The 114,062-nt window shown below is 65.9% G+C and carries 110 protein-coding genes, 1 tRNA gene, 1 other RNA gene, 2 pseudogenes and 1 riboswitch (1 of these 115 cut by a window edge); of the genes and pseudogenes, 41 read left to right on the top strand and 73 right to left on the bottom strand.

Annotated features, from left to right (window positions below; translation table 11 throughout):
• Positions 1-52: 52 nt before the first annotated feature.
• Positions 53-1,228: an AI-2E family transporter gene (locus tag ABC337_RS14365; protein ID WP_412884912.1), complete on the top strand. Its 1,176-nt coding sequence runs from the start codon at positions 53-55 to the stop codon at positions 1,226-1,228.
• 4 nt (positions 1,229-1,232) lie between these two features.
• Here the strand turns inward: ABC337_RS14365 and ABC337_RS14360 are convergent, their stop codons facing one another.
• Together ABC337_RS14360 and ABC337_RS14355 are read right to left on the bottom strand one after the other, a co-directional pair.
• Positions 1,233-2,027 carry an alpha/beta hydrolase gene (locus ABC337_RS14360; protein WP_412883401.1) on the bottom strand — a complete coding sequence of 265 codons (795 nt, stop codon included), beginning with the start codon at positions 2,025-2,027 and terminating at the stop codon, positions 1,233-1,235.
• A gap of 52 nt (positions 2,028-2,079) precedes the next feature.
• Positions 2,080-2,424 (bottom strand): ATP/GTP-binding protein, encoded by a 345-nt coding sequence (locus ABC337_RS14355; RefSeq protein ID WP_412883402.1) that lies wholly within the window; start codon positions 2,422-2,424, stop codon positions 2,080-2,082.
• Between the two features lie 77 nt (positions 2,425-2,501).
• Between ABC337_RS14355 and nucS the strand changes: the two genes are divergently transcribed.
• Together nucS and ABC337_RS14345 are read left to right on the top strand one after the other, a co-directional pair.
• On the top strand, positions 2,502-3,197 hold the full coding sequence (gene nucS / locus ABC337_RS14350; RefSeq protein WP_290257414.1) for an endonuclease NucS: 696 nt from the start codon (positions 2,502-2,504) through the stop codon (positions 3,195-3,197).
• A gap of 285 nt (positions 3,198-3,482) precedes the next feature.
• Positions 3,483-3,686: a cold-shock protein gene (locus tag ABC337_RS14345; RefSeq protein ID WP_003804766.1), complete on the top strand. Its 204-nt coding sequence runs from the start codon at positions 3,483-3,485 to the stop codon at positions 3,684-3,686.
• A gap of 94 nt (positions 3,687-3,780) precedes the next feature.
• Here the strand turns inward: ABC337_RS14345 and ABC337_RS14340 are convergent, their stop codons facing one another.
• The 26 genes from ABC337_RS14340 to argS all read right to left on the bottom strand — a co-directional run bounded on the left by ABC337_RS14340 (position 3,781) and on the right by argS (position 32,916).
• Positions 3,781-6,294 (bottom strand): rhomboid family intramembrane serine protease, encoded by a 2,514-nt coding sequence (locus ABC337_RS14340; protein ID WP_412883403.1) that lies wholly within the window; start codon positions 6,292-6,294, stop codon positions 3,781-3,783.
• The gene (locus ABC337_RS14335; RefSeq protein WP_412883404.1) at positions 6,276-7,646 is read right to left on the bottom strand and encodes an alpha/beta hydrolase; all 1,371 of its coding nucleotides are present in this window, start codon (positions 7,644-7,646) and stop codon (positions 6,276-6,278) included. Before ABC337_RS14335 ends, ABC337_RS14340 begins: the two co-directional genes overlap by 19 nt.
• A 5-nt stretch (positions 7,647-7,651) precedes the next feature.
• Complete coding sequence (locus ABC337_RS14330; protein ID WP_412883405.1) at positions 7,652-8,083, bottom strand: DUF2550 domain-containing protein; 432 nt, start codon at positions 8,081-8,083, stop codon at positions 7,652-7,654.
• 10 nt (positions 8,084-8,093) lie between these two features.
• Positions 8,094-8,378 carry a F0F1 ATP synthase subunit epsilon gene (locus ABC337_RS14325; protein ID WP_412883406.1) on the bottom strand — a complete coding sequence of 95 codons (285 nt, stop codon included), beginning with the start codon at positions 8,376-8,378 and terminating at the stop codon, positions 8,094-8,096.
• 1 nt (position 8,379) lies between these two features.
• The gene (atpD, locus tag ABC337_RS14320) at positions 8,380-9,834 is read right to left on the bottom strand and encodes a F0F1 ATP synthase subunit beta (protein WP_290257407.1); all 1,455 of its coding nucleotides are present in this window, start codon (positions 9,832-9,834) and stop codon (positions 8,380-8,382) included.
• Between the two features lie 82 nt (positions 9,835-9,916).
• Positions 9,917-10,810: a F0F1 ATP synthase subunit gamma gene (locus tag ABC337_RS14315; RefSeq protein ID WP_412883407.1), complete on the bottom strand. Its 894-nt coding sequence runs from the start codon at positions 10,808-10,810 to the stop codon at positions 9,917-9,919.
• 76 nt (positions 10,811-10,886) lie between these two features.
• Positions 10,887-12,524 carry a F0F1 ATP synthase subunit alpha gene (gene atpA, locus ABC337_RS14310; protein ID WP_290257405.1) on the bottom strand — a complete coding sequence of 546 codons (1,638 nt, stop codon included), beginning with the start codon at positions 12,522-12,524 and terminating at the stop codon, positions 10,887-10,889.
• An 87-nt stretch (positions 12,525-12,611) separates the two neighbouring features.
• Complete coding sequence (locus tag ABC337_RS14305; protein ID WP_412883408.1) at positions 12,612-13,436, bottom strand: F0F1 ATP synthase subunit delta; 825 nt, start codon at positions 13,434-13,436, stop codon at positions 12,612-12,614.
• The gene (locus tag ABC337_RS14300) at positions 13,436-13,987 is read right to left on the bottom strand and encodes a F0F1 ATP synthase subunit B (protein ID WP_364134739.1); all 552 of its coding nucleotides are present in this window, start codon (positions 13,985-13,987) and stop codon (positions 13,436-13,438) included. The genes ABC337_RS14305 and ABC337_RS14300 overlap by 1 nt, the downstream gene beginning before the upstream one ends.
• 54 nt (positions 13,988-14,041) lie before the next feature.
• Positions 14,042-14,260 carry an ATP synthase F0 subunit C gene (gene atpE / locus ABC337_RS14295; RefSeq protein WP_003804776.1) on the bottom strand — a complete coding sequence of 73 codons (219 nt, stop codon included), beginning with the start codon at positions 14,258-14,260 and terminating at the stop codon, positions 14,042-14,044.
• An 80-nt stretch (positions 14,261-14,340) separates the two neighbouring features.
• Positions 14,341-15,141 carry a F0F1 ATP synthase subunit A gene (gene atpB, locus ABC337_RS14290; protein WP_146337178.1) on the bottom strand — a complete coding sequence of 267 codons (801 nt, stop codon included), beginning with the start codon at positions 15,139-15,141 and terminating at the stop codon, positions 14,341-14,343.
• Positions 15,142-15,232: 91 nt separating this feature from the next.
• Positions 15,233-15,562: a hypothetical protein gene (locus tag ABC337_RS14285; protein ID WP_412883409.1), complete on the bottom strand. Its 330-nt coding sequence runs from the start codon at positions 15,560-15,562 to the stop codon at positions 15,233-15,235.
• On the bottom strand, positions 15,549-16,040 hold the full coding sequence (locus ABC337_RS14280; RefSeq protein WP_412883410.1) for a Cg1360 family ATP-synthase-associated protein: 492 nt from the start codon (positions 16,038-16,040) through the stop codon (positions 15,549-15,551). The genes ABC337_RS14285 and ABC337_RS14280 overlap by 14 nt, the downstream gene beginning before the upstream one ends.
• Before the next feature lie 79 nt (positions 16,041-16,119).
• Entirely contained in the window at positions 16,120-17,145 is a 1,026-nt protein-coding gene (locus ABC337_RS14275) for an MraY family glycosyltransferase (RefSeq protein ID WP_412883411.1), read from the bottom strand.
• Complete coding sequence (locus tag ABC337_RS14270; protein ID WP_412883412.1) at positions 17,142-19,019, bottom strand: polysaccharide biosynthesis protein; 1,878 nt, start codon at positions 19,017-19,019, stop codon at positions 17,142-17,144. The genes ABC337_RS14275 and ABC337_RS14270 overlap by 4 nt, the downstream gene beginning before the upstream one ends.
• Before the next feature lie 99 nt (positions 19,020-19,118).
• Entirely contained in the window at positions 19,119-20,081 is a 963-nt protein-coding gene (locus ABC337_RS14265) for a glycosyltransferase (RefSeq protein ID WP_412883413.1), read from the bottom strand.
• Positions 20,082-20,086: 5 nt separating this feature from the next.
• Complete coding sequence (locus tag ABC337_RS14260) at positions 20,087-20,998, bottom strand: glycosyltransferase (protein ID WP_412883414.1); 912 nt, start codon at positions 20,996-20,998, stop codon at positions 20,087-20,089.
• Between the two features lies 1 nt (position 20,999).
• Entirely contained in the window at positions 21,000-21,749 is a 750-nt protein-coding gene (locus tag ABC337_RS14255) for an L-threonylcarbamoyladenylate synthase (protein WP_400158764.1), read from the bottom strand.
• A gap of 4 nt (positions 21,750-21,753) precedes the next feature.
• Positions 21,754-22,668, bottom strand: coding sequence for a peptide chain release factor N(5)-glutamine methyltransferase (prmC, locus tag ABC337_RS14250; RefSeq protein WP_412883415.1), 915 nt, complete (start codon positions 22,666-22,668; stop codon positions 21,754-21,756).
• Positions 22,669-22,710: 42 nt separating this feature from the next.
• Entirely contained in the window at positions 22,711-23,784 is a 1,074-nt protein-coding gene (prfA, locus tag ABC337_RS14245) for a peptide chain release factor 1 (protein WP_290257390.1), read from the bottom strand.
• 188 nt (positions 23,785-23,972) lie between these two features.
• A complete protein-coding gene (gene rho, locus ABC337_RS14240; RefSeq protein WP_412883416.1) occupies positions 23,973-26,045 on the bottom strand; it encodes a transcription termination factor Rho in 2,073 nt (690 codons plus the stop codon).
• A 309-nt stretch (positions 26,046-26,354) separates the two neighbouring features.
• Entirely contained in the window at positions 26,355-27,341 is a 987-nt protein-coding gene (thrB, locus tag ABC337_RS14235) for a homoserine kinase (RefSeq protein WP_412883417.1), read from the bottom strand.
• Between the two features lie 2 nt (positions 27,342-27,343).
• On the bottom strand, positions 27,344-28,450 hold the full coding sequence (gene thrC / locus ABC337_RS14230) for a threonine synthase (RefSeq protein WP_377969963.1): 1,107 nt from the start codon (positions 28,448-28,450) through the stop codon (positions 27,344-27,346).
• Positions 28,451-29,767: a homoserine dehydrogenase gene (locus ABC337_RS14225; protein ID WP_412883418.1), complete on the bottom strand. Its 1,317-nt coding sequence runs from the start codon at positions 29,765-29,767 to the stop codon at positions 28,451-28,453.
• A complete protein-coding gene (gene lysA / locus ABC337_RS14220) occupies positions 29,768-31,246 on the bottom strand; it encodes a diaminopimelate decarboxylase (protein ID WP_412883419.1) in 1,479 nt (492 codons plus the stop codon). It lies immediately after the preceding gene.
• Between the two features lie 5 nt (positions 31,247-31,251).
• Complete coding sequence (gene argS, locus ABC337_RS14215; protein WP_412883420.1) at positions 31,252-32,916, bottom strand: arginine--tRNA ligase; 1,665 nt, start codon at positions 32,914-32,916, stop codon at positions 31,252-31,254.
• Positions 32,917-33,042: 126 nt separating this feature from the next.
• On the opposite strand from argS, the gene ABC337_RS14210 reads away from it, so the two are divergent.
• Positions 33,043-33,115: transfer RNA gene (locus ABC337_RS14210), tRNA-Arg, on the top strand.
• A gap of 53 nt (positions 33,116-33,168) precedes the next feature.
• On the opposite strand, the gene ABC337_RS14205 is transcribed toward ABC337_RS14210, so the two are convergent.
• On the bottom strand, positions 33,169-34,149 hold the full coding sequence (locus ABC337_RS14205) for a cation diffusion facilitator family transporter (protein ID WP_412883421.1): 981 nt from the start codon (positions 34,147-34,149) through the stop codon (positions 33,169-33,171).
• 126 nt (positions 34,150-34,275) lie between these two features.
• On the opposite strand from ABC337_RS14205, the gene ABC337_RS14200 reads away from it, so the two are divergent.
• Together ABC337_RS14200 and ABC337_RS14195 are read left to right on the top strand one after the other, a co-directional pair.
• Positions 34,276-35,322, top strand: a complete 1,047-nt coding sequence (locus tag ABC337_RS14200; protein WP_412883422.1) for a M4 family metallopeptidase — start codon at positions 34,276-34,278, stop codon at positions 35,320-35,322.
• A 41-nt stretch (positions 35,323-35,363) separates the two neighbouring features.
• Positions 35,364-35,651 (top strand): protealysin inhibitor emfourin, encoded by a 288-nt coding sequence (locus ABC337_RS14195; protein ID WP_412883423.1) that lies wholly within the window; start codon positions 35,364-35,366, stop codon positions 35,649-35,651.
• 6 nt (positions 35,652-35,657) lie between these two features.
• Here the strand turns inward: ABC337_RS14195 and ABC337_RS14190 are convergent, their stop codons facing one another.
• Entirely contained in the window at positions 35,658-36,623 is a 966-nt protein-coding gene (locus ABC337_RS14190) for a GlxA family transcriptional regulator (RefSeq protein WP_412883424.1), read from the bottom strand.
• Between the two features lie 81 nt (positions 36,624-36,704).
• Between ABC337_RS14190 and ABC337_RS14185 the strand changes: the two genes are divergently transcribed.
• On the top strand, positions 36,705-36,872 hold the full coding sequence (locus ABC337_RS14185; protein ID WP_412883425.1) for a hypothetical protein: 168 nt from the start codon (positions 36,705-36,707) through the stop codon (positions 36,870-36,872).
• Between the two features lie 76 nt (positions 36,873-36,948).
• Here ABC337_RS14185 and ABC337_RS14180 read toward each other — a convergent pair whose 3' ends face one another.
• Both ABC337_RS14180 and ABC337_RS14175 read right to left on the bottom strand, forming a co-directional pair.
• Entirely contained in the window at positions 36,949-37,773 is an 825-nt protein-coding gene (locus ABC337_RS14180; RefSeq protein ID WP_412883426.1) for an SDR family oxidoreductase, read from the bottom strand.
• A gap of 41 nt (positions 37,774-37,814) precedes the next feature.
• Entirely contained in the window at positions 37,815-38,480 is a 666-nt protein-coding gene (locus ABC337_RS14175) for an SDR family NAD(P)-dependent oxidoreductase (protein ID WP_412883427.1), read from the bottom strand.
• Positions 38,481-38,576: 96 nt separating this feature from the next.
• Between ABC337_RS14175 and hrpA the strand changes: the two genes are divergently transcribed.
• Entirely contained in the window at positions 38,577-42,635 is a 4,059-nt protein-coding gene (gene hrpA / locus ABC337_RS14170; protein WP_412883428.1) for an ATP-dependent RNA helicase HrpA, read from the top strand.
• A gap of 34 nt (positions 42,636-42,669) precedes the next feature.
• On the opposite strand, the gene ABC337_RS14165 is transcribed toward hrpA, so the two are convergent.
• From ABC337_RS14165 to ABC337_RS14155, 3 genes are all read right to left on the bottom strand, one after another.
• On the bottom strand, positions 42,670-43,098 hold the full coding sequence (locus ABC337_RS14165) for an HIT family protein (RefSeq protein WP_412883429.1): 429 nt from the start codon (positions 43,096-43,098) through the stop codon (positions 42,670-42,672).
• The gene (locus ABC337_RS14160; protein ID WP_412883430.1) at positions 43,095-44,240 is read right to left on the bottom strand and encodes an NAD(P)-dependent alcohol dehydrogenase; all 1,146 of its coding nucleotides are present in this window, start codon (positions 44,238-44,240) and stop codon (positions 43,095-43,097) included. The genes ABC337_RS14165 and ABC337_RS14160 overlap by 4 nt, the downstream gene beginning before the upstream one ends.
• A gap of 192 nt (positions 44,241-44,432) precedes the next feature.
• Positions 44,433-44,726 (bottom strand): hypothetical protein, encoded by a 294-nt coding sequence (locus ABC337_RS14155; RefSeq protein WP_412893244.1) that lies wholly within the window; start codon positions 44,724-44,726, stop codon positions 44,433-44,435.
• 248 nt (positions 44,727-44,974) lie between these two features.
• Here ABC337_RS14155 and ABC337_RS14150 point away from each other — a divergent pair.
• Positions 44,975-46,394, top strand: a pseudogene (locus tag ABC337_RS14150) (HNH endonuclease).
• 124 nt (positions 46,395-46,518) lie between these two features.
• Here the strand turns inward: ABC337_RS14150 and ABC337_RS14145 are convergent.
• Complete coding sequence (locus ABC337_RS14145) at positions 46,519-47,385, bottom strand: sulfurtransferase (protein WP_412883432.1); 867 nt, start codon at positions 47,383-47,385, stop codon at positions 46,519-46,521.
• Between the two features lie 46 nt (positions 47,386-47,431).
• Between ABC337_RS14145 and cds1 the strand changes: the two genes are divergently transcribed.
• Positions 47,432-48,523 carry an L-cysteine desulfhydrase Cds1 gene (gene cds1 / locus ABC337_RS14140; protein WP_412884913.1) on the top strand — a complete coding sequence of 364 codons (1,092 nt, stop codon included), beginning with the start codon at positions 47,432-47,434 and terminating at the stop codon, positions 48,521-48,523.
• Here the strand turns inward: cds1 and ABC337_RS14135 are convergent.
• On the bottom strand, positions 48,520-49,176 hold the full coding sequence (locus tag ABC337_RS14135; protein ID WP_412883433.1) for an MBL fold metallo-hydrolase: 657 nt from the start codon (positions 49,174-49,176) through the stop codon (positions 48,520-48,522). The two genes, cds1 and ABC337_RS14135, sit on opposite strands and share 4 nt — an antisense overlap.
• Positions 49,177-49,278: 102 nt before the next feature.
• On the opposite strand from ABC337_RS14135, the gene ABC337_RS14130 reads away from it, so the two are divergent.
• Positions 49,279-49,752: a Fur family transcriptional regulator gene (locus ABC337_RS14130; protein WP_412883434.1), complete on the top strand. Its 474-nt coding sequence runs from the start codon at positions 49,279-49,281 to the stop codon at positions 49,750-49,752.
• Here the strand turns inward: ABC337_RS14130 and ABC337_RS14125 are convergent.
• From ABC337_RS14125 to guaB1, 7 genes are all read right to left on the bottom strand, one after another.
• Positions 49,749-50,678 carry a hypothetical protein gene (locus ABC337_RS14125; RefSeq protein ID WP_412883435.1) on the bottom strand — a complete coding sequence of 310 codons (930 nt, stop codon included), beginning with the start codon at positions 50,676-50,678 and terminating at the stop codon, positions 49,749-49,751. The genes ABC337_RS14130 and ABC337_RS14125 overlap by 4 nt on opposite strands.
• A 44-nt stretch (positions 50,679-50,722) precedes the next feature.
• The gene (locus tag ABC337_RS14120) at positions 50,723-51,601 is read right to left on the bottom strand and encodes a metal ABC transporter permease (RefSeq protein WP_412883436.1); all 879 of its coding nucleotides are present in this window, start codon (positions 51,599-51,601) and stop codon (positions 50,723-50,725) included.
• Positions 51,602-52,417: a metal ABC transporter ATP-binding protein gene (locus ABC337_RS14115; RefSeq protein WP_412883437.1), complete on the bottom strand. Its 816-nt coding sequence runs from the start codon at positions 52,415-52,417 to the stop codon at positions 51,602-51,604.
• A 63-nt stretch (positions 52,418-52,480) separates the two neighbouring features.
• Positions 52,481-53,398, bottom strand: coding sequence for a metal ABC transporter solute-binding protein, Zn/Mn family (locus ABC337_RS14110; RefSeq protein ID WP_412883438.1), 918 nt, complete (start codon positions 53,396-53,398; stop codon positions 52,481-52,483).
• A 97-nt stretch (positions 53,399-53,495) separates the two neighbouring features.
• Positions 53,496-54,557, bottom strand: coding sequence for a hemolysin family protein (locus ABC337_RS14105; RefSeq protein ID WP_290257357.1), 1,062 nt, complete (start codon positions 54,555-54,557; stop codon positions 53,496-53,498).
• Complete coding sequence (locus ABC337_RS14100; RefSeq protein WP_412883439.1) at positions 54,554-55,909, bottom strand: hemolysin family protein; 1,356 nt, start codon at positions 55,907-55,909, stop codon at positions 54,554-54,556. The genes ABC337_RS14105 and ABC337_RS14100 overlap by 4 nt, the downstream gene beginning before the upstream one ends.
• Positions 55,910-56,227: 318 nt before the next feature.
• Positions 56,228-57,688, bottom strand: a complete 1,461-nt coding sequence (gene guaB1 / locus ABC337_RS14095) for a GMP reductase (protein WP_412883440.1) — start codon at positions 57,686-57,688, stop codon at positions 56,228-56,230.
• 261 nt (positions 57,689-57,949) lie between these two features.
• On the opposite strand from guaB1, the gene ABC337_RS14090 reads away from it, so the two are divergent.
• The 5 genes from ABC337_RS14090 (at position 57,950) to ABC337_RS14070 (ending at position 64,178) form a co-directional block, all read left to right on the top strand.
• Positions 57,950-61,762 carry a multifunctional oxoglutarate decarboxylase/oxoglutarate dehydrogenase thiamine pyrophosphate-binding subunit/dihydrolipoyllysine-residue succinyltransferase subunit gene (locus tag ABC337_RS14090; RefSeq protein WP_412883441.1) on the top strand — a complete coding sequence of 1,271 codons (3,813 nt, stop codon included), beginning with the start codon at positions 57,950-57,952 and terminating at the stop codon, positions 61,760-61,762.
• 119 nt (positions 61,763-61,881) lie between these two features.
• The gene (locus tag ABC337_RS14085) at positions 61,882-62,481 is read left to right on the top strand and encodes a GDSL-type esterase/lipase family protein (RefSeq protein ID WP_412883442.1); all 600 of its coding nucleotides are present in this window, start codon (positions 61,882-61,884) and stop codon (positions 62,479-62,481) included.
• An 88-nt stretch (positions 62,482-62,569) separates the two neighbouring features.
• Positions 62,570-63,397, top strand: coding sequence for a DUF4097 family beta strand repeat-containing protein (locus tag ABC337_RS14080; protein WP_412883443.1), 828 nt, complete (start codon positions 62,570-62,572; stop codon positions 63,395-63,397).
• The gene (locus tag ABC337_RS14075) at positions 63,397-63,999 is read left to right on the top strand and encodes a PadR family transcriptional regulator (protein ID WP_412883444.1); all 603 of its coding nucleotides are present in this window, start codon (positions 63,397-63,399) and stop codon (positions 63,997-63,999) included. The genes ABC337_RS14080 and ABC337_RS14075 overlap by 1 nt, the downstream gene beginning before the upstream one ends.
• Positions 64,000-64,103: 104 nt before the next feature.
• A complete protein-coding gene (locus tag ABC337_RS14070; protein ID WP_369299106.1) occupies positions 64,104-64,178 on the top strand; it encodes a 50S ribosomal protein bL37 in 75 nt (24 codons plus the stop codon).
• A 101-nt stretch (positions 64,179-64,279) separates the two neighbouring features.
• Here ABC337_RS14070 and rsrA read toward each other — a convergent pair whose 3' ends face one another.
• Together rsrA and ABC337_RS14060 are read right to left on the bottom strand one after the other, a co-directional pair.
• Positions 64,280-64,540: a mycothiol system anti-sigma-R factor gene (gene rsrA, locus ABC337_RS14065; RefSeq protein ID WP_412883445.1), complete on the bottom strand. Its 261-nt coding sequence runs from the start codon at positions 64,538-64,540 to the stop codon at positions 64,280-64,282.
• Positions 64,537-65,337: a sigma-70 family RNA polymerase sigma factor gene (locus ABC337_RS14060; RefSeq protein ID WP_412884914.1), complete on the bottom strand. Its 801-nt coding sequence runs from the start codon at positions 65,335-65,337 to the stop codon at positions 64,537-64,539. The genes rsrA and ABC337_RS14060 overlap by 4 nt, the downstream gene beginning before the upstream one ends.
• Before the next feature lie 241 nt (positions 65,338-65,578).
• Between ABC337_RS14060 and ABC337_RS14055 the strand changes: the two genes are divergently transcribed.
• From ABC337_RS14055 to ABC337_RS14020, 8 genes are all read left to right on the top strand, one after another.
• Positions 65,579-66,127 (top strand): DoxX family protein, encoded by a 549-nt coding sequence (locus ABC337_RS14055; protein WP_290257349.1) that lies wholly within the window; start codon positions 65,579-65,581, stop codon positions 66,125-66,127.
• A 7-nt stretch (positions 66,128-66,134) separates the two neighbouring features.
• Positions 66,135-67,556 carry a 3-phosphoshikimate 1-carboxyvinyltransferase gene (gene aroA, locus ABC337_RS14050; protein ID WP_412883446.1) on the top strand — a complete coding sequence of 474 codons (1,422 nt, stop codon included), beginning with the start codon at positions 66,135-66,137 and terminating at the stop codon, positions 67,554-67,556.
• Complete coding sequence (gene rsgA, locus ABC337_RS14045; protein ID WP_412883447.1) at positions 67,540-68,655, top strand: ribosome small subunit-dependent GTPase A; 1,116 nt, start codon at positions 67,540-67,542, stop codon at positions 68,653-68,655. Before aroA ends, rsgA begins: the two co-directional genes overlap by 17 nt.
• A 90-nt stretch (positions 68,656-68,745) precedes the next feature.
• Positions 68,746-69,558: a histidinol-phosphatase gene (gene hisN, locus ABC337_RS14040; protein WP_364139048.1), complete on the top strand. Its 813-nt coding sequence runs from the start codon at positions 68,746-68,748 to the stop codon at positions 69,556-69,558.
• Positions 69,559-69,656: 98 nt separating this feature from the next.
• Positions 69,657-69,770, top strand: a riboswitch (SAM riboswitch).
• Between the two features lie 34 nt (positions 69,771-69,804).
• On the top strand, positions 69,805-71,220 hold the full coding sequence (locus ABC337_RS14035; protein ID WP_412883448.1) for an aminotransferase class V-fold PLP-dependent enzyme: 1,416 nt from the start codon (positions 69,805-69,807) through the stop codon (positions 71,218-71,220).
• A gap of 55 nt (positions 71,221-71,275) precedes the next feature.
• The gene (locus ABC337_RS14030; RefSeq protein ID WP_412883449.1) at positions 71,276-72,034 is read left to right on the top strand and encodes a class I SAM-dependent methyltransferase; all 759 of its coding nucleotides are present in this window, start codon (positions 71,276-71,278) and stop codon (positions 72,032-72,034) included.
• A gap of 78 nt (positions 72,035-72,112) precedes the next feature.
• Positions 72,113-73,408, top strand: coding sequence for an Nramp family divalent metal transporter (locus ABC337_RS14025; RefSeq protein ID WP_412883450.1), 1,296 nt, complete (start codon positions 72,113-72,115; stop codon positions 73,406-73,408).
• 10 nt (positions 73,409-73,418) lie between these two features.
• Positions 73,419-74,126, top strand: a complete 708-nt coding sequence (locus ABC337_RS14020) for a metal-dependent transcriptional regulator (RefSeq protein ID WP_412883451.1) — start codon at positions 73,419-73,421, stop codon at positions 74,124-74,126.
• Between the two features lie 73 nt (positions 74,127-74,199).
• Here the strand turns inward: ABC337_RS14020 and ABC337_RS14015 are convergent, their stop codons facing one another.
• Positions 74,200-75,615: an MFS transporter gene (locus ABC337_RS14015; RefSeq protein WP_412883452.1), complete on the bottom strand. Its 1,416-nt coding sequence runs from the start codon at positions 75,613-75,615 to the stop codon at positions 74,200-74,202.
• A gap of 132 nt (positions 75,616-75,747) precedes the next feature.
• Between ABC337_RS14015 and ABC337_RS14010 the strand changes: the two genes are divergently transcribed.
• Both ABC337_RS14010 and ABC337_RS14005 read left to right on the top strand, forming a co-directional pair.
• Positions 75,748-76,119, top strand: a complete 372-nt coding sequence (locus ABC337_RS14010) for a hypothetical protein (protein WP_412883453.1) — start codon at positions 75,748-75,750, stop codon at positions 76,117-76,119.
• A gap of 51 nt (positions 76,120-76,170) precedes the next feature.
• Positions 76,171-76,305 carry a hypothetical protein gene (locus ABC337_RS14005; RefSeq protein ID WP_412883454.1) on the top strand — a complete coding sequence of 45 codons (135 nt, stop codon included), beginning with the start codon at positions 76,171-76,173 and terminating at the stop codon, positions 76,303-76,305.
• Positions 76,306-76,350: 45 nt separating this feature from the next.
• Here ABC337_RS14005 and ssrA read toward each other — a convergent pair.
• The 13 genes and pseudogenes from ssrA to ABC337_RS13940 all read right to left on the bottom strand — a co-directional run.
• Positions 76,351-76,719, bottom strand: a transfer-messenger RNA (tmRNA) gene (gene ssrA / locus ABC337_RS14000).
• Between the two features lie 123 nt (positions 76,720-76,842).
• Positions 76,843-77,313: an SsrA-binding protein SmpB gene (gene smpB / locus ABC337_RS13995; RefSeq protein WP_364139060.1), complete on the bottom strand. Its 471-nt coding sequence runs from the start codon at positions 77,311-77,313 to the stop codon at positions 76,843-76,845.
• A 39-nt stretch (positions 77,314-77,352) separates the two neighbouring features.
• The gene (locus tag ABC337_RS13990) at positions 77,353-78,765 is read right to left on the bottom strand and encodes a peptidoglycan DD-metalloendopeptidase family protein (protein WP_412884915.1); all 1,413 of its coding nucleotides are present in this window, start codon (positions 78,763-78,765) and stop codon (positions 77,353-77,355) included.
• A gap of 26 nt (positions 78,766-78,791) precedes the next feature.
• The gene (gene ftsX, locus ABC337_RS13985) at positions 78,792-79,706 is read right to left on the bottom strand and encodes a permease-like cell division protein FtsX (protein ID WP_290257337.1); all 915 of its coding nucleotides are present in this window, start codon (positions 79,704-79,706) and stop codon (positions 78,792-78,794) included.
• Positions 79,703-80,515, bottom strand: coding sequence for a cell division ATP-binding protein FtsE (gene ftsE / locus ABC337_RS13980; protein ID WP_412883455.1), 813 nt, complete (start codon positions 80,513-80,515; stop codon positions 79,703-79,705). Before ftsE ends, ftsX begins: the two co-directional genes overlap by 4 nt.
• Positions 80,516-80,816: 301 nt before the next feature.
• A complete protein-coding gene (prfB, locus tag ABC337_RS13975; RefSeq protein ID WP_290257335.1) occupies positions 80,817-81,932 on the bottom strand; it encodes a peptide chain release factor 2 in 1,116 nt (371 codons plus the stop codon).
• A 28-nt stretch (positions 81,933-81,960) separates the two neighbouring features.
• Complete coding sequence (locus tag ABC337_RS13970; RefSeq protein WP_412893243.1) at positions 81,961-82,371, bottom strand: pilus assembly protein TadG-related protein; 411 nt, start codon at positions 82,369-82,371, stop codon at positions 81,961-81,963.
• Between the two features lie 71 nt (positions 82,372-82,442).
• Positions 82,443-83,009 carry a hypothetical protein gene (locus ABC337_RS13965; protein WP_412883457.1) on the bottom strand — a complete coding sequence of 189 codons (567 nt, stop codon included), beginning with the start codon at positions 83,007-83,009 and terminating at the stop codon, positions 82,443-82,445.
• Entirely contained in the window at positions 82,990-83,400 is a 411-nt protein-coding gene (locus ABC337_RS13960; RefSeq protein ID WP_412884916.1) for a TadE/TadG family type IV pilus assembly protein, read from the bottom strand. Before ABC337_RS13960 ends, ABC337_RS13965 begins: the two co-directional genes overlap by 20 nt.
• 150 nt (positions 83,401-83,550) lie before the next feature.
• Positions 83,551-83,802, bottom strand: coding sequence for a hypothetical protein (locus ABC337_RS13955; RefSeq protein ID WP_412883458.1), 252 nt, complete (start codon positions 83,800-83,802; stop codon positions 83,551-83,553).
• Positions 83,803-83,871: 69 nt separating this feature from the next.
• Entirely contained in the window at positions 83,872-84,813 is a 942-nt protein-coding gene (locus ABC337_RS13950) for a type II secretion system F family protein (RefSeq protein ID WP_412884917.1), read from the bottom strand.
• Complete coding sequence (locus tag ABC337_RS13945; protein ID WP_412893242.1) at positions 84,810-85,664, bottom strand: type II secretion system F family protein; 855 nt, start codon at positions 85,662-85,664, stop codon at positions 84,810-84,812. The genes ABC337_RS13950 and ABC337_RS13945 overlap by 4 nt, the downstream gene beginning before the upstream one ends.
• A pseudogene (locus ABC337_RS13940) lies at positions 85,664-85,990 on the bottom strand (CpaF family protein); the annotation flags it as partial. The pseudogene ABC337_RS13940 and the gene ABC337_RS13945, both read right to left, overlap by 1 nt.
• Positions 85,991-86,049: 59 nt before the next feature.
• On the opposite strand from ABC337_RS13940, the gene ABC337_RS13935 reads away from it, so the two are divergent.
• The 7 genes from ABC337_RS13935 (at position 86,050) to ABC337_RS13905 (ending at position 91,559) form a co-directional block, all read left to right on the top strand.
• Positions 86,050-86,244: a hypothetical protein gene (locus ABC337_RS13935; protein WP_412883459.1), complete on the top strand. Its 195-nt coding sequence runs from the start codon at positions 86,050-86,052 to the stop codon at positions 86,242-86,244.
• Positions 86,245-86,625: 381 nt separating this feature from the next.
• A complete protein-coding gene (locus ABC337_RS13930) occupies positions 86,626-86,823 on the top strand; it encodes a hypothetical protein (RefSeq protein WP_412883460.1) in 198 nt (65 codons plus the stop codon).
• Positions 86,824-86,957: 134 nt separating this feature from the next.
• Positions 86,958-87,635 (top strand): hypothetical protein, encoded by a 678-nt coding sequence (locus ABC337_RS13925; protein WP_412883461.1) that lies wholly within the window; start codon positions 86,958-86,960, stop codon positions 87,633-87,635.
• Positions 87,636-87,671: 36 nt separating this feature from the next.
• On the top strand, positions 87,672-88,775 hold the full coding sequence (locus tag ABC337_RS13920) for a hypothetical protein (RefSeq protein ID WP_412883462.1): 1,104 nt from the start codon (positions 87,672-87,674) through the stop codon (positions 88,773-88,775).
• Between the two features lie 33 nt (positions 88,776-88,808).
• Complete coding sequence (locus tag ABC337_RS13915; RefSeq protein ID WP_412883463.1) at positions 88,809-89,135, top strand: hypothetical protein; 327 nt, start codon at positions 88,809-88,811, stop codon at positions 89,133-89,135.
• Positions 89,136-89,416: 281 nt separating this feature from the next.
• Positions 89,417-89,578, top strand: a complete 162-nt coding sequence (locus tag ABC337_RS13910) for a hypothetical protein (RefSeq protein WP_412883464.1) — start codon at positions 89,417-89,419, stop codon at positions 89,576-89,578.
• 1,573 nt (positions 89,579-91,151) lie between these two features.
• Positions 91,152-91,559 (top strand): hypothetical protein, encoded by a 408-nt coding sequence (locus tag ABC337_RS13905; protein ID WP_412883465.1) that lies wholly within the window; start codon positions 91,152-91,154, stop codon positions 91,557-91,559.
• A gap of 38 nt (positions 91,560-91,597) precedes the next feature.
• Here the strand turns inward: ABC337_RS13905 and ABC337_RS13900 are convergent, their stop codons facing one another.
• Together ABC337_RS13900 and ABC337_RS13895 are read right to left on the bottom strand one after the other, a co-directional pair.
• The gene (locus tag ABC337_RS13900) at positions 91,598-92,893 is read right to left on the bottom strand and encodes a hypothetical protein (RefSeq protein WP_412883466.1); all 1,296 of its coding nucleotides are present in this window, start codon (positions 92,891-92,893) and stop codon (positions 91,598-91,600) included.
• A 76-nt stretch (positions 92,894-92,969) separates the two neighbouring features.
• Entirely contained in the window at positions 92,970-93,200 is a 231-nt protein-coding gene (locus tag ABC337_RS13895) for a hypothetical protein (RefSeq protein ID WP_412883467.1), read from the bottom strand.
• A 584-nt stretch (positions 93,201-93,784) separates the two neighbouring features.
• On the opposite strand from ABC337_RS13895, the gene ABC337_RS13890 reads away from it, so the two are divergent.
• The 3 genes from ABC337_RS13890 to ABC337_RS13880 all read left to right on the top strand — a co-directional run bounded on the left by ABC337_RS13890 (position 93,785) and on the right by ABC337_RS13880 (position 95,407).
• Positions 93,785-94,027, top strand: coding sequence for a helix-turn-helix domain-containing protein (locus ABC337_RS13890; protein ID WP_412883468.1), 243 nt, complete (start codon positions 93,785-93,787; stop codon positions 94,025-94,027).
• Positions 94,028-94,075: 48 nt separating this feature from the next.
• Positions 94,076-94,783, top strand: a complete 708-nt coding sequence (locus ABC337_RS13885; protein WP_412893241.1) for an AlbA family DNA-binding domain-containing protein — start codon at positions 94,076-94,078, stop codon at positions 94,781-94,783.
• Between the two features lie 192 nt (positions 94,784-94,975).
• Positions 94,976-95,407, top strand: coding sequence for a hypothetical protein (locus ABC337_RS13880; protein WP_412883469.1), 432 nt, complete (start codon positions 94,976-94,978; stop codon positions 95,405-95,407).
• 254 nt (positions 95,408-95,661) lie between these two features.
• Here ABC337_RS13880 and ABC337_RS13875 read toward each other — a convergent pair whose 3' ends face one another.
• The 4 genes from ABC337_RS13875 to ABC337_RS13860 are packed head-to-tail and all read right to left on the bottom strand — an operon-like array spanning position 95,662 to position 102,784.
• The gene (locus ABC337_RS13875; RefSeq protein WP_412883470.1) at positions 95,662-96,351 is read right to left on the bottom strand and encodes a DUF6338 family protein; all 690 of its coding nucleotides are present in this window, start codon (positions 96,349-96,351) and stop codon (positions 95,662-95,664) included.
• 58 nt (positions 96,352-96,409) lie between these two features.
• Positions 96,410-99,529 (bottom strand): type I restriction endonuclease subunit R, encoded by a 3,120-nt coding sequence (locus ABC337_RS13870; protein ID WP_412883471.1) that lies wholly within the window; start codon positions 99,527-99,529, stop codon positions 96,410-96,412.
• Positions 99,507-100,829 carry a restriction endonuclease subunit S gene (locus tag ABC337_RS13865; RefSeq protein ID WP_412883472.1) on the bottom strand — a complete coding sequence of 441 codons (1,323 nt, stop codon included), beginning with the start codon at positions 100,827-100,829 and terminating at the stop codon, positions 99,507-99,509. Before ABC337_RS13865 ends, ABC337_RS13870 begins: the two co-directional genes overlap by 23 nt.
• Positions 100,826-102,784: a type I restriction-modification system subunit M gene (locus tag ABC337_RS13860; RefSeq protein WP_412883473.1), complete on the bottom strand. Its 1,959-nt coding sequence runs from the start codon at positions 102,782-102,784 to the stop codon at positions 100,826-100,828. Before ABC337_RS13860 ends, ABC337_RS13865 begins: the two co-directional genes overlap by 4 nt.
• A 146-nt stretch (positions 102,785-102,930) precedes the next feature.
• Between ABC337_RS13860 and ABC337_RS13855 the strand changes: the two genes are divergently transcribed.
• Both ABC337_RS13855 and ABC337_RS13850 read left to right on the top strand, forming a co-directional pair.
• Complete coding sequence (locus ABC337_RS13855) at positions 102,931-103,389, top strand: hypothetical protein (protein ID WP_412883474.1); 459 nt, start codon at positions 102,931-102,933, stop codon at positions 103,387-103,389.
• A gap of 486 nt (positions 103,390-103,875) precedes the next feature.
• Positions 103,876-104,301 (top strand): hypothetical protein, encoded by a 426-nt coding sequence (locus ABC337_RS13850; RefSeq protein WP_412883475.1) that lies wholly within the window; start codon positions 103,876-103,878, stop codon positions 104,299-104,301.
• 192 nt (positions 104,302-104,493) lie between these two features.
• Here the strand turns inward: ABC337_RS13850 and ABC337_RS13845 are convergent, their stop codons facing one another.
• Positions 104,494-104,733, bottom strand: coding sequence for a hypothetical protein (locus tag ABC337_RS13845; RefSeq protein ID WP_412883476.1), 240 nt, complete (start codon positions 104,731-104,733; stop codon positions 104,494-104,496).
• A 366-nt stretch (positions 104,734-105,099) separates the two neighbouring features.
• On the opposite strand from ABC337_RS13845, the gene ABC337_RS13840 reads away from it, so the two are divergent.
• Positions 105,100-105,687, top strand: a complete 588-nt coding sequence (locus tag ABC337_RS13840; RefSeq protein WP_412883477.1) for a hypothetical protein — start codon at positions 105,100-105,102, stop codon at positions 105,685-105,687.
• 171 nt (positions 105,688-105,858) lie between these two features.
• Here the strand turns inward: ABC337_RS13840 and ABC337_RS13835 are convergent, their stop codons facing one another.
• On the bottom strand, positions 105,859-108,360 hold the full coding sequence (locus ABC337_RS13835) for a helicase C-terminal domain-containing protein (protein ID WP_412883478.1): 2,502 nt from the start codon (positions 108,358-108,360) through the stop codon (positions 105,859-105,861).
• A 636-nt stretch (positions 108,361-108,996) separates the two neighbouring features.
• On the opposite strand from ABC337_RS13835, the gene ABC337_RS13830 reads away from it, so the two are divergent.
• Both ABC337_RS13830 and ABC337_RS13825 read left to right on the top strand, forming a co-directional pair.
• Positions 108,997-109,440: a PH domain-containing protein gene (locus tag ABC337_RS13830; protein ID WP_412883479.1), complete on the top strand. Its 444-nt coding sequence runs from the start codon at positions 108,997-108,999 to the stop codon at positions 109,438-109,440.
• 152 nt (positions 109,441-109,592) lie between these two features.
• The gene (locus tag ABC337_RS13825; RefSeq protein WP_412883480.1) at positions 109,593-110,171 is read left to right on the top strand and encodes a recombinase family protein; all 579 of its coding nucleotides are present in this window, start codon (positions 109,593-109,595) and stop codon (positions 110,169-110,171) included.
• 15 nt (positions 110,172-110,186) lie between these two features.
• Here the strand turns inward: ABC337_RS13825 and ABC337_RS13820 are convergent, their stop codons facing one another.
• From ABC337_RS13820 to ABC337_RS13800, 5 genes are all read right to left on the bottom strand, one after another.
• Positions 110,187-110,612 (bottom strand): hypothetical protein, encoded by a 426-nt coding sequence (locus tag ABC337_RS13820; RefSeq protein WP_412883481.1) that lies wholly within the window; start codon positions 110,610-110,612, stop codon positions 110,187-110,189.
• Between the two features lie 83 nt (positions 110,613-110,695).
• Entirely contained in the window at positions 110,696-111,508 is an 813-nt protein-coding gene (locus ABC337_RS13815) for an AAA family ATPase (protein ID WP_412883482.1), read from the bottom strand.
• The gene (locus ABC337_RS13810; protein WP_412883483.1) at positions 111,505-112,911 is read right to left on the bottom strand and encodes a Mu transposase C-terminal domain-containing protein; all 1,407 of its coding nucleotides are present in this window, start codon (positions 112,909-112,911) and stop codon (positions 111,505-111,507) included. Before ABC337_RS13810 ends, ABC337_RS13815 begins: the two co-directional genes overlap by 4 nt.
• 62 nt (positions 112,912-112,973) lie before the next feature.
• Positions 112,974-113,585, bottom strand: coding sequence for a recombinase family protein (locus tag ABC337_RS13805; RefSeq protein ID WP_412884919.1), 612 nt, complete (start codon positions 113,583-113,585; stop codon positions 112,974-112,976).
• 154 nt (positions 113,586-113,739) lie between these two features.
• Positions 113,740-114,062 carry the 3' portion of a universal stress protein gene (locus tag ABC337_RS13800; protein ID WP_412883484.1) on the bottom strand. Its footprint extends 151 nt past the window's final position, so 323 of the gene's 474 nt are visible here — the last part of the coding sequence; the start codon falls outside the window, past its right edge; its stop codon occupies positions 113,740-113,742.

Below are 114,062 nucleotides of genomic sequence, written 5' to 3'. Positions count from 1 at the left end.
CCCGGAATCCGTCGCACGGCCGGCCCAGGCTCCGGCCGGGTTCCTGGCCGCCATGGCCCGCCGCCTGCGCCAGCCCCTGCCGGGCGCCCAGCCCCGGCTGCGCTTCGAGATGCCTCCGGAGCACCTGGACGACGCCGACGCGGACATTGATGACACCGAGGAAACCCGCTTCGGCCGTCCCGGGCCGCGGATTTCCGCGCAGCACCCGCTCTACGTCGGCTTCATGGGAACCGTGGGCGTCGGCGTGGCCCTGCTGGTCTACTGGATCGGCTCCAACATCACCCAGTTGCTGCTCTGGATCCTGACGGCGCTCTTCATCGCCCTCGGCCTCGACCCCGTGGTGCGCTGGCTGGAGAAGCGGAAGGTTCCCCGGCCGGCCGGCATCCTGGTCTCGGTCGCCGTCCTGGCCCTGGCCGTCGCCGGGTTCTTCGCCACCCTGATCCCGACCATCGTGGCCCAGGTGACCCAGATCGTCCAGGAAGCCCCGAAGTGGATCCAGGACTTCATCGACTCGGACTTCTTCCGCAGCCTCGACAGCCAGTTCGGCGTCCGGGACCGGATTACGCAGGAGCTCGAGAAGTTCGTCAACAACCCGGACGCGATGGGCGGGATCTTCGGCGGCGTGGTGGGCGTCGGTTCCACCATCGCCAACGGCCTCTTCGGCGCGCTGATCGTCCTGGTGCTGAGCTTGTACTTCCTCTCCGCGATGCCCTCGATGAAGATGTGGGGCTACCGCCTGGCCCCGCGGTCCCGCCGGCCGCGCGTGGAGGCCCTGTCCGAGGAGATCACCGGCTCGGTCGGCAACTACGTCATCGGCCAGGTCTGCGTGGCACTGCTCAACGCGCTCTTCGCCTTCATCGTGATGACCATCGTGGGCGTGCCGTTCGCGGTGCTGCTCGCCTTCGTCGTGGCGCTGCTGGCCTTCATCCCCCTGGTCGGCGGCATGATCGCCGGCATCCTGGTGACCCTGATCGCCCTGACCGCCGGCTGGCAGACCGCCGTCGTCTTCGCGATCTGCTACTTCGCCTACCTGCAGTTCGAGGCCTACTTCGTCTCGCCGCGCATCATGCAGAAGGCCGTGGCGGTGCCCGGCGCGGTGGCGGTCATCTCGGTGATTGCCGGCGGCAGCCTGCTGGGTGTGCTCGGCGCGCTGATCGCGATCCCGACGGCCGCGGCCATCATGCTCCTGGTCAAGGAAATCTTCATCGTCCGCCAGGACAAGCACTAACCACTCAGGCGTGGGCCGTGGCCACTGGGCCGTCCCACTCCTCGGGGAGCGGCTCCGCCGCGCCCGGCAGGACCTCGGCAACGATCTCGTTGAGCACCCGCCCGGCGTGCTTCTCCCCCACCCAGAGGTGCTTGGCGCCGTCGACGCCGACGACGTCGGCCTGCGGCACCAGGGCGAAGCGTTCGGCTGCGGCGGCCGGCTGCAGGTAGTCGTCGTGTTCGGGGACCAGCACCTTGAGCGGCTTGCCCGCCTCCGCCCACTCCTTGAGGTGCACGTCCGTGGCGCGGTGCAGCGGCGGCGAGAGCAGGATGGCGCCCTCGATCTCACCGGCCACCGGTTCCACCGCGCCGTACATGAGCGCCAGCTCGGTGCCAAAGGACCAGCCCACCAGCCAGCGGTTCGGCAGGCCGCGGTCCACCGCGAACCGCACCGCCGCCTCGACGTCCATCCGTTCGCCGATTCCCTCCTCGAAGCTGCCGCCGCTGGTTCCCCGGGGCGAGGCTGTCCCGCGGGTGTTGAAGCGCAGCACGGCGACGCCGGCCAGGGCCGGCAGCCGGTAGGAGGCCTTGCGGTAGACGTGCGAGTCCATGAAGCCGCCGTGCGTGGGCAGCGGATGCAGGGTGATCAGGGTGGCCCGGACCTCGCCGGACTCCGGCAGGGCGAGTTCGCCCACCAGCAGGTGGCCGTCCGCCGTGCGCAGCTCGATGTTCTCCCGCCGTGCCGGCAGCACCGTGGCGGCCCGGATGGGGGTCGGGGCGGCGGGCTGGGTGAAGTCGTACGAGGCCGGGTCGAAAGTCATGCCCTCCAGCTTAGCGAAGCGCCGGGCCGGCCCCGGCAGGGATAGCGCCCGTTTAGCGGTACCGGTACGTGCGCGAGGTCCAACAGTTGCTGTGCCAGTGGCGCCGTTCGGCCAGCCCGGCGGCGGCACCGAAGAGATGGTCCTCGGACCAGACCACCAGATGCGGGGTTCCGGGCGGGACGGCATGCAGACAGCCAGGGCAGACGTAGGTCTTGCCGGCGCGGCTGGCCGAGATGGACCGGACCATCCATTCACCGTCCGGGGCGCTTTCCCGGCGGGCGATCCCGGTCCGGGCGCGCTCCAGGTCCAGCTCGGGCACCGGCCCGCCGTGCTTGCCGGGCTGCCGGGCGCCCCCGTTGCCCGGGGCGGGGCGGCGGGGTCGGTTGGAACGGGGCATGATCCCATTCTGCCCCAGCGGGTCCCAGGACGGTGTCCACGCCGCGGCGCCTCCCCGCTGCCGGTAGTGTTGACCGGGTGCGTTTAGTGATAGCCCGTTGCTCCGTTGATTATGTCGGCCGGCTCAAGGCCCACCTCCCCCTCGCCACCCGCCTGCTGGTGGTCAAGGCGGACGGCTCCGTGCTGGTCCATTCCGACGGCGGTTCCTACAAGCCGCTGAACTGGATGAGCCCGCCCGCCCGGCTCCGCGTGTCCACCCCGGACGAGGTCGACGTCGAGGTCGGCGTGATCGAGCAGTGGACCGTGCAGTCCACCAAGACGGACGACCGGCTGATCATCAACATCCACGAACAGCTCCATGACACTTCGCACGACCTTGGCCAGGACCCCGGACTGATCAAGGACGGCGTCGAGGCGGACCTGCAGCGCCTGCTGGCTGACCAGATCGAGACCCTGGGCGAGGGATTCTCGCTGATCCGCCGCGAATACTTCACCGCGATCGGGCCGGTGGACATCCTGGCCCGCGACGCGAACGGCGGCACCGTCGCCATCGAGCTCAAGCGCCGTGGCGACATCGACGGCGTCGAACAGCTCACCCGCTACCTTGAACTGCTCAACCGCGACCCGCTCCTGGCTCCCGTCCGCGGAATCTTTGCCGCGCAGCAGATCAAGCCGCAGGCCAGGGTCCTGGCCACCGACCGCGGCATTGATTGCGTCACCCTGGACTATGACGCGATGCGCGGTGTGGACGACAGCGAATCCCGGCTGTTCTAAGCCCCGCAATTGCACCCCAATCCCGCACCAATTGGTTCACCAGCTTGTTACATAAAATTTGTGGATTTATCAGCCGCGCCCGTTGACCTGACTGTGGGGGCATGAAATTCTTAGAGCAGTCTTTGTGTAGGTGTTTTTCATGCTCGCAAGACATGTTGCGAGCGTGAAGCTCCTGACGCCGAAACCCGGAGTCCCGGGCGGATGCCAAAGGTTCTTCCCGCGGAGTGACCAAGCCCGGCGTAAGGTGCGCCGGACTTTCTCAAGTTCGAAAATGAGGAGAATTAAATGGCTCAGGGAACCGTCAAGTGGTTTAACGCTGAAAAGGGCTTCGGCTTCATTACCCCGGATGACTCCGACGGCGACGTCTTCGTCCACTACTCCGAAATCCAGACCGGCGGCTTCAAGACCCTCGATGAGAACCAGCGCGTTCAGTTCGAAATCGGCCAGGGTGCCAAGGGCCCCCAGGCCACCGGCGTCACGGTTGTCTAATTAAGCCTTCAGGAATGCGTTAGAAGCATTCCCGGCTAAAGAAAATGATCCCCGGCTTTTGCCGGGGATCATTTTTTTGCGGGCCGCCGTCCCGCTAGCGGACGAGCGTCCGCAGCAGGCGGGCGCTCTGGCGCACGGACAGGTCGGGCAGGTACGCCCGGCTGAGCGCCCGGCCCATGGCGGGAAGCTGCAGCGGGTCCTGATAGTACAGGTAGAGCGTGCGGTACTCGGGTTTGAAGCGGGACTTGAACGTCGCCAGCGAGCGGAAGCCGTAGACCGGCTCCAGCGCCCGGCCCACCACATCCAGGATCCCCGCCAGGCCCTCGCCGCCGGCACCGTCGGAGTCCCCGTCGCGGGATTCGTCGCGTGATTCGTCGCGTGCCAGCGGCGATCCGGAGAGGGAAATGACATCCACCGAGTCGCGCAGTTCCGTCACCGCGGAGGCGATCAGGAACTCCATCACCCCCGGGAAGGCGTCGCCGCGGCGCCGCATGAAGTCCAGGGTCCAGCTGACAAGCGCCCCGCCGTCGTACACGGGGAGCCAGCTGGTGACGCCCTGCACCCGGCCCTCCGCGTCCACGGCAAGGCAGCACAGCACCTCGTCGTCCATCAGCTCGTCCAGGCCTCCCAGCGTGAAGCCCATCTCGGGAACGGACTTCCGGGCCGCCCATTCCTCCGACACCTCGCTGAGCTGCGCGCGCAACGCCGGCGAGAAGTCCCGGTAGCGGCCCCAGACGGCGTGTACGCCGGTCTTGGTTGCCCGGTTCATCGCTGTGCGGACGTTCTGCCACTCCTTGCCCTTGAAGGTCAGCTCCTGCAGGCCCAGGCGCGTCTCCTGGGCAACCGCCAGCCGCCGGAAACCACGGGACTGAAGCAGCGGCCAGATTTCGTCCGTGCAGGAGTAGAAGCACGGGATCAGGGCGTTGTCGGCGCAGAAGTCCAGGAACCCGGCGGCGGTGTCCAGCCGGTTCGCCGCGAGGCCAAGCGGACCGCCGAGGGTCAGCGCCACATTGTTGTGCTGCTGGTAGGCCACCGCGCCGCGGGCGGCCTGGTTGAACCAGAATTTGTTCGGCTCCCAGAGCGCCATCCAAGAAAGCGAGTCGCCGCCCTGGTGCACCAGCCGGCGTGCCACCTCGCGGTCGCCGTGGCCGGCGTCGGTCCCGTGCGCCCGGCGCAGCAGCACCAGCCAGACACCGGCCAGCGCCACCACCCAGAAGGCGATGCCGGAGTAGGCGAAGAGGAAGGCCTCCACGGGGTTCCGGTCCTGGAAGACCCGGTTGTAGGTCCCCGGAATCGGCAAGGGCAAGTACTGCCGCGCCAGCTCGGCTGCCAGGCCCAGCCAGCCGCCGTCGCGCTCCAGTCCCCCGGCGGCGAACCAGGCGCCGGTGTACGCGCCGGCCAGGACGAGGAAGGTTCCGCCCACGGTCACGGCCAGGGTCCGCCGGGCACGCCGGGTGGTTTCGACCCGGAACAGCCGGCGGTTGGCGAACAGCAGCAGTACCAGCGCCAGCGGCACCGCCGCGAGCGGCAGGATGTGCACGAAGCCCGAGCCCATGATGGCCGTGTGCGGCCGGTTGGGGTAATGCGGGATGCGGGCGAAGAGGGCCAGGTAGACCGCGGCCAGCGCCGTCACGCCCAGCTGGACCAGGATGGCGATCCGCAGCGCGAGCTGCCGCCCGTGCCGCATGCCGTCGGCGCAGATGAGCAGGAGGACCACCGGCACCACGGCCAGGGCCAGGCCCAGCGGCCCGGCGAAGCCCAGCCGGCCCGCCTCCAGGCACGAGGCATCCACGGCGCCGCCGCAGTTCTGCTCCAGCTGGTTCAGCGTGGGCAGCGGGTTGAGTACGACGTCGCGCAGCAAGGCCAGCGGCCCGTTCGCGGTCCGTACCACCGCGGTCAGGATCGGCCCGACGGCGAAGATCGCCACGGTGAGCGAGAGCAGGTTCCGGGTCTCTCGCCCTGTGGAACGGTGCCGCTGCAGGGTGCCCATGTCCCCCTGCAGCCACCACCCGGCCAGCAGGCCGACCACGGCGCCGGAGAGGCCTACCACCGTCTCGGGGTGGCCCACGTACAGCACCAGCAGCAGCGCCACGGAAAGCACCGCGGTCCGCAGCCGGCGCTGCCAGAGGGTGGGCAGCAACCCGCAGGCGGCCAGGGCCACGGCGAGGATCGCCGCGTAGGGTCCTATCAGCGGGGCATCGACCATCAGGCCCAGCCAGCCGTCCCCGGCGTAGCGCGCCAGTTGGGTGACCAGCAGGAACAGGGACACCGCGGCGAACTGGCCGACGAGGAAAAACACGGCCGTGCGCAGGGAGCCCACCCGCCGCTCGGCCACGCCCATCAGGCCAAGGATCATCAGCGACGCAGCGAGGTAGGCCAGCGGGTTGGTCGCGAAGAACAGCGAGGTGAACATGGTCCACCAGTGCCCCGCCTGCAGCCCCTGGACGCTGACGGAGGCAAAGTCCAGGAGCGGCTCCGGCGGGCCGGCAAGGAAGCTGCCGGTGGCCGCTCCGGCGAAGAGGAAGAGCGCCAGGACCGACAGGGTGACGGGGAGCTGACGGGCCTGCCGGAGGATGCCGCGCAACCCGCTCACCGCTTGATCCCCCATCGTTGGGCGAGGAAGTCCAGGCCGCCGGGCATGCCGCGTGAGGCCGCTTCCCAGGAGTGCCCGGCGTTGGCGATCCGGTGGTCCTCCACGGTGAAGCCGGCCTTCCGTGCGGCCCCGGCGAGCAGGGCCATGTACTCGATGAACTCGGGGTCGCGTTCACCGGCACCGAAATACACGGCTTTGCCCTCGTACCGGCGTTCCTGCATCAGGCGCAGCGGGGTCTGTGCCTCGAAGGCCGCGGTGTCGCCGCCGAAGGAGGCATCGATGGTCTTGCGGCGTTCCTTGGCCAGGGACGGCTCCTTTTCGCTGGAGAACGCCAGGGCGGCGCTGTACACCTCGGGGTGGCGCGTCACCATCTCCATGGCACAGGTGGCACCGTAGGAAAATCCGCCGGCGGCCCACTGGTGCGGGTCGGCGTCGACGTCGAGGGTGGCACGGATCCAGTCCGGCACGTCGCGGGAGAGGAAGGTGTCGGCCTTGGCGATGCGGCTGTCCATGCAGAGCGTGTTGCCGGAGGCGGACCCGTTGGGGTCCACCACCACCGCGATCGGGGCCACACCGCCGTGGTCCGCGGCGAAGCGGTCCATGCGGCTGCGCAGGGCGCCGCCGGTCAGCCAGTCGGCCGGGGCCCCGGGCTGGCCCGAGACGAGGACCAGGACGGGCAGCGCGGGCCGGGGCGTGCCGCGGTAGGCCGGCGGGAAGTAGATGTAGGCGTCGCGGCTCTGGAAGCCCGACGCCGTGCCGGGAATGGTGGCCTTGCGGACCGTGCCGTCCGGCGGCAGGCCGTTCGGGGCGGTCCACTCGGCCAACGGAACCGCGGCGGCTCCCCCGGGCTGCTTGCGCAACGCGTCCTCCAGCACCGGAATGCGCGCGACGGCGGTGCCGGTCAGGTCGCTCACGGTGTGATTGAGGCCGAAGTAGGCGTTGATCTGGACGGCGGAGAGGAGCAGCACGCCCAGCAGGGCGGCCGTGGCCACTGCGGTGGCTCGTATCCGGTGCACCACCGGAACGACCGGTCCGGGGATGGCGGCCAGGAAGGGCCGGCGGCCCCAGATGCCGTGCAGCCGGAGCAGCCAGAACAGCAGGGCCGCGACGCCGGGAACGCTCCAGGCGAGTGTCTCCCAGGGCAGTTCCTCGGGGAAGACGGACAGGACGTAGATCAGGAGGAGGTGCACTCCGGCGACCAGCCCGGCGCCCAGCAGCAGGGCAGAACCGACGACCACCGCCGTCGCCCCGGGGGTGTGCCGGCGGCCGCTCTTCCAGAGCAGGTAGGCGGCGCCGGCGGCCGCCGCAGCCCAGGCAGCCCAGAGGACCGGCCCGTCCACCAGCCGGATGTCTTCGATGAAGTCCAAGGCGGTTAGCGCCAGGTGCCGACGCCGATGACGGGGCCGGCCTCAAGCCAGGAAGAGAGCCCGGTGTACGCGTCGAAGCGCATGGCCAGCAGGACGTCCCGGCCCTCGTAGCGCAGTTCGACGATCACCGACTCCGGCTGCACCTTCACCAGTTCGGTTTCGGTGGGCGGACGCCGGCCGATCAGCTCCAGGGAGCTGCGGCGGAAGGTGTATTTCGGACGGACGCTCAGGGAGGCAAGACGGAACCACTCAAGGTCGTTGTCCTGATAACGACAAACCCCCATCTGCCAGCTGTTTCCAGCTACGCAAATGGAGGCGTCCACCGTGCCCAGGGCGCGCCGCAGATTGATGCGGCGCACCCCGGAGAGGCACAGTGTAAAGACCAGCAACGCAAACGCCGTTGCCAGGATGATGAACGGAAGACCAGTATCGTCCATCAAGGTAGGGCTAGCGGATCCCCGCAGTAGCCGCATCACCCATCTGGGCGTTGTCGGCCACGATCACCACGCGGTTGTTGTCGACGGAGAAGAATCCGCCGTCAACGTCCACTGCGATGCGGTCACCGGAAACAGGCTCGATGGCCAGTTCACCTTCGGCCAGAATCGCCAGCAGGGGCGAGTGGCCGGGCAGGATTCCGATTTCACCATCGCTGGTGCGGGCCTTGACCATCTTGGCCGCTCCGGACCACACGAAGTGGTCCGCTGCGACAATCTCAACCTCAAGCTCAGCCATATTACTTGGTCTGTTCCTGGATCTTGGCCCACTGGCGCTCGACGTCATCCAGGCCGCCGACGTTGAAGAACGCCTGCTCTGCGATGTGGTCCAGCTCGCCGTCGCAGATCGCCGCGAAGCCTTCCACGGTGTCCTTGATGGACACGGTGGAGCCCTCGACGCCGGTGAACTGCTTGGCGGTGTAGGTGTTCTGCGAGAGGAACTGCTGGATACGGCGTGCACGCGACACGACGATCTTGTCCTCTTCGGAGAGCTCATCGACACCGAGGATGGCGATGATGTCCTGGAGTTCCTTGTTCTTCTGCAGGATCTGCTTCACGCGGACGGCCGTGTTGTAGTGGTCGTTGCCGATGTACTGCGGATCCAGGATGCGCGAGGTCGACGTCAGCGGGTCAACGGCCGGGTACAGACCACGGGAAGCGATTTCACGGGAGAGTTCCGTGGTCGCGTCGAGGTGTGCGAAGGTCGTTGCCGGAGCCGGGTCGGTGTAGTCATCTGCGGGAACGTAGATGGCCTGCATCGAGGTGATGGAGTGGCCCTTGGTCGAGGTGATGCGCTCCTGCAGGAGGCCCATCTCATCGGCCAGGTTGGGCTGGTAGCCCACGGCGGACGGCATGCGGCCGAGGAGGGTGGAAACCTCGGAGCCTGCCTGGGTGAAGCGGAAGATGTTGTCGATGAAGAGCAGCACGTCCTGGTTCTGCACATCGCGGAAGTACTCCGCCATGGTCAGGGCGGACAGGGCGACGCGCAGACGCGTTCCCGGCGGCTCATCCATCTGGCCGAAGACAAGGGCGGTGTCCTTGAGGACGCCTGCCTCTTCCATTTCGACCCAAAGGTCGTTGCCTTCACGGGTGCGCTCACCCACGCCGGCGAATACCGAGGTACCACCGAAGTTGCGGGCAACACGGGTGATCATTTCCTGGATCAGCACGGTCTTGCCGACGCCGGCGCCGCCGAACAGGCCGATCTTTCCACCCTTGATGTACGGGGTGAGGAGGTCGATGACCTTGATGCCGGTCTCGAGCATCTCGGTGGAGCCCTCGAGGGTCGCGAAGGCGGGGGCCTTGCGGTGGATCGGCCAGCGCTCGGAGACCTGCAGTTCGGACTCCGCAACGTCCAGGGGCTGGCCCAGGACGTTGAAGATGTGGCCCTTGACGCCGTCGCCGACGGGCACGGAGATCGGGGCACCGGTGTCGACCACGGTGGTGCCGCGGACCAGGCCGTCGGTCGCCTGCAGCGAGATGGCGCGGATGAGGTTGTCGCCGAGGTGCAGCGCAACTTCGAAGGTGATGGTCTTGGTCTCACCGTTGAGAGAAATCTCGGTGGTGAGAGCGTTGTAAATCGAGGGGATTGCGTCAGCCGGGAATTCGACGTCGACAACCGGGCCAATAACACGTGCAATACGGCCGGTGGCACCGGACGTCGCGGCTACGTGTTCGGTAGCAGTGGCAGTCATCTCTCTCACTTCACTCAGTAGATGGCGTGGGCGGTTAAGTTCGTTCTGTGGTGCAGGTACAGCTGGGCCCGTGACGGGCAGGCTAGGACGCGTTCAGTGCGTCGGCGCCTGCCACAATCTCGGAAAGCTCCTGCGTAATTTCAGCCTGGCGGGCAGTGTTGCGCAGACGCGTGTACTTCTTGATGAGCTCCGTGGCGTTGTCGCCGGCGGACTTCATCGCGCGCTGGCGGGCTGCGAGCTCGGAAGCTGCGGCCTGCAACATGGCGGCCAAGATGCGTGATTCGATGTAGCGCGGCAGCAGGGCATCGAGGACCTGCTCCGTCTCCGGTTCGAATTCGTAGAGCGGCAGCAACTCCGACTCGGAGGCAGCCTGTTCCTCGACGACCTCCAGCGGGAGCAGACGGATGACCGTCGGTTCCTGCGTCACCATGGACTTGAACCGCGTGTAGACGACGTGGATCTCGTCCACACCGCCCTCTTCGTAGACCTCGGCGAAGTCGGCCAGGAGGGCCTCGCCCACCTCACGTGCGGTCTCGAACTGCGGAGCGTCCGTGTTGCCGGTCCAGACCCGCTCGTAGGGACGGTTCCGGAAATCAAAGTACGCCTGGGCCTTGCGGCCCATCAGGTACATCTTGACGTCCTTGCCCTCCTCGTGGAGCAGCTCGACGAGGCCTTCGGCCTGCTTGAGCACGGTCGCGGAGTAGGACCCGGCGAGGCCGCGGTCGGAGGTGACGACCAGCACGGCGGCCCGGCGGATCTGCTCCGGCTCGGTCACCAGCGGGTGGTCGATTTCGCTCTGACTTGCGACAGCAGAAACGGCACGCGTAATCGCGTTTGCGTAAGGCAGTGAAGCCGCTACGCGTGCGCGGGCCTTGCCGATGCGCGAGGTAGCGATCAGTTCCATCGCCTTGAAGATCTTGCGCATCGACGTGGTCGAGCTGATCTTCTGGCGGTAGACCCGAATCTGGGCTCCCATACTTATCCTTTCCTAAGCTTCCGTTGGGCCGGGACTGCCGGACCCTCGAGGGGTCCGGCAGTCCCGGCCTACGGAACTAGCGCTTCTGCTTGACGATTTTTTCCTGGTCGACCTGGTCTTCATCGATCGGGGCGTACTCCTCGTGCCCCGCACCGACCAGCAGGCTGTCGCCCTCGCCGAAGAAGCCCTTCTTGAAGTCCACGATCGCGGTCTTCAGTGCTTCTGCGGTGTCGTCGCTCATCACGTTGGTCTGCGCCAGCGTGGTCAGGATGGAGGACTTGTGCTTGAGGTGCTCCAGGAACTCGGTCTCGAAGCGGTTGATGTCCTCAACCGGAACGTCGTCGAGGTAGCCGTTGGTGCCGGCCCAGATGGAAACGACCTGGTCCTCGACCGGGAACGGCGAGTACTGGCCCTGCTTCAGCAGTTCCATCAGGCGTGCGCCACGGGTCAGCTGCTGGCGGGAAGCCGCATCCAGGTCCGAGGCGAACATGGCGAAGGCCTGCATGTCGCGGTACTGGGCCAGTTCCAGCTTCAAGGTACCGGAGACCTTCTTCATCGACTTCACCTGCGCGGCGCCACCGACGCGGGACACGGAGACACCGACGTCGACGGCGGGACGCTGGTTGGCGTTGAAGAGGTCCGACTGCAGGAAGATCTGGCCGTCGGTGATCGAGATGACGTTGGTCGGGATGTAGGCGGACACGTCGTTCGCCTTGGTCTCGATCAACGGCAGACCGGTCATGGAACCTGCACCGAGTTCGTCGGAGAGCTTTGCACAACGCTCCAGCAGACGGGAGTGCAAGTAGAAGACGTCGCCCGGGTAGGCTTCGCGTCCCGGCGGGCGGCGCAGCAGCAGCGACACGGCGCGGTAGGCTTCGGCCTGCTTGGACAGGTCATCGAACACGATGAGGACGTGCTTGCCGCCGTACATCCAGTGCTGGCCGATGGCCGAACCGGCGTACGGTGCCAGGTACTTGAAGCCGGCCGGGTCGGATGCCGGGGACGCCACGATGGTGGTGTACTCCAGCGCGCCATTGTCCTCAAGGGTCTGGCGGACCGCCGCAATGGTGGACGCCTTCTGGCCGATGGCGACGTAGATGCAGCGGACCTGCTTGTTCACATCGCCCGAAGCCCAGTTGGCCTTCTGGTTGATGATGGTGTCGATCGCGATGGCGGACTTGCCGGTCTGGCGGTCACCAATGATCAGCTGGCGCTGGCCGCGGCCGATCGGGATCATCGCGTCGATGGCCTTCAGGCCGGTCTGCATCGGCTCGTGGACCGACTTACGCTGGGTCACGCCCGGGGCCTGGAGTTCCAGGGCACGGGTGGTCTCGGCCTTGATCTCGCCGAGGTCGTCAATCGGCTGGCCCAACGGGTCAACCACGCGGCCGAGGAAGGCGTCGCCCACGGGTACGGACAGAACCTGTCCGGTGCGGTGCACTTCCTGGCCTTCTTCGATGCCCTTGAAGTCACCGAGGACGATGACGCCGATCTCGCGGACGTCGAGGTTCTGGGCGAGGCCCAGCGTGCCGTCTTCGAAGCGAAGCAGCTCGTTCGCCATGACCGAGGGGAGGCCCTCAACACGGGCGATGCCGTCACCTGCGGTCGTTACACGGCCAACCTCTACGCGCTCTGCGTTACCGGGTTCGTAGGACGCCGCGAACTCGTTCAACGCATTACGGACGTCGTCGGCGTTGATGGTCAAATCGGCCATCTGCAGTCCCTGCTCTCCTGTTTTCGTGATCATCGTTGCTCACGATGACCGGGGTTTCTTGTCGGTAAGTTGTGCTTGTCCGGCTGACTAGGCAAGCTGTCGCTGGAGCTGGCCCAGGCGGGCGAGGACCGAAGCGTCAACCACTTCGTCACCAACCTGGATCCGGATTCCACCGATCAGTGCCGGGTCAATGTTCATGTTGAGCTTCAGCTCGCGGCCGTAGAGGGCGTTGAGCGCCGTCTGCAACCGGCCGGCCTGTGCCTCCGTCAGCGGACGGGTGACGCTGACCGTGGCAATCCAGCGCTGCTGGCGCTTGGCTGCAAGCTCCGCAAAACGGCTGACGAGCCGGGTGACCTTGAGTCCTCGGGGCTGCGCGACGGCCTGGCCGATGAGGACCTTGGCTTCCTCGCTGGCACCGGGGACGAGCTTGGCTGCAAGGGCAGCCTTGGCTGCCTGGCTCGCCTGCGGCTCGGACAAGGCACGCTGAACCTCGTGGCTGGCGTCGACGGCCCGGTTGAAGCTGAAGAGGTCGTTCTCCAGCTCCTCCAGTCCGCTGAGGCCCGAGGCAGAGACTGCCGACTTGTTTTCAGCAACGGCAATGACCACCGTGGCGGCCAGGGTCTCGAGTGCATCGCCGATGTCGCGGGCCGATGCCCAGCGTGAGCCGGCCAGTCCGCTCGCGATCTGCACGGCGTCAGCGGAGACTTTTCCGCTGAACAGCTGCGTGACCAGCGCCGACTTCTCGCTGCCGGTGCGGGACGGGTCGGTCAGGGCGCGGCGCAGGCCAGCTGAGCTGTCCACCGTTCCCAGGATTCCGAAGAGTTCCTTAGCCAACTGCAGCGACGCGTTGGGAAGCGTGGGCTCCAACGCGGCGAGTGCCGCGGTCAGCGATTCGCTCGATACACCTGCCATTACTTAGCTGCACCTGCGCTCTGGTTCTCCAGATCTGCCAGGAAACGATCGACCACGCGGGCCGAACGTGCATCGTCGGTGAGGGCCTCGCCGACGATCCGGCTTGCCAGCGTGGTGGCCAGCGTGCCGACCTCCGCGCGCAGGGACACAACGGCCGCCTGACGCTCGGATTCGATCTGGGCGTGTGCCTGGGCGGTGATGCGGGCAGACTCAGCAGCTGCCTTCTCCTTCAGATCCGCCAGGATCTGGGCGCCTTCGGCACGGGCTTCCTCGCGGATGCGGTTGGCCTCGGTGCGGGCATCCGTCAGCTGCTGCTTGTACTCTTCGAGTGCCGCAGTGGCCTCAGCCTGGGCCTTCTCGGCCTTGGCAATGCCGCCCTCAATCGCCTCGGCACGCTCTGCGAAGTTCTTCTCGAACATCGGGACAACGTACTTCGTCACGATGTAAAGGAGGACAGCAAAGCCTACGAGGACGACAAACATTTCCCAGATGTTGGGAACGAGGGGGTTGGACCCGGCCTCGCTGGCGGCTGAGATGATCAGCTGCTTCATATTTCACCCGTCCTTATCTACTCGGTTCTGGATGTTCGCTGGTGTTCTGAAGGTTTACTTGAGAACGAATGCGAAGACCAGGCCGAGGATGGCGAGGGCTTCAGTCAGCGCGAGGCCGAGGAATGCGATCGGCTGCAGGACGCGCTGGGCTTCCGGCTGACGTGCAACGCCGTTGATGTAAGCAGCGAACACGAGACCCACACCGATACCACCGCCGATGGCGGAGAGGCCGTAGCCGATGAGGTTGAGGGAGCCGTTGATGGAGCCTTCCATTTTTCTTCCTTTCAAGATGCCACCCGTGTGGCAGGTTGTTTGGGTTGCTTCATCCCCCGGAGGGGAAGTCTGTTGGAGCCTTAGTGGCTGTCGGCGTGCAGTGCGCCTTCGATGTAGATCGCGGTCAGCAGCGTGAAGACGTACGCCTGCAGCGCCATGATCAGCGCCTCCAGCATGTACATCGCCAGCGAGCCGGCGAGGACCAGAACCGAGGCGCCCTTGAGCAGGACGTTCTCCTGCATGACCAGGAACTCGATACCGGAACCGGCGATCATCACGATCAGGTGGCCGGCCAGCATGGTGGCGAACAGACGGAGGCTGTGCGTCACCGGGCGGACCAGGAAGTTGGAGATGATCTCGATCGGGATAACGATCGGAAGAATGTAGACCGGCACGCCGCTGGGGACCGTGGCCAGCTTGAAGTACTTCAGGCCGTTCTTCTTGATGCCGATGGCAATCCAGGTCACGTAGACGATGGCCGCCAGCACGTAGGCGCCGCCGACGTGGGAGAAGCTCGGGAGCTGGATCACCGGGATGGCGCCGTAGATGTTGTTCACCAGGATGAAGAAGAACAGGCTGAACAGCAGCGGGACGTACTTGATGAAGTCCTTGCCGCCGATGATGTCCTTGGCGATGCCGTTCCGGACGAAACCGTAGGCGGCCTCGCCGGCGAACTGCAGCTTGCCCGGAACGAGCTGCTGCTTCCGCGCGGCCAACACGAAGAAGGTGGCGATAATGACGACCGAGAGGATCACCAGCAGCATCTGCTTGGAGAATCCTTCGGCAGCACCCCAGGGCAGGATTGCCGGCAGGTGCATTTGTTCAATTCCGGGAGGAGTAAACTCTCCTGAATCTTGGGCCGGGAGCGCAAGCGCGATCAACGCGTTTCCTCTCTGCAGTGTCCATCATTGGGCGTTGGGCGGGGAGCGACGGCATTGCTGCCAACCAGTCCCCCTCTGAAATTTTTTGGCATTACTGTTCCGCGTCCTTGGACGGGCCACCTGCAGCGCCGTCTTCGCCAGCCGTAGACCGGTGGCTGGTGAGGCCGTGCATATGAGAAAGATAGAACCCTCCCGCAGCTCCAAGCAGGGCGCCTGCGAGCACAATCCAGCGGGTTCCCCACAGATTATCCAGACCCCACCCTATCAAACTCCAGACGATGATTCCGCCAACAATGTAGCTGAACACTGCGATCCCGGCGTTGTATCCGCCGTCGTCGCCGTCCTTCGATACGCCGGGGGCACCGGCGGTACCGCGCGGCTTCCGGGGGGTGTTCTCGTCTCGCTCTTTACGGTCCGGCATGGGGTCCGCCTTCCGTGGAGTCGGGGTCGTTGTAGATCTGCAGCCGGGCCTTGCTGAAGCCGATGATCTCGGCAGCCTGCCAGGCTACGACGGTCACGACGGCGCCGATCAGGAACCAGCGGGCGTGCAGCCATTCCGGGGCACCCAGGACGAACAGGACGACGGCAAAGCCGACGACCTTGATGAAGTAGGTGGCGACGAACATGCCGATCGCCCCGGAGGGATTGTTCCGGCCGACGAAGTGGCCGACCAGCAGGCTGATGGCGAAGAACGCCATCACCAGGACACCGCCGAAGGTGCTGGAGAGGGCACCGAAGCCGCCGTTGAAGATCCAGGCCGGAACGGCCGTCACCACCAGTGCGGCGGCGGCAGTCAGCGAACTGAGCGCCAGCAGGCGCAGCCAGAGCGACGAGGTGGGCCCAGAAACGCCGACGCGTCCGCGGCCGGGCGTGCGTCCGGGCTCGGCGTTGGAGGTCATGGGATCCCAATCGTCGCTGGCGGTAAGGGCGGGGGTGCGGAGAAGTCCGCCCCTGAATTCTACACGAGATAGAACATGGCTAGGCCACGGGGAGGCGGGTGACCTTGGACTTGCGGCGGTAGCGGCGGATGAGGTCCGGGCTGGCCACGTACAGCACCAGCACCGCCAGGCTGGCCGCGACGCAGAGCGCCACGACGGGCAGCGGCGCCGTCGCGGCGGTGAAGCCAAGGACGATCACGGCAGCGGTGCAGACGGTGACCGCGGCGGAGGACTGCAGGTGCGAGAAGCCGACGTCGGTCAGCCGCTGGTAGACGTGCTCGCGGTGCGAGGCGTACCAGCGCTCCCCCGCCTTGATCCGGCGCAGCAGCGTGTAGCCGGTATCCGCCACGTAGACCAGGATCGGCGAGAGCACGTATTCGACGTACACGCCGGTGAAGAACCCGGCGATGGCGAGGGCGGCCACGGAAGCCCCGAGGAGGTAGCTTCCGACGTCGCCGAGGAACACCGAGCCCCGGCCCAGGTTCCAAGGCAGGAAGCCGAGGAAGGCCATGGCCAGGATGGCGCCGCCGGCGGTGAGCCAGGGCTGGTCCGAGAGGGATCCGGCGGCCGCGTAGGCGGCGCCCACGATAACTCCGTGCATGCCGGAGATGCCGTTGATGCCGTCCATGAAGTTGGCGATGTTGACGTAGGCGGCGACCGCGACGGCGGCCAGCGGCAGCCACCAGAACGACTGGCCCGTCATGACGATCAGCACTGCCGAGCCCGCGGCCCCGATGCCCAGCTGGGCTGCGGCACGGCCACGGATGGAGAGCCCTCGCAGGTCTTCGGTCCAGCCGACGGCGGCGCATGCGCCGATCATCAGCAGTACGACGGCGAACACCGCACGGTTGACGGTGACGGCGCCAGTCAGGACGGCCACAACATAGCCGGCCGCGGTGGCCAAGGCCGCGGCCAGGCCCATCCCGCGGATGGTGGTCTTCACATGCGAGGACCGCGCGGACGGCACGTCCACCACGCCGAGGCGGATCAGCCAGGGCTTCACCGCGTAGGGCAGCAGCAGGCTGGCCAGGAGCGTGGCGGCGGCGGTGACCAGCAGGGCGGTCACGAGGCGACCCGGACGATCCTGATCGGCCCCGTCTCGTCCGACTCGTCGTCGGGGATCTCCGCGATGCTGGCGCCCTGTTCCGCCTCGCAGCGTTCCAGCCAGACGCCGAGGTCCAGCGTGGCCGGGTCCTGTTCGGTGGCGCGGGTGTGCGAAATCTTCGGGTGCAGCGGGCGCTGGTCCAGCTCGCCGGTGCCCACGAGCTCCTCGTGCAGCTTCTCCCCCGGCCGCAGCCCGGTGTAGATGATCTCCACCTTCTTGCCGGACATGGCGATCATGCGTTGTGCCACGTCAAGGATCTTGACCGGTTCGCCCATGTCCAGGATCAGCACGTCGCCGCCGGCGCCGATGGCTCCGGCCTGGATGACCAGCTGGCAGGCCTCGGGGATGGTCATGAAGAAGCGGGTGACCTCGGGATCGGTCACGGTCACCGGACCGCCGACGCGGATCTGCTCGGTGAAGAGCGGAAGCATGGATCCGCGGCTGCCCATGACGTTGCCGAAGCGGACGGAGACGAACCTGCCGCCGGTCTGGCCCGCCATCCAGGCGGTCAGCTTCTCCGCGACGCGCTTGGAGTGGCCCAGGGCGGTGGTGGGGTTCGCGGCCTTGTCCGTGGAGATGTTCACGAAGTGGGAGACCCCGGCACTCCGGGCGGCTTGCAGGACGTTCAGCGTGCCGCAGACGTTGGTCTTCCAGGCCTCGACCGGGTACTGCTGCAGCAGCGGCGCGTGCTTCAGTGCGGCCGCGTGGAAGACCACCTCCGGACGGCGGTCGGTGAAGATCTCCTTCAGGGCCTCACCGTCGCGGATGTTCGCCAGCACGGTGTCCCGGCCGGCCAGCAGGCCGCGGCCGGTGATGGAGATCTGGGTCTGCTGGAGTCCGGTCTCGTCGTGGTCGAGCATGATCAGCTCGGCGGGGCCGAACGGCATGATCTGGCGGCACAGCTCGGAGCCGATCGAACCGCCGGCGCCGGTGACCAGCACACGCTTGCCCTTGATGTAGCCGGCGATCTCGTCGACCTTGATGTCCACCGGGCGGCGGCCGATGAGGTCCTCCACCGCGACGTCGCGGAAGTCGGAGAACCCGGCGGGGGCGGAGCCGCCGAGCATGTCCCGCAGCGGCGGCAGCACCAGCACCCGGATGTTCAGGCCGGCGACGGCATCGGAGATGCGCCGGACCACGGACGCCTCGACGTTGGCGAACGCCAGCACCAGGACCCTGGCGCGGGTGCGGCGGATGATGGCGGGAAGGTCCTCGCCTCTGCCCTGGACCTGGACGCCGGAGAGCCGGAGGTGCTTCTTGGCAGGATCGTCATCGATCAGGCCCACCGGGAAGTACGGGGACTCCGGATCTTGGATCATCCGGGTGAGGAGGGAGTTGCCGAGGAAGCCGGCGCCGTAGATGAGGGTGTTCTGCGCGCCGTCGCCGGGCCGGGTGCGGCTCTCGACGTACAGCCGCTTGGCGTAGCGGGCGGCACCCATGAAGAGGCAGGCGAACGGGAACGCGATCAGGCCGACGCTGCGGCCGATGTTGATGGCTTCGTAGAGCACCAGCAGGCTGGCGGTGATGGAGGCGGCGACGATCACGGTGACGAAGACCAGGGCCCGCGCCTCCTGGAAGCTTCCGAACGGGTAGCGGCCGCGGTAGAGGGCCAGCGCGTAGCCGGTCAGCACCTGGACGACGACGGCGATCGCCGCGATTACGGCGGCACCGGCGAACTGCTCGACGCGGATCCCCATCTCGTAGCGCAGCAGCAGGGCCAGGATCACGGCCACCACCCAGGACATGGAGTCCAGGATGAGCTGGATCCAGATCCAGAGGGCCGGCTTTTCGTCCCGGATCTGCTCGGATTCTCGAGGTTCAGATTTCGTAGTCAACAGAGTGTGCAACCGACTTCCAGTACTGCGGCGGCAAGGCGCCTGGGTCAAAAAAGTACCCGCGCGGGACTGTCGGACAGCGCGGAACCTAGAACGATACTAAGCCGTTTCGTTCCCGCGGCCCGCATCTACGGGCAGCGGCGGCATGGGTTTCCAGGCCCGGTCGCGAAGGATTTCGCGCGATTCGCGCCATCCCTGCCAGAGCGCAGCTACCCCCTTGAGGGTGCGTTCGACAAGGACCAGGCGGGCGATTTCCTTGCCGAAGGTCAACGCCGTACCGGCCGCAAAGCCGGCCCGGTTGAACTTGCCGTGGGCCCGGAGGTACTGGGCGACGTGGCCGCGGTTGCGCATCACGTAGCGCCGGCTCAGGTCGGAGGAATCGTTGAGGTGGCGCAGGCCGAGGTCCACCTGGCGCTGCGCCCGCACCTTCCGGATCACGAACGCATTGACGTACACCACCGGCGTGCGCTGCGCGGCGAGCCAGCCGTAGACGGCGTCGTCCCAGGTGATGAAGAAGCGCGGATCGGGAAGGCCGATCTCGCGCGCCACGGACGCCCTGATCAGCATGCCCTCGAAGTTGCCCACGTTGGTGCGGAAGACGTCGGAGTGCTTGAACACGTCGCGGGATACCGGGAGGAAGACGCCGAGGGCGTCGACGAAGTGGTGCTGCCAGAAAAAGGGTTGGCCGTTGGCGTCGTAGCGGCGTCCCACGATGCATGAGTAGTCCGGCGTGAACCTCGCCAGCGCGTCGACAGCCCCGGGGAGGACCTCGACGTCGTCGTCCATCAGCCAGAGCCATTCGGCGCCGGCCGCCAGCGCGAGTTCGACGCCACGGGAGAAACCGCCGGCTCCCCCGGCGTTGGTCTCCAGCCGCTCGTACTGCAGGGGAAGGTCGCCCGCGGTCCTGGCCCGGTCGACCACCACGGCGGTGCCGTCCGTGCTGGCGTTGTCGACGACGATGATTCCCTCGGGTTTCGTGTCGAGGCTGGCGAAGGAGTCCAGCAGGTTCGCCAGGAACTCCGCCCGGTTGTACGTGACGACGACGGCGTAGAGCTTCTCCACGCCGCCTAGCCGTTCCGGGCCATCAGGTCCGCGGGTGCGCCGAAGCCCTTGCCCATGAACCCGGTGGAGTAGGCGCGGAACCAGTGTGCCAGCCCCTTCAGGTCTCCGGCCTTCAGGAAGTAGTACGGGAAGCCGACCACGTCCGCGCCGAACCAGCGCAGGTTGCGGTATTTCCGGGTCAGGTAGCCACGGTTGCGGAAGTAGCAGTACCGCTTGAAGTTGCCTTCCGGAATGACCGGGGTGATGAAGCCGCCGAAGACCGGCTTCATCTCGGTCCAGGTGGCGGGGTGCTGGACGGCGACGGTGGCCAGGGTGCCGTACTTGAGCCCGGCCTTCTTGACCCGGGACAGGAAGTCGACCTCGTCGCCGCGGATGAAGAACTTCACGTCCGGAATGCCGATCGTGTAGAAGACCTCGGTGCGGATCAGGGCGCCGTTGAAGAAGTGGACCATGTCCGGCAGGTAGCCCATCGGGGCCAGGCGGGACCGGTCGTTGGTGAGCAGGCCGTTGATCCGGAAGTTGAAGGAGAGCCGGTTGGGATCGGCCGTGGCCGCGACCAGGGGGCTGATGATGTCCAGCCCATGTTCGTCGGCGGCCTTGAGGAGCTCCTCGAGGCAGCTGGCGTCCTCCGGGTGCCCGTCGTCGTCCATCATCCAGATCCACTCCGCGCCGGAGGCCATGGCGGCCAGGATCGCGTAGGCGAAGCCGCCGGCTCCGCCGAGGTTCGCCTCGGAGCGCAGGTAGTTGATGTTGTCCATGCCCTGTTCGGCGACCAGCCGGTCGGCCGGGTCCGTGCCGGAGTCCACCAGGGCGATCGAGTGGATCTGGGCCGTCTGTGCGGCGAGGCCCTTCAGCAGCAGGGCGAGTTCCTCGTGGCGGTTGAAGGTGACGGCCGCGACGGCGACTTTGGGCTGCACTCTAGGCCTCCGGGGTTTCTGCGGTCTCGACAGTCGGTTCCTCGACAGCCGTTTCCCCCGCGGCGAGCTCTTCCGCGGCCGCCGGTTCCTCGCCGGCACCGAGCACGCCGGGCACCACCTCGCGGATCCGTTCCAGGCTGATGGCGCCCTGCCGGACCACGCGCAGCGGCAGCGACGTCGCGTCGATGATGGTCGACGGCGCGGACTCGGCCTCGCCGTCCACTGGACGGCGGCCGCCCTCGAGGTAGACCTCCACGGACTCGGCGAGCATCGCCTCGGCCTCGGCGGCGGTCTGCGCGGCGGGCCGGCCGGTGCGGTTGGCGGAGGAGACCGCCAGCGGCCCGGTCAGCGTGAGCAGGTCCTGGGCGACGTCGTCGGCCGGCAGGCGCAGCGCGACGGTGCCTTTGGTCTCCCCGAGATCCCAGTCCAGGGAGGGCTGGGCGTGCAGAATGAGGGTCAGGCCGCCGGGCCAGAAGGCCTCGGCCAGCTTGCGGGCCTCCGCGGGAACCTCGGTGGCCAGGCCGTCGAGGGCATTCAGCCGCGGAATCAGGACCGGCGGCGGCATCTGCCGGCTGCGGCCCTTGGCGGCCAGCAGCAGGGTCACGGCCATCGGCGAGAAGGCGTCCGCGCCGATGCCGTACACCGTGTCGGTGGGCAGGACGACGCATTTATTCTCGCGGATCGCCTTCTGGGCGTGTTCCAGTCCGGCCGCGCGCTGGGCCGCATCGTTGCAATCGTAGCTAGTGGTCACTGGCCTATCCTTTCATTCCGGGCTGGGCTTCGCGGTCCGCGCCGCCGGTGGGGCTTGCCAGGCGCCGGGCGCTGGTGGCCCGCTCCCGGCCGTTGAGGTCCAGATGGGTGGTGATACCGGTCCAGTGGCCGGTGGCCTCCATCATCCGGGCGATCCAGCCGGCCTGCACCTCGGCGTGCTCCATCACGAAGTAGCCGCCGGGGACCAGCAGCCGCGCGGCGGACGCCGCGGCCGCCGCCGGGAGTTCCATGCCGTCCGCTCCCCCGCCGTACAGCGCCTCGGGCGGATCGTGCAGGGCCACCTCGGGTTCGTTGGGCACCGCTTCGGCCGGGATGTACGGCGGGTTGGACACGACGACGTCGAACGTTCCGTCGTGCTCCGGCAGCGCGTCGCGCAGGTCGCCGCGGACCAGCCGGACCCCCAGTGGTAGCAGGTTCTTCGCCGCCCAGGCGTGCGCGAATTCGCTGTATTCGACCGCGTGCACCTCCGCGCCGGGGACCTCGTGCGCAATCGACCCGGCGATCGCCCCCGAGCCGGTGCCGAGGTCCGCCACCTTGGGCCTGGCGGGCCGGCCTGGCGCCGCCAGCCAATCGATGACCAACTGGACCACGGACTCGGTCTCCGGACGCGGGATGAAGACTCCGGGGCCGACGGCGAGTTCGAGGTAGCGGAAATGCGCCACCCCGGTGATGTGCTGCAGCGGGATCCGGCGCGCGCGTTCGGCCACAAGATCCGCGTACCCCTCCGGGGCCGGACTGTCGCCGAGCAGGAGGGCGCGGAGCCGCCCCGGCCCGACGCCCAGGAGGTGGCCCGCGAGGAGCTCCGCGTCGACCTTGGGGCTCGGCACGCCGGCGGCGGCCAGCACCGCCGTCGCCCCGCGGACGGCGTCGGCGAGGCTCTGTGCGGGATCAGGCGTCATCGTGGTCGGTCATCAGTCTCGTCGGATGGTCGCGCCGGGGCGCTAGTCGCCGATGGCGTCGAGGCGGGACTGTTCGTCCATCTCGATGGCGGACTGGATCACCGGTTCCAGGTCGCCGTTCATCACCTGGTCGAGGTTGTACGCCTTGTAGCCGGTGCGGTGGTCCGCGATCCGGTTTTCCGGGTAGTTGTAGGTGCGGATGCGCTCCGAGCGGTCCATGGTGCGGATCTGCGACTTGCGCTGCGCCGAGTTCTCGGCGTCGATCTGCTCCTGCTGGTGGGCCAGGATGCGGGCGCGGAGCACGCGCATGCCGGCCTCGCGGTTCTGCAGCTGGGATTTCTCGTTCTGCATCGCGACGACGATGCCGGTGGGAAGGTGGGTGATGCGCACCGCGGAGTCGGTGGTGTTCACGGACTGGCCACCCGGGCCGGAGGAACGGTAGACGTCGATCTTGAGGTCGTTCTGGTTGATTTCCAGTTCCTCGGGCTCGTCCACCTCGGGCAGCACCAGGACGCCGGCGGCGGAGGTGTGGATCCGGCCCTGGGATTCGGTGACGGGCACACGCTGGACGCGGTGGACGCCGCCTTCGAACTTAAGCCGGGCGAAGACGCCTTCGGCGGGGTCGTTGGAGTTGCCCTTGACGGCCATCTGGACGTCCTTGTAGCCGCCCAGGTCCGACTCGGTAGCGGAGATAATCTCAGTCTTCCAGCCGCGGGATTCCGCGTAGCGGCTGTACATCCGCAGCAGGTCGGCGGCGAACAGGGCAGCCTCGTCGCCGCCTTCGCCGCCCTTGACCTCAAGGATCACGTTGCGGGCGTCGTCCGGGTCGCGCGGGATCAGCAGACGGCGCAGCTTCGCGGCGGCCGTCTCCAGGGACTCCTCCAGCTCGGGCACCTCGGCCGCGAACTCGGGATCCTCGGCAGCCATCTCCTTCGCCGCGGCCAGGTCATCGTTGAGTGCCTCCCAGCGGTGGTAGGCCTCCACGATGCCGTTCAGCTGCGCGGACCGCCGCCCCAGCTTCCGGGCCAGCTTCTGGTCGGCATACACAGCAGGATCCCCGAGCTGCGCCTGGATAGCAGCATGCTCATCCAACAGCCCCTGTACGGACTCAAACATTTCAAAACCTCTTTCGACTTGGAACCAAGTCTAGTTATGCGGGCGGTTCCTCTTAAACCAACAGCCGCTCAAAATATGCCGGCCAGGGAGTGGCTTCGGGCCTGCCGGAGCCGGGTGGCTGACGATCGCAGATCGTCAGCCACCCGGCGTAGGGGCGGGGCCGGCATATTTTGAGCGGCTAAAGCCAGCTACTTGTCGTTATCGGACTTCGCACCAAGCGTCGTCTTCTGCACCTGCATGAGGAACTCGACGTTGCTCTGGGTCTCCCGGATCTTGTTGGTCAGCAGCTCAAGGCTCTGCTGCGTTTCGAGACCGGAGAGGACGCGGCGCAGCTTCCACATGATCTTGACTTCCTCGGGCGAGAGGAGGTTCTCCTCACGACGGGTGCCGGAGGCGTTGACGTCCACGGCCGGGAAGATGCGCTTGTCCGCCAGCTGGCGGGACAGGCGGAGCTCCATGTTGCCGGTGCCCTTGAACTCTTCGAAGATGACCTCGTCCATCTTGGAGCCGGTCTCGACGAGAGCGGTGGCCAGGATGGTGAGCGAGCCGCCGTTTTCGATGTTGCGGGCGGCACCGAAGAAGCGCTTCGGCGGGTAGAGCGCCGCCGAGTCCACGCCACCGGAGAGGATGCGGCCGGAGGCCGGCGCGGCCAGGTTGTAGGCACGGCCCAGGCGGGTCATGGAGTCCAGCAGGACCACCACGTCCATGCCCATCTCGACGAGGCGCTTGGCGCGTTCGATGGAGAGTTCGGCAACGGTGGTGTGGTCGTCGGCCGGACGGTCGAAGGTGGAGGCGATGACCTCACCCTTGACGGTGCGCTGCATGTCCGTGACTTCTTCGGGACGTTCGTCGACCAGAACCATCATGAGGTGGACCTCAGGGTTGTTCGTGGTGATGGCGTTCGCGATGGACTGCAGGATCAGGGTCTTGCCGGCCTTCGGCGGGGAGACGATCAGGCCGCGCTGGCCCTTGCCGATCGGGGCCACCAGGTCGATAACGCGGGGGCCGATCTTTTTCGGGTCGGTCTCGAGGCGCAGCCGCTCGGACGGGTAGAGCGGCACCAGCTTGGCGAACTCCACGCGGTCCTTGAGTTCCTCGGCGGTCTTGCCGTTCACCGAGGTGACGCGGACCAGCGCGTTGAACTTCTGGCGGGCGGACTGCTGGTTGCTGCGGTCTTCGCCTTCGCGCGGGGCGCGGATGGCGCCGACGACGGCGTCGCCCTTGCGCAGGTTGTACTTCTTGACCTGGGCGAGCGAGACGTAGACGTCGTTCGGGCCCGGCAGGTAGCCGGAGGTGCGGATGAACGCGTAGTTCTCCAGCACGTCCAGGATGCCGGCGACCGGCAGCAGGACGTCGTCCTCGGTGACCTCGACGTCGTCGACGTCGGGACCCTGGTTGCGGCCGCGGCGGCGTTCGTTGCGGTCGCGGAAGCGGTCGTTACGGTTGTTGTCCTGGCGGTCGTTACGGTCGTTGCGATCGTTACGGTCCCGGCGGTTGCGGCGGTTCCGACGGCTGCCGCCGTCGTTGTCGTCGTTGTTGTCGCGGTTGTCCCGGTTGTTATCGCGGGCGTTCTCGCGTCCGGCGTTCTCGTCACGGTTGCCGCGGCCGCGGGTGTTCTCGCGGCGCTGGGCGTCGTCGTTGCCCTGCTCGGCCTGGCGCTGTTCACCCTGGCGCTGCTCGGGGGCGGGCTGCTCGGCCGGAGCCTCCGTGGCCTCCGCTTGGCCTGCAGCCTGGGCGGCTGCTTCGCCGCGGCGGCGGTTGCGGGTCCGCGGCTGGCGGGCGCGGTCGTTGGTCTCGGCGGGCTGTTCGGCCGGGGCGGCCTCGACGGCCGGCTGGGCTTCCACGGCGGCGGGAGCCTCGGTGGCGGTGCTGATGATGCCGTCGCTGCCGGCGCGGCGGCTGCGGCCACGGCGGGCACGCGGGTTTTCCTGCGCCGGGGCCTCGGCAACGTTGGAAGAAGCAGCGCCGTTGGAAGACGCGCCGTTCGACGCAACAGCGCCGCTGGAGATGGTTCCGTTGTCGCTGGCCTTCTCGGCAGCGGCGGGGGCCTTGCTCACCGGGGTGCCGGCGCGGTGGGCGGAGATGGCGGTCACCAGATCGCCCTTACGCATCCGGGAACCCCCGGAGATTCCCAACTGGCTGGCCAGGGCCTGCAGCTGGGCGAGCTTCAGGCCGGCGAGGCCGCTGCTCTTGGCGGGTGCTGCCGAAGCAGCAGAAGATGATGAGTCCACAGCTGGAGACAGCTCGGTGGTTTCGGTCACGAAGGATCCTTCCCCCTCGACGGCGTCCAGGCTAGGAGCTGGACGCGGTGATTGATCTGGGCTGCAGTTCAGATCTGCAGCCGGGATTTGCGGCCTTGCCGGACTCAAACCGGCCGGCAGGGCCGGATACTGCTACACCAGGACACGTTCCGAAATGGAGGAACGGCCGGCTGACTTTTCAGGGGTACAGAGTGCTTCTGTAGCGTCCTGCGCCAGACGGAAGCAGGTGGCACCGGAAAATATTGCGCAGTGAAAGATGAGAGTGGGCAACGTGGCCGACATCGCGGTCTTTTGAAAAAGCTAGCGTGATTACCGCCGGTGCACTTCCACTTTAGCACCTTCACTGTCCACGGCCAGCGTCATCACGCGCCAGGACACGCCCGGCGTGTTGGCCGCGGTGTACCCGGCGATGAAGGCCTGCGCCTCGGCCGCCCGCTCCGCACCGTCGGCGAGCACCAGGACCGTGGGTCCGGCACCGGAGACGACGGCGGCGTGGCCGGCGCGGCGCAGGGCGGCTATCAGGTCCGCGCTGGGGCGCATGGCCTGGGCCCGGTAGCTCTGGTGCAGGTAGTCCTCGGTGCCGGGCAGCAGGAAGGCGGGGCTCTGGGTCAGGGCGTTGATCAGCAGCGCGGCGCGGCCGGAGTTCATGGCCGCGGCATGGTGCCCCACGGACGCCGGCAGCAGCGCCCGGGCCGCCTCGGTGGAGAGTTCGTAGTCAGGAACGGCCACCACGGGAACGATGTCCGCGTGCACGACGGCGCAGGTGCTGCTGTACTGGTCACTGTCCTGCCATGACAGCGCCAGTCCGCCGAAAATGGCGGGTGCGACGTTGTCCGGGTGCCCCTCCAGGGTGGAGGTGAACTGCAGGATCCAGTCCTTGCCGCGACGGTCCGCGGCCGGGACCAGGGCGTTGGCCGCCGAGGCTGCCGCCACCACCGCGGCGGCCGAGGACCCGAGCCCCCGCCCGTGCGGGTTGACGTTGTCCGCGGTGATCCGGAGGCCCGCGTGCCGGTATCCGAGCCGGTGCAGTGCCTCCGTCAGCGCCCGGGCCACCAGGTGGCTGGCGTCGCGCGGCAACGTGTCCGCCCCCTCGCCGCTGAGGTCGAATTCCAGTTCCCCGCTGTCGAGGGTCTCCACCGTCAGGGTGTCGTGGAGCGACAGGGCCAGGCCCAGGCTGTCGTAGCCGGGGCCCAGGTTGGCACTGGTGGCCGGGACCCGGACGGTGACGGATTGTCCGGCCGCCACCGTGGGCGTGTCGGCGGCGGACTCCGCCGGGACGGTGAGGGTGGTCTCCACTGCTAGTGCTCTTCCAGTCCCAGTTCCGCGGCGACGGTGACGACGTCGTTGGCCACCTTCACCGGCTGGACGTCGCTGCCGTCCTCGGTGCGGAGCGCCCACTGCGGGTCCTTCAGGCCGTGGCCGGTGACCGTGATGACAATGGTCTTACCGGCCGGGACTTCGCCGGCCTCGTGCTTCTTGATCAGGCCCGCGACGCCGGCCGCGGAGCCGGGTTCGACGAAGACGCCCTCGCGGGCGGACAGCCAGCGGTGCGCGGCAAGGATTTCGTCGTCGGTCACGGCCTCGATCACGCCGCCGGATTCGTCCCGGGCGGCGACGGCGGTCTCCCAGGAGGCGGGGTTGCCGATCCGGATGGCCGTGGCGATGGTGTCCGGTTCGGTGATCGGGTGGCCGGCGACGAACGGCGCGGCACCGGCGGCCTGGAAGCCCCACATCACCGGGGTGCGGGTGGCGACGGCGGGCAGGGATCCGGCGGTGGCGGACTCGTAGGGCGCCGCGTATTCCTTGTAGCCCTTCCAGTACGCGCTGATGTTGCCGGCGTTGCCGACCGGGAGGATGTGGATGTCCGGGGCGTCACCGAGGGAGTCGACTACCTCGAACGCACCGGTCTTCTGGCCCTCGATCCGGGCCGGGTTGACCGAGTTCACCAGGAACACCGGGTAGGACTCCCCCAGCTTCCGGGCAATCTCGAGGCAGTCGTCGAAGTTGCCGTCCACCTGCAGCAGGGTGGCGCCGTGGGCGATCGCCTGGCTGAGCTTGCCCATGGAGATCTTGCCCTCGGGCACCAGCACGGCGCAGCGCAGGCCGGCGGAGGTGGCGTAGGCCGCCGCGGAGGCGGAGGTGTTGCCGGTGGAGGCGCACACCACGGCCTTGGCTCCGGCGGCGACGGCGGCGGTCATGGCCATGGTCATGCCGCGGTCCTTGAAGGAACCGGTGGGGTTCATGCCCTCGACCTTGAGGTAGACGGTGCAGCCGGTGAGCGCGGAGAGCTTCTGCGCGTGGACCAGCGGGGTGCCGCCCTCGCCAAGGGTGATGACCTTCGTGGCCTCGGTGACCGGCAGGCGTTCAGCGTATTCGCGGATGACTCCGCGCCATTGGTGAGCCACTTAGACCCCTTCTACCCGCAGTACGGATGTGACTGAATTGATGACGTCCAAGCCCTTTACGGCCTGGACGGTGGCCGCGAGGGCGGCCTCGCTGGCGCGGTGCGTGACGATCCGCAGCTCCGCCGAGGTGGCCGGAGAGGACGGTTCGCGGTGCACTGTCTGCCGCATGGTTTCGATCGAGACGCCGTGTTCGGCGAACAGCTGTGCGATCCGCGCGAGCACGCCGGGCTGGTCCGCCACGTCCAGGCCGATGTAGTAGCTCGTGACGGCGGCGTCGATGGGCAGCGGGGGCACGTGTCCGGTGGTGGTCTCCGTGCGGCCGGGGCCGCCCAGGACGATCCGCCGGGCCGCGGACACCAGGTCCCCGAGGACGGCGGACGCGGTGGGGGTGCCGCCGGCGCCCTGGCCGTAGAACATCAGCTCGCCGGCGTTCTCGGCCTCGATGAAGACCGCGTTGAAGGCGCCACGGACGGCGGCCAGCGGGTGTTCGCGGGGCAGCAGGGTGGGGTGCACGCGCACGGAGACGCCCTCGCTGCCGTCGGAATCACTGAGCTTCTCGGCGATCGCCAGCAGCTTGATGACGAACCCGGCGTCCTTTGCCGCGGCGATGTCGGCCGCGGTGACGCCGGTGATGCCCTCGCAGTACACGTCTTCGAGGGCGAAGCGGGTGTGGAAGGACAGCGAGGCCAGGATGGCGGCCTTCGCCGCGGCGTCGAGGCCCTCGACGTCGGCCGTGGGATCCGCCTCCGCGTAGCCGAGCCGCTGGGCCTCGGCGAGGGCGTCGGCGAACTGCGCGCCGGTGCTGTCCATCTGGTCGAGGATGAAGTTGGTGGTGCCGTTGACGATCCCGAGAACGCGGGTGATCCGGTCCCCGGAGAGGCTGTCCCGGATGGGGCGCAGGATGGGGATGGCGCCGGCGACGGCGGCCTCGTAGGAGAGCTGCACGCCGGCCTTGTCCGCCTCCTCGTAGAGGGTGGGACCGTCCTGGGCCAGCAGGGCCTTGTTTCCGGTGACCACGGAGGCGCCGTGCCGGATGGCGGTGAGGATCAGGCTGCGCGCCGGTTCGATGCCGCCCATCAGTTCGATCACCAGGTCCGCGTCCTTGACCAGGGACTCGGCGTCGGTGGTGAACAGGTCCGCCGGCAGCTCGACGTCGCGGCGGGCGTCCGGGTTGCGCACGGCGATGCCGCTGAGCTCCAGGCGGGCACCGGTGCGGGAGGCGAGAGCGTCGGCGTCGTCAATGAGAATCCGCGCTACCTGGGCCCCGACGTTGCCACAGCCCAGCAGGGCCACTTTCAAGGTACGCATTTGCGTCATTCAGACTCCCATGTCGCGGTTCAACAGATCGGCTTCGGTCTCCCCGCGGACAATCAGCCGGGCTGCTCCGTCGCGCAGGGCAACAACGCCCGGACGGGCCAGATAGTTGTAATTGCTTGAGAGGACCCAGCAGTAGGCGCCGGTCCCCGGTACAGCGAGCAGATCACCGGCTGCCACGTCCTCGGGCAGGTATACATCTCTAACAACTATGTCGCCGCTCTCGCAATGTTTGCCCACCACGCGGGACAGCTGCGGGGCCGCGGTGGAGCTGCGGGAGGCCAGGACCGCCGAATAATCCGCGTCGTACAGCACTGGCCGGGCGTTATCGCTCATGCCGCCGTCCACCGACACATAGCGGCGGGGGTACGTAACGTTATCGGCCCCGTCGGCGCCGCCGGCGGGCGCCGGGGCGTCGACGCGCACGGATTTCAGGGTGCCGACCTCGTAGAGCGTGAAGGTGCTGGTGCCCACGATCGCGCGGCCGGGCTCGATCGAGATCCGCGGCGCGGTGATCCCCAGCTCGGCGACCTTCGCGCGAACGACGGCGGCCATCGCCCGGGCGATCTCCGCGGGCGGGCGCGGGGTGTCCACCGGGGTGTAGGCGATGCCGTAGCCGCCGCCGAGGTCGAGCTCGGGAAGGTCCACGGAGTACTTCGAGCGCATCGCGGCGAGGAAGTCCAGGAGCTTCTCCGCGGCCACGGCGAAGCCGTCGGGTTCGAAGATCTGCGATCCGATGTGGCAGTGCAGGCCCAGCAGTTCGATGCTGGCGTGGCCGGCCGCGGCGGCCACGGCCTCCTCCGCGGCGGAGAGCCCGGCCTGCTCGGTGGAGTCCCCGGCCATGGAGAGGCCGAACTTCTGGTCCTCGTGGGCGGTGGCGATGAATTCGTGGGTGTGGGCGTGGACGCCCGGTGTCAGCCGGAGCATGACCTTGGCGGTCTCGCCCCGGTGGGCGGCAATCGCCGCGACGCGCTCCAGCTCGGGGAGGCTGTCCACCACGATCCGGCCCAGGCCCATGTCCAGGGCGCGGTGGATTTCGGCGTCGGACTTGTTGTTGCCGTGCAGGGCGACGGCCGCACCCGGGATGCCGGCGCGGGCCGCGACGGCCAGCTCGCCGCCGGAGGCCGTGTCCAGCCGGAGGCCTTCCTCCTCGACCCAGCGGACGACGGCGGTGCACAGGAAGGATTTGCCGGCGTAGTAGACGTCCACTCCCCCGCAGATGTCGGCGAAGGCCTCGTTGAAGGCGTCCTGGAAGGCGCGTGCCCGGGCCCGGAAGTCGGTCTCGCTCATGACGAAGAGCGGGGTGCCGAACTGCCGCTGCAGCTCACTGACCGGAACCCCGTCGATGGCGAGCTCGCCGCCGTCGGTGCGGGCGACGCCGGCGGCCCACATCGGCGCGTACAGGGCGTTCAGGTCCGCCGGGACGTCCAGCCAGTCCGGAGCGAGCGGGGACGCGGCGTTGTTGGCGGGGCTTGCGGTCATGATGGTCACATCCGTTCCGGCGCCGAGACGCCCAGCAGGTCAAGTCCGTTGGCGAGCACCTGGCTGGTGGCGTCATTGAGCCACAGACGGGTGCGGTTGAGGTCGGTGACGTCTTCCTCGCCGAGGGGAGCCACCCGGCAGGCGTCGTACCAGCGGTGGTAGGCGCCGGCGACGACCTCGAGGTGGCGGGCCACGCGGTGCGGCTCGCGCAGCTCGGCGGCCTTGGCCACGATTGAGGGGTAGCTGCCCAGATGCGAGAGCAGTTCGTTCTCCGTGGCGTGGTCCAGCAGGGCGGCGTCGAAGGCCTCCCGACCGTCCACGGAGCGCTCGACGCCGGCGGCGGCGGCGTTGCGGGCGGCACCGCGGGAGCGGGCATGGGCGTACTGGACGTAGAAGACCGGGTTCTCGTTGCTGTGCTTCTTCAGCAGCTCCGGGTCCAGGGTGAGCGGCGAATCGGCGGGGAACCGGGCCAGGGAGTAGCGCACGGCGTCCTTGCCCAGCCAGGAGATCAGGTCCTTGAGCTCGATGATGTTGCCGGCCCGCTTGGACAGCTTGGCACCGTTGACGGAGACGAGCTGGCCGATGAGGACCTCGATGTTGACCTCGGGTTCGTCGCCCGCGGCGGCGGCGATGGCCTTGAGCCGGTTGATGTAACCGTGGTGGTCGGCGCCGAGGAGGTAGATCTTCTCGGTGAAGCCGCGGTCCTTCTTGGACAGGTAATAGGCGGCGTCGGCGGCGAAGTAGGTCGGCTCGCCGTTCGCGCGGATCATCACGCGGTCCTTGTCATCGCCGAAGTCCGTGGTGCGAAGCCAGACGGCGCCGCCGTCGTCGTAGACGTGGCCCTGCTCGCGCAGCCGGGCGACGGCGCTGGCGATCGCCCCGGCGTCGTGGAGTTCCTGCTCGGAAAAGTAGACGTCGAACGCGACGCCGAACTCCGCGAGGGTCTGCTGGATGTCCTTGAGCTGCGCCTGGTAGGCGGAGGCCCGGATGACCGGCAGCGCCGCCACGTCCGTCAGCTCCCGGATGGCCGGGTGCTCGGCGAGGACCTCGTGGCCCAGGTCGGCAATGTATTCGCCCGGGTAGCCGCCCTCGGGAACGTCACGGCCGTGCAGGCGGGACAGCACGGAGTTGGCGAAGACATCCATCTGCGAACCGGCGTCGTTGATGTAGTACTCCGCCGTGACGTCCGCGCCGGAGGCCCGGAGCACGCGCGCGATCGAATCGCCCAGGGCGGCCCAGCGGGTGTGGCCGATGTGCAGCGGCCCGGTGGGGTTGGCGGAGACGAACTCCATGTTCACGGTGCGGCCCGCGAGGGCGGTGTTGGTGCCGTAGCCGGACCCCGCCTCAACGATGGCCTTGGCGAGCGCGCCCGCGGCGGCGGCGTCGACCGTGATGTTCAGGAACCCGGGCCCGGCGATGTCCACGGCGGCCACCCCGGCGATCCCAGCCAGACGCTCGCTCAGGAGCCCGGCCAGCTGGCGGGGGTTGGTCCCGGCCGGCTTTGCCAGCTGCAGGGCGATGTTGGTTGCCCAGTCCCCGTGGTCCCTGTTCTTCGGCCGCTCCACGCGGACAGCCTCCGGAATATCGGTGGCGGCGAGGGCGATCTCACCGGCGGCGACGGCGTCCTGGAGGCAGGCGGATATGGCAAGGGAAAGTTCTTCTGGGGTCACGGTTCAAGCCTACCGGGGGCCCGCATCTGCGCGGAATTCCGGCACCCGCTGCGTCGTTTTCGTTTGCGGCCCACCTTCCTGCTAAGCTCTAGGACGTCCCGCCGGTGACGGCAGGAATCCCTGATTGCCCTCGTAGCTCAGGGGATAGAGCGTCTGCCTCCGGAGCAGAAGGCCGTAGGTTCGAATCCTACCGAGGGCACAGTGAGAACCCCTCCGCTTCAGCTGAAGCGGAGGGGTTCTTTGCGTTGCGGCCTAGGGCGTCGCGCCTTCCTTGTCCGCGCTGATGTGCAGGGGCTGCTCGTCCGGCGTCGCCAGGGTAAGGACCGCCTCCTCGACCGTCTCGTGGTCCTCGAGTTCGCGTTCGATCCGGCGCAGCGCCACGGCCACCTCGTGCTCGGGGTGGTCGCCCTCCAGGTCCACGGCCGCTACCAGGTAAAGCTTCCGAGGACCGACGAATTCAAGGTGCAGGTAGGTGAGCCGGGCGATGTCCCGGTGCTCCAGCACGCGGCGGGCCATGGACTGTTCGATGTCGCTGGTGACTCCCTGGCCCACCAGGAAGCGGCGGTTCCGGTCGATCAGCACGACGGCGACGACGGCCAGCAGGACGCCCACGACGATCGAGCCAATGGCGTCGGGCAGCGGGGAGCCGGTGACCTGGTGCAGGAAGATGCCGACGAAGGCGACCACCAGGCCGATCAGCGCTGCGGCATCCTCCGCGAAAACGGCGCGCAGCGTCGGATCGGAGCTGATCAGCACCTGCTCCAGGGTGTGCCGGTCCAGTTCGTGCGCGGCCTTCCGGGTCTGCCGGAACGCCTGGACGAAGGAGATTCCCTCGAAGACGAATGCCGCCGCCAGGACGATGTAGGCCACCATGAAGTCCGCGGAGGGCTCGGGCGCGATGATCTCCTGGATGCCGTGCATGATCGAGACCACGGCGCCGGCGGTGAAGAGTCCGAATGCCGCGAACATGGACCAGACGTAGGCCTCACGGCCGTAGCCCATGGGGTGGCTTTTGTCCCGCGGCCGGGCCGACCGCCGCTCCGCCAGGAAGAGGAAGACCTGGTTGCCGGTGTCCGCCCACGAGTGCGCGGCCTCCGCCGTCATTGACGCCGAACCGGAGAGGAAGGCCGCCACCGACTTGGCGACCGCCACCAGCACGTTCATCGCGAACGCGATGATCACTGTCAGCAGCGTGGAACTGGACTTCTTCTTCTCTTTACCGGAGTGCGCCATGGGCTTACGGTACCCGCCGGGACGGCCGCCCGGCGGATCGGGCGGTGGATCGGGCGGCGGCGCCCCTGCCAAATGTCGCACCCCGCTCTTAGGCTGGTCGCATCGGCTAGAGCAAAGGGGTCTCACATGTACTGCTCCATCATCCCGCCCTACCTGTTGCGCCGGCTGGCGGCACAGACGTCGGAACCCCGGCTGGAGGTGGCCGCGCGCGCCGCCCGGGAGGCGTTGCTGCACGTCAAGAGCTTCCAGGCCGCACGGGCCGCGGCGGCTCCGACGGCCCCGCCGGGAATCCGCCAGGTGGCGCCCGGTCCGCCGCAGCGCACCATCTATGACGCGAAGGGCTCGGAGAACCTGCCTGGCGCCCTGGTCCGCAAGGAGGGTGAGCCGGCCACCTCTGATCCCGCCGCCGACGAGGCGTACGACGGGCTCGGCCACACGCACCGGCTCTACGCCGACGCTTTCGGGCGCAACTCGGTGGACGGCAACGGCCTGCCCCTGGACGCCACGGTGCACTACGGGCAGCGCTACGACAACGCGTTCTGGGACGGCCACCAGATGGTCTTCGGCGACGGCGACGGCCAGGTGTTCAACCGGTTCACGGTGGCGCTCAGCGTGATCGGCCACGAACTCACCCACGGCGTGACCCAGTTCTCGGCGGGGCTGACCTACCGGAACCAGTCCGGTGCGCTGAACGAGTCCGTCTCGGACGTCTTCGGTGCGTTGGTGGAACAGTTCGTCCGGCAGCAGGACGCGGCGCAGGCCAGCTGGCTGATCGGCGAGGGGCTCTTCACCGACCAGGTCCAGGGCTTCGCGCTGCGCTCGATGAAGGCGCCGGGCACGGCGTACGACGACGACGTCCTGGGCAAGGACCCGCAGCCCGACTCGATGGACGGTTACGTTCACACCAGCTCGGACAACGGCGGGGTGCACCTGAACTCCGGCATTCCCAACCGGGCGTTCTACCTCACGGCCACCACCCTCGGCGGGAACGCGTGGGAGGCGCCGGGACGGATCTGGTACGAGACCCTGACCGGAGGATCGCTGAAGCCGGCGTCGACATTCGGCGCCTTCGCCAAGGCCACCGCGGCCTCCGCGCAGGAGCTGTTCGGGGCCGATTCGCCGGAGCATGACGCGGTGCGCTCGGCGTGGGAAACTGTCAAAGTCAGGCTGTAAGGCGGCAGCAGGCCGTAATCCTGGTGGCTGGAGACGAACCCATGAAGATCACCGTGCAGCGCAGCGGCGGCGTCGCGGGATTCCAACGCGTCTGGAGTACCGAACCCGCGACGCCGGACGCCGTGGACCGTTGGCAGGGCCTGATCGAGGCGTGCCCGTGGGATGACCTCCCCGGGGACGAGGACGAGGCCCCGCAGCCGGACCGGTTCGTCTACAGCATCCGCGCGGGCCGGCGTCGAGCCACCTTGCCCGAACGGCACATCACGGGTCCGTGGCGCGAGCTGGTCGAGTGCGTGCGCGCCGACGCCGGGGACGTGCCAGGGCAGTAGCCCTCCCTAAACCGCCGCGAGGTGGCCGCGGAAGGCCCGCCGGTATGACTGCGGGCTGGTGTCGAGCACCTTGGCGAAGTGGTGGCGGAGCAGGACGGGGTGGCCAAACCCGGACTCCCGTGCGACCTCATCGATGGTCAGGTCCGTCGTCTCCAGCAACTCCTGGGCGCGGAGGACGCGCTGGGAGTTCAGCCAGGCCGCGGGCGTGGCCCCGGTTTCGGCCCGGAAGCGCCGGGCGAAGGTCCGCGGCGACATGTGGACCCGCCGCGCCAGCTCGTTGACCGGGTGCTCCTCCCCCAGGTTGCCGACCATCCAGCGCAGCAGTTCCTCCATCGGCTGGGACCCGCACCGGGGCACCGGCCGGTCGATGAACTGGGCCTGGCCGCCGTCGCGGTGCGGGGGCACCACCATGTCGCGGGCGATGCTGGCGGCCACCGCCGCGCCGAATTCCAGCCGCACGAGGTGCAGGCTCGCGTCGATCCCCGCGGCGGTCCCGGCGCTGGTGATGATCCGGCCGTCCTGGACGTACAGCACGTTCTCGTCCACCACAGCTTCGGGGTACCGCTCGGCCAGTTCGCGGGAGTAGTGCCAGTGGGTGGTGCAGCGCCGGCCGTCCAGCAGCCCGGCCCGGGCCAGGGCGAAGGCCCCGGAGCAGATGGACATCACCCAGGCGCCGCGCTCGTGGGCGGCGCGCAGGGCCTCGATCACCGTGTCGGGAACATCGGAGTCCTTGCCGAACGGGGTCATGATCACCAGGTCCGCGTCCGCTGCCGCGTCCAGCCCGAGTCCCACGTGCATGCTGGGGCCGGACTGCATCGGGACGTCCCCGGGGACGGGGGTGACGATCCGGAAATCGAAGGCGGCCAGGCCCGCGCCGCGGCCAGACCGGTCGACGCCGAACACCTCGAAAGCGGTGCCGAATTCGAAGATGGAGAAGTTGGGAACCACGATCATTGCCACCGAACGGATCATGATTCAAGTGTGGCAGAAATTTTAGCTTTTTGGGCTTTTCTGCCACTTATTTTTGACCAGCCACCGGCGAACCATAGAGCTATGGAACTCATCGGAATCGCCGTCATCATCCTGGTTATCGCCGTCGCCGCGGCCACCCTCCGCGCCCTCCGCAAGGACGGACTGGGCCACAACCCGCCCGTCCGCTCGGAGGACTACTGGATGGCCCACGACCTGCCAAGCACCGGCTACACGTTGCGGAATTTCTAACCACGCAGCCGGCTTCACACAGCGGCGGGCCGGCCGGGCAGTATGCCCGGCCGGCCCGCCGCTTTCCCTGCAGGACTCAGCCGCCGTGAGCGGCCACGGAGAGCGGCTGCCACTCATTCCAGGTGGACAGCCTGGACTCGTAGTCGGCGGTGACGATGCCCAGGGGCGCCTCGCCGAAGAAGACCCGCAGCGGCGGTTCGTCCGCGTCCACCAGAGTCAGGATCGGCTCCCGGGTGGCCGTCGGATCGCCCGGGGTGCCGCGCCGGCTCGGCCGGTTGGCCGCCCGCTCGCGGACGCCGTCGTACTCCGGCATCTGTTCGGCGTGACGGGCGGAACTGCCGCCCCAGTCGGTGGCGAAGCCGCCCGGTTCCACCAGGGTCACCTTGATGCCGAAGTCCGCGACCTCCTGGGCCAGGGACTGGCTCAGGCCCTCGAGCGCCCACTTGGACGCATGGTAGATACCCACGGTGGGGAAGGCCGAGACGCCGCCGACGGACGAGACCTGGATGATGTGCCCGCTGCCCTGCTCCCGCAGGAAGGGCAGCGCGGCCTGGGTGACCCACAGCGCACCAAAGAGGTTCGTCTCGATCTGGTCGCGGGCGTCGGCTTCGCTCAGCTCCTCCACCGTGCCGAACTGGCCGTAGCCGGCGTTGTTGACCACCACGTCCAGCCGGCCGAAATGCCCGTGCGCCCGGGCCACGGCGGCGAAGGCGGCGTCGCGGTCCGTGACGTCGAGTTCGATGGGAAGGATCCTGTCGCCGAACTCCTGAACCAGCGCGTCCAGGCTCTTCGCGTCACGCGCCGTCGCGGCGACGTTGTCTCCGCGGCCCAGCGCGGCAAGGGCCCATTCCCGGCCGAAACCACGTGAGGTTCCGGTGATAAACCATGTCTTCGTAGCCATACTCGTACTCCTGTCCAGTGTCGGTGATGCTTCGGGGATGCCTAGTCGGAGCTGATCTGCAGCCGGAACCGGTCGCGCTTGGTGTGCAGGTCCCAGAGGTGTCCGGCGAGGATGGCCGGGTCTTTCTCCGGGTCGCCGTCGATGATGCGGCCGCCGATGATCAGCTGGGACACCTGGATGCCCTCCTCGCCGAGCACTTCGTTCAACAGCTGGGCATAGGCGGCCTGGCCGGCGAACGCCACCGAGGTGCCGGTGACATTGCGTCCGGGCTTTACCGCCGAGCCGCCGTTGACGAAGAGGATGGTGCCCTTGTCCTTGCCCAGGAACCGCATGCCGGGGAGGACCTGGTGGACCGCGGCGACCGGGCCATAGATGGAGAACTCCACGGGTCCCACCAGGTCGGCGGGGGTTGTCTCCAGGACCGGGCGCATGAAGTCCTTCTGCGGCAGCGGGCTGTACTGCAGCACCTCGATGGGGCCGAGGGTTTCGGTGGCGGCCTCCAGCGCCCGGGTGATGGAGGCGGGGTCGCGGACGTCGGCCGCGAAGCCCTTGGCCTCGATCCCCTCGGCCGAGAGGGTCTCCGCCAGGGCATCCACGCGGCCCTGGTTCCGGGAAAGGAGGGCGACGGAGAAGCCTTCCGCGCCGAAACGACGGGCGACGGCGGCGCCGAGCCCCGATCCTGCTCCAATGATTGCGATAGTAGTCATGACGGGTCCAAGTCCTCGGCCCGGCCAAATATTCCTCAGTAGGCTTAGCTTTTTGAGCCCGTGCCGCGGAAACCGGCCAGTAGACTGGAGCCAGCCATGACACTCCATATCTCCTACCCCGCCGAGCTGCCGGTTTCCGAGCGCCGCGAGGACCTGATGGCCGCGATCGCCGCCAACCAGGTGACCATCATCGCCGGCGAGACCGGTTCCGGTAAGACCACCCAGATTCCGAAGATGTGCCTGGAGTTGGGGCTGGCTGAAAAGGGCCTGATCGGCCACACCCAGCCGCGGCGCCTCGCTGCGCGGACGGTCGCCGAACGCATCGCCGAGGAGCTCGGCGTGGAGATCGGCCAGGAGGTGGGCTTCCAGGTCCGCTTCACCGGCGAGGTCAGCCGGTCCACGAAGATCAAGCTGATGACCGACGGCATCCTGCTGGCGGAGATCCAGCGCGACAAGCTGCTGCGCAAGTACAGCGTGATCATCATCGACGAGGCGCACGAGCGCAGCCTCAACATCGACTTCATTCTCGGCTACCTGAAGCGCATCCTGCCGCAGCGGCCGGACCTGAAGGTCATCATCACCTCTGCCACCATCGACCCGGAGCGCTTCGCCAAGCACTTCGGCAGCGAGGAGGATCCCGCCCCGATCGTCGAGGTCTCGGGCCGCACCTTCCCGGTGGAGATCCGCTACCGTCCGCTGTCCGCCCCCGCCGGGGGTCCCGGCGCGGATGATGGAGACGGCGAAGGCACCGCGTCCGACGACGAGCTGGAGGAGGACCGGGACCCGCTGGACGCCGTCTGCGACGCCGTCGACGAACTGGCCCTCGAGGCCCCCGGGGACATCCTGATCTTCTTCTCCGGCGAGCGCGAGATCCGCGACGCCGCCGAGGCCCTGAACGCCAGGATCCAGGCGAACCGGCGGCTGTCCGGCACCGAGGTGCTCCCCCTCTTCGCCCGGCTGAGCCTGCAGGAGCAGCACAAGGTCTTCCACCCAGGCAGCAAGCGCCGGATCGTCCTGGCCACCAACGTCGCCGAGACCTCGCTGACGGTGCCCGGCATCAAGTACGTCATCGACACCGGCACCGCCCGCATCTCGCGCTACTCGCACCGCACCAAGGTCCAGCGCCTGCCGATCGAGCGGGTCTCCCAGGCCTCGGCGAACCAGCGTTCGGGCCGTTGCGGGCGCGTCTCCGACGGCATCGCCATCCGGCTGTACTCGGAGGAAGACTTCGAGTCCCGGCCGCAGTTCACCGACCCGGAGATCCTGCGCACCAACCTCGCCGCCGTCATCCTGCAGATGACCGCCATGGGCGTCGCACGCGGGCCCAAGGACGTGGAGAACTTCCCGTTCGTCGAACCGCCGGAATCCCGCGCGATCAACGACGGCGTCACCCTGCTCCGCGAACTCGGCGCGCTGAGCGCGGCCAAGGCCACGGACGCTCCCGACGGCGGCCGGCCCGACGGGCAGCCGGAAGGTGGCCAGCGCCGCGGTGGCCGCCGCCCGGCGGCATCCGGCCGCAACGGCAGCGGCCTCACCGCCGTCGGACAGCAACTCGCCCAGCTCCCGGTGGACCCGCGGCTGGGACGGATGATCGTGGAGTCCGGCAAGCGCGGCTGCGTCCGCGAGGTGATGATCCTCGCGGCGGCGCTGACCATTCAGGACCCGCGCGAGCGTCCCCAAGGGGACGGCTCAGGCAAGCAGCAGCTGGCCGCTGAGAAGCACGCGCGGTTCCGGGATGAGAACTCGGACTTCACCGGCTACCTCAACCTCTGGAACTACCTGCAGGAGAAGCAGCAGGAGCTCTCCTCCACCGCGTTCCGCCGGCTGTGCCGCGCCGAGTTCATCAACTACCTGCGCGTGCGTGAATGGCAGGACCTGTTCGCGCAGCTGCGGCAAATGGCCCGGCCGCTCGGGATCAGCCTGGACAACAAGCGCCTGACCGACCCGGTCGGCAACCACGAGGGCATCCACATCAGCCTGCTTTCGGGCCTGCTGAGCCACATCGGCATCCTGGACGAACGCAAGCGCGAATACGCGGGCGCCCGCGGTACCCGCTTCGCGATCTTCCCCGGCTCGGCGCTGTTCAAGAAGTCGCCCACCTTCGTGATGGCCGCCGAGCTGGTGGAAACCAGCCGGCTGTGGGCACGGGTGGCCGCCAAGTTCGATCCGCTCTGGGCCGAGCAGGTGGCCCCGGACCTGGTTAAGCGCAGCTACAGCGAGCCGCACTGGTCCAAGAAGATGGGCTCGGTGATGGCCCACGAGAAGGTCACCCTGTACGGCGTGCCCATCATCCCCAGCCGGCGGGTCAACTACGGCCGCGTGGACCCGGAACTCTCCCGCGAACTCTTCATCCGGCACGCGCTGGTGGAGGGCGACTGGCAGACCCACCACAAGTTCTTCCACCGCAACCGGGCCCTACTGCAGGAGATCGAGGAGCTGGAAGCCCGGATGCGCCGCCGGGACATCCTGGTGGACGACCAGACCCTGTTCGAGTTCTATGACACCCGGGTGGGCAAGGACGTGGTCTCCGAGCGCCACTTCGACAAGTGGTGGAAAGAGGCCCGGCAGCAGGATCCGGCGCTGCTGGACTTCGAGAAGTCGCTGCTGATAAGCGAGGACGCGGATGAGCTCGACGATTCGGCGTACCCGAAGACCTGGCTGCACAAGGGCTTCGAGCTGCCGCTGAGCTACGAGTTCAGCCCCGTGGCCCCGGGAGCCGCGCCGAACCCCTCCGACGGCGTCACCGCCGAGGTGCCCGTGCTGTTCCTCAACCAGCTCGACGACGCCGCCTTCCGCTGGCTGATCCCGGGCCAGCGGGTTGAACTGGTCACCGCCCTGATCAAGTCCCTGCCCAAGCAGGTGCGCAAGAACTTCGTTCCGGCCCCCGACGTCGCCCGCCAGGCGGTGGCCGCACTGGAGGCCGATTTCGATCCCGCCACGGACGACCTCGAGCCGTCCCTGGAACTCGTGCTGCGCAGGCTCCGCGGGCAGGTCATACCGCCGGGATCCTGGAACTGGGACGCCGTCCCGCCGCACCTGCGCGTCAGCTTCCGCGTGGTGGACACCCGCGGCAAGCTCCTCGACGAGGGAAAGGACCTCGCAGCGCTGCAGGAGAAGCTGGCGCCGGCCACGCGACGGGCCATCGCCGAGTCACTGGGCGCAACTCCTTCGACGGTGGGATCGACGGCGCCGAAGAAGGGCAACGCCCCCGCCGCCGTGGCAAAGGGCAACGCCGGCCAGGGCGGATCAGGCAGTGCACAGCAGGCCGGCTCCCCCGCCGGCTTCACCGAGCTGACCGGCCTCAAGGATTGGACCTTCGGCACCGTGCAGCGCCAGGTCCAGGGCATGGTCAAGGGCCACACCGTCACCGGCTACCCGGCGCTGGTGGACGAGGGCACCTCCGTGGCGTTGCGGCTCTTCCAGACCGCGGGTGAACAGGAACAGGCGATGCGCGGAGGCGTGATCCGCCTGCTGGCCCTCAAGGTCCCGCCGCCGGACCGCTACGTCCTGGAGCACCTCAACAACACGGAGAAGCTGACCTTCAGCCAGAACCCGCACGGCTCGGTCTCGGCCCTCATCGCGGACTGCGCCTTGGCCGCGATCGACAAGCTCACGCCGGCCGCCCTCCCGTGGGACGAGCCATCCTTCAAGGCACTGTACGAGCAGGTCCGCGCCGAGCTGATCGACACGGTCTTTACCGTTACCGCCGTCGTCGAGCGCATCCTGGCCAGCACCCGGCGGATCGAGAAGCAGCTCCGCGGCACCACCAGCCTGGCGCTGGTCAGCGCCCTGAATGACATCAAGGCCCAGCTGGAGCAACTGGTCTTCCCCGGCTTCGTGGCACGCACGGGCTACGCCCAGTTGAGCCAGCTGCCGCGCTACCTCGCGGCGATCGAGAAGCGGCTGGAGAAGCTGCCCACCACCGTCCAGCGCGACGCCCAGCATATGGCCGTCGTCCAGGGGCTTGAGGACGACTACGACGACGCCGTCTCGGCCCTGCTCCCGGGCCGGCGCATCGGACCGGAGTTAACCCAGGTCCGCTGGATGATCGAGGAGCTGCGGGTGAGCCTGTTCGCCGTCGAACTCGGGACGGCCTATTCGGTCTCCGAGAAGCGGATCCGGACGGTGCTTAACAAGGCGCTGGCCCCGGCATAACGCCGGGGCCAGCGGGGATACGTCGCGGGGGCCTTTATGCGCCCGGCACGAACTCCCCGTAGCCCGCCGCGCGCAGCCCTTCCCGCAGCTTCTCCGCGTTGACGTCGAGGCGCTCCGGATCCGGGTTCTGGTCCACGGCGCCGAAGTCGTAGTCGGCCATGGAGTTGGACGGCCAGACGTGGACGTGCAGGTGGTTGATCTCGTACCCGGCGATGGTCAGGCCCGCGCGGGCGGAGTCGAAGACGTCCACCTGGGCGGCGCCGATTTTCCGCGCCACCTCCATGACGCGCGCCAGCGTCTCGGGCGACGCGTCGGTCCATCGGTCAACCTCCTCGACCGGCACCACCAGGGTGTGCCCGTCGGCGAGCGGGCCCACGGTCAGGAAAGCGACGACGTCGTCCTCGCGCCAGACGAAACGGCCGGGAATCTCGCCGTTGATGATCTTGGTGAACAGGGTGCTCATGCGTCCGCCTTCTCTGCCGGGGTACCGAGGGTGGAGGCGTCCAGGACGAAGCGGTACTTCACGTCGCCGGCCACCATCCGGTCATAGGCCTCATTGAGCTGGTCAGCGCCGACGAGTTCGATGTCGGAGACCACACCGTGCTCGGCGCAGAAGTCCAGCATTTCCTGGGTCTCCTCGATCCCGCCGATCAGCGATCCGGCGTAGGCGATCCGGCGGCGGATCAGCGAGCCGGGATTGACCGGCGGCATCGCCTCGGACGGCAGGCCGAGCTGGAAGAGCGCCCCGTCAACGCGCAGCGTGCGGAAGTACGGGTTGAGGTCGTGCGGGGCGGCGACGGTGTCGATGATGACGTCGAGGCTGCGGTCAGCTGCTTCCATGGCGGCCGGGTCGGTGGAGAGGACCACGTGGTCGGCGCCGAGTTCACGCGCGGCGGCGAACTTGCGCTCCGACGTCGTAAAGACGGTCACCTCCGCCCCCATCGCCTTGGCGATCTTGACGGCCATGTGGCCGAGGCCGCCGAGGCCCACGACGCCGACGGCGTCGCCCTCCTCGACCTCAAAGTGGTTCAGCGGGGAGAACGTGGTGACGCCGGCGCACAGCAGGGGCGCGGCGGCGGCCGGGTCGAGGCCCTCGGGGATGCGGAGCACATAGTTGCGGTCCACCACGATCGAGGTGGAGTAGCCGCCCTGGGTGACGGCGCCGTCGTTGCGGGCATCCTTGGCCCCGTAGGTGCCGGTCATGCCCTTTTCGCAGTACTGCTCGAGGCCGTCAAGGCAGCTCTCGCATTCGCGGCAGGAGTCGACCATGCAGCCCACGCCGACGCGCTCACCGACGGTGAAGTCGTCGACGGCAGAGCCCACACGGGTGACCCGTCCGACGATTTCGTGGCCCGGAATCAGCGGGTAGGTGTTTCCGCCCCATTCGCCGCGGCTCGCGTGCACGTCGGAGTGGCAGAGGCCGCAGAACTCGACGGCGATCTCGACGTCGTCGGCCTTCGGGGCGCGGCGGGCGACGGTCAGGGGCACCAGGCCGCTGTCCGGGGCGGTGGCGCCGTAGGCAGCGGCCAGGGTGGAGCCGGCGGCGTCGGTGAGGTCGGGAAGGGGCTTGGCGAGGGGCGGCGGTACGGGGCGTCCTGGAGTCATGGTTCGACGCTACCCCCGGGGCTGGTTTCCGTGCCACTTGGGGGACGGTGCTGGCGGCGCCGGACCCGGGCGGCCGGGCCCGTTGCCGTGTGGTTAAGGAGCGTCCGCAGCATCGGGTCATTGACCGGATCACCGGGACGGTCCTGGTGGGCTTCGGGCTGAAGCTGGCGCTGGAGCCCGGGCACTGACCGTTCAGTCCGTGAAGCCGACCGGCTTGCCCGCGGCCTGCGCGTAGGCGATTTCCCCGGCCGTGGATTCGCCGATGTGACCCCCGGGGTTGACCACCAAGATGCGGTCGGCGAGGTCGATCTTGCGGCGGTGGACTGCGCCGAGCGCTGCCTTCTGCTCATCGGTGAGCTGTCCTGCTGCCTCTGCCGGCGCGAGGACGATGGCACCCGCGAGGGTCAACCCGAGGTTGGCCGCGCGCATCTCCTGCACGAAGCGGGCCGAGCCGCAGAGGCAGACGATCTCCGGTCGATCTGGCACGGCTGTGTCCCTTCGCGAGGGTGGGGTGGGAGTCGCTGTCGCTGCGCGCGACGGCGTCCGCTGACGAGACTACGTCACAGGCGTGCCGGTTTGAGGTCAGGCTCTCCCGGCGGTCACTTGGGGCGTCGACGGGCCCGATCGGGTGGACGTCGACGATGTTCTCCCCGGCTTCCCCGGATCTCGGAGTCGCAGTCGGGCCACCATCCCTTCCCTCCTTTAATGTCAGACCCTCTCGGTTGAATTGGTTTATGGAAGGCAGTCGGAAGCTTTTCGAGGATTCAGTCGGCGCGGACCCAACGGTGGGAGACGCGGCGGGGATCATTGATGAGCTCCGCGCACTGGAAGACCGGAAGTCGGCAATCGCGGCCCGGCAGGCAAGGTTGGCCGTAGCGCTGGATCTGGCCCGGCGGCGTGAACAGGCCGCTCTTGGCTTGCCCGCTGACCAGCTTGGCGCGGGTGTCGGGGCGGAGGTCGCGTTGGCGCGGCGGGAATCCCCGGCCAAAGGCTCCCGCCTGCTGGGTCTGGCCCGGGCGCTCGTGACCGAGATGCCGCACACCCTCGCCGCCCTCGACACCGGGCGCCTGAACGAATGGCGTGCCACGCTCCTGGTCCGCGAAACCGCCTGCCTGGACGCCGCGGATAGGGCCGCCGTGGATGGAGAACTCGCCGCCGATACCGGCACCTTCGACGGCGCAGGAGACCGTGCCATCATCTCCGCAGCTAAAGCCGCCGCCTACCGGCACGACCCGCGCTCCGTCACCCAACGCGCCGCCCACGCCGAAACCGAACGCGGTGTCAGTCTCCGACCCGCCCCGGACACCATGTGCTACCTCACCGCCCTACTTCCCGTCGCCGCCGGAGTGGCCGCCTACGCCGCGCTGACCAGGCACGCCGACACCGCCCACGCCGCAGGAGACCCCCGATCCCGCGGCCAGCTGATGGCCGACGCTCTGGTCGAGCGCGTCACCGGGACACCGGGCGGGATCACCGGCATCGAAGTTCAGCTCGTCATGACCGACCGGACCCTCCTCACCGGAGACAACGAACCCGCGAGGCTCACCGGCTACGGTGTCGTCCCCGCCGGGTGGGCAAGGAAACTCGTGGCTGCCAAGGGCGACATCCCAGAGCTCACAACGTGGGTGCGGCGGCTTTACACCGCTCCCGGCACCGGCGAACTCATCGGTATGGACTCCCGGGCCCGGCTCTTCCCCGCAGGGGCTGCGCCGGTTCATCGAAACCCGCGACACCACCTGCCGCACCCCCTACTGCGACGCACCCATCCGGCACCTCGACCACATCCTCCCCTGGCACCGCGGCGGAGAAACCACAGCAACCAACGGCGCCGGACTCTGCGAAGCCTGCAACCACACCAAAGAAACCCCCGGCTGGACCGCGAGACCCGCCGATCGAGCAGAGTTGGCCGTCCGGGCCGGACCACCCGGCGCCGGAACAGCCGTCCGCCACACTCTCGAACTCACCACTCCCACCGGACACACCTACACCTCCACCGCGCCACCGCTTCCCGGATGCGGTCCAGGGACGGATATTTCCCAGCCCAAAGAGTCGGACTCAAGGAGGATCACCAAGAAGCTCAGGCACCGGCAGCGATTGCGCCACCGGCGGGGAGTCGCCACGAGGGGTCAGCCGGATGAGCAGCTCGTCGCCTGAGGTCAGGGCGCCGGCCGAGCGCGCCTCTTGTGCCAGCCAACGTGGCCGTCGTAATCCTGCGCCGCGATGGCCGCCCAGACTGTCAGTGGCCGCCCGGACTGTCAGTGCTGGCTTTGCAACCCGGTCAGCCCTTGGCGTCAGGGGACATACCGTCCGGCTCGGCGCCGGTGACCACCAGATTTCCGGGGTTGTTGGACCATTCGGAGAACGACCCCGGGTACAGCGCTGCCCGGTACCCGGCGATCTCCAGCGCCGCCACCTCGTGGGCGGCCGTCACACCGGAGCCGCAATAGACCGCGGTTTGAACGCCCTCGGTGACGCCGAGCTCCGAGAACCGCCGACGCAGGGCGTCGGCCGGGAGGAACCGCCCGTCGGGGCCCAGGTTGTCCGAGGTCGGGGCGCTGACGGCTCCCGGGATGTGTCCGGCCCGGGGATCCACCGGCTCGATCTCGCCCCGGTACCGCTCGCCGGCCCGCGCATCCAGCAGCAGCCCCGAGCCGGACCAGGCGCCGGCCCCGGCGCCATCAACCACGGGCATTCCCCCCTCGGTCAGCACGACGTCGCCCGGCTCGGCCGTCACGTCACCGCTCTCGACGTCGAACCCCGCCTCCAGCCAAGCGGCCAGGCCGCCGTCGAGCAGGCGGACCGAGGAAACGCCCGCGTTGCGCAGCATCCACCAGACCCGGGCGGCGGCCATGTTGCCGCTGTTGTCGTACGCGACCACGGTGTCGCCCTCGCAAATTCCCCACGCGCGGGCGGAAGACTGGAACTGCTCCAGCGGGGGCAGCGGGTGCCGTCCCCGGGTGGGGTCCTCGTGGGGGGCCGCCAGCTCGGTGGCCAAGTCGACGAAGACCGCCCCCGGCAGGTGCGATTCCAGGTAATGGTCCCGGCCGTGCGGATCCCCCAGGGCCCAGCGCACGTCCAGCAGCACCGTCCGCGTGCCCGCATCCAACCGGTCCTTGAGTTCGGCAACAGTCATCAGAGTCTCCATCCCGCCACCCTATCCGCAGCACGGCCCCGGGTAGGCTGTAGCGGTGATCAACGCGCGCCACCAAGACCGGGATTGGGCCGACGAGGCCATCCGCCGAATCAACGCGGAAAACAACCGGTCCGCCGACACCCACCTCTACTCGGTGCCCCTGCCCGAGCACTGGGGCGTCCGGCTGTACTTGAAGGACGAATCCACGCACCGCACCGGCAGCCTCAAGCACCGGCTGGCGCGGTCCCTGTTCCTCTTCGGCCTGGTCAACGGCTGGATCCGGGAGGGCACCACTATTGTCGAGGCTTCCAGCGGCAGCACCGCCGTCTCAGAGGCCTACTTCGCGCAGCTGCTCGGCCTGCCCTTCATCGCTGTGATGACCCGGACCACCAGCCGGGAAAAGATCGCGCTGATCGAACAGTTCGGCGGCACCTGCCACCTCGTGGACCACGCCTCGGAGGTCTACGCCGCGGCCGAGCAGCTGGCGGCCAGCACCGGCGGCCACTACATGGACCAATTCACCTACGCGGAGCGGGCCACCGACTGGCGCGGCAACAACAACATCGCCGAGTCGATCTTCGGCCAGCTGGCCCTCGAGGAGCACCCGGTCCCCCGCTGGATCGTCGTGGGCGCCGGCACCGGCGGCACCAGCGCCACGATCGGCCGCTACCTGCGCTACCAGCGGCATGCGACCCGGCTCGCCGTCGTCGACCCGGAGAACTCCGCGTTCTTCACGGGCTGGCAGGAACACCGCGACGGCGGCAGCTGCGCGGACGTCACCGGCCTGCCCTCCCGGATCGAGGGCATCGGCCGGCCACGGCTGGAACCCAGCTTCGTCCCCGCCGTCATCGACCACATGATCCAGGTCCCGGACGCCGCCTCGGTGGCCGCCATGCGCCACCTCCGTGACATCGCCGGGCTCCACGCCGGCCCGTCCACCGGCACCAACCTCTGGGGCGTGTGGCAGCTGGTGGCGCAGATGATCGCCGACGGCGAGACGGGCAGCATCGTCTCCCTGATGTGCGACGGCGGCGACCGCTACTCCGGCAACTACTACGACGACGGATGGCTGGAGGCGCAGGGCCTGGACCCCGCGCCGCACGAGGCCACGCTCCGGTCCTTCTTCGAGACCGGGAGCTGGCCCGCCTAGACCTCCACGGAATCGCCGCTGGACAGGTGCCGGTACTCGGTGCCGTAGCGGGCGCCGATCCGGGTCACATGCGCCTCGACCAGACCCACACCCATCTCGTTGAGCAGCCCGTCGTGGACGGGGAAAGCCCGGGGCGCCCGCACACTGATCACGAAGTCCACCACCTCGCCGATTTTGTTCCACGGCGCATGGATAGGCACCAGCAGCGTGCCGACCTCAATCCCGTCCGGCACCGCGAAGGAATCCCCCGGGTGGTACACGTTCGCGTCGATCAGGTAGCCGATGTTGGCCACAACCGGAATCTGGGGATGGATCAGGGCATGCTGGCCGCCGAAGCAGCGGACCGCGAAGCCGGCTACCTCGAGCTCGTCGCCCTCGGCGGCGGTGTGGATCCTGGCGGACGCCGCCGGCGCTTTGTCCCGCAGCGTGGCGGCCACACCATCCGGCGCGTAGAGCTGCAGCTCATCGTCGGCCAGGAGGGCCGCGGTGACGGCGCCGACGTCGATATGGTCGCCGTGTTCGTGTGTGATCAGCACCGCGTCGGCGCCGTCGAGCGCGACGTCGGTCTCGGAGAAGGTGCCGGGGTCCAGCGCCAGGACCTTGCCGTCCTTCTCGAGCCGGACACAGGCGTGCGTGAATTTCGTCAGCTTCATCCGGCCAGCCTAGGACGCCCGTCGGAGCGGTGTCCACGGCCCGGCTGGTAATCTGGAACCCCTCTCATCCGGCAGCACCCCCGAGCAGCGAAGCGAGTTCCCATGTCCCACGGCGCCACCACCGACGGCCAGGCGGCCGCCGCGCCGACCGGCGGCAAGGACCAGCCCGCGGGCAGGGAACAGCGGGTGACCAAGCAGCGGCTCGCCGTCAGCGCCGCGCTGGACGAACTCGCCGACTTCGTCAGCACCCAGGAACTGCACCGCATCCTGCAGGAACGCGGCACCTCCGTCTCCCTCGCCACCTCCTACCGGATTTTGCAGTCACTCGCCGACGAGGGCCTGGTGGACGTGCTGCGGAACGCCGACGGCGAGGTGGTCTACCGCCGCTGCGCCGTCACCGGACACCACCACCACCTGCTCTGCCGGAACTGCGGCAAGGCCGTGGAGGTCGAGGCGCCCGCCGTCGAGGCGTGGGCCGCCCGGATCGCCGCCGAACACGGCTTCACGGCCGTCGAGCACACGGTCGAGATCTTCGGTCTGTGCCCGGAGTGCACAGCCCTGCAGGCCAACAGCTAGCCCGTCCCCGTAGTCACGGCGAACCGGACTTGGCCGCGCGGGTTGGTGATCACCAGCTCTGCCGAATCCAGCTGGTAGACCGACGGTTCCCCGCAGAAGTCCCTTAACCAGGCGCGCTTGTCCGCATCCAGGCAATTCCCCACACCATCGGCCATCCCGGCTGGATCCGGGACGATGCCGAACCCGTCCACCTCCATCGGAACGGTCAGGTCCCCGCACGCGGTACCGAGCACCGCCGTCGTTCCTGCCCGCCGGTCGAAGCGCAGCTGCACTGGTGTGGCGGTGAGCCAGTACAGGTTCCGGCCGCGGGCCTGGGCCCACGACGAGCTGAACGTCCGGCAGCTCAGGCTGTCGGCGCCATAGGGAGCGCCGGGGGCGGTGCCGCGACCGGTGGTTGCGGTGGGACAGCTCGACGGCTCGGCTGACGTCCCGGGCTGCGGGGTACTCGGAGTGGACCGGGGCCGGTTGGCGGGATCGATGATCTTCGCTTCCCCAGTCGGGGGATTCCTGGGCTCCCCGATCGCGAGGGACCAGCGGTCGCCGGTCCACGAGATGGCGAACCGGACGACGGGCTGCTGTCCATCGCGCCAGGCAGTGACATTCGACGTAGAGGGGAACTCGCTCCGGACGCCCAGGTGCCAGGTGCCCGGGCCCCAGCCGCGGGTGGCATCCACGAGTTGTTGGGCTTCCGGGCCGGCGTTGGTCATGGCGGGTCCGACGAGGGCGGCGACGTCGTCGGAATTGCCGCCGATGGCCGCCTCCATGACGCTGCGGGCGAAGGGTTCGCGGGCGGCAGGATCCGGCGGGTGCGACGTGGCCCCGAGACCGCACGACGTCACCGCCAATACCAGCGCGGCGACAACCGCCGCCGCAGCAACGCGAAAAATTCCGCGGAAGTCTCCGCGCACCACACCCTGATCCCCCATGCGAGCACCCTACGTCACGACTGCCCGGAAAGCGCCGATTCCGACTACGCGGCCACGGGACTGGTCCGGCCGTTGAGGCCGCGCCGTGCGCGGACGCCGCCGATGACGCGGCAGACCACGTAGATCAGGAAGGACAGCGTGGTCACGTACGGGCTGATGGGAAGCCGGCCGCCCAGCGCCAGCAGGATCCCGCCGACCGTGGCGGACACGGCGAAGACCACGCTCAGCAGCACCACCAGGCGCGGCGAGGATGTTACCCGCAGGGCCGCGGCCGCCGGAGTGATCAGCAGCGCCAGCACCAGCAGCGCCCCCACGATCTGGATGGACAGAGCCACGCTGACGCCCAGCAGCACCATGAACCCCAGGGCCAGCCCGCGCACCGGGACACCGCGGGCGGCGGCCACCTTGGGGTCGACGCTGGCGAAGGTGAGCGGCCGCCAGATGGCCAAGAGCGCGAGCATCACCACGACGGCGGCGCCGGCGAGGACCTGCAGCTGGACCGTTCCCACCGAGACGATCTGCCCGGTGAGGAGGCCGAACTTGTTCGCGGCGCGGCCCTCGTACAGGGAGAGGAACAGGATGCCCAGGCCCAGGCCGAAGGGCATGAGCACGCCGATGGTCGAGTTCTTGTCCCGCGCCCGGACCCCCATCACGCCGAGGATCAGGGCCGCCACCACGGACCCGGCGAGCGAGCCGGCCACCACGTCTGCGCCAATCAGCAGCGCGAAGGCGGCACCGGCGAAGGAGAGCTCCGAGATGCCGTGCACGGCAAAGGCGAGGTCCCGCTTCATCACGAACGTTCCCACCAAGCCGCCCAGCAGGCCGAGGACCGCCCCGGCCCAGAGCGAGTTCTGCACCAGGGCCAGCAGCTCGCCGTAGTTCTCGAAGTTGAAGATGGCGTGCAGTACGGCGTCGAAGTCCACTTAACCCACCTCTCCGGCCACGGCGTGCGCGTCCTCGTGGTGGTGGGTGGTGGCGGCCGGCAGGCCCACCACAATCAGCCGGCCGTTGGCGCGGATCACCTCGACGTGGCTGCCGTAGAGGTCGGAGAGCACCTCGGTGGTCATCACTTCCTCGGGGGTTCCCACCCGGAAGCGGCCGCCGGCCAGGTAGAGCACCCGGTCCACATAGTCCATAATCGGGTTGATTTCGTGGGTCACGAACACCACGGCGCTGTTCTGCTCGTGGCATTGCCGGTTGATCAGGGAGCTGACCGCCTGCTGGTGGTTTAGGTCCAGGGACAGCAGCGGCTCGTCGCAGAGCAGCACGCCCGGATCCGTGGCGAGGGCCTGTGCCACCCGCAGCCGCTGCTGCTCGCCGCCGGAGAGCTGGCCGACGGGCACCTTGGCGTAGTCCTGCGCGCCGACCTCGGCCAGCAGCTCATCGATCCGGCGGTTGACCTTGCCGCCGCCGAGGCGGATGCCCCAGCGGTGGCCGTCGACGCCGAGGCCCACCAGGTCGCGGGCCCGCAGCGGGGTGTCCGGGTCGAAGGACTCCTGCTGGGGCACGTAGCCGATCCGACGGTTCCCGCGGGCAATCGGCTGCCTGTCGAGGGTGCCGGTGCCGGCGCTCAGTTCCTGCAGGCCCAGCAGCACCTTGAGGAAACTCGTCTTACCGCTGCCGTTGGGCCCCAGGACGGCGAAGAACTCCCCCGGCATGATGTCCAGGTCCAGGTCCTGCCAGAGCACGCGGCTCCCGAACCGCAGGGAGGCGCCACGCAGGCTTACGACGGGTGTCAACTCGGGGATCCTCAATTTCTGTCGGGCCGAACGGCCGCGTCTGATGGGATGATTCTAGGTCCGCTAGCCCCGGCCGAGGGCCTTGGCGAGCGCGTCGATGTTGCCGGACATCCACTGCAGGTACGTTTTGCCCTCGGGCAGGGTCTCGCCGAAGTCCACCACCGGCACGCCGGCCGCGGTGGCGGCGTCCTTGAGCGCGATGGTCTGCGGTCCCTCGGTTTGGGGGTTGTACGCCAGCAGGCGGATGGAACCGGACTTCACGAGGTCGACGGCGGAGCGCAGGACGGCCGGGGGCACGTCGGCGCCGTCCTCGATCGCCGCGGTGTACTCCTCCGGCGTCCGGTTCTGCAGGCCGGCAGCTTCGAGCAGGTAGAGCGGCACGGGCTCGGTCACGGCGACGCCGGCGTTCCCGTCGGCGGCCTTCAGCGCGGCCAGCCGCGTGTCGAGGCCGGAGAGGTCCTTCTTCAGGGCCGCCGCGCTGGCCTTGAAGGTGTCCGCGGAGGAGGGTTCCAGGGCCGCCAGCTTGTCGGCCAGGGCGTCGGCGAAGGTGCTCATGCCGGACATGCTGTACCAGACGTGCTCGTTGAAGGACGCGGTGTCCCCGGTCTTGAGGCCCGAGGCGTCGGAGGCGTTCAGGAGGTTCTTCTCCCCCAGGCCGGCGTCCCCGGCCAGCTTGTGCAGGAAGTCGTCGTAGCCGCCGCCGTTTTCGACCACCAGCTCGGCCTTCGAGACGGTCAGCTTGTCCTGGGTGGTGGCCTCATAGGAGTGCGGGTCCTGGCTGGTGCGGTTGATGATCGAGGTGACGCGCACCTTGTCCCCGCCCACGGAGCGGACCAAGTCCCCGTACACGCTGGTGGAGGCGACGACGTCGACCACTCCGTCGCCGGCACCCGCACGGTCCGCGGTTGGACCCGGGCCGCAGGCGGTCAGCAGCAGGCTGCTGATGCCTGCCAGGAGAAGGACAGTGGCGGAACGGCGCACGGGAAGCCTCGAATCGTTTATTGAGAAGCGTTAGCAATAGAACGAGTCTAACCCTAAATGGGAATCATTCCTATTTAGGGTCAGACCCGCCGCGCTGCTACTCCTGTCCGAGCCTCCGGTAGCCGGTGGCCTGGGTGGCGTCCCGGATCTCGCCGACGAGCAGTTCGATCACATCCTCGAGGAACAGCACACCCTGCGTGTGCCCGTCCGCGCCGATGACGCGGGCCAGGTGCGAACCCGTGCGCTGCATGACGGACATGGCCTTCTCGATCTCGTCCCCCACGGCCAGGTTCGCGAGGGACCGGATCCGGCTCTCCGCGATCGGGTGATGGTAGCGGGACTCCGGGATGGAGAGCACGTCCTTGATGTGCAGGTAGCCGGAGAGCATTCCCTCGTCATCCAGCATCGGGAAGCGGGAGAACCCGGTCCGGCTCACGGCCTTCTCGAACTCCTCGGGCGTGGTGGCGTCCTTGAGCATCACCAGCCGCTCCAGCGGCACCATGACCTCCGCCGCGGTGTGCTCGGAGAATTCCAGCGCACCGGTGATCAGCCCGGCGTCGTCCACCACCAGCCCGTGCCGGGTGGATTCCTGGACGATCGACTGGACCTCCTCCAGGGTGAAGGAGGAGCTCACCTCGTCCTTGGGCTCGATCCGCATGAGCTTCAGGATGTGGTTGGCGGACCAGTTCAGCGCCACGATCGCCGGCTTCACTCCGCGGGCGATCAGCATCAGCGGCGGCGCCAGCAGCAGGGCCGCCTTGTCCGCCACGGAGACGGAGATGTTCTTGGGAACCATCTCGCCGAAGGTCACGTGCAGGAACGTCACCGCCAGCAGTGCGATGGCGAAGGCGACGACGTCGGCCATCTCCACCGGGATGCCCACGCCCTCCAGCGGTACCGCCAGGAGGTGGTGGATGGCCGGCTCGGCCACCTGCAGGATCAGCAGGGAGCAGACCGTGATGCCCAGCTGCGCGCAGGCCAGCATGAGGGAGACGTTCTCCATGGCCCGCAGCGTGGTCTGGGCACGCTTGGACCCGGCCTCGGCGAGCGGTTCGATCTGGCTGCGCCGGGCCGACATGATGGCGAATTCCGCCGCGACGAAGAAGGCGTTGCCGAGCAGCAGCACGGCCAGCCACAGGATTCCTGCCCAGTCGCTCATGCGGCACCGGCCTTCCCGGCGTCGATGCGCCCGTTGTCCGGGCCGCCGCCGTGCTCAGGCGGTGCAGGCTTGAAGCAGATCCGGTCGATCCGGCGTCCGTCCATGCGCGTGACGCTGAGGGTGCCGCCGACGACGTCGACCGTGTCACCCACCGAAGCGATCCGGCCCAGCTGGCTCATGACGTAGCCGCCCACTGTTTCGTAGGTTGACTCGTCCGGGACGGTGAGTCCGGGAATCTGCTCGGAGAGTTCGTCCGGGCGCAGCAGTCCGGGGAAGTACCAGTCGCCGGAGGCGCTTTGCAGCAGGCCGGGGCGGACCTTGTCGTGCTCGTCGGCCACCTCGCCCACGATTTCCTCGACGAGGTCCTCGAGCGTGGCGATGCCGGCGGTTCCACCATATTCGTCCAGCACGACGGCCAGTTGGAGGTTGCCCTCGCGCAGTTCGGCCAGCAGCCCGTCCAGGTGGATGGTCTCCGGCACCCGGAGGACCTCGGTCATGATGGCTCCGGCCTCGAGGTTGGCGCGGCGGTCCGCCGGGACGGCGATCGCCTTCTTGATGTGCACCACGCCGCGGATGTCGTCGGAGGATTCACCGATCACCGGGAACCGGGAGTATCCGGTGCGCTTGGCGGCCTCGACAATGTCGGAGACCGGCTGGTGGCTGTCGATGGTTTCGACCCGGATGCGCGGGGTCATCACGTCGGCCGCAGTGCGTCCGGAGAAGTTCAGCGTCCGCGACACGAAGTTCGCGGTTCCCTCGTCCAGGGTGCCCATGGCGGCGGAGCGGCGGACCAGCGAGGCGAGCTCGGCCGGCGTCCGGGCCCCGGAGATTTCCTCCTTGGCCTCCAGGCCGAAGAGGTGCAGGACCTTGTTGGAGAAGCCGTTGAGCAGCACGATGGCCGGCTTGAAGATGGCGGTGAACACCAGCTGCGGCCGGGCGAGAGCCTTGCCTACCTGGAAGGACAGCGCGATGGCCGCGTTCTTGGGCACCAGTTCGCCGATCAGCATCGAGAGCAGGGTCGCCAGGATCATCGCCACGATCAGGGACACCGACGTCGCGGCGGCCTCCGCCAGGCCGAGGGCCGCGAGCGGGCCCTCCAGCAGGCGGCCCACCGAGGGCTCCATGACGTAGCCGGTCAGCAGGGTGGTCAGCGTGATGCCCAGCTGGCAGCTGGAGAGCTGGGTGGAGAGGGACTTCAGGCATTTGAGCAACGGCGCGGCCGCCGTGTCGCCGTTGTCCACGGCGCGTTGCACCGTTGCCTGGTCGAGCGCGACCAGGGAGAACTCGACAGCCACGAAGAAGCCGGTGCCGAGGATGAGCAGGAAACCTGCTCCAAGCAGGAGCCACTCCATTTAGCGGCCCGCTTCGCGGGGCTGAAGGAGGGACCGGGGGAAACGTCCCGGCGGAGGATGGTCAGCGGACGCCGACCCTGTTTCCTGGAAGACACTCCGGCCGGCGAAGGATGCGTGCCGGGCGGCGGGAGTGTGATGGGCGCGTGAACGGGGTTTGCCGGCTCTATGGGTGGACTGGGCGGGAACGGCGTGCGTTCCGCGCTGACAGCCCCCAGGCCGGCACCTAGATTTACTGTCCATAAGACCTTCAGTCTACAGGAGCACCGTTCCCCGCCACCGGGGTGTTTCCCGCCGCCCGGATACGAGAAAGCCGGTCCGCTACCAGCTCTGCGGGACCGGGCGGCCTTCCTCGTACCCGGCGGCGGACTGCAGGCCCACCACCGCCCGCTCGCGGAAGGCGGCCAGGTCCGTGGCGCCGGCGTAGGTCATGGAGCTGCGCAGGCCGGCGGTGATCATGTCCAGCAGGTCCTCCACCCCCGGGCGTGCCGCGTCCAGGTACATCCGCGAGGTGGAGATGCCCTCCTCGAAAAGCGCCTTGCGGTCTTTGTCGAAGGCGCCCTCGCGCTGGTTGCGGTTCTGCACCGCACGCGCCGAGGCCATGCCGAAGCTTTCCTTGTACTGCCGGCCGTTAGCGTCCAGCTGCAGGTCACCCGGACTCTCGTGGGTGCCGGCGAACCAGGAACCGATCATCACCTGGCTGGCGCCGGCGGCCAGGGCCAGGGCAACGTCGCGCGGGTAGCGGATGCCGCCGTCGGCCCAGACGCGGCCGCCCGCGTCCCGGGCAGCCGCGGAGCATTCGAGGACGGCGGAGAACTGCGGGCGCCCGACGGCGGTCATCATGCGGGTGGTGCACATGGCACCGGGACCGACACCCACCTTCACGATGTCCGCGCCGGCGGCGATCAGTTCGCGCGTCGCCTCGGCGGTGACCACATTGCCGGCCACGACCGGGACGCCCGGGTTGAGGCCCTTGACCGCGGCCAGGGCGTCAAACATCTTCTGCTGGTGGCCGTGGGCGGTGTCCAGGACCAGGACATCGACGCCGGCGGCGAGCAGTTCGGCGGCACGGCCGGCGACGTCCCCGTTGATGCCGACGGCGGCGGCCACCTTGAGGGCTCCCCCGGCGTCCAGCGACGGACGGTACAGCGTGGAACGCAGCGCGCCCTTGCGGGTCAGGACACCGGCCAGGACGCCGTCCCGCTGGACCGGGGCGAAGTCCGTGCCCGCGGCATCCATCGCCTCGAACGCCCGGCGCAGCGCCTGGCCTGAATCGTGCCCGGCGGCGTCAAGGTCGGCGGCGTCGAACACCAGCGGCTGGTGGCGCATCACGGAACCCAGCGACGCGAAGCGGTCCTGGCCCTCGAAGTCCGCGGCGCGGACCACCCCTGCGACAGCACCGGCGTCGTCCACCACGACGGCGGCGCCGTGCGGACGCTTCCCGATCAGGTGCAGGGCGTCGATCACGGTGTCCGTAGTGCTCAGCCGCACCGGGGTCTCGAAGACCGCGTGCCGGGACTTGACCCAGGAAGCGACATCCCGCAGCACCTCCAGCGGGACGTCCTGCGGCAGCACGGCCAGGCCGCCGCGGCGGGCCATGGTCTCGGCCATCCGCTTTCCGGTCACGGCCGTCATGTTGGCCACCACCAGCGGAATCGTCGAGCCGGTGCCGTCGTCCGCGGCGAGATCGACATCCAGCCGGGACGTCACCTCCGACCGGGACGGGACCAGGAAGAGGTCCGAGTAGGTCAGGTCGGTGCTGGGCTCACTGAGGAAACGCACGGTTGCTCCTTGCCGGAAAAGGGGTTCTCCGAACGATTCTAGGCGAGCCCTGCGACACTCCGGCGGCCGCCCCGAACCCGCTACTCCCGGCCCGCTACGGCCCGGCAATGATTTGAGTCACGCTTATTGGCGGATTCGCGCGGGTCGTCACTAGACTGGCAAAGGTCTGGGTTCACTGGACGCGGAGAACTGGTTCGATTGACGTGCTGCGGCACCGTGGAAACCAGCGGGAATCAAACTCATGGAAGAGGCGTATTTCAAGTGCCAGAGCAGCCAAGCCACCGTCTACCCGAGGAATTTGGCGGAAACGAGTGGCTCGTTGACGAACTGTACGAGCGGTACCAGCAGGACAAGAACACGGTAGACGCCAAATGGTGGCCCCTGTTCGAGTCCTTCGAAGCCAGCGACGGTTCCTCGACCAACGGCGCGACGGCTCCGGCCGCAGCCCACCCCATCACCCGCGAACTCCCTGTCGTGGCGCCCGCCGCCCCGGCCCAGGCAGCCCCCGCCGCCCCGGCCCCCGCGGCTCCTGCCGCCCCGGCCGCCGCACCCGCCGCTGCAGCTCCGGCCCCCGCCGCCCCGAAGGCTCCGGCCACCGTGGCCCGCGACGGCGCGAAGACCGCAGAGCCCGGCGCCGGCACCCAGCCCATCCCGGCCCAGCTCCCCAAGAACGTCAAGGCACCGACCGCCCCCGAGGAAGACGTCGTCTCCGTCCTCCGCGGCCCGGCGAAGGCCATCGCCGCCAACATGGTCACCAGCCTCGAGATTCCCACCGCCACCAGCGTCCGCGCCATCCCGGCCAAGCTGCTGATCGACAACCGCGTCGTGATCAACTCCAACCTGGCCCGCGCCCGCGGCGGCAAGGTTTCCTTCACCCACCTGATCGGCTACGCCGTCATCCGGGCCCTCGCCCAGTTCCCCTCCATGAACGTCTACTACGACGTCGTCGACGGCAAGCCCTCCGCGGTGCAGCCGGCGCACGTGAACTTCGGCATCGCGATCGACATGCCCAAGCCGGACGGCACCCGCCTGCTCATGGTCCCGAACATCAAGAAGGCGGAGACGCTCAACTTCTCCGAGTTCTGGCACACCTACGAGGACCTGATCAAGCGCGCCCGCAACGGCAAGCTGACCGCCGACGACCACGCCGGCACCACGGTCTCGCTGACCAACCCGGGCGGCATCGGCACCGTGCACTCGGTCCCCCGCCTCTCCAAGGGCCAGGCCGCCATCATCGGCGTCGGCGCGCTCGACTACCCGGCCGAGTTCCAGGGCGCCAGCGAGAAGATCATCGCCCAGAACGCCATCAGCAAGGTCCTGACCCTGACCTCCACCTATGACCACCGCGTCATCCAGGGTGCCGGCAGCGGCGAGTTCCTCAAGCTGGTGCACCAGCTGCTCCTCGGCGCGCAGGGCTTCTACGACGAGATCTTCGAATCCCTCCGCATCCCCTACGAGCCCGTGCGCTGGAGCCCGGACCTGCAGGTGGACCCGGCCGACGAGATCAACAAGGTCGCCCGGATCCAGCAGCTGATCCACTCCTACCGCGTCCGCGGCCACCTGATGGCGGACACCGACCCGCTCGAGTACGTCCAGCGCAAGCACCCGGACCTCGACGTCCTGACCTACGGCCTGACCCTCTGGGACCTGGACCGCGAGTGGCCCACCGGCGGCTTCGGCGGCAAGCCGATGCTGAAGTTCCGCGACATCCTGGGCGTGCTCCGCGACGCCTACTGCCGCACCACCGGCATCGAGTACATGCACATCCAGGACCCGGCCGAGCGCAAGTGGTTCCAGGACCAGCTGGAGCACCCGTACTCCAAGCCGAGCCGCGATGAGCAGCTCCGCATCGTCTCGCGGCTCAACGCCGCCGAGGCATTCGAGACCTTCCTGCAGACCAAGTTCGTCGGCCAGAAGCGCTTCTCCCTTGAGGGCGGCGAGTCGCTGATCCCGCTGCTGGACGCCATCATCTCCGACGCCGCCGACGACGGCCTCGACGAGGTTGCGATCGGTATGGCCCACCGCGGCCGCCTGAACGTGCTGACCAACATCGCCGGCAAGACCTACGCCCAGGTCTTCCGCGAGTTCGAAGGCACCCAGGATCCCCGCTCCGTGCAGGGCTCCGGCGACGTGAAGTACCACCTCGGCACCGAGGGCACTTTCACCTCCGACAACGGCAAGCAGACCAAGGTCTACCTCGCGGCCAACCCCTCGCACCTCGAGGCCGTCGACTCCGTGCTCGAGGGCATCGTCCGCGCCAAGCAGGACCGCCTCGACCAGGGCGAGACCTTCCCCGTGCTGCCGATCATGGTGCACGGCGACGCGGCCTTCGCCGGCCAGGGCGTCGTCGCGGAAACCCTGAACCTCTCCCAGCTGCGCGGCTACCGTACCGGCGGCACCATCCATGTGGTGGTCAACAACCAGGTCGGCTTCACCACCGCGCCGTCGTCCTCGCGGTCGTCCACGTACTCCACCGACGTCGCCAAGATGATCCAGGCGCCGGTGTTCCACGTGAACGGTGACGACCCGGAGGCCGTGGTCCGCATCGGCCAGCTGGCCTACGAGTTCCGCCAGCGGTTCCACAAGGACGTCGTTATCGACATGGTCTGCTACCGCCGTCGCGGCCACAACGAGGGCGACGACCCCTCGATGACCCAGCCGCTGATGTACAACCTCATCGAGGCCAAGCGCTCGGTCCGCAAGCTCTACACCGAGTCCCTGATCGGCCGCGGCGACATCACCGAGGAAGAAGCGGAGCAGCTGCTGCGCGACTACCAGGAACGCCTGGAGCGGGTCTTCGCCGAGACCCACGCCGCGCAGACCTCGCCGATCCCCGTCATCACCGCGGACACCGGCGCCGTCTCCGACCTGGAGCTCCCTTCGGCCCAGCAGTCCGACACCGGCTCCGGCGCACCCGAGTCCACCGCGATCTCCGCGGAGACTCTGGCCCGGATCGGCAAGGCCCACATCGAATACCCAGAGGGCTTTACCGTCCACGCCAAGCTCAAGCAGCTGCTGGAGAAGCGTGAAGTGATGTCCCGTGAAGGCGGCATCGACTGGGGCTTCGGCGAACTGGCCGCCTTCGGCTCGCTGACCATGGAGGGCGTCCCGGTCCGGCTCGCCGGCCAAGACTCCCGCCGCGGCACCTTCGTGCAGCGCCACGCCGTCTTCCACGACCGCGCCAACGGCGACGAGTGGACCCCGCTGGCCAACCTCACCGAGGACCAGGCCAAGCTCTGGATCTACGACTCCCTGCTCTCCGAGTACGCGGCCATGGGCTTCGAATACGGCTACTCGGTGGAGCGCCCCGACGCGCTCGTGCTCTGGGAGGCCCAGTTCGGCGACTTCGTCAACGGGGCTCAGACCATCATCGACGAGTTCATCTCCTCGGCCGAGCAGAAGTGGGGCCAGCGGTCCTCGCTGGTGCTGATGCTCCCGCACGGCTACGAGGGCCAGGGCCCGGACCACTCCTCGGCCCGGATCGAGCGCTTCCTGCAGCTCTGCGCCGAAGAGAACATGATCGTGGCCAACCCCACGACCCCTGCCTCGCACTTCCACCTGCTGCGCCGCCAGGCCTACAGCCGTCCGCGGAAGCCGCTGATCATCTTCACCCCGAAGCAGCTGCTGCGCCTCAAGGCGGCGGCCTCCTCGGTGGAGGACTTCACCTCGGGCGCCTTCCGCCCGGTCATCCCGGAACACGAGCAGCTGCAGGCTGACGCCGTCGAGCGCGTGCTGCTGGTCTCCGGCCGGCTCTACTACGACCTGCTGTCCACGCGGCAGAAGACCGGGGACACCACGACGGCGATCGTCCGCGTCGAGCAGCTCTACCCGCTGCCCGCCGAGGAGATCGCGGCCGAACTGGCCAAGTACCCGAACGCCGAGGTTGTCTGGGCCCAGGACGAGCCCGCCAACCAGGGTCCGTGGCCGTTCATCGGCCTGAACCTGCCGGACGCCCTCGACCGCCGCGTGCGACTCGTCTCCCGCCCCGCCTCCGCCTCCACGGCGGCCGGGTCGATGAAGCGCCACGCAGCCGAGCAGGACACCTTGCTCAAGCAGGCATTCGCACGTAAGTAGTACCGGGCTGCCCGGCCGGAAGTGGAACACCACGAACCGGCCGGGCAGCGTCGTTTAAACCAGCAGCCGGGTCCGTGGGCAGCGTCCCGGGACGGGGCGCAGGGAGTGAAGAGGTAGACGTGGAAGATCGTAAGCTGCGGATCGCAGCCGTGGGAGATGAACTGCTGGCCGGCATGGGCGATCCCCGCGCACTGGGCTGGCTGGGCCGGGTCCTGGCGCGCACGCCGCAGGACGGCCTCAGCCTTGAGAGCTACCCCCTACCCTGCCCCCAGGAGGGCACCGAGGGCCTGGCCGAGCGCTGGCTGGAGGAGGCCGGCCGCCGCTTCTCCCCGCAGAGCGAGAACCGCCTCGTCATTGGCCTCTCCGGACGCGACATCGAATTCGGCCTCTCCACCGCCCGCAGCCGGCTCAACCTCGCCAACATCCTGGACTCGGCCTCGCAGAACAAGATCGAAGTCTTCGTCGTGGGGCCGCCGCCCACCCTCGACCCGGCCCAGAACCGCCGGCTCGGCGAACTGAACACCGCCTTCGCCGACGTCACCACCCGCCGCAAGCACCTCTATGTGGACACCTTCTCCCCGCTGCTCAACCACGACCAGTGGCGCCAGGATTTAGCCGCGAACGGCGGGACCCCGGGGCAGGCCGGCTACGGCCTGATGGCCTGGCTGGTGCTGCACCGCGGCTGGTTCCAGTGGCTGGGCATGTCCACGCCGGAATAGAACGCGATATATCTTGACCCTGCCCTCCGGCGGCGGTAGCGTGGAGCCATCAACGCGATATATCGCATCCTGCAGCCGAAGAGGAACCATGGAAGAGAACTCATGGACCGTGACCGGTCCCCGGACCATCGACGTCGACGGCGTCCGCTCGCTCAAGCTCGGCATCGTCCGGGGCCGCTTCGACATCGTCAGCCATGACGAGGATGTGGCCCGGATCGAAGTCTCCACGATCGACGGCGACCCGCTGGCCATCACCCTGACCGACGGCCGGCTGGAGATCCGGCACCAGCTGCACGGACCGCAGGGCTGGTTCAAGAACCTCATGGGCACGGTCAACAACAACTCCAGCAACTCGGTGGTCATCAGCATCGCCCTGCCCGCCGGCGTCGACGTCGAGGCGGGCACGGTCAGCGGCGACGGCATGGTCTCCGGGCTGACCGGCCACACCCGGCTCAACACCGTCTCCGGCTCCGTCCTGGCCGACGGCACCGAGGGCGAACTCGGGGTCAACACGGTCAGCGGCGAGGTCATCGCCCGCAACCACCGCGGGGTCCTGACAGCCAAGAGCGTCTCCGGCGAGGTCACCGCCTCCGGCGACTTCAGCAACATTCGCGCCAACACCGTCAGCGGCGACCTCAACTTCGACCTCTTCGGCTTCACCCAGGACTTCGGCGCCAACTCCGTCTCCGGCGACGTCACGGTCCGGCTCCCCCACGACGTCGGCGTGGACATCATCGCCAAGTCCGCCAGCGGCGCCGTCGTCATCGACGACCAGCAGTACACCCAGCCCGGTGGCAGCGTGCAGACCATCGCCGGCCCGGACGCGAAGCTGATGCTGGTGCGGACCAACTCGGTCTCCGGGAAGACCGCACTCTTCCACCGTCAGCCGGAACCGGGCAGCGAAGCGGGCCTCTGATGCCGCCCGTCTTCGCGCACGGCGCGCTCCGGCTCTACCTGCTGGCCCTGCTCGAGTCGGGTCCCAAGCATGGCTACGAGCTGATCAAGGCCCTCAGTGACCGCTTTGGCGGCACCTACTCCCCCAGCGCCGGGACGATCTATCCCCGGCTTGGCAAGCTCGAGGAGGAGGGGCTGGTGGCCACCAGCACCGAGGGCCGGCGCACGAATTACAGCATCACCGACGCGGGCCGGGTGGAGCTGGACCGACGGCGGGACGAACTCGCCGCGGTGGAAAGTGACATCTCCGCCTCCGTCCGGCGCCTGGCTGACAAGCTGCGTGAGGACATCCGGAGCAACATGCAGGGCTTGCGGGCGGACCTGGCCGCGACCGCCGAAGCCGCCCGCGGCGCGGCCCGGGCCGGCGCGGCGGCGCGCTACTCGCGGGAGGGTGACCTCCGGCTGCGCGAGGCCGAGATGCTGGTGCAGTCCTTCCGCGACGACATCCGGGTGGAACTGCGGCGGCACGCGGGGCAGGAACCGGTCAGCCCGGTGACCCTGGAGACCGTCCGAACCGTCCTGGACCAAGCCCGGATCTCCATCCGGAACTCCCTGGCCGGGTGACCGTCCGACCCTGGCGGCAACGCCCGTCCGGTTCGCGGCGGCCCCGCCAATGTGGGAGACTTGAGGGCAGCTCTTTTGAGTACCAAAAATTAAGGAGGCCAGCTATGAGCAAGCGTGCACGTAAACGTCGTGACCGTAAGCGTGGCGGCGCGAACCACGGTAAGCGCCCCAACACCTAAGCCACGGCTTGGATAGACAGCTTTAAAGCCGAAGACCCCGGAAACCATCTGGTTCCGGGGTCTTCTGCTGTCTCGGCCGGCCGTCGTGGCCGGTGGCCGGATCAGGCGTCGGCCGGCTTGTACGAATGGATGCGGTCGAGGATGGAGTTCTTGAGGTTCTCCGGGGCCGCCTCGGAGCAGGATCGCTTCACCATGACCCGGATGACACACTCCAGGTCATACTGCTCGTGGCATTCCGGGCACCCGTCGAGGTGGTCCTTGATCTCTGCAATGTCGTCGTGCGTCAGGGCGCCGTCGAGATACTCGTAGATGCGCTGCATCCGGGTGTCGTCGCAGTCGCCCAGTCCCTGGCAGTCGCTCATTTCCTGTTCTCCTGATTGTTGCCTTCGGCCGCGGCGGTCTCGCCTGCGGCCCTGAAACCCCGTTCGGCCGCATAGTCGGCCAGCATGTCCCGCAACATGCGCCGGCCGCGGTGCAGCCGGGACATGACGGTCCCGATCGGGGTGTTCATGATGTCTGAAATTTCCTTGTACGCGAAGCCCTCGACGTCGGCGAAGTACACCGCCAGACGGAACTCCTCCGGAATGGACTGCAGCGCCCTCTTCACGTCGGAGTCGGGCAGGTGGTCCAGTGCCTCCGCCTCTGCCGACCGCAGCCCCGTGGAGGTGTGCGATTCGGCGCGGGCCAGTTGCCAGTCCTCGATGGTGTCCGAGTTCGACTGCAGCGGCTCGCGCTGACGCTTGCGGTACAGGTTGATGTACGTGTTCGTCAGGATGCGGTACAGCCAGGCCTTGAGGTTGGTTCCCGGCTTGTACTGGTGGAAGGCGGAGAAGGCCTTGGTGTAGGCCTCCTGCACCAGGTCCTCAGCGTCCGCGGGGTTCCGGGCCATCCGCATCGCCGCCGAATACAGCTGGTCGACGTACTGCATGGCGTCACGTTCGAAGCGGATGCGCCGCTCCTCCGTGCTTTCGACGTCGGTGTCCAGCGGCGTGCCGCTGCCGTCCACCGCGACGGTTTCGCTGGCGGCGCGCTCAGCCGCAACGTCCTCGACGGCGGTCTCCCGGTCCGACGGGGTGGCGGCGGCTTCGTTCCCGGCTGCCTGGTGCTTGGCCGCGACGGCCGGATCCATGGTGCTCATTGCCTTCAAGTCTACTGTCACCGCGGGCCTGCCACCGGTTTTGGTGGTTCCCGGCGGACCCGCGAAGGCACGGGCCCAAGGGTTGGCGACGTCCGTGTCGGTCCGTTCCGTGGTCTGAACCAGAGTCAAACTTCCACCTCTCCTCGCTTTTTGCGGCACTACCTGCACAACCTCCGTAAACAGGCAAATATTCCGCAAAAGTGCAAGACTAGAACCGGTTCCCCGCAGAACACCCGCGGTTCATCCACCCAGGAGGAAATTCATGTCGCCAGTCCGGTTCTTCGCCCGTCCCATGCTCGCCTCCAGTTTCGTGCTCGCAGGCATGGATAAGTTGCGGAACGCGGACGATACGGCCACCCAGCTGTCCCCCCTGCTGAGCCGCGCGGCCGACGCCCTCCCCTTCCAGACCTCCGAGAAGACCCTGGCCCGCGTGATCGGGGGCGCCCAGGTGGGCGCCGGCGCCTGCTTCGCCCTGGGCAAGTTCGCCCGCCTGTCCGCGACGGTCCTGGGCGTCATCTCCGCCCTCAACGCGTACGTCGAGTGGCGCTCCGCCGATATCTCATCCAAGGAAGGACGCGAGAACCGGCGCAAGCAGCTGCTCAAGAACATCACCCTGACCGGCGGCGTGCTTCTGGCCTCGGTCGACACCAACGGCAAGCCGAGCCTGGCCTGGCGCGCCGAGCACCTCGCCGCCGACGCCCGCCGCTCCACCGCCCACCTCGCCGCCGACGCGCGCAAGAGCACCGGCAAGAAGCTGAAGAAGGCCGACAAGGCGGTCCGCAAGGCCGTGGACAACGCCGTCGGAGCCTAAAGCGTCGATGACTGGTACTGCCCCCGCCGCAGCTGAATCCGTGCCCGCCGGCGGCGGCCCACACTGGCCCGCGCCCTACGCCGGCCACCCCGTCGATGCCACCGTCACGGTCCCGGGCTCCAAGTCCCTCACCAACCGCTACCTGGTGCTCGCCGCCCTCGCCGACGGCCCGTCCCGGCTGCGGGCGCCGCTGCATTCGCGTGACTCGGCCCTGATGATCGCGGCCCTGCGCCGGCTCGGGGCCACCATCACGGAGGTTCCCGGCGACGGCGCGTTCGGCCCCGACCTCGAAGTGCTGCCCGCCCCCGCCGGGGCGTCGAGCGCCCCGGCCGACATCGACTGCGGCTTGGCCGGCACCGTGATGCGGTTCGTGCCGCCGCTGGCCGCGCTGCGGCAGGGCCGGACGGTGTTCGACGGCGATCCGCACGCCCGGTTTCGGCCGATGGGCACCATCATCGATGCCCTCACCGGCCTCGGCGTCGACGTCGCCGCGCCCGACGGCGGCCCCGCGACGGCCCTCCCCTTCGCCGTCGAGGGCACCGGCCAGGTCCGGGGCGGCCACCTGGTGATCGATGCCAGCGCGTCCTCACAGTTCGTCTCCGCCCTGCTGCTGGCGGGTGCCCGCTTCACCGAGGGCCTTCACCTGGAGCACCGCAGCGCCGCCAACCCCGGCCAGCCCGTCCCCAGCCTGGACCACATCGCGATGACCGTCGCCACGCTCCGGGAGCTCGGCGTCACCGTCGACGACTCCCGCCCCAACCACTGGATCGTCTCCCCCGGCCCCATCCGCGCCTTCGACCGCAGGATCGAGCAGGACCTCTCCAACGCGGGACCGTTCCTCGCCGCGGCCCTCGCCACCCGCGGAACCGTCCGCATCCCCGACTGGCCCGTGGGCACCACGCAGGTCGGCGACCTCTGGCGCGGCATCCTCGCCGCGATGGGCGCGACCGTCAGCCTCGAGGGCGGCACCCTGACCGTCACCGGCGGCCGGTCCATTAGCGGCGGCACCTTCGCCGACACCAGCGAACTCGCCCCCACGGTCGCCGCGCTCTGCGCCCTGGCGGACGGCCCCTCCACCCTGACCGGCATCGCGCACCTGCGCGGCCACGAAACGGACCGGCTCGCCGCACTCGTCACCGAGATCAACCGGCTGGGCGGCGACGCGGAGGAAACCGCCGACGGCCTCGTCATCCGGCCCGCGCCGCTCCACGGCGGGGTGGTCCGCAGCTACGCCGACCATCGGATGGCCACCGCCGGCGCCATCCTGGGCCTCGCCGTCCCCGGCGTCGAGGTCGAGGACATCGCCACCACGGCCAAGACCATGCCGGACTTCCCGCAGCTCTGGGCCGCCATGCTCATCCCGGCCGACGGCACCGGTACAGACGAGACCCGTGCAGACAAGGACGCCGCCGGTGGCCCGCAGCACTGACTCCTGGGACGAATCCGACGTCAGGATCCGCCCCAACAAGAAGGGCTCCCGGCCGCGCACCAAGGACCGGCCCAGCCACGACGACGCCGTGACCGGCCGGATCATCACGGTGGACCGCGGCCGCTACACCGCCGTCGTCGCCGAGGGCACCGATACCGAGCGCACCGTGATCGCCGCGCGTGCCCGCGAACTGCGCCGCAACCCGGTGGTGGCCGGTGACTTCGTCTCCCTGGTCGGCAATGTCAGCGGCGAACCGGACACTCTCGCCCGGCTGGTGAAGATCCAGGACCGGCGCACCCTGCTGCGCCGCAGCGCCGACGACACCGATCCGATCGAGCGGGCCGTGGTGGCCAACGCCGACCAGCTGGTGGTCGTCGTGGCCGCCGCCAACCCGGAGCCGCGCACCGGCTTCATCGACCGCGCGCTGGTGGCCGCCTACGACGCCGGGATTGAGCCGCTGCTGCTGATCACCAAGGCCGACATCAAGGACCCGGCAGAGCTGCTGGCGAACTACCGCCACCTCGACCTGCCCGTCATCATCTCCAAGACCGCCGACGCCTCCGCCTCCGGCATCGACGCCCGCTCCGACGACGGCCTCTCCGCCCGGCTGGACGGCCCCGCCGTCGCCGAACTGCACGGCCACCTCGACGGCAGGGTCACCGTCATGCTCGGCCACTCCGGCGTCGGCAAGTCCACCATGGTCAACGCCCTCACGGGGGCGGAGCGCGCCACCGGCGGCGTCAACGCCGTCACGGGCCGCGGCCGCCACACCTCCTCCTCCGCCCTGGCGCTAAAGGTCACGGACGCCCCGGCCGGCAGCTGGATCATCGACACCCCCGGCATCAGGTCCTTCGGGCTGGCCCACGTGGACCCGGACCGCATCCTGCGGTCCTTCCCCGACCTGGCCCCCGGCACCGAGGACTGCGAACGCGGCTGCAAGCACGACGCCACCGCCGTCAACTGCGGCGTGGACGCGTGGGTGCAGGCGGGCCACGCGGGACCCTCCGGCCCGGCCCGGCTGGCCTCGCTGCGCCGGCTGCTGGGCACTGACCCGCGGCAGGAAGCCCAGGAAACCAAGGAACTGGGCACCGTCTCCTGACCGTACGTCACTCCTTCGCCCCGCGGTTGATCAGGCCGTCCGGGACGTGGCCTCCCCGGCCGGGGCGCGTTTAGACGGTAGTTTGGAAGCATGAGCCAACCCGCGTCGAGCTACAACGATGACCTGCGCCTTGCCCACGTCCTGGCGGACTCGGTCGATTCCCAGACCATGAGCCGCTTCAAGGCCCTTGACCTCAAAATCGAGACGAAGCCGGACCTGACGCCGGTCACCGACGCCGACAAGGCCGCCGAGGAAGCCATCCGCGGCCAGCTCTCCCGCTCCCGCCCCCGCGACGCCGTCCTGGGCGAGGAGTTCGGCAGCTCGGGCCACGGCTCCCGCCGCTGGATCATCGACCCGATCGACGGCACCAAGAACTTCGTGCGCGGCGTCCCGGTCTGGGCCACCCTCATCGCTTTGGTGGACGAGGGCGAACCGGTGGTCGGCGTCGTCAGCGCCCCCGCCCTCGGCAAGCGCTGGTGGGCCGCCAAGGGCGCCGGCGCCTACACGGGCCGCTCGCTGGCCGCCGCCACCCGGCTGCGGGTCTCCAACGTCTCGGACCTCTCGGATGCCTCCCTCTCCTACTCCAGCCTCGGCGGCTGGAAGCAGCGCGGCAACCTGGACGAATTCCTGGGCCTGACCGAGGAGGTCTGGCGCACCCGCGCCTACGGCGACTTCTGGTCCTACTGCCTGGTGGCCGAGGGCGCCGTCGACATCGCCTGCGAGCCGGAGCTGAACCTCTACGACATGGCCGCACTGGTCCCGATCGTCACCGAGGCCGGCGGCCGGTTCACCTCCCTCGAGGGCGAGGACGGCCCGTTCGGCGGCAACGCCCTGGCCACGAACTCGATCCTGCACTCCGAGGTCCTCAAGCGGCTCAACCCGAACCTGGACGACCTGCTCTAGAGCTGCGCCTTTTCTGGGGGCCCGTTCCGCGTAACACAGCGCTTCACATTGCCGCGCCCCTTTCCGGGGCGCGGCACTTCTGTCCTAGGCTCGAAACAGGTCACGAGTGCCAGCGCTAAACCCCGGTTTGCTGGCCGGCAACCCTCCTTTCGCGGCGGGGTGCCCCGGGTGACGACCTGGCCGGTCCGGAGCGGACCCGGCAAGCGCGGATCCCCTGCACGCGGGGTCCTTTTCGAGCGAGGTCCCATGTCGACTGCCATTTTTTCATCCCCAGCATCCATCCCCACGGCTGCATCCGCTGCCCGCACCCCGCTGGCCGCCGTGACCGGCGCCGAGATCCAAGCGCCGCTGATCCAGGGCGGCCACGTCCGCTACGCCAATCTGGACTACGGCGCCTCGGCCCCCGCCCTGTCCGTGGTCTCTGCCTACCTCAACGAGATCCTGCCCTACTACGCCAGCGTCCACCGCGGTGCCGGCTACGCCTCCCAGCTGAGCACCTCGGTGTACGAGAACGCGCGGACCATCGTGCGGGACTTCGTCGGCGGCCGGCCCGACGACGCGGTCATCTTCACCCGGAACACCACCGATTCTCTGAACCTCCTGGCCGGGTGCCTGCCCACCGCCGGCGGCCGGCACCTGGGCGAGGTCCTGTACCTGGACATCGAGCACCACGCGAACCTGCTGCCGTGGCAGGGCGTTCCGCACCGCAGCGTCGTCGCCGCGCCCACCCTGGCCGGGACGCTGGCGCGGCTCCGGGCGGAGCTGGCCGCGGGCGGCATCAGCCTGCTCGCGGTCACGGGCGCGTCGAATGTCACCGGCGAGATCCTGCCCGTCCGGGAGCTGGCGGCGCTGGCGCACGAGCACGGGGCCCGGATCGTCGTCGACGCCGCGCAGCTGGCCCCGCACCGCCGGATCGACGTCGCGGCCGACGGCATCGACTATGTTGCCTTCTCGGGGCACAAGCTCTACGCACCGTTCGGCGCGGGCGTCCTGGTGGGGCGGCCGGACTGGCTCGATGCCGGAACGCCGCACCTGGCCGGCGGCGGCGCCGTCCGCGACGCCCGGCTGGACGCCGTCAGCTGGACCACCGGACCGGCCCGGCACGAGGGCGGCTCCCCCAACGTCCTCGGCGCGGCCGCCCTGGCCCGCGCCACCCAGGCGGTCGCCGCCCTGGACGAGGCATCCTGGCACGGCCACGAGGATGCCATCCGGTCCTTCCTTGCCGACGGCCTGCGGGAGATCGACGGCGTGAGCGTGCACCACATCTTCGAGGAGACCGACCGCGGGGAGGGCTGCGGCACCATCGGCGTCGTAAACTTCTCGGTCGCGGGGTACGACGCCGGACTCGTCGCCGCGTACCTGTCCGCCGAGCACGGGATCGGCGTGCGGGACGGCCGGTTCTGCGCGCATCCGCTGCTCAGGCGGTTGGGCCTGCCCGCCGGGTCGCTGCGGGCCAGCTTCGGCCTGGGCTCCCGGCTCGAGGACGCCGAGCGGCTGCTGGCCGCGCTGCGGACGCTGCGGCGCGACGGCCTGGGCTGGGACTACGTGGTGGATGCCGGGCGCTGGGTACCGGCGAACGACACCCGCAGCTACCCGCACTGGGCGCCCAACACCCCCGGCACCGCCGGGGCTGCCCCCTGCACCCTCGACGGCCCCGAATAGCCGGTTTGCGGTAGATTCGACGGGTATCTTCCCGAGCTGCCGAAGGAGAGTTCACGTGGCAGGCGGCGGCCCCAAACTGCATCAGACCCGGCGGAAGGAGCTCGGAGCGAGCTTCCAGGACGGCGGGGAACACTATGACCGGGTGCGGCCCGGCTATCCCGCCGACTCCGCCGACTGGCTCATCCCCGCCGGAGCCCGGGACGCGGCCGACGTCGGGGCGGGCACCGGAAAGTTTACCGCCCTCCTCGTGGCCCGCGGCCTGGCCACGGCCGCCGTCGACCCGTCGGCGGACATGCTGGACCAGTTGCGCGCAGTCCTCCCGGGCGTCCCGGCCACGGTGGGGACCGCCGAACACACCGGGCTCCCGGCGTCGGCGTTCGACCTGGTGACGGTGGCGCAGGCCTGGCACTGGTGCGAGCCGCTGCAGGCCAGCACCGAGACCGCCCGCATCCTGCGGCCGCACGGGGTGCTCGGGCTGATCTGGAACCAGCTGGACACCTCCGTACCGTGGGTGCACCGGCTCTCCCGGATCATGCACGCTGGGGACGTCCACAAACCCTCGTTCCGCCCACCGGTCGGGCCCGAGTTCACCGGGCTGGAGAGCCACCTGACCCGGTGGGAGGACCCGGTGACGCCGGAGGAGATCCTGGAGCTGGCCAAGTCCCGCAGCTACTTCCTGCGGGCCGGGGAGGCCACCCGGGCCAAGGTGCTGGCCAACCTCCAGTGGTACCTGTACGAGCACCTCGGTCACGGTCCCGGCGAGACGCTGGCCCTCCCCTACCTCACCCAAAGCTGGCGCGCGGTGAAGGTCTGAGCCTATGATTTCGGTATGCCTAACATTTTTGTTCAGGCTTACGGAAATCATTGGACCCACCAGCCGCAGGAGCCTGCAATGTTGCACCTCACCGGACAGGATCCCGCCGCCGGCGGCCACAGCCCGGTCCGCGGCAGGAAGGGGCACCGCCGCGCCCTGCTGGGGTTGCTGGGGCCCGCCTTCGTCGCCGCGATCGCCTACGTGGATCCCGGCAATGTGGCGGCCAACCTCACCGCGGGCGCCCAGTTCGGCTACCTGCTGGTCTGGGTGCTGGTGGTGGCCAACGTCGTCGCCGTCCTGGTGCAGTACCAGTCCGCCAAGCTCGGCATCGTCACGGGCCGCAGCCTGCCGGAACTGCTCGGGGAACGCCTGCGTCCCGGCTGGCGGCGCGCCTTCTGGGTCCAGGCCGAAGTCGTCGCGGCCGCCACTGACCTGGCCGAAGTGGTCGGCGGCGCCGTCGCCCTCTACCTGCTCTTTGGCCTCCCCCTCCCCTTGGGCGCCGTCGTCGTCGGCGGCATCTCCATGGCACTGCTGGCCATGCAAAGCCGGAACCGGCAGCGGCCCTTCGAACTGGTGATCATGGGCCTGCTCGGCATCATCACAGTGGGCTTCCTGGCCGGGCTGTTCATCAGCCCGCCGGATCCGTCCGGGGTCCTCTCCGGCCTGGTCCCCGGGTTCCGCGGCCCGGACACAGTACTGCTGGCCGCCAGCATGCTGGGCGCCACCGTCATGCCGCATGCCATTTACGTCCACTCCGCGCTCTCCCGGGACCGGCACCGCCCGGACCGCCACCGGCACGTTCCGCAGCACGCGCTGGACCGGCTGGTGCGCGCCACCCGCTGGGATGTCATCGCGGCGCTGGCCGTGGCCGGGATCGTCAACATCGGCATGCTGCTGCTGGCCGCGTCGACCCTCGGCGGGGTGGAGGGCACGGACAGCATCGAGGGCGCGCACGCCGCCATCAGCGCCAGCCTGGGACCGGTGGTGGGTGTGGTTTTCGCGGTCGGACTGCTCGCCTCCGGCCTGGCCTCCACCTCCGTGGGCTGCTACGCCGGCGGAACCATCATGGAGGGGCTCCTGAAGATCAGGATTCCCCTGATGGTGCGCCGGCTCGTGACCCTGGTGCCCGCCGTCGTGCTGTTGGCCGTGGGCTTCGACCCGACCTGGGCGCTGGTGCTCAGCCAGGTGGTGCTGAGCTTCGGCATCCCCTTCGTGCTGGTCCCGCTGGTGGTGCTGACCAGCAGTACCCCGCTGATGGGCGGCTTCGTCGACCGGCTGCCGCTGCGGATCGCATCCGTGGTCAGCGTGCTGCTGGTGGTGGCCCTGAACCTGGCGCTGCTGTGGTTCACGTTCACCGGTGCGGCCGGACGGTAGGCTAGGGGCTGTGAAAACCAGCCCGCCTTCTTCCTCGATCGAGGACTACGTCAAGGTCATCTACACCTTCACGGAGTGGCAGGACAAGCCGATCACCTCCACGCAGCTGGCCCAGCGCCTCGGCGTCGCGAACTCCTCGGTCTCGGAGATGGTCCGCAAGCTCAAGGAGCAGGGCCTGGTGGATCACAAGCCCTACGGCGCCGTCACCCTCACCGCGGACGGTCAGCGGCTGGCCCTGTCCATGGTCCGGCGGCACCGCCTGATCGAGACGTTCCTGGTCCAGGAGCTCGGCTACCGCTGGGACGAGGTCCACGACGAGGCGGAGACCCTGGAGCACGCGGTCTCGGACACCTTCATCGACCGGATGGCGGCCAAGCTCGGCCACCCGGTCCGCGACCCGCACGGCGATCCCATCCCCGCGGCGGACGGCTCGGTCCTGATGCCCCCGGCGGTGCGGATGAGCGAATTGGCCGACGGCCAGGGCGGCCGCATCACGCGGATCAGCGACGAGAACCCGGACCTGCTGCGCTACCTCGCGACCGAACGGATCGAGCTGGACGCCGCCGTCGCGGTGCTGGGCCGGAAGCCGTTCGGCGGACCCCTGATGGTACGGATTGCCGGACCGGACGGATCCCGGGAGCTCGACCTTGCCGACGGGGTCGCGGACGCCCTGTGGGTGCATCCGGAGTCAGCCGACAAGGAAGAACCCGGCAGCTGACCCGCCGCTAGTCTCCGCTGGCCCCGGGTACTCCCCCGCCGTCGCCCGGCCCGCCGTGTGGCGCAGCGCCGCCTCAAGTAGTCCCGTCTGCTGCATGCCCGGCGGACGCCTCGGCGGCCTGGGGCGGATTACGAATCCCGACGGCGGAGGCCAAGGCACCGGCGACGAAGAGCGCGGCGGTGACCAGCGACGTCGCGTGCAACCCCGCGGTGGTGATCACCGGCCCCGTGATCAGTCCGGCAAAAGCTATAGTCACCAGCCCGGCGATGCGGGCGACGGCGTTGTTCACGGCCGAGCCGATCCCGGCCTCCTCCGGCGGAACCGCGCCGAGGATGGCCGAGGTCAGCGGCGCCACCGTCACGGCGAGCCCGATCCCGAAGACCACGACGCCGGGAAGGACCTGCCACGCATAGTCCAGGGGCAGGCCGATGCCGAGCATGAGCAGGAACCCGGCCGCGCAGAGCAGCGGCCCGGCGGTCATGAACCAGCGGGGGCCAAAACGTCCGGAGAGCGCCCCCATCCGGGAGGAGAGCAGCAACAGGATCAGCGTGGAGGGCAACAGGGCCAAGCCGGCGGCGGTGGCACCGAGCCCGGCCACCTGCTGGAGGTAGAGGCCCAGGACGAAGAAGCCAAGGTTCAGCGCCCCGTAGATGACCAGGGTGGCGGCGTTGCCCCAGCCGAAGTTCCGCACCGTGTAGAGCCGCAGCGGCATCATCGGCGCGCGGGTCCGGCCCTCGTGCACCAGGAATGCTGCGAGTCCGGCGATGCCCACGGCCAGCGGCACCCACACCTGCGGCGACCCCCAGCCCTGGCTGCCGCGCTCGATAAACGCATAGACGATCCCGCCGAGGCCGACGACGGCGAGGACCGTGCCGGCGACGTCAATGCTGCTGCCGGGAGGCCGCTCCAGGTCCTGGGCGCGCAGCCGGCGCAGCGCCGGCCACACGGCGGCGGCGGGAACGATGTTCAGGAAGAAGATCACCCGCCAGGTGAAGACGTCCACGGAGATCCCGCCCAACAGCGGGGCGGCGACGATCGCACCGGAGGTCCACGCGGACCACTTACCGATCGCGGCGGACTGGGCCGGTCCGCTGAACACGGTAACGATCAGCGCCAGGGAGCTGGGCACCAGCAGCGCACCGGCCACACCCTGGAGTCCCCGGAAGATGATCAGCGACTCGCCGTTCCACGCCACCCCGCACAGGATGGACGTGGCGGTGAACCCGGCCAGCCCCCACTCCAGCACCCGGACGCGGCCGAACTGGTCGGAGAGGGATCCTGCCACGAGGATCAGCGCGCCGAGGGTCAGCAGGTAGGCGTCCACCACCCATTGCTGGACCACCAGGCCGCCGCCGAGTTCCCGGCTGATGGCCGGCAGGGCCAGGTTCACCACGGAGCCGTCGAGGAAAGCGATGAAGGAGGCCACGATCGCCACGTAGAGCACGCGCTTCTGCAGGCTTGTCATGGGTGCGGCGGGGGTGCCGGGCATGGTTCGTGCCTTCCTGATCCGGTGCCCTGAGCCTAGCACCGGGCGCCCCGCCGGGAGCCCGCAGGAGTCCTGCACCGACTTCGGCAATGGACCGGCGGCGCCCCTTCTCCCGCCGTCGCGTAAAATTGACGGATGATTACCCGCCGCGAAGCAGCCCAGGTCCTCGATATTCCGCTGGAAATGGCCAGCCGCCACGGCATCCCCGCCCGGCTTTCCGACGCCGAACTCGCCGAACTGCTGGACAGCCCGCCGGCGTGGCTGCGCCAGTCCAAGGCCAACCGGACCGGAAAGCGGCCGGTGTGGGTCCAGCTCACCTGCACCGTCTGCGGCTACTCGGAGGCCGCGCGGCCGAAGAAGTGGTGGCCCGAGTTCAGCTGGGTGTGCTGCGAACGGCACTCCCCCTTCGAGCTGCCGGAGCTGGCTCCCAACCACGTCCGGAGCGAGTACGAGGGAGTCGGAACCCGGTTTGTCGGCGTCGTGGACGTGGCCGTACCCGGGGCGTAGCCTGAAACGAACGGGTTCATCCCGGGCCCGTTTCTGTTGAGGGAGTGCGCCATGCCTGATAAGTCGCCGCACCGGCACCAGAGCAAGAAGCCGGTCAAGACCATCAAGGAAAAACGGGCCGAGAAAAAAGCCAAGCACATCGTCGACGAGCACACGGACCAGGTGTCCCACCTCAAGCGGCGTTAACGACGAAACGGCCGGAAGCAGAAGCTTCCGGCCGTTTCGCTGGGTTGGTGGAGATGGGGGGAATTGAACCCCCGTCCGATGTCGTGTTGTCAGGGCTTCTCCGGGCGCAGTTTGCGTCGGATTTTCTCGGCCCCAGCCATCCTGCAAACAGGTGGCTGATCCGGGCCCAGTCATCTAAGAGTCCCGTTTACCCCGATGACGGGGGTAAACAGCAGTGGCTATCTAAATGACGCCAGGATCCGGGGCAATAGCAACCTCGGGCTGACGGACTGTCTTACTGCTTAGGCAGCGAGAGCGAAGTCAGTGCGTTTTGATTCGGCACTTATTGGTTTGCAGACAGCGTTTACGAGATAATTCTGCATCCTCGGCCCGCTTCACCTGTCGCGACTAACATCGTCGAAACCGATCATCCCCGTGTTTAGTTATCAAACGTCCATAACCCGCCGTTCGGGACCTTGTGGATCCCTCCCGGACACTCAATGATAACGCAGCCGCCGTCGGAATCATTCCCGCGGCCGGCGCGTGGCCGGCCCGGCCTTAGCGGCGGTTGCGTTCGCGCATGACGCGCAGGGCCTCGCGCTTGTCCTGCTGTTCGCGCAGGGTCTGGCGCTTGTCGTATTCCTTCTTACCGCGCGCGACGCCGATCTCCACTTTGGCCCGACCGTCCACGAAGTAAAGCTGCAAAGGCACGATGGTGAAGCCCGACTCACGGACCTTGTGCTCGATCTTGGTCAGTTCCTCGCGGTGCAGGAGCAGCTTCCGACGGCGGCGGGCGGCGTGGTTGGTCCAGCTCCCCTGGTGGTACTCGGGGATGTGGATAGCTTCCATCCACAGCTCGCCGTTGTAGAAGGTGCAGAACCCGTCCACCATGGACGCGTGGCCCTCGCGCAGGGACTTGACCTCGGTACCCATGAGCGCGATGCCCGCCTCGTAGGTATCCAGGATGTGGTAGTCGTGCCGGGCCTTGCGGTTGGTGGCCACTGCCTTCCGGCCACTTTCTTTGGGCACGGTGCTAACTCCTCAATCGATGGTGCAATTCACTCCAGTTTAGAGCAGGCCCATGGGGTCGACCGCCTGGCCGTTGACCCAGGTCTCGAAGTGGGCGTGGCAGCCGGTGGAGTTGCCGGTGGTGCCGGAGTAGGCGATGAGCTGTCCCTGACTGACCTGCTGGCCGACCGAGACCACCACGGAGGTGTTGTGGTAATAGACGGTAGTCAGTGAGTTGCCTTGGATGACGCCGTGGGAAATCTTCACCCGGTTGCCGCCGCCGTCGTTGCCCCAGCCGGCGGAGAACACGGTGCCCGCGGCCGCGGCGTAGACCGGGGTGCCGCAGGTGGCACCGAAGTCGATGCCGGTGTGCATGTAGCCGCCCTGGCCGTAGAAGTCGATGGTGCCCGGCGGCGTCGCCCGCCAGCCGAAGCCGGAGGTGATCGGGATGTTGGCCGCGAAGGGGTGCCGCAGGCCGAACGCCGAGATGGGCCCGGGTGCGGGCGGAACGTAGGGTGCCTGGGGCGGCGGCGCCTGGCCCTGGGCCTTGGCTGCTGCGGCCGCTGCCGCCGCGGCGGCCTCGGCGATCCTGCGCTGTTCGGCCAGCCACGCCTCGCGGAGCTTGCGGTCCCGCTCGGCGATTTCGGCGGCCACGGCGTCCTGCTGGGCCTTGACCTGGGCGAGCTGGTTCTGGATGCCCGGCTTGGCGGCCTGGAGTTCGGCGTTGATCCGGGTGGTGTCGGCGATGAGCTTGTCCACCTGGGCCTTCTTGGCCTCGGCCTCGTCCCGGGCCGCCTTCTCCCGCTCCAGAGCGGCGTCGGCCTTGGACTTGAGGTCCTTGATCTCGGCCTCCACCGCCTGCAGCCGTGCCTGGGAGTTCACGTTGGTGGCGTTCTGCTGGGTGAGCTTGTCCATCGCCGAGTTCTGGCTGCGCAGCGCCTGGTCGGCCAGGTCGATGGTGTCCGTGAGGCTGCCGCCCTGGTTCGAGCCGAAGAACAGCGAGAGGTTGGAGGGGACGCCGCCGGACTTGTAGGCCTGGGTGGCGATCTGGCCGATCAGCTTCTTGGTCTCGGTGATCTTCTGCTGGTCGTTCTGGAGCTGCTGGGTGATCTTGGCCTTGTTCTGCTGGGCGAGGTCCACGCGCGCGGCGAGGGCGTCGACTTCCTTGACCGCCCCGGCCACCCGGCCCTGGGCCTCGAGGAGGGACTGCTGGGCCCCGGGCAGCTGGCCCTGGTACACCACCAGGTCGGCCGCGGCCTGCGAGATCTTCGCGTCGACGAATTCGAGGGAGTCCTGGACCCGGGCGGCCTGATCCCGCAGTGCGGCCTGCTGGTCCTCGAGGTTGTCTGCCACGGCCAACGGCGCGGGCGCGCCGAGGCTGGCGGCGAGGGCCAGTACGACGGCGGTGCTGATCAGCCGGCTGTGGCGGAGGGCCTTGCGGGCCGCTGCGGTGCGTCGTGCCTTCGGTGTCATGGGCAGTTCCTCTACGTTGCGCACGGCTAGACCCTGAGGTACCGGCGGAGGGTCAGGAGCGATGATATTCCGGCGAGCACGATGCCCAGCCCGATCAGCGCGGGGGCAAGGATCAGCGTCTGGCCCGGGGAAATGAAGGCGGTATCCGGGTACTGCTTGGACAGGAAACCGTTGAGGAAGAAGTTCGCCACGGCCCAGAGCGTGCCGGAGGCCAGAGCCGCTCCGATCACCGCGGCAATGACGCCCTCAAGGATGAAGGGCAGCTGGATCACGGTTTTGGAGGCACCGACCAGCCGCATGATGCCCGTTTCCCGGCGGCGGCTGAAGGCCGAGAGCCGGATGGTGGTCGCGATCAGCAGGATGGCGCAAATGATCATGACGCCCGCGATGCTGACGGCCACGAGCGAGGCGGCGTTCATGGCCGAGAAGAGCCGTTCGAGCAGCTGGCGCTGGTCGATGACGGATTCCACGCCGGCCTGGGAGGAGAAGTTCTCGCTGATGACCTGGTACTTCTCCGGGTCCTTGAGGTTGATCCGGAAGGAGGCCGGCAGCTGGTCCGGGGTGACCGAGTCGACGATCGGTGAGTTGGAGAACTGCTCCTTGAAGTGCTTGTACGCGTCGTCCTTGGATTCGTACTGGAAGTCGTTGACGTACTGGGCCACGGACGGGGACTGCAGGAGCTTGCGCAGGTTGTCCTGCTGCTCCTGGGTAGCCGGGCCGGAGGCGCAGCCGGGCGCCGTCGACCCGTCGCTGCAGAGGAAGATCGCCACCTGAACCTTGTCGTACCAGTAGCCCTTCATCTGGTTTATCTGCAGCTGGAGCATGCCGGCCGCGCCGACAAAGGTCAGCGAGACGAAGGTGACCAGGATGACCGAAACCACCATGGAAAGGTTGCGGCGCAGGCCGCTGCCGATTTCCCCAAGGATGAAGGCGAGCCTCACAGCTGGACCTCCCCGGCGTCGTCGGTCTTGGCCGTGGTGGTGCCGGCCGGGCCGCCGTCCGGTGTTCCGCCCTCGTCCCGGCCGCCGGCGTCGCGGGCCCGGCGGGCCTGGCCCACCGTGGGGATCATCGAGGTGTAGAGGGCGCGGGCTTCGTCACGGATGACCTTGCCGTTGCGGAGTTCGACGACGCGCTTGCGCATCTCATTGACGATGTCGTCGTCGTGGGTGGCCATCACCACGGTGGTGCCGTTTTGGTTGATCTTGTCCAGGACGCCCATGATGCCCATGGAGGTGGTGGGGTCCAGGTTGCCGGTGGGTTCGTCGGCCAGCAGGATGCCGGGGCGGTTGACGACGGCGCGGGCGATCGCCACGCGCTGCTGCTCGCCGCCGGAGAGCTCGTGCGGGAGGCGGTTTTCCTTGCCCTCGAGGCCAACGGTCTTCAGGACCTCGGGCACGGTTTCGCGGATGACGCTGCGGCTACGGCCGATGACCTGCATGGCGAAGGCGACGTTGGCGAAGACGGTTTTTTGCGGCAGCAGGCGGAAGTCCTGGAAGACGACGCCGATCCCCCGGCGAAGTCGCGGCACCCGCCAGCTGGAGATGCGGGCCACGTTCTGGCCGGCGACGTAGACCGCGCCGGAGGAGGCCCGGTCCTCCTTGAGGACCAGGCGCAGGAAGGTGGACTTGCCAGAGCCGGAGGCCCCCACGAGGAAGGCGAACTCTCCCCGGTCGATCTCAAGGTTGATCGAATCCAGCGCCGGCCGCGCCTTCTGGTCGTAGACCTTGGTGACATTTTCGAAGCGGATCATGACCCTATGTACCCAGCAGGAGCCGGGCATCTTTCAGACCAGTTCTGCCGCCGGGGCGCGGGCTTTCTTTTGGGGGAAATAGGGCACCGGCCCTCCGACTATACGCACCGGCCCCGGCGCGCCGGCCGGAGGGCGGTGGCGTGTCGCGGGAATTTGGGCCGGCTGGGCCTGCCGGGGCGGGCGGCGGGCGCTGGCCCGGTTGCTTTGCCGGGTTGGGCGGCGGGCGCCAGCCCGGTTTAGCCGCGGCGCTCCCCTAGCGGGCGGCGTCGCTCCCCTAGCGGGCGGCGCCGCTCCCCGGGGTTTACTTCTCCGCGTTACGGTTGTCGGTCCGCCAGCGGATGCCGGCGTCGATGAAGTCGTCGATCTCGCCGTCGAACACGGCCGAGGTGTTGCCCACCTCGTGTTCGGTGCGCAGGTCCTTGACCATCTGGTACGGGTTGAGGACGTAGGAGCGCATCTGGTCGCCCCAGGAGGCCTTGACGTCGCCGGCGAAGGCCTTCTTTTCGGCGTCCTCCTGCTCCTTCTTCAGCAGCAAGAGACGGGACTGGAGGACGCGCATGGCGGCGGCGCGGTTCTGCAGCTGGGACTTCTCGTTCTGCATCGACACGACGGTGCCGGTGGGGATGTGGGTCAGGCGTACCGCGGAGTCGGTGGTGTTGACCGACTGGCCGCCGGGACCGGAGGAGCGGAAGACGTCCACGCGGATCTCATTGTCCGGGATCTCGATCGAATCGGTGGATTCGATCAGCGGGATGACCTCGACGGCGGCGAAGGAGGTCTGGCGGCGGCCCTGGTTGTCGAACGGGCTGATCCGGACCAGGCGGTGGGTGCCCGCCTCGACGCTGAGCGTGCCGAAGGCGTAGGGAGCCTTGACCTCGAATGTAGCCGACTTCAGGCCGGCTTCTTCGGCGTAGGAGGTGTCCATGATGGTGGTCGGGTAGCCGTGGCGTTCGGCCCAGCGCAGGTACATCCGCAGCAGCATCTCGGCGAAGTCCGCGGCATCCACGCCGCCGGCGCCGGCGCGGATGGTCACCACGGCCTCGCGTTCGTCGAACTCTCCGGAAAGCAGGGTGACCACCTCGAGGTCGGCGAGCGCCTTGCGGACTGATTCGAGCTCCGCGGCGGCTTCCCCCATGGAATCCTCGTCGCCCTCGTCCTGGCCGAGCTCCACGAGCACCTCGAGGTCGTCGATGCGGGCCGCAAGCTTGTTGAGGCGCTCGAGTTCGGACTGCTTGTGCGAGAGCTTCGAGGTGATGACCTGCGCGGCGGAGGGATCGTCCCAGAGATTCGGCTCGCCGGCGCGCTCGCTCAGTTCAGCGATGTCTTCCTTGAGCGCCTCGACGTTGGAGACGTTCTCGATCGAGGCGTAGGTGGCGCGCAGGGCGCGGATTTCAGCGGGAAAATCAATGTTTGCCATGGTTTTTCAAGCCTACCCCGGTTGCGAGTCAGCGCGTCAGCCGGGACCGCGCCGTCGACGTCGCCTCGATTCTGATGCCGTCGGGGACCAGGAAATTGACGATCGGCGGGTGCACCGCCGCGCTGAGGACCACGACGGCGGTAGCCCCGTCGGGGCTGCCGGTCGCCGGCGTGACGGCCAGGCCGTTGAAGCGGGCGTAGGCGCCGTCGCGGGTGAGGTAGTCGAGGGTTGTGCTGCGGACCCGCGGGCCGCTGAGGATGGCCGTCGGGGTGCCGGAGCTGCCGTCGATCTGGCCCAAAGTGAAGCTGTCCGCCGCGGCGATCGAGGCGCCGTCGGCGAGGGAGAGCAGCTTCTTGTGTTCGAGGTACACGCTGGAGGCCGCGGCAACCACGGTGACGATCAGCAGGGCGATCAGGACATAGCCGATGATCAGGACCATCAGCTGACCGGCCTCTCGCGTGTCCTCCGCCTGGTGCGTCGCCTGCTTTCTGCTTCCCGTCCGCAGCGCCATCAGCGGAATCGCCCGACGATCTGGGTGGAGGTGGCGCTCAGGTGTCCGGCGTCGAGCCGCAGGGCCTCGCCGAATGGGACGAACGGCAGTGGGACGGTGAGCCGGACCGTCACCGTCACGGCGGAGCCGGCGGCGGTGCAGTCGGGGGAACTGCAGGCGGTTTCCAGGGTGGCGTTACCCACGGGCTGCCCGTAGTCGGCGAGCGCGAGTTGGACAGCCTGTTCCGCGGCGGCTCGCCCCGCGCCGGCGTCGGCCTGGGCGACGAAGACCTTGGCCGCTTGGTCCGCGGCCCCGGCCACGGCAAACGACCCGCCCTGCAGTTGGCCGAGCGTGATGACGAAGTACACCACCGGGACCATCAGGAGCAGAGCGAGAAAGGTGAACTCGACGACGGCGCTCCCCTGTTCCGGGTTGGTCCCTGCGGCGTCAGGGGCCGGGACGTCGGCGCGGGCCGGATCCGGGACACCTCGACTTTCGGTGTCCGGGACTAAGGGCCGTGCGCGGTCCGGGACGCCCCGGTCTTCAGCGTCTGGGATAGCCCCGGGTTCAGGGCTGGAAGGCGGCATGGCCCTTCACCTCCAGCATCCCTGTCGGGCCGATCAGGCCGATGACGGGCAGCGGGGCACGTACGGTCACCTCGAGGGTGCGGATTCCACCGTAGCTGGCCTCCCCCGTACTGACATCGCGGGCGAAGTCAGAGGTCAGCGCCACCCCGATCAACTGCGCCGTGCGCTCCCTCGCGTCACCTGCGCCGCGGTCAGCGAGCGTGCCGTACCGCGCCCCGGAGGCAGCGGCGTCAATCAGGGTGTTCCGGACGTGCAGGACGAGCGCGAGTTGGACGATGGCCAGGAAGAACACCGTTGCAAGGGCGCCGACCATCACGAAGTCGACCACGGCGGCACCCCGCTCGGTGTGCTGGTTCCGGGGTGGCTGACCGGCGCGACGCCGGATCGGGATGGGCCGAACCGCTTTTCGCCGGGCCGGGCGGCGCGAGTGTCCTATCCGCCGGGCCACGCGGTCCTTGTCCCCGCCCTGCCGGCTCACCGGTCCCCTGCCGCCGCCGTCGCGCGCCCGCGCCGGCTTATCTGCCGGTGGGTGCATCACCGCCTATTGCCCTACCTTCTGCATCGCCTGATTGAAGAGCCCCTCGAGAGCTGGCCCGGCGATGGCGAGGAGGGCCGCGACCAGGACGGCAGACATCAACGTGATCATCACCCAGCCGGGGACGTCACCCCGCTCCCCTGGGTCTTTTCCGGCCGCCCTGTCCTCGCGGAGCTTCACGGGTGCCGCACCCGCGCACCAAAGGAGCGCGAAAAGCAGCCTGTTCATGACGCGGGCCGGATGTGTTGGTGTAGCCATGTGATTCCCCTTTTTTCTTGTGCTGCTGATGCTTTTGATGTTCTTTCGATCTGTGGGCGGGCTCGCCGGTCAGAGGCCTAGGGTGATGGCCGCCAGGCCCGGGAAAACGGCGAACACGACCGTCAGGGGCAACACGCCGAAGACGAGCGGAACCATCATGCCGATCTCCTTCTTGCCTGCAGATTCCATGAGGTCGCGCTTGGCGGCGTCTCGGACGTCCTGAGCCTGAGCCCGGAGGATTTCCGCCAGCGGTGTGCCCCGCTCGACCGCGACGATGAGTCCGTCGACGAAGCGGACCAGCGGGGCAAGATTTGTCCGGGCGGAGAACTCCTGCAGCGCTTCCACCAGCGGCTGGCCGGCCCTGGTGGATGCGAGCACCCGGCCGAATTCCTTAGCCAGTTCCCCCTGGGTGCGGCGGCAAACCCGGTCCAGCGCCCCGGTGGCGCTCTCGCCAGCGCTCACGGCCAGGGCCATCAGCTCGGCGACGCTCGGGAACTCCGCCATCATGCGGACCTCACGCTTCTTGATGCGGGCACCAAGCGCGTAGTCCCGGAGCATGAAGCCGGCCAGACCCGCGGCGACGACGATCAGGACCGCGAAGAGCGGATTCAGCCGCACGGCCAGACCGCTGACCAGGACCACAGCCACCGCACCCAGAAATCCGCCGGCGGCCCAGAGGAGCTGTTCCGCGCGAAACTCGACGGCGGTCTTGTCACTCCCGGCGCGCACCAGCCTGCGGTTCAGGGCGGTCGTTCCAGGGTTGAGCCGGCCCAGAGCCCGCATCCAGTCGCCGAGGACAGGCCGAATGATGCGTTCCAGGGGTCCAAAGGGAGTGAGATTCCGGGGTGCCTCGTGCAGGAGCCGGGATTGCACGCTGTAGGACCGCAACTGCGGGGCGATCCGTTCGGTAAAGCTGACCGGCCGCATGAACGGCAGCCGAACAAGCACCAGCCACAGCGCGGCTCCCAGCACGGCACCGCACGCCGCCGCGGAGGCCAGCAGCGCGCTCATCGGAGCGCCCGTTCGTCCTGCGGCAGGGCGCCGATCCGGAGCATAAGTGTGTAACAGACGAGCGAGACCACCAGGCCTCCGACCAGCACGGCAGCGCCGACGGCCGTGTTGTAGGCGGAGACCGCTTCGGGCCGGCTGGCGAGCAGGACGAGCACAATCCAGGGTGCGGCGACGGCGAGGCGTGCGGCGTTGACGGTCCAGGACTGCCGCGCCTCCAGTTCGCTGCGGGTACGGGAGTTCTCCCGCAGGAAGTCCGCGAGAGTACCGAGCAAACGCCCAAGATCGGAGCCACCCACCTCGCGGGTGAGGCGCAGAGCTTCCACTATGCGGTCGGCGACGGGGTCGGCGAGCCGTTCCTTAAGCCGGTTCAGAGCCGGGTCGAAGCGGCCACCGGACCGGTAGTCTGCGCCAAAGTCCCGGAAGAGCGGACGCAGCTCGGAGGGCCCCTTGTCGCCGAGCTGGATCAGGGCCTCGGGGAGTGACAGCCCGGCGCGGATCGCCGACCGCAGGTGGTCGACGACGTCGGGCCATAGCTCCCGGAGCACGGCCGTCCGTTTTCGTGCCCGCCATCTGACGGCGCCCAACGGCAGCCATCCTCCGAACAGCCCGAAGCAACAGGAGATTGGCCACGAGCGGGTGCCAGCGAAGAAGAGTAAGGACACGAAACCTCCGACGCCGAGGCAGGTGGCCAGGAGCCCGGCCCTGCTGACCTTTTCGATGCCGGCGGTGCGCAGCAGGTCATCCAGGCGGTTCACCTTCTGAGGCCGTGGCGCCCGGGGCCGCTGCTCCCAGGCCGACCACCAGATAAGCAGCAGCCCCACTCCCCCGAGCAGCCCAAGCAGCGGCGCCATCAGTGCGACTCCAGCAGTGCCGCGACGTCGTATCCGGCGCGAGCGAATTTCTCGGCCGCCGGCATCGAGTTCGCCCGGGCTGCCAGCTGGCCGCCGTCGTCCTCGAACACCATGGAAGACTCGATGACCCCGTTCTCGACCCTGCGGCCCAGCGCCAGGATTTCGGTTACCTGCCGGCGGCCGTTCGCGTGGCGGCTGCAGTGGACGACGAGGTCGATGCAGGACGCGACGGTGGGGACGACGAAGGCGCTGGAGATGTTCTCGCCGGCCAGCAGCGGTAGCGTGCAGATCTTCGTCACCGCGTCGTGGGCGGAGTTGGCGTGGACGAACAACAATAAAAACCGGGTAACGAAACTGGCACTCCATACGCCGGTGGACTTAGGGCATGAAGAAGACGAACCTCACCCCTGCCCTAGTCCCCACAGCGACACCCGAAGAGTACTGCTGGCTCAATGAAGTAGTCGGCGTGGACCTCGCCGCGATGGCAGCCATCCTCTCTCCGATCATCGCCGGAGAGACCTATACGCCCACGATTATTCCCGCCGAAGGCGAGCCGAAGCTGTCTCTCATCGCCGCGTGAAATCGCCGCACATTCCTCGCGAACCGCAGTGGCAAGCATTTTCTAGAGGTGGTCACCACTTTTTCGCCTCAAGCGCAAAGTATTTTTCACGCTCCGAATACACAAATTTCTCCCCATATTCAACCAATATTGGTTGTTCAACATTGTTGACAAATGACCTAAATACTCATTTTACGGGATATGCACCGCATTATTTAGATCATTTGTCAACCATGTTGCTAACCAAGACTTTATTGGTAATGCACAATTGATTTATCAGCAGGATACGGCTGCATTAATACGAACGGAAAGGCTTTCGCGAAGTCCCAAGCTAAGTGTGATCCCGTAAAGCAGATGCTCGCGGAATGTTCAAAATATGAAATCAGGAAAGCAGGAAATCCGATGGCTTCACCAAAGCAGGTCTCATTCGCACTCCACCTCCTCGGCGAGGCCGGATACAGCACAAAATACATGGCCGCCAACTTCAAGGGGCTTGGAGCAACCATGAACGAGCGGGGCGGACTGGTACGGGATTGGCTATCCGGGATGGAGAGCCAGCGAATCTCAAGGCTCATCGGCCAGCTCAACAAAAAGCACTGAATCAATATCGCTTCAACAAGATCGAGTCAGGCCTCAAGCGGTCAGGCGATCCGGCGACAACGACCAACCATTTACCGCAGTCCACAGCCACACAACACCCTTTTCTCACACACTCTTCAGAACGGAATACCGCAATGTCAATCTCCCAAGAATCAATCACCGGCGGACTCACTTTCGCCGCTGCCGGACTCGCAACCGCAATGGTCGGCTGGTCCTACGCCGAAGACTCCAATGGCTTCCTGCCCGCATACAAGGTCGAAGCAATCGAAGCTACCCGGCCACTGGTCGAGGAGCTGATACAAGCCGAGCGCTGGCTACCAGTCGAGCAGGGCGGCATCACCTACGGGTACCGAATCATCAACGGAGAGAGCAATGAGCGGACCGAAGAAGCTGTCGTTGAAGTCGGCATCAGTGATCTGGCACGAGTGCTCGTGGAAGAAGCTCAGGCCGAACCTGACGACGAAACCGAGGGACGACGTTCGCAAGGAACCTCGGAAGAGCAGCAGCGAATCATCGACGCAGTACCCCACCACGATCTCAAACCGGCAAGCACCGTGATCCGTAGCTGGTCACTTGCTCAGTTCACTGACGAAGACCTAAACGACGCGTTCGACGAATTCCGAGAGGAGTTCCCCGGTGACGCCCCCAACTCCGATGACCTGTTCGACACCTACATTAAGGCGGTCAAAGCAACCAAGTCAATCAGCAAAGTGACAGCCGCAGCCGGTCAGTACACCGGTCGCCTTAGTGCTCATCGGTGGTTCAAGAAAGAGCTGTACCTCGACGAAGAAGCATTCCGACACGAAGCATAATATCCTCCTCTCCCTAAATTCAGAAGGCAAAATCTCGTGGCAACGAAACTCATTCCGGCAACGGACATTGATATACAAACACATTCCGACAGACCCCACACCAATACTCATCAGCAGTCATTTGGAACACTGAGTCTCATCGGGGATTCCATGGTGCGGACAAAGTTCCCCAAGCAACTGACGGAGAACAAGAGGGTTCTCCGCGCTAGGGCAAAGCTGGCACGGGCAGAACACGCTGAAGCCGAGAAGGTTCGTGAGGTCAGGGAGCTGCTGAGGTCCGCCGGTGCGGGTATCGCAAAGATCGAGGAAACGAAACCAAAAAAGGGTTCCAATCAGGGCTGGAACTTTAGGACGATGCCCCGAATGAAAACCACGATGACGATGTTGGACACTTCTGCCATCACGGCACGTGTTGAACAGAATAAGGACGTGCACATCGCGTACCTCGTGCTGAGCTACCCGCGCTTGATGATCACGGATGCTGCATCAGTTCACGAGAACATCGAACGGTTCCTGCGCGGCGCTCGGAAGATCGTCGGTGACGAGTTGGCCGATATTTGGACCATCGAGTTCAAGAAGTCGAAGCAGGCTCACGTCAACTTCCTAGCGGCGCTATCTGATTCCGAAGCTTACGAACTCAGAAAGTTGTGGGCAAGGATCGCTGGCTGGTCAGGCGATTACAAACTCAAAGACGCCGCGTACTTGAGTATGTCTACCTCTTACGAAGAGAGGACGAAGGGCGCTAAGGCACTGGCTGAAAACGTGATGAAGTATCTTTCGGCATTCGGTGATTCGCCATCGGCACTCCGTAAGGCGCATCAGTTCTGGACCCCACCTGAATGGCTCGAGACGGGCACTGGGGCGATGTGGGGATACTCCCGAAACATCAAGCAGGCGGCAGAAGTTCAGTTCGAGATTACGAACATTAAGCAGCGTAAGGCAGTTGATACCTACCTCCGGAAGAGCCTTGGTATCAAGGCGAAGTTGGTCCGCTGGGCCAACGACGAGACCGGCGAGGTTAGTGAGTTGTACGACCGGAGTGCTTTCAGCCAAGACCGAAGTCATGGCAGTAGCTGGGGCTGCTTTATCACCCCGCAGATGGTGGCGGACATCCGGTACATCATCAGCAGCCTCGCTTAATACCACCCCTTATCGCAGAACCGGTTCCCTGCCGTGATCACCGCAGTGGCGGCACGGACCATTCATCTCAATCAATCGAAGGGCAAGCAAATGACCAAAAAGACGCCGATGGAAATCGCGCGCGCGTCACGCAATGAACGCAATCACAAGGTCAGCGCACTCAGCAAACTAATCGACAAGGCCGAGGAGCTGCGGCATGAAGTGGGGCACGCTCAGTACTACTTGGGCGCTATGCCGAAGGACCTCAGGTGGTCAACGGAAGCGGCACTGGATCAGGTCATCAAGGCCCTCCGGGCTGAACGCTTGGGCATCCACACCAATGCACGCGTCGCCACCAAGAACTCAATCGAAGGGCAGTAATCATGAGCACTAGGCCGGACCGTTGCAGGAAGTGGTAGACGAGACTTAGGAGACACGGGAACGCGTCCGAACGACCCACGAGTAGCGAAGAAAACGGCAAGATAACTAGCCGCGAGTACATCGCGTTTAGGAAAGAATGCCCGAGCTGTACTAGGGAGAGTCACGCGGAGTTCATGGCGCTGATGACTCTAAAGCCGGAGCGAATACTGACGCCGGTACCAGCGCACGGCCTCGGCGGCCTGTTCGACTTCGTCCCCCCATGTGTTCGACAAGGAAGGGGAATGACCGTGATCACCAGCACCGATGTTCTCGCATTCAACACTGAACTCTCAAGGCGCAGGACGGAGGGCCGTAAGTCCGGTGAGTTGCACGAGGCTGCGTCCCTCGAAGCCATCAAGGACGAACCTGACGAAGCACACGTAAACAATCTGGTGGTCTCCTAACCTGACGCCAAGCCGATGAGGTTATCGCCGGAGGTCTTCATGGAGTTCGACAGGTTCGCAGAATTTGAGGATCACACATGTGAACTTGTTCCTCACAGCTTTCGCCGGACCGACGTGGGCAATGGCTAAAGAGTTGGCACGGGAACTGGCGCAGTGATCCGCGCTGTAACGGAAAAGCTGAGGGTCGTGCGTAGACCAACATGGTTTGCACACCCCCTTCTCCATTTAAGGCATTACCCCCTATGTGCCGGGTCCCCCTGAGATATCCCCCGTCTAGCTGTTATGTATGACTATTTGAGAAAATGAATACTTTTACATGCCCGTGATCGTCATTTGATTGGTGCGTGGAAAGAAGGGGTTGCGTAGTAAAGAAGTGCGGTGGTGTCTGCCGGTGAACTGGACAAAGCCGCTACTGACTTTTCCTACGCTCAGGCTGATTCGACGATGGGGCAGGGCGCTGCGCTAGGCACCGGGGCGGCGGGGCGTGGCGTTTCCGCTGGTTAGATGTTTAAATATTCAAGTCGGTTGACAATTCGTAGGGGGACGCGGTGCAGGAGCCGGAACGTGCAGTAGCAACGATCCAGATCGCTGACCGTAGCCTGTCGTCGATTGAATCCCTTCGCCCGTCACTGCTAGCCATGCGCTGGGCGCTCAAGGCGCATCTCCACGCCAACGGCTGGAAGAACGTTCCGATAGAAGACGTCAAGGCGAAGATGTACTTCGTCAATTCAGTAGCTCACCTTGTTGCGCACCACGTCCCTACCGGTATTGACGGCGTGTTGGTGGGAGGTGCGGAAGATGGCGCAGTCTTTCCGGTTGAAGGTCATGCTCCTGCTTTGACCGTGGGTATGGTCTCAGGCACTGATGCGGAGGATTATTTTGGCTGCGATTGTTATGACTGCGGCGACTGCACTCCCCCAGCCGAAGCCGATGAATGGACCTGTTGGCGACTAGAGGGCCTTACCCAAGGCGGTGATGGCGTTTGGCGCTGGGCGTACACACCGGCTGCTTCTTATGGCATTACTAGGCATGAACAACGCATGCACGACTCGGCTATCACTCACCAATCTAGCGGTTGTTCGCTCTGTCGCCTTCACAACTGGCTCTCCAAGACATCGAAATTGAATCTACCCTCGAAGATCACTTCAGCGGACGCGACACTTCACTTTGAACGAGCTCCACATGCTGACACTTTTTGCACCGCTTGCGCGGTTGGACTCGGAATGGGGACGATGTGCTAGGCCCTTGGTATTCGAGAGACTCTAAGCGTATTAGCGTTGGGAAGTGGTCTCAGCTAGTCAGCGAGGAAGGCTATTCTGACGTTGCCGTTGGAAAGTTCCCGGCACTAGGAGTATTCGTAAAAACTCGCTGGCTGGGGCATGATCGCGCGAATAATCAACCGCCTCAGATATTCACGACCAAAGTCTTGGGTGATCAGAGCATTGCCGAAATCCACAGTGCGACCGAGGATGAGGCGTTAGCAGTCCACGAGTCTCTCTGCGCCCGGTACCGCGATCAGGCTGCACTAATTGGAGAAGGCGGAGCGCCTTTGCTGAGTGACGGGGTGCTGTAGATGAGCTTGGTCGAGGACATTATGAGGGGCGGAGGGCTCGCCGGTGCGTCGGAAAAACAAGTGCGAGCCATACTCGCAAAGTTGGAATCCCTCGCCGTCGTTGTGGAGCAGAAGTCCCTGCCACAAGCGGCATTTGATGTGACAGAGGGTCGTGTCCCAGTCGTCTGGTTCCAACGAGATGGTTCCGGCCACGAGACGGTGCTCCCGTTTGGAAGGGAACACGTTTCCAAGAAACGGACGCTGACTGCCGTTCGTCGTGCCATGGCAATCCACACAGCGGTGACTGCCGACCATCCATATCTTCGTCGCGGCTATGACGACGCACGGGACGCTTACCTCCGCCAGCAACTCGAAGATGATCTGGTGGCAGAGGGAGCCGCCCGGAGCCTCGCAGGCGGCGCCCTGTAGGTGGGCGCCGCCAATGCGCCGAACTGGCTTCGGGGGCTTTACTTCTTCAGGACAAACAACGTGTTCGTTCCGCCGGTGGACTCGTTGAACGCCGCGAGTCCGCCGTCAGAGACCACCAAAGGGACCAATGTCGCACCGGGAAGGGCTTTCGGTTCGCTGCCCTTGAGAACGTTGACAACTCCGGTTTTGTGGTTGCTGGTCCCGTACACATCGCCGTTATTGGAGATGGAAAGCACACTGAAATCAACGGTTTTGCTGATCGGATAAGCCTTCCTGTCCTTGACCGAGTAGACGCCATCGGCTGCCAGCACGAAGTTGCGGTCAGGACTCGTGATCGCAAAACGGCTACCGCTGAACGCCGGGTCAGCAGGTTTTCCAGTGTGGGGATTGATCGCCACATACGTCTTGGTCGGGAAACTGGAGCTCATGGTCGGGCGACCGGATCTATCTTTATCCCGACTGTCGGTAGTGATTACGAGGTTCGGTCCCACCATTGCGGGGCTATCTTTCTCCGACCACTCGAACGTGTCCCGAGGGAATTTCTGCGTCACGGTCCAATTGCCGTTGGTGACGGTCCTCGTCATCGTGTTAAATTCGGTTGTAGACGGCGTGCTCGTCGTGTCGTATATGTTCACGCCGTCGAAGTTTCCGATCCAGTCATAGCCAGCCATGGGCGGTACGGGTGTCCGTTCACCGTTTGAGACGTCCATAAGAGCTATAGGGTCGTTGGTCTTGCCATTAATTTGGACAGCGTCCCCGGTATTCGAATCAACGGTGACGTTCCCGTCGATCTGCTTGGTATATAGCTCTTTGCCCTTTGCATCGAGGACTGTCACGAAAGACACCTCCACAGCTTCGGGGGTCTTAGCGAGGCTGTTTGGGTCATCCTTGCCCTTGTTCAGCCCGCTCTCGACGTAAACAAGAAAGAGTGTTCCGTCCTTGGTCACCGTGCTGAGCGAATTGTGGTTCACCGGGAAGCCCGTCTGTTCCTTGGATGTGTAGACGGTGGCGCCCTTGCCGTCCACGAGAGCGAGGTGGCCAGCCTTGGTGAGGGTACCTCCCGTCCCTTTTTCGTACTTATTCCCCGCGATGTACGCAAGATAGTCGCCAACAGCGAAGACATTTGAAGCATTCTTCTCTGTGGTTTCACGCCAGCCGCCGCCGCCCTGCCAGTCAGCAGGGAGCGTCCCGTTGACGGAAATATTGTCGGTAAACCCAGCGGGCCTGTCCGCCTTGGAGGCCCCCGACTTGGCGACGTCTCCTGCCGATGCCGCAGACTGGGCAATTCCGGGCGAACAAGCGGTCAGTGAAGCTACGGCGAAGATGGCAATCATCGCGAACTTGTAGGACGGTTTCAAAACTTTCCCCCATGAGTAGAAGTTATGTTCAAGGCCAATCGGCCATTGATGTCTAGCGGGATCGCCGCAGCCAGAAAAACGCGCTCACCGCGATTGCCGCCAGCACCGCAGCAATGGCGACCAGCAATCCGGTTGGATCAGACCCCTCAATGTTTGATGCCTGTCCTGCGGTCAATTGCTCTGCGGACTTGCTTGGCACTGGGCTCGGCCTTGTGGTGGTCTCCGGTCCCTTGGCCTCAGTGGCGGCCGGAACCTCGGCCTTCGCCTTCGGATCGGCGCTCACCTGAGCCTGAGCAGACGGCGCCTCCTCCGTAGCCACAGCAGCGCCGGTCGCAGGATCGACGTTCGAGCCGCCTGCCTGCTGCGCCGCCGTGCCAACAGTCGAGGAAGTGACGTGACCCAAATTTTCGCCAGTTGCTGGCGCGACAGGGACCGAAGCGGGAACAGGAGAAAGAACACTAGGAGCCGGAGGCACATAAGGGACCGGACGAGGCGCCGATGCAGGCGGAACATAAGGAGCTGGTGCAGGCGCCGGTGCAGGTGCGGGAGGGGGCGGAGGAACGGCGACGGTATTGCTACCACCACCAACAGTTCCTGAACTACCTGACCCCGGAGCTTGTCCGCCAGCGCCATTGTCAAAGCAGACCCTCGCGCCATTGGCCGCGGTGAAGCAAACGGTGGCTGCCTGTGCCGGTGCAGCCACCGCCACCGACCCTCCGATGAGCAGCGCACCCACAATCGACAGCTTCAAGACTGAATTCACGATTCCCCCAATGCGTGCAACCGTTCGCGGCACACCCGGACGCGATAATCAGAATCCTAATGCATAGGGTCGCCTATACAAGACCAAATTGAAATGGTCAGAATATGCCTTGGTCCCCTGTGCTCGCCCAGCAGCTTGGCGCGACGATTCGGGCACTCAGGATCGAGCGAAACCTCACTCAGGAAAAGCTGGCCCAACTCGGGGGAATAACCAAAAATCAGGTGCAGCTTCTCGAATCCGGACGCGGACACACCAAATTGGTAGAACCGGCATCCAACCCCAAACTAGCCACGATGTACGGTCTCGCGGACGCTCTCGGCGTGCGGGTTCACGACTTGCTCCCGTAGATTCGAGCCGCTCACCTGACGCAGATCGTAACCGGCTAGAGGTCGGCCTTGACCATAAACAGCTATCGGCGACAACCCCCGACTAATCTGTGGGTATGCCTTTCACCGCCCTCCAAAGCCCTCGCCCGCGAGCCGGGGAAACTCGAATTCGCAACGGTCGAGGACGCCGTCGATCAAAAATTGACTGAGCGAGCTGACCTTGACTGGAAGCAATGTCTCCCCATGGACGGCAAGAAGCCGGACTGGAAGCAGGAGTTCGCCAAGGACGTCGCAGCGATGGCCAACACAGGCGGCGGCACCATCGTCTTCGGAGTAACCGAGAATCGTTCAACTTCCGCTGCCGAGAGCATCTGCGGGACCAGCGACATCTCCAACACTAAAATCCGGACGCTGCATTCGGTAGCTTTCAGCAACATTCACCCACCAGTGCTTGGAATCGCGTTCACACCCCTTATCAACGCCGACGCTGACAAGAACGTGCTAGTCCTTGAAGTGCCGGACAGCCCCGACGCGCCGCATCTCATCTACAACAATGACTATTTCGGAGCACCGCTTCGGAACGGGACAGCCACCGCATGGATGACCGAACGCCTTCTGCACAACGCATACAGGCTTCGTTTTGGCATAGCTGCCACACGTTCAAAGAACCTGAACGATCTGCTCGAATCGACTCTGCCCAGCAACCACGTTTACCCGACGTTGTGGATGGGTGCCGTCGCGCTGCCGACCGCGACGCGCGACTCAACGTTGAGGTGACTCACCAAAGAGGAGGCACGTTCGGTTTTTTGCAGAGCCCGCGAACTCCGCTTCACCTTCGCCCGTCGCATTGGATACACACCACTAGAGCGTATCGACGGGCTGAACCCAAGGATGGGGCTCCGCCGATGGATCGACGGACATCCGAGACCGAGACGGACGACCGAACTGGGCGAGATTGCCAAGATTGCAGTGGCTGAAATCCACGACAATGGATCGGTAACTCTTACCGCTGCGGTGGGCGGCTTCGCTTCACCCAACGACACTCAGCCAAACCACATTGACGCCAAGCTAGCGGAAGGCTTCGTCGCGGACTTCGTTGCACTCGTAGGAAGCACAGCTCGCGAACTGTCGATACCCGGAGGCTATGAGACTCTCATCAACATGCGCTGGAGCGGAGCCGCACCGATTTACATCCGAATACCCGATCCACTGGGATATCTACTCGGCACAGAGTATTCGACCGGCATCAACGAATTCGTGCCCGTCTCAGCAGCCATCCCAGCCAACGCCTCCGACTCGATGCTGCTGACCGCAACTCAGGAACTGGGTCTCGATATCACAAACCATGGTGGTGCGCAGGGTCTGTATTCAATAAAAAGCAAGTTGGACAGCGACGAGTGACTACAAAGGGGCTCAGCTTCATAGACAGCGTTCTCCTCGCTGATGAAAAGAAGCCACAAAATGGCGTTCGGCTCTTAGGACGGTTGCCACTTGTACCGAATGACTAGTCCTTATTGGCTTTTGGCTTCGAGGTTCCTGAGGGGCTGGTGGGAGCTTTCCTCGGTTCGGGAACGTGCGTCATCGGCTTAGCCCCTTTGGTCACAGTCGTCCTCACTCCCGCACCACCTAGAAGCGTCTTGTTGGTCGCGCTCTCGTTACTCATGAAGGGTCCTTTCGTCTTCGCTGCTGGGCGCGCTTGCTACCCACTCGATTACACACTTTTCTGTCACCGCGAGCCAAACGCCCGCCGTGCCGTCAATCTTCTGTCCGAAAACGCCATCATCGGTCATTTCGTATTGCGACTCTATGAAGATGTCTCTCGGCTGTGGGTAGGTGCTGAGAAAGGATCGAGTACTGAACCAGCCTCCTACCCATGCACCGTCTTCAAGTCTTACTCGGACGAACCTTCCGGATTCTATGCGCTGCGCTTCTTTGTCCCAAGCAGTGGGCGTGCTCTCGTAACTGCGAGTGAGGACTGGAATCGTCCGCCCTTTCAACGGACCACGCGTTATTTGAACCTTGGTTGTGGTCCCAAAAATGAGAAGCGCCACTACGCAGGGGACCGTGATGAGCAAGGCGAGGACAAGCAGCCCCAACAGTCCCACATTCTTAAGAACGAAATCAGGGTCTCGCAGGTCATCAAATGTAAAGAGATTCCCGAACACAATGGCGTACAGGCAGTCAAAGACGACGCTGGCGAACACAGCTTCCAGAATCCGCACACCAATAGTCGTGTCTATGTTTCTGTGTCCGATGAGAAGGGTTCTAGCGGTGGAGAACGAGACCCCCGGAATGACCAGCAAGATGAGGGCTGTAACACCGTAGACAGATGTCGGGAGCTGCATTAAGGGTTACTCTCCCGACTGAAAGTGGTCAGTGCCGACGGAGTCGAATCAATGCAACTCATGCCGCATCCTCGTCCCGGAGCTTCTCGAAGAGGCCCATCTTCTTCAGCAGCTCCACCATCTCGCCTACCTTGTCGGAGGACAGCACCCAGCCGATGCCCTTGGAGTGTTGCTCCCCCGCTTCGATCACGGAGTCCTCCACAGTGGTGAGAATCTTCGGTGAGGAGTAGAAGTCCACCTTTCCGTTCGCCGCTGCCTGACCACGTAGGGTCTGGTTCTCCAAAGCCTTGTTCATCACGCTCTCCGCCACCGAAAGCTGATCAGCATCCGACAGTCCAGAGCCTTCGAAGAAGGTGTTCATCTGCTCTATGATTTCCGCCCAGCGCGCTTTCTGCGCCTCGTGGGCTGACCCGCTGCCAGCAGCCGTCATCGGGTCCAGTGCCACTGAATCCTCGGCGGAGAGCTTCAGGTCCGCCTTAGCCTGCTTCTGGAGCTTGTAATGGGTCATCACGACCTCGGACAAGTCCAGTGTTTCCCGATCCTGATTCTCGGTGCTGATGACGCGGGCGAGCAGCTTGTAGAAGATGGAGCGCTTCTCCAGATCAGTGTCCTGATAGTCGATGATCTGGGACAGGAAATCGTAAGCCCTGATGAAGCTACCGAGGTCCTTGCGGAAGATGTCCAGAGCGTCGATGGCTGCCACGTCCTTGGCATCACGGGCTTTCTGGTACCTCGCTCTGAAGCGGGAGCGCGCCGGTTCCACAACTGCTGTCAGCGCTTCGTGGCTGACTTTCCCGACCCACGCCGCAGCAGCCTGCTCGACTTCGATTTCCTCGTAGATGCCCGCATCATCAAGCTTCGCCTGAAGATCATGCACAATATCCGGGTCGGTGACACCGGAAAGCTCGGCTTCCTTGTGGTACTGCTGGAAGGCAGCCAGTATCTCGTCTGGATCGTTCACGAAGTCGATGATGAAGGTCTGGTCTTTCCCCGTTGTGACACGGTTCAGCCGGGAAAGCGTCTGGACAGCGGTAATGCCGGAGAGCCTCTTGTCCACGTACATGGCGACAAGCAGCGGTTGGTCAAAGCCGGTCTGGAACTTATTGGCAACCAGCATGATCTGGTAATCGTCAGTGTTGAACGCCTTCGGAATCTCTCGCCCGTGGAGTCCGGGATTCATGTTGATCTCGTTCAGCTTCTCGGCGGAAACCTCGCTGTCCACCACATCACCCGAGAACGCCACCAAAGTGGCAAGGTCCTTGTAGCCCTTGTCGGCAATGTACTTATCCATAGCCACCTTGTAGCGCACGGCTTCCTTGCGGGAGCCTGTGACGACCATCGCCTTGGCTCGACCAGCAAGGTGATGCCTGACATTGGAGCGGAAGTGCTCCACGATCACAACAACCTTCTGGCTGATGTTGTACGGGTGCAGCTTCACCCACCGCATGAGTTCCTTGACAGCCTCAGACTTCTCGATGGTCGCCTGATCGGAATCGTAGTCAACCCCGTTGTGAGCGAGCTTGAACGCCAGCTTGTACGGCGTGTAGTTCTTCAGAACGTCGAGAATGAAGCCTTCCTCAATGGCCTGCTGCATGGAATACAGGTGGAACGGTGCCGGGAGGCCAGCGGCGTTCTTCCGCCCGAACAACTCCAGCGTCTTGGCTTTAGGAGTAGCGGTGAAAGCGAAGAACGACAAGTTCTTGCTTTCCGCGCGTTTGTTCATCTCCTCCAACAACACCTCCTCGGTGGAGAGGACCACTTCCTCCACCTCGGGATCATCTTCTCCTTCAACTACAGGAGCGTCATTTCCGGAGGTCAGCACCTTCTTCAGGTTCTTGGCAGCGTCACCTGACTGGGAGCTGTGTGCCTCGTCCGCAATGATCGCAAACGACTTACCCTTCAACCCCTTGTTCTTTGCAATCTCATCCAAAGCGAACGGGAACGTCTGAAGCGTGACACCGATAATCTGGATGCCACCAAGCAACGCAGCGGAAAGCGCTTTGGACTTGGAGCTGCCGGAACCTGACGTGATGGCCTTGAACACACCGTCAGTCTTGTTGAGTTGCTGTACAGCCTCCTGCAACTGACCATCCAGCACCTTCCGGTCACTGATGACGATGACGGAATCGAACATCTTCTTCCCATTTGCGTTGTGCAGAGAGTTCAAGCGGTGGGCAGTCCACGCAATGGAGTTCGTCTTCCCCGAACCTGCCGAATGCTGAATGAGGTATCGGTGACCGGGACCTTCAGCAGCAGCGGTGTCCGCGAGCAGATTGACGGCTTCCCACTGGTGGAAGCGAGGAAACAGGAGTGATTTGGAGACGGTCTTTTCGCCCGTGATCGGGTCAACCCTTTTCTCCACGTGCAGATGCATGAATTTGCCGAGGATGGTCAGCCATGAGTCGCGCTGAAGCACCCGCTCCCAAACGTACGCAGTCTGGGAGCCGCTGGGGTTCGAGGGGTTTCCCTTGTGGCCGTCGTTGCCCATGTTAAACGGCAAAAAGCGAGACTGATTACCCTGCAAGTGGGTCGTCATAAAGCATTCCGTGTTGGACACGGCGAAGTGCACCAGTGCTCGATGACCGAAGGAGAATAGCGGCTCAGCCTTGCGGGTGGTCGGGTCAACGGGGAGCCGGTTCGTCTTGTACTGGTCCATGGCGTCCTGCACCGTCTGGGTGAAGTCCGTCTTCAGTTCCATTGTGGCAACCGGCAGGCCGTTGACGAAGAACACGAGGTCAACACTGTTCTTGTTGCTGGATGAGTAGTACACCTGACGCATGACCCGGAGCCGCATCCTGCCGTAGTCAGCCACTGTCTTCGGGTTCTTGTCGTCATTGGGCTTGAACTGGGACATCCGGAATTTCGCCGGGGTAGCCTTGAACCCGTTCCGTAGCACGGAGAGGGTGCCGCCCCCGGTCTCCAAGGGAGTATCCAGCACTTTCACCAAGCGCGTGAGAAGCCGCGTAAAGGACTTCTTCTGCACCTCGGTTGAGTCATCGGGCTTTACGAACTTCTCCAACTCCTGCGGCTGAGTGTCCGCCAACCATGCACGGACATCCTCCGGGAAGAGCGCTAGCTCCTTGTCGTAGCCGGTGCCGTTCTCCGAATACAACCACCCGTGCGCAGCAAGATGCTCCGCGATCCCCTTCTCAAACTCAACCTCGTTGTACAACGCCATAACTAGCAGCCCCCAGCCCAGCAGTAATGTGGTCCCGAACGTCGATCTTGCCTGTCACAGCGGCGGAGATCAGCGCCGCACGACGCTCCTTGGACAGCTCAATAGCTTCCTTAGCGTCCGCAATGGCAGCGTCGATCTCTGAAGTTTCGAAGTCGAGGTAATCGACAATTTCCTGCTGCTCCGCCAGCGACGGCTTGGGCAACCGCAGGCTTGCAATGTGCTTCGTGTTGATCTGAGGCACGGTCGAGACATCGGCTATTTCTTCCAGTTTTACTAGCTGAAGAACGTATGCGAAGAACTTCGAATCGCAGTCTTTGTATGGCTTCCAACCCATCAAGTTCGGGTCCAGAAACGCTGGTTCCTTAACGATGTTTACCTTGTTGGTGAAAATAGCCGCTCCGCGCTTAGGGAATACGATGAAGTTAGTAATGGGAGCAGCGGCATACCGCTCAACGAACCATCGCGTTGGCTGGAGTGAAAAACCTTCCACGGACAGGGAGGACACTTTGAGGAATTGCGTGCCCGAGACTTCGTTGATGTCTTCTTCCTTTATCATCTCCGAGCCGAAGACCTTTCCGATTCGCGTGCCCTTATCAACGACCCAGTGCTGGGGAACTTTCCCGATCCACGGCACACCGCTGTCCTTCATTTTGACAGTCAGGTCAAGGCCCTTGGTGACCGCTTGTGTGATGGTGGCAGCACGGCGTTCATTCAGCAGTTCAATGAGTTCTTCCTGATCCGCAATGAACGCATCAATCTCGGCGGCCTCGTGATCGAGGTATGAAGCGATGGCTTGCTGTTCACCGACGGATGGCAGCAGCACGGGGAGGACTCGGTGCTTTTCGGGGTCTAGGTCCCATTGGGAAGGCCGGACCCCCTTAGATATGGAGGCGTACGCTCCGATGTATGGGCCTGACCGCAACAAATAATGGAGGTATCGTAAGTCGTGGTTGGAGAGCGACCTAAAAACGAAGTAGGCAGGGCTTACTATCCCTTCGAATTCGGAAACAGCGACCGAGCCTTGCCATGCCTTCATCTTGTTGATCACCAAGTCTCCAACATTGACAAACTGATACTTGGACAGGTCTTCGGAAGCGCGGTTGTGATTGTCGTCCCGGCTGGATTTCGGGATAACGCCATAATCTCTGTATACGGAGAGGAGTTCTTCTTCTCCTGAGCCAAGTCGTTTGCTCCGACGAAACAGTGTCCAAAGCGGCTGAACTCCCCATGTATTGGGAACCGCGCCCAACCACTCGGCACCGCTGTCCTTGTATTCGGGGTACGGATTCGGTGCAGTCATGCCTTCACCGCTTCCAGTCGTGCCCGGATACGACCGAGCACAGCATCCAAATCCTCGTCAATCGCATCAAGGGTGCGAGTCTCCTGATGCTTGTAGAAGTGGCGGGTAAAAGGAATCTCGTACCCGATCTTGGTCTTGGACTCATCGATCCAAGCCTCCGGCGCGAATGGCAGAACCTCGCGCTCAAAGTACTCTTGAACGTCTTCAGTTAAAGGCACATTTTCGGTGTCGCGCAATTCCGGGTCAGCCTCCGCGATCCCCTTGGAGTTGGTGCTGATCTCACCCGATTCGTCTCGGGCAGAGAGTCCAGATACAAGTGCTTTGAGCAGCGGTGCAGCGAGGTTCACTCCTGCCCTCTTAATTGCGGTACGAACGTCCGCCGTGAATCCGTCCCTGTTGGTCCACACGTGCTCCGTGTTCAGCTCCGCCAAAGCAGTGCGCACCGCGTCAGTTTCGCCTTCAGTCAGCTTCACCAGTCCCTTGGAAGCCAGTGCGTTTGATAGGCGCGCTCCGGTCACAGCGAAGTTTATCCGGAGCGGGCGATCCACGGTGATCGTCCGGTATCCGAAGTCAGCAGTCGTGAAGACCTTGCTGTATTTGGGGTCCGCGTCAGCGTATTCACCGTAGAGGGTGACAATGCGGTCGATGTCAGCCTGACCAAGTTCCTTGGCTTTGGAGCCAAGGTTCTTGCGCATCTTCTGGAAAAACTGGGAACCGTCAATGAGCTGGACAGTCCCTTGCCGTTCCTCCGACTTGCGGTTCGTTAGCACCCAGATATATGTGGAGATGCCTGTGTTGTAAAACATGTCGGTCGGCAGGGCAATGAGTGCTTCCAGCAGGTCGTGCTCCAGAACGTACCTTCGAATCTCCGATTCGCCGGAACCGGCACCGCCCGTGAACAACGGTGAGCCGTTCAGGACGATGGCAGCTCGACCGCCACCGTCGCGCACCGGGCGCATCTTCTTGATCAAGTGCAGCAGGAAGAGCAGTGAGCCATCGGAGACGCGGGGTAGTCCGGGACCGAAACGACCCTCATACCCCAACTCCTTGTGCTCTTTCTCGACGGCTTGTTGGGATTTCTTCCAGTCCACGCCGAATGGCGGGTTGGAGAGGCAGTAATTGAACGTCTTCCCGAGGTGCCCGTCGTCGGTCAGCGTGTTGCCTAGAGCGATAGCTCCAATGTCCTGCCCCTTTATAACCATGTCCGCTTTGCAGATTGCGTATGACTCAGGGTTCAGTTCCTGACCCGCAAGCGTGAGGGTCGCGTCGGGGTTCATCTTTCTGATGTGCTCGTCAGCAACTGAGAGCATACCGCCCGTCCCGGCAGTCGGGTCATAGATCGACCGGACGATGTTGGCTTTGTCGAGATCGCTGTCATCCGGCGCAAAAAGGACGTCCACCATAAGGTGAATCACCTCGCGAGGCGTGAAGTGTTCACCAGCGGTCTCGTTGGAGGACTCCGCGAACTTACGGATCAATTCCTCGAAGATCAAACCCATCTCATTGTTGGAGACGTGTCGCGGGTGAAGATCGACGGCGGCAAACTGCTGTACAAGCAGGAAGAGCAGATCGTGGTCGTGCAGCTCTTCAATGCGCTCTTCCAACTTGTACTTCTCAAAAATGTCACGCACGTTGTCCGAGAACCCGCGCACGTAGTCCAGCAGGTTGTCCCGAACGTTGTCTGCGTCCCCGATGAGTTTCGAGAAGTCATACTGCGACGTGTTGTAGAAGGCGTGCTTGGACTTCCGGGGAAGGAGCACCGTCAGCGGGATACCGCCGTCCTTCGACTTTTCGTACTCCGCCAGAACATCAGCCTTGGTTTCCGCAAGCACAGCGTCCAGTCGGCGCAAAATTGTGAACGGCAGGACGATGGAACCGTACTGGTGCGGACGGTAGGAACCACGCAGCAGATCAGCGATGCTCCAGATGAAGTTGGCGTAGTTCTTGTTAGACAAAAAAGATCCTCAGAAGGGTGCTCGACAGGTTTCTGATGCCATGCTATCCGGCAGACCGCGATCACTCGCGTGATTTCTTCGGTGCCCGCACCGGCGTTGCGGGTACGGGCAACAGTAGTCGGCCCCCGGTCTTGTATGTTTTGGGCATGGATGAACTGATCAAGCAAGGCCAATGGTGGTGGTTGCTCCTCCCTGTAGCAACCGGTGCATTCGCACTTGGCGGAAGCTGGCTTGGAGCACACCTAGGGCGCAGGACCGAACACAGCCAATGGCTTCGGAACGAAAAACGTAAGGCCTATCACGAGTTCTTGAAGTCGGGTCACTCTCTCGCCCAGTTTTTGAGCGAGGCTCCGGAAAGGTGGCAAATGCTGAAAGAAGATATGGATGTCCACGCCAAAATTCTGTTGTCAGAAGACATAGATTTCTTCGCACCAAAGCGCCTTGACAAGCATCTCATGGCCTTCAGTACTGCCGTCGTCGGCGCATTCGCGTATGAGGAGAGCGCCACGGATGGTCTCACTCGCGAACAGGCACGCAAAAATTTTGACAAGGCACACCAGACCCTTCGCAAGGCCATGCGCAAGGATCTTGGCATCACGGACTAGTGACAAAACTCTCCGGAGGGTAGCGGGATGGACATTGGGCGAGCATGATTCAGCTACCAAGGAAAGGACTGATCACAGTGGGCTTCACCTTTCGGAGCGTGTCCGTCTCGGCAAGACGGGCCACGTCAATATCTCCAAGTCCGGGGCTTCCGTCTCCGAGAAACTCGGGCCAGTGAGCCTTAGCAGCCGTGGCCGGGTCACTATTCGGCTCCTGCCCGGCCTGTCCTTCCGGTTCGGCGGACGGCGACACCGCTAGAGCGGCTTGGCTACGACTTGCGGTCAACCGTGACCACCAGATCAATGTTCAGGGCGTCTGCATAACCTCCGCGGCGCGCAGAAAGCCCGGCCCTCCCGTGTTGGCGGGGATTCGAAGTCTGCCGCGTCGATGTCAGGCAGGGAAACACGCTAGTTCTTCATGGCCAAAGACCTCGACCCACGATGGCGCCTTTACGATTGCGGAAGCTCCAAGAAAGATGGGTGTGTGCCGTGGATAAGCACGAGGAACTATCGAAGCTGCTGGAGGACTTCATCGACGCGGTGCATCGGGTGAACTGGCAATCGCCAATGGGAATCATGAATTTCTTCCCGAACGGCTGCTGCACGGTTGCGTCCTTCGCATTCGGGAACTTACTTCAGGACCGTGGCCTTGGAGATTGGCATATCGTCAATGGGAGTGCCGGGGAGATGTCGAACCACGACTGGCTAGTCTCGGCGGATGGATGGGTCGTGGATGCAACTTGCCACCAGTTCAAATTCGGAATCGATGCGTTTGTCTCCTTCGGGGGACCTTCTCCGCTGGAGACATATTTTCCTCCGAAGCAGAGGATCGAGCTCTCAGGGGGGACTGCTGCTCACCGAGCCGTGTATCGGATCATCGAACACGAGATGTTGCTAAAGGCTGAAGAGGAATGACGGTCCATCAACAACATTCCGAACTCGGCAGGAGCTGCTGGAGGAATACAGACGGGAGTCAGAAAAGTCGGCGTTGGCACAAAGGCATGGATGGCGCCCGAGGTGCTGAAGCAGCATCGTAGCTGCCGTCGCCGCCAACATGGCTTGGTGTGATCGTGTTTAGACAACACCTGCGCTGGGCACGCCTTCCGTTTACGAGGCTACGACAGGTCCGGATTGATTTAGCTTTTCTACGATGGGAGCCAGCACTTTCGCAGGCTTAGTCATGTGGTCGAGCAGTTCCAACTGCATCAGGTGCTGGTTGACGTAGTCGTGTCGCAGGGACGCGATGCGCGCCGCTTGGCGCACGAGCGCAGCGACAGTTGTCGCCGGTCGGTCGAAGTTGTCCAGTGCAGTGTGTAGCAACTCCCGAACGCGGGCTTGCTCAGTCATCCGTTCCGCAAAGTTGTTGTGAGCCTTACGGGCGGAGCATACAACAGTGGAGCGCCGCCCAAGGGTCCCAAGCCGTGCCGTGGCGTCCATGTTCCAACCTGACACCGAATCCAAGGCAATGCCATGAGGATTAGGTACAGCGGTCTGGTCTTTTCGCTCCGCAGACATGCTGATACGGCGCAGGCCGCCCGCCCGATGTAGGCTGCACGCTGTCCACCGTTCAAATAGTTTGCCCACCGTACCGTACCGTGCATCGGCAACTCTTCGAGAGCGCCCGACTCAACCCTCCAGACATTAGCGTCGGATGCTGACCCTTGGTTGGGGGCTGCGTGGGGATCAATCTAGATATGTCTGTACTTTTGGCATATGGATAATCTCGTTGGTGTTCTGGTGGGAGCGGTCGTCACTGCTGTTGCTGGATTTATTGGTTTGATGATCAGCAAGCAGACCGAGCACAAGCAGTGGCTTCGGAACCGGCGGCTGGAGGTCTACACATCCCTGATTCGGCAGGTCCATGCTTCCAGCAACGCCCTCGACCACTACCACGCTACCGGGGAGCAATTGACAACGACGCTGGATGACATCAAGGACCTGACCAACTCGAAGCTGTTCATCGTTGCGCCCCATTCCGTGAGGAGCGCCTCACAGCAATACCTAGCTGTCTTGCAGATCGCAGGGACCGAAGAAAACGTTGTGGACGAGGAGAAATTCGCGCACTGGACCCGACGGAGATCGGAGGAGTATCACGCTCTTGAAGCAGCCATTAGGAAGGACCTTGGCACACATGACAAGATTCGCCCAACGCTCCGTTCCCGGATGTGGACTGTCATATATTTCTTCATCGACCCGCCTCAAAAGTGGTACTACCGTCGCTATGGTGTTCCGTGGACAACGAACCACCCGACACGCGCGATGCGAAAGCATCGGAAAGAACACGGCTTCTCAAGTCACTAGCGCTGCGGACTGAACCGCTCCGGGAATCATGCCGCCCTTTTGTTGGCGGCGTCCTCGTCAGTTTCGGACCGTTCGCGGTGGGTCATGGGCTGAATCTGCTGCGCGGATTGGAGGTCCTCCTGACGCGCGACTTGCTCATCACACTGTTCGTTGCGGCATCGTTCCCCTGAATCAGTTCGTCACGGCGACAGTGCTGATCGCAAAATTCATGAGAGCCTTGGGGCCCTGAAGCTGATGGTGCATCAATTGAAGTCCGACTTGGTCGGGATTATGGAAGGTGCCGTCGGATGCCAGCGCGGCTGCCCATGCCCGTACCGCCGACTTCATCCGTTCAAGGCCTTTGGTCGTCACTACCCGCGTTCCGTGTGGCGGGAAGGCATCGCGGTTCGGCTTGTTCGTTATATGGAACATCACCGGCACCGCACTCAAAGGCTGCGGATACTCGCTGTTAAACCAGCTCATGGAAGTGGATAGCTGCCCGACGTCATGCTTCCGTATGAATTCGGTGACAACGTTGTTTTTGATCTCGATAACGGCGTATTCGGAACCTCCAAGATGCCAAAGAACGTCGGGGCCCTTCTTGAAGTCCTTTTCCGGCCTCTGGCTGGCGAGTCCCAAGTGTTCGCCCAAGTCGGCCAGCGCCTGTTCAAATGGCTCGACGGTAGCCGGAGAGGCGTCGAAAATAAGATCGGCCAAAACCGAGTTGACGCCGATCAGCAGATCATCTGGAGACTTGTACTTACCGGAGAGGAAGGCAGCGGCGGTCGAGGCTTGTTCCGCCGCTTTGCCCTTCAACGGAATGTAGGCGATCCCTTGTTCCGGCTTCAGAAGCGCCCTGTTGTCGTCAAGCGCTTGGACCTGCAACTTCTGAGCGGCAACCGGGTTAATCGGGTGCAAATATGCAGCTTTTTGTTGCCGCATCCATCCCCGCACACGTGCGTCGTCTCTGACTGCGTTTATGGCCTGCTGCTGAGCGTCGGCGGCCTCTTGATAGCGTTGCTGAGCTGCCAGATCGAAAGCCCGTCGCTCTGGTCGCGCGGTATCTGAAACGTTGCCCTCACCATACTTGACACCCACCAAAGCGTTCCGGCTAGCCGTTACCCAGCCGATATCACGACTCAGGCACTGATCGACAACCGCCTTAAAATCTTCGACCGCACCGCCGCGCAGTTGACTCGCGATCTCTCTCGAAAGCGCCAACTGAGCACGGGTCGCTGGACTGAAATGGTTTGGAGCTTCAACGTCGTGCAGCCGACGTACCAGTTTGTCCCCAAGCAGAATAATCACTGCATGATCATCTCGGGATCTGATACCCCTGCCCATGCCTTGCTCAATGCGCTGCAACTGTCTTCCGGTCATCGCCCATGTATCATCTAGAGCTGCCGATTCCAGTCGATCCATGCCGGAATACGCTTCCGGCAAGCCATCTATGACAAGAACCCGACACGCGTCCTCAGGAAGATCAACCCCATCGTATTTGGCTACAAGGACGGTGAACCCAGACTTGTTGGCCTTCAGATCGGCCACACCGTCTTCCAGATTGGCCGCCGAAAGAGTCGCCGTTGCGACGTCACCCCACCATTTTGCACGGGCTGCCGATGGAACTATAACCACAACGTTTGTTCGTCCTGCTAGGTCCGACAGGTACTCCTTGAGGGCATGCTCTGTCCAATCCGGTCGCACTTCCTGCGGAATCAGAATCATCCGCTCACCGATGTCATCCGCCGAGCTGGGGGTTATTGGTTGTCGGACCGACTGTTCGTCAGCTCCAAAGTGCGTGACAAGCACACTGTCATCAGCGAGAGTTGCCGTCAGATAGATACGGCGCTGTGCCTGTGTAAAGCTGGGCACTTCATCCACCGGAGGCAACGGCGGCTTGATTTGAACTTCCGTTGCCGTGAACACGCAGCGGCACAGAGGTATCACGTTTTTTATCAGCGGCCACGCCCATTCCATCTCCGGGTCCCCTCTGCGAGCGTGAAGTTCCTCCGTCACCCGAGTCCCAAGGTCAAACCAATCCCATGGAGCGACCTGTAGCGCCGCCGTGTTGTCTCCGGCCTTGAGATCAAGCAACCCAGCGGGATATTGCCGACGAAGACTTGCCTCAGTCAACGCGAGAATCCTCCCATAAACCGGGTTAGCGGACGGAATCGTCAGTTCGAATTGTTGCTCGACAGCGGTTAGGCAGGCATGCGCGTCATCGATCAGGACTGCTCCAAGCTTGATCTTGCGTCCTTCATTGCCAACCCCAAACTTGCTCCGGCCATTGAAGAGGGTGTGAACCGTTGTTACCAGAACCGCTTCACCGTGGAGAACCGCTGAGTCTCGTGGATCGCGAGACACCACAATTCCCAAGTCAGCCGCTGTCGCAACAACTTGATCCGCGAGGTACGTGTCGGGAGTTAAATAGGCTGCTGGACGAACCCCCTCATTAAGCGAACTCTTCAGCATCAGAAGGCCCACAACGGTCTTGCCGTTTCCAGTGTTCATCTTCACAACGAGGTCGGGTTTTGTCCGTTTCTCAAACCAACGATCAAAGACTTCGCGTTGAACATCGCGCAGGTACTCAAGACGCCCACTCTTACTTGGTAGTGCGGCAAAAATCGCGCGTGGGTGCAGTTCTCTATCCGAGGCCGAGGGGCCGCCGAGCTTTGCAAAATCGATGCCTGCCATCTTGCGCCCTTCGAATTGGATGAATTTGACTTCACAATACGCGAACGCTCAGGGGCTTCCCCGCGTTGCCCATCGTCAGGCGAAGCGCCGCGCGACACATACTGCGCTCAGTCCCCATGACCTGATCGCCTCTGTCGCCCGGAGAAGACCGTGCACTAGCCATCCGCAGCGGGAGCCACACTGAAGCGCATCCTCGATGATCACGATCTGATCGACGCGTACGCATTCGTGGTTCTATTGAAGCTGACCTTCGAGCTGCGGAATGATTTGGCGCATTACTTTCGAGGGGATACGACGACGAGAAGCGACCATCAACCTTGTCAGCATCCGGAAGGGCGCGGAAGTCCCGAAGAGCTATGACGCCCTTTACGTTCATTGGTTGGTCACAGAGCAAGCGCCGGTTGTTGAGCGCGAGCTTCAGGAGCTGTACTTCACCATCGCACCGGGCAAAGGAATGGCACGAGGTCTGGCTCAGCCTGTTGCCCCATGATGAAGCTGGGCGGTGGCTACGCAGGGTATGTCTCCCTGAGTAGGAGTTCATTCGATGGCTCCATAGGCTGTCCTCATGTTGAAAACGAGATTAACTCCCTGTCATGGTGACAAGTCGTTCGAAGGGGCTGTGGCTGCTCAGCAGAGGTGGACATTGTTGGCTCCCTGAACCTCGCTGATACTTCGTTGCATTTTGTCATTGTCACAGAGGCAGATAATCACCGGTACTTCAAGTCTGACGAAGCGGCACGTAATCCGGAATATCGTCGTTACCATCTGGAACTGGTGCGCGTAGTCAGTGTCCCGGCAAATATGAGGATTCGACTTCACGGGCGGTTCACGCCTAATAAAAAACATGACGGTGGCTGGGTATGGGTCGTTCTTGACTCATGGCGGGAACTAGCAGTGCGATTCGACAAGGGCGAAATCCCCGATGAGTTCGTAGAACTCCTAGGCAAGTGGAATGTTGCCGGAGGCTGGTACGGCAACGAACTCATGGCGAGGATGAACGCTGAGTTAGAGCGGAAAGAGCTGTTGAAGGCCGCAAGGGAGTCTGGCGCTGCTGCTGTCCTGCTCGATGGCACTCTCTAGTCACTGTCAAAAACTATAGGTTTTGAGAGCCTTCCGGTCCCAACCACTTCCTACGGGACCGGTAGGCCTTTTTACTGTCAATTAGCCTGTCATTATCATACTGTCACAAACCACACTGTCAATTGCTCTTTTTCTGTGGCAGAGTGGCAACCATGACGACAACGGTTGAGGCAACGGGGCAGGTCTTGGGCTACGCCCGCATATCGACGGCGGATCAGGACGCGTCCTTACAGCGCGATGCGCTTGAGAAGTACGGCTGCGAGGACATTTACAGCGACACGATGAGCGGCGCGAAAGCGGAACGCCCTCAGCTCACAGCGATGCTGAAGCACTTGCGCAGCGGAGATACGGTGGTCGTCTGGAAGATCGACCGTATGGGGCGTTCACTGCTCAACCTGCTGGAGCTGGTGAAAGTACTGCAAGGGAAAGGCGTGGGTCTGGTCTCCATCAAGGAAGGTCTGGATACTCGGACGGAGATGGGCCGCTTCCAGCTCAATCTCCTAGCCAGTGTTGCGGAATGGGAAAGAGAGACCATCCGTACCCGTGTCAAGGCAGGCGTCGATGCGGCTAGGGCACGTGGACGGGTTGGTGGTCGGAAGCCGAAGCTCTCCCCCTCCAAGGTCAAGATGGCAAAGACGATGTATGCCAGCCGCGAATACACGATCAAGGAAATCGCTGACGAGTTGGTCGTTTCCGAATCAACGATCTACCGGGTCATCAGGGAGCCGTAGCATCCACTGGACCCATTACCAGTCTGCTGGCTGCCTACCAGTGAGAACTGGCGTGCTTCCCTGCATTGCTCCGTAGGTCATGAATGATTTCCCGCCTACTTCCCATTGGACGGTGATCCGTCGTTCGTTGAGGATATTTCTCCTCCCACCACGGGCAGGCACCTTGCGTATCTCGATCCGTTTAATGAGGCTGGACATAAGATGGCGGCGCTGGCTGGTGTCCATCTGATCGAAGAGTTCTACGCCGTTGAGTAGCTGATTGTGAGTGGCATTCGCGAGCCTCAACGAAGACTGTTCATCCTCAAGCTTCCGGCGACGGTGCTCCTTCTCATCCTTTACGGTGACATATGTGGCTTCGGTGATGATTCCCCGATCCAATCTTCCGTAGTCAACAACTAGCTCGCTAGCCAGCGCGGCCAACTCGTTCTCGATTTCGAGCATCCTCTGCACGCCCTGTTGGGCGGGCGCAAAACTGTGACTGTTAGTTCGGATTGGCGGTTTTTTCACAGCTCGGTTTGGCGGCTTTAGCTGATTCCGATGACGAGGGTTGAGCGTGCGGCTTCAATGACGTCGTCGGTTATTGTGCTGAGTTCGTTGATTTTCATAATCCGTTCGACCTGGGTGAAGAGCCGGTCGATGAGGCGGAAGTTGCCTCGGGTGATCCGGGCGACGGCGGCGATGGCCTGGGCATCGGTGAAATCTTCCGGGTCCAGGGTTTGGCCGAGTTTGTGCCATCGGCGCTCGAGGACGAAATTCAGTTCGTCCTGGGCGAGGGGGCGGTATTCGTGGGCGAAGCCGACCCTGCTGTAGAGCTGTGCGTAGCGGCTGAACCATTTCTCAATCCCGGGCATGCCGATGAGAATCAGGGCTATGTTGTCCCGGTCGTAGCGGTCTCGCAGCAGTTCCAGGGCAGTGGCGTTGAGGCGCTCGGATTCGTCAATGATGAGCAGCTCCACATGCTTACCGATGCGGGTGTGCGGTCCTGTTTTCTTGCCGATTTTTTCGAGGTGCTGGTCCACGCAGATCGATACGCGGGTGCCGATGTGTTCGAGGTCGGCGTGGATCTGTTTGGGTGAGGTGAGCACGGCAGGGGTGTAGAAGACGGTGCGTGCCCGGGCCAGGGCCGCGTAGATCTGGTAGTCGGAGTCGTCCCGGGGACCCCACTGCTCTATAAGATTCTCGGCCTTGTGCCAGTTGGCGTAGCGCCTGGCGGAGAGCGTCTTTCCGATGCCGGCCTGGCCGTAGCAGATGCCGATGGTGTGCTGCCGACGCACCGCGTCGGCGAACTCGGCGAACCGGCGGTGCTCTTTGGTGGCAATGAAGCGTTGTGGTGTCATCGGTCGTCCTCTAGGTAGGTGCGTAGTTTCGGGCGTTTCTTGGGTTGACCGGAAGGGGCCGGGGCGGAAGCCGGTTTCGCTGATGCCAGGTCCGGCAGGTGCCGGGCTACGACGGCGATGCGCTGGTTGATTTGTCCGCGCAGTTCCCGGCGGCGCGCCGATCGTGCGGTCTGGATGTCTTTGAGGGTGATGGTGGAGGTTTCATGGTCGGGGTCCACGGCTTTGCAGATGAACTGGTTCTTGTGGAAGACGCGGATCTCGGTGATGTCCCGCGGGTCGTAGCGGACAATGACGGGTTCGCGGACGTAGGCGGCCAGCAGGGGCGAAACGTATCTGAGTCCCTGGAAGTGCACGCCGTCGCGGTGGACGATCCTAGGTTTGGCAACGGTCAACAGGAGCAGGTTGAGTTCGTCCATGGTTGCCGGGAGCCGGGGCAGCCAGCCATCACCTACCCAGGTATCATGCGGTGTGGCCTTGATCTCGGGGTGCTCGCGCTGGTGGTAGTCCTCCGTGATGAAGCGGCCGATGGCCGTGTCCAGCTCTTTGAGGGTCAGTACCGGAGCCGGGTGCCGGCGGCCGCGGGTAAGGTGTCCGGGCAGTTCGGTCAACAGCTGCGTATTAATGCTGCCGTAGAACCGTTCGATCTTGCCCCGCCCTTGGGGTCTTGCGACCGTTGAGTAGGTGATTTCGAAGTGGAGGTCCTTCGCCGTCTGAGCCAGCTGGTGGCTGGTGAAGTCTGACCCGTGGTCGACGTAGAGGACGTCGGGCAGTCCGCACATAGGCCACCCCGTGCCGGCTTTGGGCCAAATCCCCTGCCGCAGTGCCAGTGCGGTGTTCAGGGCGGACGGTGCTCCAAGGAAGAGCATGTAGCCGCAGATCGCGCGGGAGTAGTCGTCCATGATCGTGGTGAGCCACGGGCGCCCGGGTTTCAGGTTTGCGTCCAGGACGAGGATGTCCAGTTCGGTGTGGTCGGCCTGCCAGGTGGCGTTGGGGTGCTCGGCCCGGTGCCGCCAGACCAGTTCGTAGGTGTCCCGGTAGGCGGCCGTCCCCTGTTGGGCGAGTGTTCTCATGCCGGGGTCGAGGCCCGTGGTGATGGAGCGGACCGTGCTGTAGGAGAGGGGCCGCCAGTTGTGGTCGGAGGCGACGCGGTTGGCCTTGCGGGCGATGGTGGCTATGGGCAGGGGCGGTTTCACCAGGGCCAAGCCTTCGACGAGTGCGACCAGCTCGGGGGTGCTCCTGCGTTGGGTGGTCCCGCGGTTGGTTGTCGCCAGTCCGGCGATGCCGTCGCGTTTGTGGCCCGCGTGCCAGCGCTGCAGTGTCCGCAGTCCGATGCCTTCGTGCGCGGCGAGGGTCGTCAGCGGCACACCGTCTTCGATATGCCGGCGCAGGATTTGCCAGCGCACCAACGCTGTCTGGTCAGGCGTGGAGGCAGCATCCCCCGTCGGGGTACTGCTGCCTCCGGCCGTCACCGGACTGTTTTCTGTGTGGCTGTTGAACGCCGCCGCGGCGCCGCAGGGCCCGGTTCGCGCCGGAGTGCCCGATACACGGTGGTGCGGCTGACGCCGAGGACCTCACCGATCTTCTCGACCGTCATGTCCTTCTGCTCATACATCCGGCGGGCGGTCCGGAGCTTGTCCTTGGTCAGTAACGGGGGCCGGCCACCAACGCGCCCGCGCGCCCGCGCAGCCTGAAGGCCTGCGTTGGTCCGCTCACGGATCAGATCCCGTTCGAACTCCGCCAGCGCCGCGAACACATGGAAGACGAGACGTCCGCCCGAGGATGTGGTGTCAATGGCCTCCTGCAGAGACCGGAACCCGATGCCACGCTCCTGGAGATCGGCCAGCTGGTCAATCAGATGCCGGATGGACCGGCCGAGCCTGTCCAGCCGCCACACAACCAGTGTGTCCCCGGGACGGAGTTGATCCAGAACCTTGGTCAGTTCCGGCCGGGACTCCAGAGACCCGGAAGCCGTGTCGGTGAAGATCCGGTAGCAGCCGGCCGCCTTCAACGCGTCCTGCTGCAGGGCTGCGTCCTGGTCTCCGGTCGATACCCGGGCGTAGCCCAACAGATGTCCCATGCGCTCAAATGTACCAATACCCGTCAGCCAGCAGAATAACCGGCACATAGAATTCGGCACTGGGTTTCGCTACAAAAATCGAGGGGTCATTGAATCTCTTCAATGAGTTGGCTCGTTTGTAGCAGATACGGTCATATGTGGCACTAGCGGAGCGTTACTCATTCCACCCGCCGGTTGCAGTATTCGTGGAAGGGGTTGTCCCCGGTGCCGGGTTCTGTGGTACGAGGAGCACGGGGCAGGGGGATTGGTGCGCGATCTGGTCGCTGATGCTGGTGCCAAGGAAGGCCATCCAGGCGTGGTGGTGGCGGGATCCGAGGATGATGAGCTGGTCCGGGCCAGTGCGAGCCCGTTGCAGTATTTGCTTGCCGATGCTCCGGGCATCGGCGCCCACCAGGTCCGCCCCGGCGGTGATCCCGGCTTCGGTCAGGCTCAGCAGGGCGTGGTTGACCTGCTCCTGGGACCTGGACTTGTCCTCCA

The organism is Arthrobacter phoenicis, assembly GCF_047238215.1.
GTDB lineage: Bacteria > Actinomycetota > Actinomycetes > Actinomycetales > Micrococcaceae > Arthrobacter.
Note: the sequence above shows the minus strand (reverse complement) of the source record. Positions and strands in the feature narration are given on the sequence as shown.

Coding starts and splice junctions, on each gene's coding strand:
- ABC337_RS14365 (WP_412884912.1), top strand. CDS start 53: ATGGCCCGCCGCCTGCGCCAGCCCCTGCCGGGCGCCCAGCCCCGGCTG.
- prmC (WP_412883415.1), bottom strand. CDS start 22,668: ATGACGCCTGATCCCGCACAGAGCCTCGCCGACGCCGTCCGCGGGGCG.
- ABC337_RS13990 (WP_412884915.1), bottom strand. CDS start 78,765: ATGACACCGAAGGCACGACGCACCGCAGCGGCCCGCAAGGCCCTCCGC.
- ABC337_RS13815 (WP_412883482.1), bottom strand. CDS start 111,508: ATGACACCACAACGCTTCATTGCCACCAAAGAGCACCGCCGGTTCGCC.
- ABC337_RS13950 (WP_412884917.1), bottom strand. CDS start 84,813: ATGAGCGCGCTGCTGGCCTCCGCGGCGGCGTGCGGTGCCGTGCTGGGA.
- prfA (WP_290257390.1), bottom strand. CDS start 23,784: ATGTTTGAGTCCGTACAGGGGCTGTTGGATGAGCATGCTGCTATCCAG.
- ABC337_RS14010 (WP_412883453.1), top strand. CDS start 75,748: ATGATTACCCGCCGCGAAGCAGCCCAGGTCCTCGATATTCCGCTGGAA.
- ABC337_RS13870 (WP_412883471.1), bottom strand. CDS start 99,529: ATGGCGTTGTACAACGAGGTTGAGTTTGAGAAGGGGATCGCGGAGCAT.
- ABC337_RS13955 (WP_412883458.1), bottom strand. CDS start 83,802: ATGGCTACACCAACACATCCGGCCCGCGTCATGAACAGGCTGCTTTTC.
- ABC337_RS14315 (WP_412883407.1), bottom strand. CDS start 10,810: ATGGGAGCCCAGATTCGGGTCTACCGCCAGAAGATCAGCTCGACCACG.
- ABC337_RS14280 (WP_412883410.1), bottom strand. CDS start 16,040: ATGACCTCCAACGCCGAGCCCGGACGCACGCCCGGCCGCGGACGCGTC.
- ABC337_RS14165 (WP_412883429.1), bottom strand. CDS start 43,098: ATGAGCACCCTGTTCACCAAGATCATCAACGGCGAGATTCCCGGCCGT.
- ABC337_RS14100 (WP_412883439.1), bottom strand. CDS start 55,909: ATGGAGTGGCTCCTGCTTGGAGCAGGTTTCCTGCTCATCCTCGGCACC.
- ABC337_RS13805 (WP_412884919.1), bottom strand. CDS start 113,585: ATGGGACATCTGTTGGGCTACGCCCGGGTATCGACCGGAGACCAGGAC.
- ABC337_RS14145 (WP_412883432.1), bottom strand. CDS start 47,385: ATGGAGACTCTGATGACTGTTGCCGAACTCAAGGACCGGTTGGATGCG.
- ABC337_RS14005 (WP_412883454.1), top strand. CDS start 76,171: ATGCCTGATAAGTCGCCGCACCGGCACCAGAGCAAGAAGCCGGTCAAG.
- ftsE (WP_412883455.1), bottom strand. CDS start 80,515: ATGATCCGCTTCGAAAATGTCACCAAGGTCTACGACCAGAAGGCGCGG.
- ABC337_RS14075 (WP_412883444.1), top strand. CDS start 63,397: ATGCCGCCCGTCTTCGCGCACGGCGCGCTCCGGCTCTACCTGCTGGCC.
- rsrA (WP_412883445.1), bottom strand. CDS start 64,540: ATGAGCGACTGCCAGGGACTGGGCGACTGCGACGACACCCGGATGCAG.
- ABC337_RS13825 (WP_412883480.1), top strand. CDS start 109,593: ATGACGACAACGGTTGAGGCAACGGGGCAGGTCTTGGGCTACGCCCGC.
- ABC337_RS14340 (WP_412883403.1), bottom strand. CDS start 6,294: ATGGGGGATCAAGCGGTGAGCGGGTTGCGCGGCATCCTCCGGCAGGCC.
- lysA (WP_412883419.1), bottom strand. CDS start 31,246: ATGACCGCAAGCCCCGCCAACAACGCCGCGTCCCCGCTCGCTCCGGAC.
- hrpA (WP_412883428.1), top strand. CDS start 38,577: ATGACACTCCATATCTCCTACCCCGCCGAGCTGCCGGTTTCCGAGCGC.
- ABC337_RS13965 (WP_412883457.1), bottom strand. CDS start 83,009: ATGCCGCCTTCCAGCCCTGAACCCGGGGCTATCCCAGACGCTGAAGAC.
- hisN (WP_364139048.1), top strand. CDS start 68,746: ATGAGCCAACCCGCGTCGAGCTACAACGATGACCTGCGCCTTGCCCAC.
- ABC337_RS13935 (WP_412883459.1), top strand. CDS start 86,050: ATGAAGAAGACGAACCTCACCCCTGCCCTAGTCCCCACAGCGACACCC.
- ABC337_RS14195 (WP_412883423.1), top strand. CDS start 35,364: ATGAAGATCACCGTGCAGCGCAGCGGCGGCGTCGCGGGATTCCAACGC.
- ABC337_RS13840 (WP_412883477.1), top strand. CDS start 105,100: ATGGATAATCTCGTTGGTGTTCTGGTGGGAGCGGTCGTCACTGCTGTT.
- ABC337_RS13820 (WP_412883481.1), bottom strand. CDS start 110,612: ATGCTCGAAATCGAGAACGAGTTGGCCGCGCTGGCTAGCGAGCTAGTT.
- atpD (WP_290257407.1), bottom strand. CDS start 9,834: ATGACTGCCACTGCTACCGAACACGTAGCCGCGACGTCCGGTGCCACC.
- ABC337_RS14130 (WP_412883434.1), top strand. CDS start 49,279: ATGTCCCACGGCGCCACCACCGACGGCCAGGCGGCCGCCGCGCCGACC.
- ABC337_RS14330 (WP_412883405.1), bottom strand. CDS start 8,083: ATGGACGATACTGGTCTTCCGTTCATCATCCTGGCAACGGCGTTTGCG.
- ABC337_RS13890 (WP_412883468.1), top strand. CDS start 93,785: ATGCCTTGGTCCCCTGTGCTCGCCCAGCAGCTTGGCGCGACGATTCGG.
- ABC337_RS14125 (WP_412883435.1), bottom strand. CDS start 50,678: ATGGGGGATCAGGGTGTGGTGCGCGGAGACTTCCGCGGAATTTTTCGC.
- ABC337_RS13845 (WP_412883476.1), bottom strand. CDS start 104,733: ATGACTGAGCAAGCCCGCGTTCGGGAGTTGCTACACACTGCACTGGAC.
- atpA (WP_290257405.1), bottom strand. CDS start 12,524: ATGGCCGATTTGACCATCAACGCCGACGACGTCCGTAATGCGTTGAAC.
- prfB (WP_290257335.1), bottom strand. CDS start 81,932: ATGGCAAACATTGATTTTCCCGCTGAAATCCGCGCCCTGCGCGCCACC.
- ABC337_RS13875 (WP_412883470.1), bottom strand. CDS start 96,351: ATGCAGCTCCCGACATCTGTCTACGGTGTTACAGCCCTCATCTTGCTG.
- ABC337_RS14190 (WP_412883424.1), bottom strand. CDS start 36,623: ATGATCCGTTCGGTGGCAATGATCGTGGTTCCCAACTTCTCCATCTTC.
- ABC337_RS13865 (WP_412883472.1), bottom strand. CDS start 100,829: ATGACTGCACCGAATCCGTACCCCGAATACAAGGACAGCGGTGCCGAG.
- ABC337_RS14105 (WP_290257357.1), bottom strand. CDS start 54,557: ATGAGCGACTGGGCAGGAATCCTGTGGCTGGCCGTGCTGCTGCTCGGC.
- ABC337_RS13835 (WP_412883478.1), bottom strand. CDS start 108,360: ATGGCAGGCATCGATTTTGCAAAGCTCGGCGGCCCCTCGGCCTCGGAT.
- ABC337_RS13910 (WP_412883464.1), top strand. CDS start 89,417: ATGACCGTGATCACCAGCACCGATGTTCTCGCATTCAACACTGAACTC.
- ABC337_RS14345 (WP_003804766.1), top strand. CDS start 3,483: ATGGCTCAGGGAACCGTCAAGTGGTTTAACGCTGAAAAGGGCTTCGGC.
- ABC337_RS14035 (WP_412883448.1), top strand. CDS start 69,805: ATGTCGACTGCCATTTTTTCATCCCCAGCATCCATCCCCACGGCTGCA.
- ABC337_RS13905 (WP_412883465.1), top strand. CDS start 91,152: ATGAGCTTGGTCGAGGACATTATGAGGGGCGGAGGGCTCGCCGGTGCG.
- ABC337_RS14185 (WP_412883425.1), top strand. CDS start 36,705: ATGGAACTCATCGGAATCGCCGTCATCATCCTGGTTATCGCCGTCGCC.
- ABC337_RS14180 (WP_412883426.1), bottom strand. CDS start 37,773: ATGGCTACGAAGACATGGTTTATCACCGGAACCTCACGTGGTTTCGGC.
- ABC337_RS14355 (WP_412883402.1), bottom strand. CDS start 2,424: ATGCCCCGTTCCAACCGACCCCGCCGCCCCGCCCCGGGCAACGGGGGC.
- ABC337_RS14175 (WP_412883427.1), bottom strand. CDS start 38,480: ATGACTACTATCGCAATCATTGGAGCAGGATCGGGGCTCGGCGCCGCC.
- ABC337_RS14205 (WP_412883421.1), bottom strand. CDS start 34,149: ATGGCGCACTCCGGTAAAGAGAAGAAGAAGTCCAGTTCCACGCTGCTG.
- ABC337_RS13970 (WP_412893243.1), bottom strand. CDS start 82,371: ATGGTCCTGATCATCGGCTATGTCCTGATCGCCCTGCTGATCGTCACC.
- ABC337_RS14360 (WP_412883401.1), bottom strand. CDS start 2,027: ATGACTTTCGACCCGGCCTCGTACGACTTCACCCAGCCCGCCGCCCCG.
- ABC337_RS14325 (WP_412883406.1), bottom strand. CDS start 8,378: ATGGCTGAGCTTGAGGTTGAGATTGTCGCAGCGGACCACTTCGTGTGG.
- ABC337_RS14135 (WP_412883433.1), bottom strand. CDS start 49,176: ATGAAGCTGACGAAATTCACGCACGCCTGTGTCCGGCTCGAGAAGGAC.
- ABC337_RS14015 (WP_412883452.1), bottom strand. CDS start 75,615: ATGCCCGGCACCCCCGCCGCACCCATGACAAGCCTGCAGAAGCGCGTG.
- ABC337_RS14055 (WP_290257349.1), top strand. CDS start 65,579: ATGTCGCCAGTCCGGTTCTTCGCCCGTCCCATGCTCGCCTCCAGTTTC.
- ABC337_RS14080 (WP_412883443.1), top strand. CDS start 62,570: ATGGAAGAGAACTCATGGACCGTGACCGGTCCCCGGACCATCGACGTC.
- ABC337_RS14285 (WP_412883409.1), bottom strand. CDS start 15,562: ATGCCGGACCGTAAAGAGCGAGACGAGAACACCCCCCGGAAGCCGCGC.
- ABC337_RS14160 (WP_412883430.1), bottom strand. CDS start 44,240: ATGACTCCAGGACGCCCCGTACCGCCGCCCCTCGCCAAGCCCCTTCCC.
- ABC337_RS14305 (WP_412883408.1), bottom strand. CDS start 13,436: ATGGCAGGTGTATCGAGCGAATCGCTGACCGCGGCACTCGCCGCGTTG.
- atpE (WP_003804776.1), bottom strand. CDS start 14,260: ATGGAAGGCTCCATCAACGGCTCCCTCAACCTCATCGGCTACGGCCTC.
- ABC337_RS13855 (WP_412883474.1), top strand. CDS start 102,931: ATGGATGAACTGATCAAGCAAGGCCAATGGTGGTGGTTGCTCCTCCCT.
- ABC337_RS13930 (WP_412883460.1), top strand. CDS start 86,626: ATGGCTTCACCAAAGCAGGTCTCATTCGCACTCCACCTCCTCGGCGAG.
- ABC337_RS13925 (WP_412883461.1), top strand. CDS start 86,958: ATGTCAATCTCCCAAGAATCAATCACCGGCGGACTCACTTTCGCCGCT.
- ABC337_RS13945 (WP_412893242.1), bottom strand. CDS start 85,664: ATGGCGCCGCTGCTTGGGCTGCTCGGGGGAGTGGGGCTGCTGCTTATC.
- ABC337_RS14200 (WP_412883422.1), top strand. CDS start 34,276: ATGTACTGCTCCATCATCCCGCCCTACCTGTTGCGCCGGCTGGCGGCA.
- ABC337_RS13900 (WP_412883466.1), bottom strand. CDS start 92,893: ATGATTGCCATCTTCGCCGTAGCTTCACTGACCGCTTGTTCGCCCGGA.
- ABC337_RS14300 (WP_364134739.1), bottom strand. CDS start 13,987: ATGAAGCAGCTGATCATCTCAGCCGCCAGCGAGGCCGGGTCCAACCCC.
- ABC337_RS14025 (WP_412883450.1), top strand. CDS start 72,113: ATGTTGCACCTCACCGGACAGGATCCCGCCGCCGGCGGCCACAGCCCG.
- ABC337_RS14225 (WP_412883418.1), bottom strand. CDS start 29,767: ATGACGCAAATGCGTACCTTGAAAGTGGCCCTGCTGGGCTGTGGCAAC.
- aroA (WP_412883446.1), top strand. CDS start 66,135: ATGACTGGTACTGCCCCCGCCGCAGCTGAATCCGTGCCCGCCGGCGGC.